Source organism: Bacillus paranthracis, assembly GCF_001883995.1.
Classification (GTDB): Bacteria; Bacillota; Bacilli; order Bacillales; family Bacillaceae_G; genus Bacillus_A; species Bacillus_A paranthracis.
Window position 1 is genome coordinate 57,672 of sequence record NZ_MACE01000018.1, and the last position, 115,343, is coordinate 173,014.

Consider the following 115,343-nt stretch of genomic DNA (forward strand, 5'->3'; position numbering starts at 1 on the left):
CATCCCATGCCAATACAGCTGCTGATGGAAATACAGCATAAGACGGATTGACTACTTTTAACCAATTTGTTAAAAGACTTGGAATGATATCGTGTAATTGTTTAAGCATATATTGCCCTTGAATTAATGCAAAGTATGTTTCTTCGTAAAGAGAAGAAATTTTGTCCCATATATCGGACGACTCTATTTCAATATGTAAGAAAAATTCATTTATTGTGTTAAGCCACAATAAGTAATTTTGTTCATTTTTATAACTGTTCCAAAGTGATGAAACCATTTGCGTAAATTGTACTTGATCTACATTATTTAATGTAACTAATGCATCATAAAAATAATCTGGTGAAATATGTTTAGTAAATCCTTTATCGATATATCCTTTTAACACCTCAAACCAAGGATAAGATTCTATTCGAATTAACTCATTCACAGCAAGCTCTACTGCACTATCAAAATCTTGTTGTTCCTCATAAAAGGAACGGGCAATTTTTGTGACATTCGGATAATCCGGATTTAAAGAAACCGCTTCTTTAATAACAGCGAAAGCTGCTTCAAAATTATTTTGCTCTATGTAAAGAGAAAGTAATTGTAATCTAATTTCTGTCATCAATATTATATTATCAGTAGCAATGGAAGTATAAACATTTTCAGCAACTGCTAATTGATTCAGTTCGAAATAAGCATCCGCAATATTTTTTTGTGCCCATGGTGCTAATTCATTACTAACCTTCTCCCATTTAAAAATAGCTGCTTCAAAATCTTGATGCTGATAATAAAATTCACCTTGCGCAAAACGAATATAAGATCCATCAGAAATCTCATTTTTTTCTTCGCTTATATAAGCTTCTCCAAGCACGTCAAGAGGTGGTTTTGTTACATTCTCCATTAGAAATGTTTCATAATACATTTTTTTTATTAATTGTTTTTCTATTCTCATCTTTTCCCCCACTATATCTTGAAAATACATTTTTAAGATATGTCAACACTTTATTTATGTATGTTTTTTATCTTAACAAAGAATATCTTTTGGAAAATTTCATTTTCCTTTCATTTTTCAAGTTAGATTGAATTTTTATGAGAAAAGTTTCAGTTTTTTATCAATTCCCTTTCAGTTATGAAACAGCATTAAATGTTCCTAATAACATAATAACACTATAATATTCCGCATTATATTATCAGGAAAAACCTATATGAATCATATTATAAAAACAATTTATAACGAATACATATGCAAAAAACACCTCCCCAAACAAATAACAAAAATTCATATCATATATTTCACAAATTATTTTCCTTTAAAATATTTCAGTAGTTTCGTAATTAAATTCCATTAACCTCTATAAATAACTAGTCCAAAAAAAATCTATATGCATATCATGTTATAGTAAAGAATTCAGGAAATCCTAAAAGGAGGCATTTTCATGTTTGAAGATAAATCTAAAATAAACTACCCATATGAATTTACCGAAACTACAACAATCCCGCTAAAAAACCCTATCAATAAAAATTTCAAAAACGGCTCTGGTACACATACTTTCCCAATTAAGAAGCATTATAAAGAGCAGGTGCTATATACGGAAAAAATTAATAATAATAAAAATAAATAAGCGTATAGGCTCTTATAACAATTAATCAAATAAGAATCTATATTAGACCTTGTATAGTTATAGGTAATATATAAGTTTTTCTTATACAACTCATGTACTTTTAAAAAGTGCTGATATACAGCGCTTTTTTATACATAGATAATAGAAGAACCAAAAAGGTATGGATATTTTCCACACCTTTTTGGTTCTTTACTATTTATAAATAAATTCCACCTTCACTGCTCCTTAGCTAATGCTCCTAGCAGCAAAATTCTACTCGTTGGAGTCATTGAAGAAAGGAGTAGATTTATGATAAATCCCAAAGTTAAAGAAGCACCCATGAATTATATAGGCCATTATTGCTCTATTATATATATTTAAAAATTTACCAAACGTTGTTTCAAAGCTACTTAATTTTCATAAAATATTTTTTGTTTCCGTTGGAACGGATAGGCTTTAATCTCATCTGTATCTAAATTTTCATGAAATAAATGAACAGCTATAATTTGTCTACAATCGTAAGTATGATAATAATATGTTCCGGATTCCATACACATTACGCTTGTATATATGGTATTATCTAATGCACCTTCTTCTGTTATTACTCCACCTTTAGGAACCTCACAATTTGATAAGATATGAAAAAGGGCTGATACTCCCTCTTCTTCGCTATCTATACCTTGAATGTTTTGTTTGCCATATGCTGCCCGCACAAATCTTGAGGGTGGAGTGAAATCCCCTGGAAGTCCCATTGAGCCCGATCCCTGACCAAAAGCACTTAATGGTAAGTTACTCCACTCTGTTGGCGCGAATGGCTGCGATTTAAGACCTATGTATTGTCTTAAATTTTGCAAATGCCAATTAAACTCCGGACTATTCGTCATCACTCCTAGTGGGTTGTCATACATTTTTAATCCTTCATTTGTCGGCTCCAGTACAATACAATCTCCCCATTTATCTGCCAAAATCCAATGTAGTGGTGGCGTAAGTCCTAAATCCGGTAACGGTATATCCAAAAAGGTAAGGCTATCTACAGATTTCTTTAACTCTTTGACAGAATTGAATTGTGTAAGACTCCAAGTCACAAAATCAAATGGAGCTAAATTCGTTTTATTGTCATCTATGCTTTGACTATACGTAGCGAATCCTGGAAAATAGAGTGTTGCACATGTCATACCTGCTTCATTTACTCCGTCCGCCATAATGATCCTTCCTTGATGATTAATTCCCATTCCGACCGTAGCATGTTTCGTATTAATGATTTCACCAGTTATATTATTCCACTGGTAATGTCGAGGAATGATTATTACTTCTTGATTCATATCTAATGTGAAGTCCATCGTTCTTGCAAAAAGATGCTGACCGTTTTTTGTCTCTAATGTCAAACTAGTACACATAAAGAACACCCCATTTTATGGTTTTATCTACACTTTACATAATTCCGATAAGTCTGTAAATTAAAAACCTCTTTCCTTACAAACAAATTAAGAACGTACATATAAATTACAAATAGGTTGAGGTTATCTCTAGTTTATAAATGAATTTTTAACATATAGTTGTAAAAGAAGTATATTAAAAAGGAGCGAATTGTTATAATCTGCCCCCCTCCCTCTACTTCGCTGATATTTCCAAAACAACTTTTGCACCGTACAGCTTTTTCGAATTACTTAAGTAAAGATTTCCACCGTGTTGCTTTGCAAAGCTTTTAGCAATGTATAACCCCATTCCATGGTGATCTTTGGAGTTTCTACTTTTATCTCCCCTATAAAACTGCTCTGTAGCTGAATGCATTTCCTCTTCTGTAAACCCTCTTCCCGAGTCCTCTACAATAAATTGCAGTTTTTCACTAATCATTTCCACTGAGAACATCAAGTCACCCTTTGTCGGAGAATATTCAATTGCATTCATCATTATATTCATAATTGCTCTTTTCAAAGCGGTCTCGTCAATAGGAATAAAATTTGGTATGTCCTGAACATTTTCAATTAGATTTAACTGTTTGCCTAAAACACAAATTGCACTTTCTTCTATAATATTATGAATAAAGTCTCGGAGATCTGTTTGCTTGAATTGAAGTGGAGCGCCTTCCTCACATTTCGTAATATCGAGTAAAGATTTCATATATATTTCCATCTCATCAATACTTTTCAAAATATGCTCATTACATTTCTTCTGATTTGAATCTAGCATTGATTCATTTAATAGCTCTGCATTCCCTCTCAATATCGTTAACGGCGTTTTAATGTCATGTGCCAAAGCAGCAATCTGCTCTCTTCTATTTGTTTCCATATTCCACTGTGTACGTAACGAATGATTTAATTCATCTTTCATTTTTACTAAAGAAGTTAATACTTCATTCACTTCTTTTATTTTAGATTGTTCCACTTGAAAATCTAAATCTTCCTTTTGAATTTTATCTGTTACCTTTCTCAAAATCATCATTTCCTTTGACAATGATTTACCAAAAGAGCGAGATAGAAATATCACTTCGGCAACAAATAGTAGAATAAAAAGAACAATTTCACAAACTTCCGGACTCGGTAAATACTTCTGCAAAATAGGATTTTTAAAAGTAGCGTGTAACGTATATAGAATGACACAAATATCTTTATCGCGTTCTATAATTGCATAGTAGTACGTACTGTCACCTTTTTCATCATTATGTATGTTATTCCATATTTGTCCTGCATAATCTTTATTAATACTCCCTTGTATAACGTTTCCTGAAAAATCATACAGAGCATATTTATATTGTTTTAAAATTTGATCATCTTCCTGTTCCGCTTTAACTATAGCATCTCTTTGCGACTCAATCTGTTTTTCATAATAATTTGCTGGTAAGATTATTTCTGCGTTAACTCCAACTTGGAATAGAATCATAAAAAAAGTCACTAAAGCAATCGTCCCTATTGAAAATGCAAAAATATACTGTATTAAAATCTTACTAAGGTTGACTTGCTTTTTCATTTTCTCCATTTATAACCAATTCCCCATACTGTTTCTATTGGATTCATGCCATACTTAGATAATTTATGACGGATATTTTTAATATGTTCCACAATTACTTGGTTATCACTTTCTCCCTCATAACCAAAAACATTTTCGTAAATCTTTTCTCTTGAAAATACTTGTCCATGATTCAAAGCTAGATATTCGCAAATTCCATACTCACTTTTCGTAAATGCGATAGATGTATCGTCATACCATATTTCTTTACATGACAGATGAAATGTAAGACCTGACAGGAAAAATGCATTTTGCTTTTCTCTATGCTCACGCCTTACATGCGCGGATACCCTCGCACGCAGTTCTCCAATTCCAAAAGGTTTTGTAATATAGTCATCTCCACCGAGACTAAGCCCTGTGATTAGATCCTTCTCCATTGTTTTGGCTGTTAGAAATACAATTGGACTATCAACCAAATCCCGTATTTCCTTACAAAGTGTAAAACCATCTATTTCTGGCATCATGACATCTAACAGAATTAAATCAAAATGACAAAATTTTTCCTTTGGTATAGTAAGAGGATTACTAACGGCTGTTACCTCATGACCTTCTTTCTCTAGAGCACTTTTTATAATGTAAAGGATGCCGTCTTCATCATCAATTGCTAATATTCTTGCCATATAGAATCCCTCCCCACTCTTCCATTATAATACAATTACACTTACATTTCTTTGCGTCCTTCATAAAAGGAAAACCACATAAGAGAAATAACAAATGCAATGATCGTGAAACAAACACAAATCACTGCTCCAGTTGCTGCCTCTACTGCTAAGACACGAATAGAACTAGGACTTAATTTGTATCCCAAAAAATAATTGCATAATCTCGCGCCCCATGCACATGGTATGTATTTCCAAATTACATCCCCCATCCCTGTAAGCATTAAAGCTGCCAACAAGCTTTCTATAATTCCAATCCCAATGGAAACACCTTTACTAAAGCGAAAATTTAAGAACAGATGCCATATATACATAAAGATTTGACAACTAAAAAGAATGAATGAAATTTCAACATACAAAGCAAATGGAATTTCATTTTGTCCTAACAGAAAATGAAAACCTGTCGCAAACCCAACGACTGCCAACATAGTGGAACAAAACCCACATATTAAAAGTAAACATACTTTACTAATTAACGCTTTACGTCTTCCGTATTCCGTTGATAAAAGTTCTTTAAAATTTCCTGCCAAAGCTTCCTGTTCCACGACAGAAGAACACACTATGCTAATTAGCAACGGAAAAGATATCGATAATACTTGTATATAGCCTGAAACTTTATTTATAGAATCAAATTTTGAAAAGGAATAATAACTTAAAAAAAGAGCAATACCGATGATTGGCATCGCTACATGTATCCAGAAAAAAATCGTGTGTTTCATTTTTATAAAATCAGCTCTTAATATCCTCGACAAAACCGCCATATTATTTTGCCTCCTGCTTTTCAAACCACTTTGCCGTCACATAAGTGAATAACAGGAACAACACAACAGAAATTACTATGCCTGGCAAAATCACATCGTAGGAAAGTAGTTCTGGTTTAAACGTTACACTTCCGGTTTCTGCATACAAACCATTTGGTAGTATTTTCAAAATAGGGATCATCAGTCTACTTGGATATGTGTATGGACTAATCATCCAAATATTTTTTGTTGCCAATACAACTCCAAAAATTCCATTTGCCCCTACATTCAACAGAAGCGTCGGAAATAGACCTATTTTGTTACCTAAAAACAAGCAGATTGGAATTTGCCACATAAAAGTAACGATTAAAAGAACGCTTCCTAATAGTGCATTTACCGTAGGAATGATGCGGAAATTCTCTTTATTTACTAGTAAACTAGATAACTCGATTCCACAGAAAAACAGTATGCATGAAAAACTCAAAATCCCTAAAATTAGTAATACTTTAGAAATCCACACTCGTTTTAATGAAACTGGTAACGATAAAATGGAACGATTATTCATTTTTTTATCTTTCTCCGCAAGAAGTACACAACTTAAAGAAACCATTCCCGGAAGCATCGTAATGTACCACCAGTTGTAACTAGATAATTGAAAATAATCCGCCGATAATAAAAAGGCAATTAGTATTGTAGCAAATGGAACTAGCCATATAAGTTTATTCAAAAAAGTATGTCTAATTTTAATTTTTTCAGATGCAATATATAGATTCATTTCTTATGCCTCCCTTCTATACTTTCCAGCCACTTGTACAAATAAATCTTCCAAGTCATCATTCTTATTCAATTTCCCCTGATACCCCAATACACCACCTGATATAATCCCAACATGATCTGCAATTTGACTTACTTCGCTTAAAATATGACTCGATAAAATGACCGTAATTCCTTTTCCAGGAAAGGATAGAATGAGTTTTCTTAATTCCTGAATTCCAAAAGGATCCAGTCCATTCATCGGCTCATCTAATATTAAAAATTTCGGATGGTTCAGCAATGCAATCGCAATTCCCAGTCGTTGCTTCATCCCCATAGAAAAATCCTTCGCTTTTTTCTTATCTGTATTCTCTAGCTCCACAATATGCAATACTTCATCAATCCTTGATTTAGGCAAACCTAAAACAGTCGTACGAACCTGCAGGTTTTCTCTTGCTGTTAAATTTTCATAAAGCGGAGGAGACTCAATTAAAGCACCAATAGAATGTAGATCGTGCCGCGTCCATTTATGACCATCAAAGTAAATCTCACCAGAAGTAGGTGTAAGCATGCCTGTTATCATTTTTAAAGTGGTCGATTTCCCCGCTCCATTAGGACCTAACAATCCATAGATTGAATATTTCGGTACAGAAAGCGAAATATTTTGTACGACACTTTGCTTTCTAAATGTTTTACAAAGATTTTTTGTTTCTAACATAATCTCATTCATCCTAAACTTCCTCCTCGTATATTGTAATTCTAGAATAAATGATAATTATAAGGATTCTATAAGGAAAAGAAAAAACATTGAGAGAAAAAGAAGTTTTTACATGCAACCTGTATGAAAACTATGGATTCATATAATTTTTCTATAATTGGTTACAGATGAAGAATTTATAAAAAAAGAATATCTAAACAAAAAAGAAGCGATTTATTTCATCGCTTCTTTTTATTAAATCATATTATCCCTACATAACCCTCTTAAACATCTTCTCCAACTCATAAGTAGAATGATGCACAAGAATTGGTCTTCCGTGCGGGCATGTGTATGGGTTTGTTGTTGTACGAAGTTCTTCCAGTAAAGCAAATATTTGATCGTTCGTTAAATATTGATTTGCTTTAATTGAAGCTTTACAGCTCATCATGATGGCTGCTTCTTCACGTAATTTTTTAATATCAACTTTTTTTAGTTTAACGACCTGCTCCATCATTTCATCGATAATTTCTGTTTCTTGCCCTTTTGGGAACCACGTTGGATGCGAGCGAACGATAAAGGATTGATGGCCGAATTGCTCCAAAAATAGTCCAACTTTTTTTAGTTCTTCTAGTTGCTCTTCGACACGTAAAAATTCGGTAAGAGATAAATCGATACGGTATGGTACGAGTAGTTCTTGTACTTCTTGTGCTACTCGTCCTACTTTATCACGGAAGTATTCATAATTAATACGTTCCTGCGCGGCATGTTGGTCAATCATATATAAGCCTTTATCATTTTGAGCGAAAATATATGTTCCATGCATTTGTCCAATTGGATAAAGCGGCGGTAAATCATTACCGTTCATTTCGATTTCTTCTATTTCCTGAACTTCTTCTTCTAATTCCTCTAGTTCAAAATCCTCTTCGTTACTGTCCCACGATTTCTCTTCTCGAATCGGTTCTTCCATTATCGGTTTAGTAGATGGCTGCCAACTTTGTTCTTCTCTTACGAGCGATTGTGGTGGTTGCCATTCTTGTTTTGGCGGTTGCCAAAGCTGCGCTGGCTGTTTCACAGCCTGCGGTTCTTCTTGTTTTTCATCCATGCCCGTCGGTAAAACGATCTCCGGCATGGATGGTTCTTTCGGCTTCGCATGCTCAAACTGAAACTGTTCTTGCACACTTTCATCTTTTTCTTTTTTCTTCGTTGTTACACCTGCATCTGGAATGAGCTGTATTTTTTTGAATGCTGCTTGCAATGTTTCTTCGATAAGCTTTAGTAATTCTTGTTCTTTACTAAAACGAACTTCTAATTTCGCAGGATGTACGTTAACGTCAACTAGCATTGGATCCATTTCAATCGATAAGAAGCCGATTGGATATCGTCCGACTGGCAATAATGTATGGTATCCTTGCTGAATAGCTTTCATTAATACGAAATTTCGAACGTAACGACCATTTACGATTGTTGACATATAATTTCGAGATGCTCTCGTTACTTCTGGTAATGTTACATAGCCTTTAATTGTGAAATCTAAAGATTCCGCTTCAATTGGAACAAGCTTCTTTGCAACTTGAATGCTATAAATCGATGCAAGTACTTGTCTTACATCACCATTTCCTGATGTATGAAGCAATTTCTTTTCATTATGAAATAGCTTTAACGATACTTCTGGGTGTGACATTGCAATACGATACACGATATCTGTAATATTCCCAAGCTCTGTATGAATGGTTTTCATATATTTAAGACGCGCTGGTGTATTAAAGAATAAGTTTTGTACTGTAATATCTGTTCCTTTTCGGCTCGCTGTTTTCTCCTGCTTTATAATGTCTCCACCTTTAATAATAAGGTGCGTACCAGGTGCATCACCTGTGCTAGTGATTAATTCTAATTCACTAACTGAGGCAATACTCGGTAATGCCTCGCCGCGGAAACCGAGTGTTCTTATGCGAAACAGATCGTTTTCATCTTTAATTTTGCTCGTCGCATGTCGTTCAAAAGCGACGATACAATCTTCTTCTGCAATGCCGTCCCCATTATCAATGATGCGAATTTTCGATAAACCAGCTTCTTCTAAGTGGATTTCAATAGATGTACTATTCGCATCGATAGAATTTTCCACAAGTTCTTTTACGACTGAGGCAGGGCGCTCTACTACTTCCCCTGCCGCAATTAAGTTAGAGAGTTGATCATCTAGTTTGCGAATTTTACCCATCTACTTACTCATCCTTTCTTTAACTTTTTTTGTAAGCGATACAGTTCGTTCATCGCTTCTAAAGGTGTCATATCAAGTAAATCAATTTTTTTAATTTGCGTCAGTACTGCCGTTTCTTTTGCATCTAAAACTGGCTTGTCTTGTTTTTTCGAAGATTGTTCTCCACCAAAGAATGATAGTTGTGATTCTTCTTCAGTCTCTGCTTTCGTCTCTTCTATTTCTACTGGTTCTTCTTTTACAACTACAGGCTCTGGAATAACTTCTTGCGCCTGCGCTTTCACTTCTACACGCTTTGGAATAATAATTTCTTCCTGTCCTTCAAGTTGCGCTAATACTTCTTTCGCTCGAGCGATTAAGCTATCTGGAAGCTCTGCAAGTTGCGCAACGTGAATTCCGTAACTTTTATCTGCTGCCCCGTCTTGAATTTTATGAAGGAATACTACTTTTCCGTTCTCTTCAATAGCTGAAACGTGTACATTCTTCAGTTGATCTAAACTGTCTTCTAGCACTGTCAATTCATGATAATGTGTAGAGAATAACGTTTTTGCACCAATTTGGTCGTGAATATGTTCAATGATTGCTTGTGCAAGTGCCATACCATCATACGTAGATGTACCGCGTCCAATTTCATCGAATAAAATTAAACTTCTTTCTGATGCATTTGCAATGGCATTTTTCGCTTCTAACATTTCGACCATAAATGTACTTTGACCTGAAATTAAATCATCCGCCGCGCCAATTCTCGTAAAGATTTGGTCAAATACAGGTAATACTGCTTCTGTTGCTGGTACGAAACAACCAATTTGCGACATAACCGTTACAAGTGCTAATTGTCTCATATACGTACTTTTACCAGACATGTTCGGTCCTGTAATTAAAAATACATCCATATTCTCTGGCATAATACAATCATTCGGTACATACAATTTCCCGTTCAATACTTTTTCAACGACAGGATGACGACCATCTTTAATAAAGATTTCGCGCTTCGTTGTTAGTACAGGTTTTACAAACTGTTCTTCTTCACTAACTGTTGCAAAACTTTGCAGTACGTCTAATTCACTAATTACTTTCGCTAAATGCTGTAATTTCGGAATAAATACTTTTACTTCTTCACGAAGCGCTGTAAATAAATCGTATTCTAGTTGTACAATTTTTTCTTCAGCTTCTAAGATTAATGTTTCTTTTTCTTTTAGTTCATCTGTAATGAAACGTTCCGCATTAGCAAGCGTTTGTTTACGCTCGTAGCGGCCTTCTGGTAATGCTCCAAGGTTCGCTTTCGTTACTTCAATGTAGTAACCGAAAATACGGTTGTATCCAATTTTCAACGATTTAATTCCTGTAATATCACGCTCTCGTTTTTCAAGCTCAGCAATCCACGTTTTTCCGTTTTTACTCACATAGCGATATTGATCAAGCTTGTCATTATAACCATCTTTAATAATATCTCCATCTTTAATAGAAAGCGGTGGATTTTCTTGAATACTTCTTCCTAGTAATTCTGTTAAGCTCTCACATGGATCTGCACCTTGAATTAATCTCGCTGCATACGCGTTATCTAACAAACTAATCGCTTCTAAAATAGCTGGTACTTGCAGTAAAGATCGTCTTAACTGTAATAAGTCCCTTGCATTGACATTACCGAATGCAACTTTCCCTGCTAAACGTTCTAAATCATATACTTCTTTTAACTTTTCTTTTAAATCTTCACGCAAGAAGTAATCATTTACAAACGTTTCAACCATTTCTAAACGCTCTTCGATTCGTTCTTTCTGTATAAGTGGACGTTCCATCCACTGTTTTAACATACGACCACCCATAGCCGTTTTCGTCTTATCTAATAGCCATAATAATGATCCTGTTTTTTCTTTCGTTCGAAGTGTTTCTGTCAGCTCTAAATTTCGCTTTGAATGCACATCAATTTTCATAAATTGATTCGTATAATAAATTTCCACAGGCTGTAAATGATCTAATGAACGTTTTTGCGTTCTTATTACATAGTTAAATAAGCGTCCAACTGCTTTAATTAACTTTGCTTGTGAAACATTTTTCACAAGATGTTCTAACCCTTCTGGGATTGCCGTTGCATCTTCATATGAAATCGTCATTTTTAACGTTTCCGTTAACTTGTTTAGTTCATCTTTAGAAAAGGAAGAATCTACAACAATTTCTTTCGAACCAGTTGCATACACTTCTAATAAAATATCCTCTACTGAACCAGTCAATAACGTTACTGTATTTTGCCCAGTCGTTAAATCGTTACAAGCTAACGCATATGATCCATCTTCAAAATGTGTTAATGCGGCTAAAAAGTTATTTTCTTTCTCATCAATCGTACGCCCTTCCATCATCGTTCCTGGCGTAATTAATTGTACGACTTCACGGCGCACTACACCTTTAGCTGTTTTTGGGTCTTCTACTTGCTCACAAACCGCTACTTTATATCCTTTTTCAACAAGTTGTTCAATATAGTTTTTAGCCGCATGATACGGTACACCGCACATCGGTATACGTTCACTACTACCACCGTCTCGGCTCGTTAATGTAATTTCAAGTTCGTGGGCTGCTTTAACCGCATCCTCAAAGAACATTTCATAAAAATCACCTAAGCGGAAAAATAAAAAGGCATCTTGATAGTCTGCCTTAACTTTTAAATATTGCTGTATCATAGGCGTATATTGCGTCATACTTATCCTCCATAATTCTTACATAATAATCTATATTCATATATGTCACATTTCACGGACACTCTTATCTCCTATTTCAGGAGTCTTTCTTCATTATAGCACATTTCATTAGCAATCATGTTCATCTAAGCACCACTTATGTAAAGTAAAAAGCTAGGAAGAACTTCTCCCTAGCTTTCTATTACTCTTCTTCTGCATCAACGATAAAGTTCGGATCTAACTCTTCAAACTCATCATCTTCAATTTGGAAAGCATCATCTGATTCTACACAACCTTCAGGGTTTACACTTACACAAATTTTCGTTTCGCCAACTACTTCTGTTACAAATTCACGTTCTACCGTTACAACAATTTTATTACCATTTGGTGATACAAGAGCTTCTAAACAATTTGGTGGCTGAATGACACGAGCAATAATTTCTAAATCATCACCAGAAAAGTTTTTATCACGATATCCAATGCTTACTTCATCTGTGTAGTTTACACGTTCTGTTACAACTTCTGTCTTTGTATTGCCATCGAATGAATACCAAGTGTTCACATCATAGAAACCTTCAATTTCCACATGTTTTCCATTCTTTCTTGCTTCGTACGAGTGGTTAATTACCCAGCACCCTAAAATACTTGTTGGCTCATTATTCGATTCACATGTATGCGTTGACTTTGTATACTTACGTCCTTTTCCAACCACTGCTTTTGTAATAATCTCTCTAAATTCGGACATTCGTAACCCTCCTCAATCACTATTCACTTAATCATATGCGTGACAATAGCGGAATGTGTCATTCTTTTTTTGAGAAGAACTTACGTTTAATCCACTAAAAAAAGAGATGTCAATTCGACATCTCTTTAACAACCACAATTTCCTTTTTTACTTTCTACCGCTGCGCCCGTTTCACCCTTCAATACATCGCCATTAGTTGAAATTAATATTTCATCTGTTACGTTGTTAGAAATCGTACTTGCAACTAGCTGTAGTAAGTCATTTACATATGTTTGTGAAGATTTAAATTCTTGTACAACTGGGATGCTATCTAACTTATCTTGCAGGGCATCAATTTCAGCTTCTACTTTTTTCAAAGCTTCCCATTTCCCGTAATGTTGCAAGTTTACTGCTTGTTTTTGCAGTGCTTTAATTTCATCAATTGCGCGCTTCACATTTTCATTTTTATGAATTTGTGCCTCTGCTTTCTTAAAGAAATCAACTTCTTCTGTTTCAGAAATCATTTTTGCTAATTCTTTCGCTTGCTCAACAATTTCATCTTTCGAATATACTTTCATCTATTATTCCACCTCAATCGGCTCTTCAACTAATTCTCCGTTAAGAGACCAAGTTTTTGCATCCGTTACTTTTACTTTCACAAGCTGACCAATTAAAGACTTTGGAGCAACAAAGTTTACAAGTTTATTTGTACGAGTATAACCTGCAAGTACTTCTGGATTATTTTTACTCTCTCCATCAACTAACACTTCTACAATTTGACCTTTATAACGATTATTCTTTTCAATTGCCAATTTATTTACTAATGCATTTAAGCGTTGAAGACGTTCTTTCTTTACTTCCATCGGTACATTGTCTTTCATTTTTGCAGCTGGTGTACCTTCACGCGGAGAATAAATAAAGGTAAAGGCAGTATCAAACCCTACTTCACGATATAACGACATCGTTTCTTCAAATTGCTCATCTGTTTCATTCGGGAAACCGACAATAATATCAGTTGTTAATACCGCGTTTGGAATTGCTTCTTTAATTTTTCTTACAAGCTCTAAATAATGCTCACGTGAATATTTACGCGCCATAATTTTTAACATTTCTGTGCTTCCAGATTGAACTGGTAAGTGAATATGTTCTACTAAGTTGCCACCTTTTCCAAGCACTTCAATTAAGTGATCATCGAAATCGCGTGGATGGCTCGTTGTAAAACGAATACGGGCAATATCAACTTTACGGAGCTCGTCCATTAAATCGCCAAGACCGTATTCTATATCTTCAAAGTCTTTACCATATGCATTTACGTTCTGTCCAAGTAACGTAATTTCTTTATAACCATTCGCAGCTAAATGACGAATCTCTTGGATAATGTCTTCTGGACGTCTGCTTCGCTCTTTTCCGCGTGTATACGGTACGATACAATATGTACAGAACTTATCACAGCCATACATAATATTTACCCAAGCTTTAATATCACCACGACGTACTTTCGGAAGATTTTCAATTACGTCTCCTTCTTTGGACCAAACTTCAACTACCGTCTCCTTCGAGAACATTGCATCTTTTAGAATGTACGGTAATCTATGAATATTATGCGTTCCAAACACCATATCTACATGCTGATTTTTTTGCATAATTTTATTTACAACAGATTCCTCTTGGGACATACAACCACATACACCAATTAAAAGATCAGGATTTCTTCGTTTTAGTGCCTTTAAATGCCCTAGTTCACCGAACACTTTATTTTCAGCATTTTCACGAATAGCACAAGTATTTAATAATACTACATCTGCTTCTTCAGTTGAAAAGGTTGGTTCATATCCAAGTGCAGTGAAAATACCCGCCATTACTTCTGTATCGTGCTCATTCATTTGACAACCATATGTACGAATATAAAACTTTCTTCCTGTACCGAAATTGCGAAACTCTTCAGGTAAGCCAAAATCCCGTTCAATTTTAACTTCTTCTTTCCCTCGTTTTTTCGCGTCTTTTAAGGAAGGTGGTTGGTATACACTTTCAAAGTATTTACTATAATCTTTCTCTTCTTTTTTCGTAGAGGAATTCACTTGTTGACTTGCTAATCGTTGTTGCTCGTTCATCGGTAATCTCCTTTCACCCTTAACTATACACACTTTATAGTCCATTTTAATGCGCTTAGACCCACCTCAAAAATGGTTAGATAGCTTGAGAGATACTTGTCCTTTGAAACTTGAGTAATCAATCTAATCATCTATAAGAATGAAGTCTTCCCCACACAAATAGACATTCCCTTTTTGTATTTCTTTTGTCCTACTCAAAAGCATATTGCTTTATCCCTATACACATTACCATAGTATGAAGTGTTTCGCCAATTTTTACAAAGAAGAAGGCTTATCCTATTATTACATTTCCTAGTTAATGAACATGCAATTTTCATACAACGATTCATATATTATTTTACCATTCTGAATTTTCTAAGTAAATAAGACTACCTTATATTTTCACTCATAAAAAAAGGTTGCCAAATGGCAACCTCCTCTTCTTATATTACATAAATTCAGCAACAAGTTCATCAAACATTTTCTGATCCATGTTTAAATCAGATTGCACTAAAGGCTTCTCACTATAGCCTTTTACTAGTTCTTGGTATGAAGGTTGCGCTGTATTTTGATAAATTAACCCTGTTACTAATCCGTTGTTTTCCATTAATGTTTGCATAGCCATCATGCGATTAGACGAATCATATCCCTCTACTGTACTTAGTTTTGTTAAATTCTCTTTAAACCAATCGTAAGTATTTACTTTATTGTAAGTAACACATGGGCTGAATACGTTAATTAATGAAAATCCTTTATGGTTAATACCAGCTTCAATAATTTGTGTTAATTCTTTTAAATCACTTGAAAGGCTTTGTGCCACAAATGTTGCACCAGCTGTTAAAGCCATTTCCATAACATTTAGTGACGGTTCAATTGAACCTTGTGGTGTACTTTTCGTTTTAAATCCAGCTTCACTACGTGGTGAAGTTTGCCCTTTTGTTAATCCATAAATTTGGTTATCCATTACGATGTACGTAATGTCAATGTTACGACGAATAGAATGGATCGTATGTCCCATACCAATCGCAAATCCATCACCGTCACCACCTGATGCGATAACTGTTAAATCACGGTTTGCCATTTTTACACCTTGTGCAATTGGAAGGGCACGACCATGAATACTATGCACACCATATGAATTAATATAACCTGAAATACGACCTGAACAGCCGATACCAGAAATAACAGCAAGTTCATCTGGATTTAAGCCAACGTTAGCTGCCGCACGTTGAATTGCAGCTTGCACCGAGAAGTCTCCGCAACCTGGGCACCAGTTTGGTTTTACACTGTTACGAAAGTCCTTAAATGTTGCCATTTAATACAACCCCTTTTTTGCATTCGTTGTAAATCTCTTTCGGCAAGAATGGGTTCCCATCATATTTTAAAAGACTAGAAATTTTCTCACCGTTACCAAGATTCATTTTCATAATGTTAGCAAGTTGACCTGTTGCATTGTTTTCTACCACTACAACACGCTTCGCATTTTTCACAAGTGGATCGATTTCAGCTGTTGGGAACGGGTGAATTAAACGCACATGAGCATGGTTTACTTTCATACCCTCTTGTTCTAAGCGCTCCATTGCTTCTTCGATCGCACCACGAGTTGAGTTAAATCCAACAAGCAATACGTCTGCTTCTTCATGCTTAACATTTTTATAAACAGGGGTATTAAACTTCAAGTTCTCCATTTTACGGAAACGTTTGTCCATTTGATCTTTACGGTTTAATGCTGATTCAGATGGTTTACCAGTTTCATCATGTTCTACACCTGTAACATGGTGAACACCATTTTTCATACCAGGTAAAACACGTGGTGAAACGCCATCTTCTGTTACTTCATAACGCTTGAAGTATGCTTTATTTTCACGTTCTGGTAATTCCGCTTCTAAATCAAGCTTACCACGACGAATTTCCACTTTATCTAACTTAAGTGGTTCTACTGTCTGTTTCCCTAAAGAAAGCTGTAAATCTGTTAAGAAAATAACAGGTACTTGATATTCTTCAGATAAGTTAAACGCTTCTACAATATCATAGAAAGCTTCTTCCACTGTACTTGGCGCCATTACGATTTTTGGAATTTCACCGTGCGTACCGTAAATCATTGCCATTAAATCAGACTGCTCTTGTTTCGTTGGTAATCCTGTACTTGGACCACCACGTTGTGTATCAACAATTACTAATGGCGTTTCTGTAATGCCTGCTAAACCAATCGCTTCCATCATTAAAGATAGACCTGGACCAGCAGATGCAGTTAATGTACGAACACCAGCATAGTTTGCACCGATTGCCATTGTACAAGCTGCAATTTCATCCTCAGTTTGGATTACTGTTCCGCCGACTTTTGGCAATTTTTTAATTAAGTATTCCATAATTTCAGATGCAGGTGTAATTGGATATGCAGACATAAAGCGAGCACCACCAGCTACTGCACCAAATGCGATCGCATCGTTCCCAATCATAAACATGCGCTTCTGACCATCAGCTTTTTCAAGCTGCATCATGTTTACTTTCTCACCTAGTAACTCTTTCATATATTGAGAGCCGCGCTTAATTGCTTCCATGTTCTTTTGAACGACTTGCTCTCCTTTACGACCAAAGATCTCTTCAACAACATCTAAATAAGCTGTTTCATCTAATCCTAATACCGCACTTGATGCTCCAACAGCAACCATGTTTTTCATTAATGATGTGCCTAATTCTGAAGCAATATCTGTAAACGGTATCACATATAGATTTACATCTGTATTGTCAGGTATTGTCGGATTAAATTTCGCATCTGCAACTACAATCCCGCCCGGACGTAGTTCGTGGAAGTTAAAATCAATTGTTTCTTGATCAAAAGCAATTAAAATATCTAAATCATCTGAGATCGCGCGTACTTCTGTTGTACTTACACGAATTTTATTATTTGTATGGCCGCCTTTTATACGTGATGAGAAGTGGCGGTAACCGTATAGGTAATATCCTAATCGGTTTAATGCAATACAGAAGATTTCTCCTGTACTTTCAATTCCTTCACCTTGTTGGCCTCCAACTTTCCATGAAAGTTGACTAATCATCTCCTACACCCCTTTTGGCTGCATTCATTGTAGTGTATTTTTTTACAGTAATAGTTTAGCATTTTTTATGCAAATAAACTACAATGGACGCAAATTATGCCTCTTCTGATTTCCCTGAATCTTTAGTATAAAGCTATTTTGTTTTTCATTCTAGTATTAGGTCTTAAAAAAAGCAATAATATCAAATGAATTAATTCTAATTTTTCTGGATTTTTAAAACAAAAATTTTAAAAGCTTATATGTTCAACAAAATTATCATATAAAAATCGCTCTACAGTAGATGCAGCATAGTGTTTACAAAGCTCGTTCATTACATTTTCATAATCTCGATACGCTGATACATTTACAACTGTTTCTACTATCCCATCAAAATCCGAACCAAACCCTATATTGTTCTCTCCACCTAATGAACAAATATATTCGATATGTCTTACTATATCTGCTACATTCGCTTGTTTTTCATTTGTTAGAAACTGCGGTACAAAAGTGACACCGATCATGCCATTTCGCTTTATAAGAGCTTTAAGTTGTTCATCGTTTAAATTACGTGGGTGCTGACAAAGTTTCATACAATTTGAGTGGGAAGCAATAGGATTTTTTGCAATTTCAATCACATCCCAAAAACTTCTTTCATTCAAATGAGACACATCAGTCCATACATGTAACGCATTCAGTTCTTGTACAACATGTTTACCAGAAGTCGTTAAACCTGCCCCACGTGTCTCTAGCGCACCATCAGCTAATAGATTGGCATAATTCCATGTTAGTCCAAAAGAACGTACTCCTAGGCGATACAACAACCGTAATTTCATTGCATCTTTTCCAATTGCTTCGCATCCTTCTAATGTTAATATCGCTCCAATCTCGTCCTGTTTTAACATGTTCATATCATCTTTTGTCTGAATAAACTTCACACCTGGTAAGGATAAAATTTCATTATAAAAAATATCTACCATTTGCAATGCTACTTCAAATCGGTTTTCATATGCCACTGTTTCTGGCACATATATAGCAAAACATTGTATACTTCCTTTTCTGTTCTTTAACTGTTCAAATGTAATATGTAATTGCGAATCATGTTTAAAATCCTTTTTCCCTTGTGCACTCCATAACTGAAGAAGCACATCACAATGAGCATCAAAAATTTTCATTTTCATTCCTCCATTATAAAAACAACCTGTTTGCATACTGCAAACAGGTTGTTTAAACTTAACGAGGTTCTACAATTAATTTTATTGCTGTACGTTCTTCCCCATCAATCATGATATCCGTAAACGCTGGGATACAAATCAGGTCCAAACCACTAGGCGCTACAAATCCTCTTGCAATTGCTACTGCCTTTACCGCTTGGTTCAATGCACCTGCACCAATGGCTTGAATTTCTGCTGTTCCGCGTTCGCGAATAACACCTGCAAGTGCACCAGCTACAGAATTAGGGACCGACGTTGCTTTAACTTTTAATATTTCCATTCCGCGTTTCCTCCTCGTTTCTATAAAAAGTATTAGCAATTATTTCACTTTAACTTATATTCACGAGGAATGACACGTATTCCTGCTAAATTTCTGTAATTTTTCTAAAAAATTAAAAAATAATAATTTATCTAAATTTTAATAGGAATTACTCAAAAAATGGCTGATCATCATTAATTAAGATACGCTCAATTTTCTTAGCTTTTCCCGTATTAGGGTCCACATCAATTAGCACTGCACTTAATTGTGTTCTACCATTTGTCACTTCAAATCGTACTGGTAAGTTTGTTAAAAACTTCTTCAATACTGCTTCTCGGTCCATACCTAAAATTCCATCGTACGGCCCTGTCATACCAACATCTGTGATATATGCCGTTCCGCTTGGTAAAATGCGATTATCTGCTGTAGGAACATGCGTATGTGTACCTACTACCGCTGTAGCACGACCATCTACATACCAACCTAACGCTTGTTTTTCGCTTGTAGTTTCCGCATGGAAATCAACAAAAATAATATTCGTACGTTTTTTCGCAATGTTAATTAATTCATCCACTTTACGGAATGGACAATCAATTGGAGGAAGGAACGTACGTCCTTGTAAGTTAATAACTGCAACTTCTGTTCCATTACAGTTCACAAAAATAAGCCCTTTTCCTGGAGTGCCTTCTGGGAAGTTAGCTGGTCTTGCAAGATATTTTGCATCATCAATAAATTCAAATACTTCACGGTTATCCCAAGCGTGATTTCCAAGTGTAACCGCTTGTGCTCCGCATTCTAAAAAGTTTCGGTATATTTTTTCCGTAATTCCACGTCCACCTGCTGCATTTTCCCCATTAATAATGGTTACTGTAGGTGTATATTTCTTCTTTAATGCCGGTACGTATTGTTGAATCATACCTCTACCAGGAGATCCTACTACATCCCCAACAAATAATATTCTCATATGTCTTACCCTTCCTATGTACTACATTTTTTATTACTATAGCTTCAAGTAATTATCTTACAATATATTTATTATAAGTTTGTTTCACTTGTATGCTAGGTATAACTAATTTCCTTTATTTTAACCAATTCCAACACAAAAAAATAAAGTGGTGTTTCACCACTTTATTTTGCGTATTCCACTGCACGTGTTTCACGAATAACAGTTACTTTAATATGCCCTGGGTAATCCAGTTCATTTTCAATACGTTTTCGAATATCACGAGCTAAACGATGAGCTTCTAAATCATCAATTGTATCTGGTTTTACCAGAATACGAACTTCTCGTCCTGCTTGAATTGCGAAAGATTTTTCTACGCCTTCATAAGACTCTGAAATCTCTTCTAACTTTTCGAGACGACGAATATAGTTCTCAAGTGTTTCACTACGAGCTCCAGGTCTTGCAGCTGATAATGCATCTGCTGCTGCAACTAAAACTGCAATGATAGAAGTTGGTTCTGTGTCCCCATGGTGAGATGCAATACTGTTTATAACTACAGGATGCTCTTTATATTTCGTTGCGAGTTCAACACCAATTTCAACGTGGCTACCTTCTACTTCATGGTCAATCGCTTTACCGATATCATGTAATAGACCAGCACGTCTTGCTAGTTTTTCATCCTCACCAAGCTCTGCTGCCATAAGTCCAGTTAAATATGCAACTTCCATAGAGTGTTTTAAGACGTTTTGCCCGTAACTTGTACGGTATTTTAAACGACCTAAAATCTTAATTAAATCTGGATGTAAACCGTGAACACCCACTTCAAACGTTGTTTGCTCTCCAACTTCACGAATATACTCGTCCACTTCACGTCTTGATTTTTCGACCATCTCTTCAATACGCGCTGGGTGAATACGTCCGTCCTGTACTAGTTTATCAAGAGCGATACGAGCTGTTTCACGACGAATTGGGTCGAATCCAGAAAGGATAACCGCTTCTGGTGTATCATCGATAATTAGGTCAATACCTGTTAACGTTTCTAACGTACGAATATTTCGACCTTCACGTCCGATAATACGTCCCTTCATTTCGTCATTTGGAAGATTTACAACCGAAACGGTTGTTTCAGCAACATGATCAGCTGCACATCTCTGCATTGCAAGAGATAAAATCTCTTTCGCTTTCTTATCCGCTTCTTCTTTCGCACGAACTTCACTTTCTTTTACCATTACGGCAATTTCATGAGAAACTTCACTTTCTACTTTACCAAGAATAATTGCTTTCGCTTGTTCGCGTGTCAGATTGGAAATGCGCTCTAATTCTGTTTGTTGCTTTTGAACTAACTCTCCCACTTTGCTTTCCAACTCTTCAATCTGTTGTTGTCTCGCTACAAGAGAATCCTCTTTCTTTTCTAACTGTTGCTCGCGTTTATCGAGCGTTTCGTCTTTACGATCAAGGTTCTCTTCTTTTTGCATTAAACGATTTTCTTGTTTTTGTAATTCGCTTCTACGGTCACGAATTTCTAATTCAGCTTCTGTACGAAGTGTATGAATTTCATCCTTTGCTTCTAAAAGCGCTTCTTTCTTAAGTGCTTCAGCCTCACGATTCGCTTCGTCTAGAATACGTTTCGCTTCATTGGCTGCACCATTAATCTTCGCTTCAGCAATAGACTTTCGAACAAAAAAGCCAACAACTGCACCGACTGTTGCAAGCAAAATGGAGATGAGTATCCAAACTGTACTACTCATGATTTCACCTCCCCTTGCTATGAATGAAAAAAGACTGTCGGCATGTACATTGAATACCAACATACAGCAAAGACCGTCGTCCCGCTTTTTTAAGGGACTTTCTTCATTTCACAATTAAAATGTCATATTATTATTTCGGCAAGATTTAAGTCTTACTCCGAATATTACTTCTCTTCTTGAGAAGAGTGTTTCGTATATAAGAAAAAATATACATTCTCATTGTATCTATCGCAATTTTCATTGTCAAGCGTTGTCTACTTTTACTTTCTTTACCTTCAGCTCTAATTTATATAGGAATTTAAAAAGCAGAGAGTATATTATCCTGGAAAACCTTAGTAAATTCCAGTTTATTCATGTAAAACACGCATATATCCCTCTGTACACATACTGTTTTAGATGGATTAAATATTTTATCTCCAACGATATACAACGCTTTCATAATGATACAAAAATAAAAGACACGAAGCCGTGTCTTTTATCCCACTTTAATCAAGAAGACTTGGATCTTCCATATCTTCAGCACCTGAATCTTCGCTAATTCCGTGATGCTCACGAATAAAGAAGGCAATTTCTTCTCTTAAATCCGTATTTTCTTTTAAGAACTGCTTCGAATTTTCACGACCTTGCCCTAAGCGTTCTTCATTATAAGAGTACCAAGCACCGCTCTTTTGAACGATATCAAGTTCAGAAGCCATATCTAAGATTTCACCTTCTCTTGAAATACCTTCTCCGTACATAATATCAACTTCCGCAACACGGAATGGTGGTGCCACTTTATTTTTAACTACTTTTACTTTTGTTTTATTACCAACAATGTCGTTACCTTGTTTTAATTGCTCCGCACGACGTACTTCAAGACGAACAGTTGAATAGAATTTTAACGCACGACCACCTGGAGTTGTTTCTGGGTTTCCGAACATAACCCCAACTTTTTCACGAATTTGGTTAATAAAGATTGCGATTGTTTTTGATTTATTGATTGCACCTGAAAGTTTACGAAGTGCTTGAGACATTAGACGAGCTTGTAAACCTACGTGTGAGTCACCCATGTCTCCTTCAATCTCAGCTTTTGGTACAAGAGCTGCTACAGAGTCAATTACGATAATATCAACCGCACCACTTCGTACAAGTGCTTCTGCGATTTCTAAACCTTGCTCCCCTGTATCAGGTTGTGATAATAGTAATTCATCGATATTAACACCTAATTTTTGTGCATATACAGGATCCATTGCATGCTCCGCATCGATGAATGCTGCTTGTCCACCTTGACGCTGCACCTCTGCAATTGCATGTAATGAAACTGTTGTTTTACCTGAACTCTCAGGTCCATAAATCTCGATAATACGGCCACGTGGGTATCCGCCTACCCCTAATGCCACATCAAGTGCTAAAGAACCACTAGAAACTGTAGAAACTCTACGCTCCGCTTGTTCTCCTAATTTCATAATTGAACCTTTACCGAATTGCTTCTCTATTTGTTTTAACGCCATATCTAATGCCGCTTGACGATCACTCATTCAAAATTCCTCCTTAACTGAATTGCTAATCTTATTATACCTATTTTCAATTCAATTTGCCAACAAAAATCGAACATTTATTCGATTTTTTTATTTTTCATTAAATATAACCACATTTAACCATTAAAAAAAGCTAAAAGAGACTTATATCTCTTCTAGCTTTTTATACAAATGATAAAATCCATATTTTGCTGAGCGTTCCCTAATTTGTTGACGACTTCCGCTTAAATTTAGAGGAAAGACTACAGTTGGTTCATCTTTAATCGCCAATCCAACAAATACAGTTCCCGGCTCTTTATGTTCTGAAGCATCTGGTCCTGCTACCCCAGTGAAACTAATTCCGATATCCGCTTTTAATAATTCTCTAACATTTTCAGCAAGATAACGAGCACATTCTTTACTAACTGCACCGTCAGTAGACAAGACTTCCTCAGGTACATGTAATACATGTTGTTTCACATCATTATGGTAACAAATGACACCGCCTTTAAATACGGAAGACACACCAGCGTTTTCTGTTACTTGATTACCAAAGAGACCACCTGTTAAACTTTCCGCACACGCTAAAGTTAATCCTTTTTTCTTCAATAACTCTATCGCCTTATAATGTAGAAACTCTTGGTCATACCCGTAGAAAAATTCTCCAACTCTTTCTAAAATCAAATCTTCCACATGCTGAATGAGTTTCTCCGCTTCATGAGCATTTTGATGTTTAGCCGTTAAACGTAATGTCACTTCTCCATCATTGGCAAGCGGGGCGATTGTCGGATTCGTTTGTCCATCAATTAAATCTTGAACTTTCACCTCTAATTGAGATTCCCCAATTCCGAAAAAGCGAAGCACGCGAGAATAAATGTTTTCTCCTGTTGTAAAGTTACGTAAAAAAGGCTCCACATAACTTACATACATCGGCTTCATTTCTTTCGGTGGTCCTGGTAATAAAATATAAACTTTTCCGTTCTTATTTAATCCCATACCAGGTGCCATACCATGATCATTTGCAAATACAGTCGCTCCATCCAAAACGAGCGCCTGCTTTTTATTATTCTCCGTGAACTCTCGACCTGTTCGCTTAAAGTAATCGCTTATTGATGCTAATGCCTTTTCATCATATACAAGCTCTTCCGCTAAGCTAGACGCTATTGTTTCCTTCGTTAAATCATCTTTTGTCGGTCCTAATCCACCTGTGAAAATGAGCATATCCGCACGTTCTTCTGCAACTTCAATCGCCTGCTGCAGTCGCTTGTTATTATCACCAACTACAGTATGGTAGTACACGTTAATTCCAATTGAAGCTAACTTTTCAGACAAAAACTGGGCGTTCGTATTTGCAATTTGTCCAAGTAATAATTCTGTTCCAACCGCAATAATTTCAGCGTTCATCCCAATTCCCCCATAAACTTCTATTTTGAGTTTACAAAAGCAGCTCTATTTTTCCAGAAATAATCCCATCCTGAAATAACAGTAAAAATTAATGCAATCCATATAAAGATATCAGCAACTGGAATATGGATTAAATTTAAAGGTACATCGTGTAATAAATATGCCGCAATCGCGATGATTTGTGTCCACGTCTTAATTTTCCCTAGCTGATTTGCCGCAACTACTTCCCCTGTTCCAGCAAGTACAAGACGTAAACCAGTGACCGCAAACTCACGGCTTATAATGACAATAACGATCCAAGCAGGTACGTATTGCATCTCAACTAACGTGATAAGTGCCGCTGAAACAAGTAATTTATCAGCTAACGGGTCAAGGAACTTCCCTAAATTCGTTACAAGATTATACTTTCTTGCGTAATGTCCATCAATCCAATCTGTAGCCGAAGCAACAATAAAGATAAGCGCTCCTATTAAATGTTGAATTGGTAAATCAACATCACCAATTGTGTATGAACCCCAATCAAAGGGCGTTAACATAATTACCATAAAAATTGGAATTAAGCAGATTCTAGATATTGTAATTTTATTTGGTAAATTCACAGCTATTCCTCCATCATATCAAAAACATTTGTTCATTGAAAAAAGTCATCGAAGCGATGACTGTTATTGTGCAGGTTGCTCTATCCCTAGATTTTTAATCAAGAATTTTTGATGATAATTCTCTTCTGGATTCAACGGGAATGTAACCACTTGGCCATTTAATTTAAATTCAACATTCGGTGCACTTCCTATATTAAGGTTTACCACTTTCGCTGTTGATAAATCATATTTTTGAGTTTGACCTTCCTCTATTGTTCCACTAAAGATATCATTTCCTGCCTCATTTTTAATACCTACATAACTTGCACCTTTTGTTGTAATTTCTAATTCTAACGTTTTATTGTTATGAATTTCCAAAGTGGACTCCTTACCAGTTGTCCCAACTACTTTGATTTCTTGTTGTCCTGTTGGTTGCGCTGGTTGTTCTTCTTTCTTTGGCTCTTCTTTTTTCGATTCTTCTTTTTTTGGTTCCTCTTTTTTCGGCTCTTCCGCTTTCACTTCATCTTTCTTCGTATCTAACGGAGAGTTTTCCGCTTTTTTAACTTCAATTTTCTCACTTTGAGCATTCGGAACCTTCTCATCACCTTTTCCAGTTAACGCTTGGAAAATAAACCAAATTACCACTCCAACTGCGATTACTAGCAGCGCAACTAAGATTTTCGGCATATGATCTGCAATTGGCCATGATGAAGATTTCTGCATTGTTTCTTGTGTTTTTTGTCCGGTTGACACTTGTGGAACGTCGCGTTTTTCAGATTGTGGTATCGTACTCTGATATTCTACAAGCAGTTCCTCTCCATTTAATCCAACCGCATCTGCGTATTGTTTAATGAATGCACGCGCATAAAAAGCTCCTGGCAATACATCATAATTGCCTTCCTCAATTGCTACTAAATGGCGTTTTTGAATTTTTGTAATCTCATGCAGCTGATCAATAGACAAGCCTTTCGTTCCTCTTGCTTCTTTCAGCTTTTGTCCTAATTCTGTCACTACTAACACCTCAATATTTCTTTAAAAGTCAAACATAGAGAAATTATTTTGCGTACCTTGCTCAATTTCATCTACTAAATTATATTGAATTTCTTCATCATAATCGTTACGCAACTCGATAATATAATCAAAATCATCCAATGTGTATTCTGACTGACTCACAAATACGTCAGGATGTTCCACAACTTTCGTTGCAGGCAATCTCATAATTTCACGAACAAGCTGCCAATGCCTTTCGTTAGCACGCTTTGTTGACACGATTCCATCTAAGATGAAAATATTGTCGTCGCTATACTCATCTTCAATCAATTGACTACGAACAGTTTGCTTAATAAGAGTAGACGATACAAATAACCATCTTTTATTTGCACAAACACTTGCGGCAACAATGGATTCTGTTTTTCCAACACGAGGCATTCCTCGTATACCAATTAGCTTATGGCCTTCTTTTTTCATTATTTCAGCCATAAAGTCTACAAGTAACCCTAATTCATCACGCACAAACCGAAATGTCTTCTTATCATCTGCATCTCGTTGTATGTACCTACCATGTCTAACCGCTAGCTTATCTCTTAGCTTTGGCGGACGATATTTCGTTACCGTTATGTTATCCATCGTATTTAAAATTGATTCTAGTCTAGAGATTTGCTCTTGATTATCACACATAAGGAGTAATCCACGCCTTGCATTATCTACACCATTAATTGTGACAATATTAATGCCGAGCATACCGATTAACGAAGAAACGTCACCAAGCAAGCCAGGTCGGTTTTTATGTATTTCATATTCAAAATACCATTCAATCATCCAAGATCACTCCCCTTGCTTACTTTACACCTACGTACTATATTATATGATTTCACCTTAATAGGGAAGCTAAATGTATAATCTATCCCTTTCAATTATTATACAAAAAAAATAGAGAGGAGAATCCCCTCTCTATTTTTTACTTATGTTGTACAAACTTTACCATTAAGTTTGCGATTGTATGTTGCTCTTGTTCGTCAGCAACTTTCCAAAGTTCAGCTAATAATTTCTCTTGATCGTTGCGTGCTTCTACTTCATTTGCTAAATAATCACCAACACGAAATGCCATATCTGATACAGCACCACCATCAAGACCTTTTCCTTGCGCTTGTTCTAAACGTTCTCCTAAAAAGCTCTTCCATTGATCAAAGTTATCTAAAACTGACATGTGTAAGCACCTCACTACTTAGTAATAGAATCATGCTTAATTTGTACAGTTTTTCATTTTTTATGTAAGAAATTTTTAGCAATGCCACCCGCCATTTACTCCAATAATTTGTCCAGTTATATAAGATGCACCTGGTGATACGAGAAATGACACAGTTTTTGCTACTTCTTCCGGTAATCCTAATCGTCCTAACGGAATCTCTTCCGCAATTTCATTCTTATCCTCTTCTGAAAATACGTTTAACATTTCCGTTTCAATTGCACCTGGCGCCACCGCGTTCACTCTTATTCCACTTAATGAAACCTCTTTTGCTAAAGCTTTCACATATGAATTTTGCGCACCTTTTACCATCGAGTAAAGAACTTCACATGACGCGCCAATTTGTCCCCATATAGACGAAACAAGTACAATATTACCGCTTCTGCGTTGAATCATAGATGGCAATGCCATCGATAATAATTTATAGATACTCTTCACTTGAAGTTCTACCATATCATTCAATTCATCGTTCGTTACATCTGTTACGAGTCCAAAAATACTCTTCCCAGCTGCATATACGATAACATCAAGAGGATGTTCAATTTGTTTCCACAATTGCTCTGCTCCATCAGTAGAAGCTAAATTTGCTTGAACAGGAATTACTTCACCCCATTCTTTCTGCAACTCATTCACTTTCTCTTCACTGTTATTATAATGAACATATACTGTATATCCATCTTGAATTAATTGTTTCGAAATAGCAGAGCCAATCCCTCCGCTCCCTCCAGTTACTAATGCATACTTTTTCATACAATTCCTCTCTTATCTCAACAAAATCTTTTTTCTACAAATAAATAATACCCTCATCTTACAATTTATCAATGATAAGATGAAGGTATTATTATAAAATCTTTTATTTTTTCGGTAAAACCTGGCAAACACTCATTTTTTCTTCTGATAATAGTAATTTGGCTACTTCTTGTAAATCTTGAACAGTTAAACTTTCTAATACAGTCAATGCATCAAACAGACTCGACTCATTAAACGCATATCGTGTAAATTGATTTGCAATATATTCCGGTGAATTCAAGGAACGTAAAAAGCCGCCTATTTTCTTTTTCTTTACTCGTTCTAATGCCGCCTCATCTAATTGATCATAATTTGTATTTAATAAAATACCTTTCAAACGCTCTTCCAGCTCATCAGGTTGCTTCGTATCGCCGCCAACCATTGCAAAACCGAAGTTATTCTCTTCCGTATAATCATATGAGAACGAATCATCAATGAGTCCTTCGTTATATAAAGATTCGTAATGAACGGAGCTTTTTCCAAATAAATAATCTAGAAGTAACGTAAGCGCAATTTCTTGTTTTAAAAGGGCTTCCCCTTTTTCTTTTAAGTTTGTCGCTTTAATACCAACTAAACATTTCGGAGTTTGTACAGGCATTGAAATAATTTTCTTCTTTTCATTTACCGCATCTGGTTCTTCTTCAAATGAACGTACTATTTCTGGTTGGTTTTTGTAATCTTTTTTTGCTTGATTTTCACGTATCAAATCCATCGTTTTCTCTGGATCAATTGCACCTACAACAAACATCAACATATTACTTGGATGATAAAATGTTTCATAACATTCATATAGTAGGTCTTTCGTAATTTTACTAATAGACTCGATTGTACCTGCAATATCAATTTTAATCGGGTGCTTTACAAACAAGCTATCAATTAATCCAAAGTATAAGCGCCAATCTGGATTATCTTGATACATTTGAATTTCTTGCCCAATAATACCCTTCTCTTTTTCAACTGTTTTTTCAGAGAAGTAAGGCTCTTGTACGAAATTTAACAATGTATTTAAATTTTGTTCTACATTTGATGTACACGAAAAAAGGTAAGCTGTTCTTGTGAAAGATGTGAAAGCATTTGCCGATGCCCCTTGTTTACTAAACAATTGGAACGCATCATGATCTTCTTTTTCAAATAGTTTATGCTCAAGAAAATGAGCAATCCCATCCGGCACACGAATCATTTCTTCTTTACCTAGTGGTACGAATGTATTATCCACAGAACCATATTTTGTCGTAAACGTTGCAAATGTTTTATTAAATCCTTGCTTCGGTAAAATATATACATCTAATCCATTAGGAAGTTTTTCATAATAGAGTGTCTCTTTTAATTGCTCATAAACAATTTTCTCCATTTATTCTCCCTCCGTTCCGTGTAAAAAGTAAATTGTATCTAATTCAATATTTTTAGCAACTTTCACAATCTCTTCTTTCGTCACACTTTCAATACCTGTAAGCCATTCTTCAACCGGACGCGTACGATCTGAAATAATACCATGATACAGCATTTCCACAAATCCACGCGGTGTATCAATTGCTTCTAATATTTGATTTCGAATAACACTTTTCGTTTGATGCATCTCTTCTTCAGAAAAATCACCATTTTGCATTGCAAGCATTTGCTCTTTAATAATCTCAACCGCTTTTTCATAATTTTTCGCTTCGATTCCTGACATGACAAATAATAAACCTTTATGACTTTCAAAGCGAGATGCTGCATAGTACGCTAAACTATTTTTTTCACGAACATTAACGAATAACTTCGAATGAGAAAATCCTCCAAACAATCCATTAAACAATTGCAGCGCAAAATAATCTTCGTCTTTATACGTAATAAATGTACGATATCCGATGTGTAATTTACTTTGTTTTAATTCTTGTTTTTCCACAACTTCTTTTTCTTCATTATTTCTCTTATGAAGAAGTACATTTCTTTCCCTCACAGGACGTGCTGAAATAGAAAAATACTTACTTACAAGATCAACTGCGTTTTCTGAAATATCACCAATAATGTATAGGTCCATTTCATCTTCCGCTAACACTTTTTGATAATATTGATACAAACTTTCATTTGTAATAGAAGAAACACTCTCTTTTTTCCCATTTGCGCTTAAACGATACGGTTCTACTTTGCACATTTCTTCAATTAAACGCTCGTTTGCATAACGCATTTTATCATCATACGTCGCTTCAATTCGTTGTAAGAGCGCTCTCTTTTCACTTTCTACAATAGAAGGCAGAAAACCATTCCCCTCTTTCGCTGGATGTAAAACGATATCCGATAACATAGAAAGCGCTTTTTCAAATAACGGTGGTGCATCATGTAAATATACTTCATTTGCAATGTCTACATAAATAGAGATGATATGATCTTCTCCTTTTTTACTTACATCTACTGCCAAAGAAGATCCGTATAATTCTTCTAAATATTGACGAAGACGAATTACAGAAGGAAGCTTTTCTGTCGCACTTTGCAATACGTATGGCAATAGGGCACGTTCTGTCACCGTCTCCTCATTTAAAGGTGCTTTCAAACGAAATACAAATGTATTTGTTTTATATTTATCAGTTGGAATAATATGTACTCGTAAACCACCTAACTCATGTAACTGTTGTTCCATCAGTTTCATTTATAGCCCTCCTTTACGTATATAGGAATATTCCTCTTCAATATACAGTTTTTAGAAATGAAAAATCAACTTTTCTTCCTCACTATACTTACATTAGGCCCTTTCTAAAAACTGTAATATGTAAGGAACATAGTAAAATTCCGTATTAAATATAGTCTATGTAAAAAAGCCCGCACTAATGTGCGAGCTTTTTTTATACTTATCGTTTTCCTTTTTCATAAGGAGTTCCTAATGCTTTTGGAGCTTCAGAACGACCTACAAAACCAACAAGCGCTAATATTGTGAATACATACGGCAATATCGTTAAGAATACACTTGGAATTTCTTTTAGTACTGGAATTGTACCGCCTGTTATTCCTAATGATTGAGCAAATCCGAAGAACAGAGCCGCTCCAAGAGCACCGAGTGGATTCCATTTACCGAAAATCATTGCTGCTAACGCCAAGAAACCTTGTCCAGTAATTGTAGCACCTGAGAAGTTACCAGAAATCGACATAGCGAAGACCGCTCCACCAACTCCTGCAAACATTCCAGATATAGCAACTGCAATATAACGCATTTTATATACGTTAATCCCCATCGTATCCGCTGCCATTGGATGCTCACCAACCGCACGAAGACGAAGACCGAACGGCGTTTTATAAATGATATACCAAACGACAAACGCTAAAATAATAGCAATATATGATGTTAACGGTACATTAGAGAAAAAGATTTTTCCGATTACCGGAATATCCGAAAGACCCGGAACATCGATTTTTTCAATGCGGTATTGAATGAAATCAGTTTGTCCTTTGCCAAAGATTTTCTTAATCGCAAATACTGTTAAACCAAGTGCTAAGAAGTTAATTGCTACTCCGCTCACTACTTGATCTGCACGGAATGTAATGGATGCTACTGCGTGAAGAAGTGCAAACAATCCACTACCAATTGCTGCAAATAATAATGCAATCCAAGGAGTCATCGATCCCCACGTATCACCCATTAATAACGTTGTAACAATACCAATAAATGCACCAAATAACATTAAACCTTCTAACGCTATATTTACAACTCCAGAACGTTCACTGAACACTCCACCTAACGCCGTAAAAATAAGTGGCGCTGCCGTATATAACGTACCCGTCACAAGAATGGCTAAAATATCTAAAAAGCTCATTTATTTCCCCTCCTTGCTCATGCGTGTAAGTGCCCAGCGTAAAACATAACTGCACGCTACAAAGAAAATAATACATGCAATAATAACGTTAATTAACTCCGAAGGTACATCTGCTTCGAAATTCATTTGTGGTGCTGCACTTTTCAAACCACCAAACAGTAAAGCTGCTAATAGTATACCAAATGGATTATTTCCGCCTAAAAGTGCTACCGCAATCCCATCAAATCCAATACCAGTAAACGAAGACATTGCTGTCATACTTTGGAATGTCCCTAATCCTTCCATAGCTCCACCAATTCCTGCAAAAGCACCAGCAATTGTCATTGATAATACAACATTACGCGATACTTTCATTCCTGCGTATTGAGAGGCATTTTGGTTAAAACCAACCGATTTTAATTCATACCCTAACGTTGTTCTATCTAATAAGAACCACATTACAATCGCAATGATAATAGCCACAACAATTCCCCAGTGTAAACGAGATCCATCTGTCAATGAAGATAACCAATCAGAAGCTAACGAAGCACTTGCTTGTACGTCATAAGATTTTTCATTACCTTCGTGGATAAAACGTTTAATAAGATCATACGTAACATAAAGTGCAATGTAGTTCATCATAATTGTAACAATTACTTCATTTACTTTAAGTTTCCCTTTTAAATATCCAGGTATAAAGCCCCATAAACCGCCGACAATTGCCGCCACTAAAATAGATAACGGAATATGCAAAATTGCTGGTAACGACACTGCATATCCAAACCAAACAGCAGCGAGCCACCCAACTAATAACTGTCCTTCCACCCCAATATTGAAAAGACCTGTACGAAATGCAAATGCTACTGAAAGACCAGCTAATACAAGCGGAATCATCGTACGCAACGTCTCACCGATAGCTTGTGGATTGCCAACCATCCCTTCCCAAAGCGCGGCATATCCAACAATTGGATCATATCCACTAACTAACATTACAATGGCACCAACAAGTAAACCGAAAACTACGGATAACACAGGTACTAAAATATTAATTGTTCGTTCTGTTAAAAATTTTTTAGCCATTTGTGTTCACCTTCTCTTTCCCTGTCCCGCCGGCCATTAATAATCCAAGCTGTTGTTCATTTGTTTCTTTCGCATCCACAATTGCTACAATTTTCCCTTCATATATAACAGCCACTCGATCGCTTACATTTAAAATTTCATCCAGTTCTAAAGATAAAAGCAATACTGCCTTACCATTATCTCTCTGCTCAATTAATTTTTTATGAATAAATTCAATCGCACCTACATCTAAACCACGTGTCGGCTGTGCTGCAATTAGTAAATCTGGATTACGATCTACCTCACGTGCAATAATTGCCTTTTGTTGGTTTCCACCAGATAGAGCGCGAGCTAACGTTTGTTCACTAGGTGTACGTACATCAAACTGTTCAATAAGTGCTTTCGCTTTTTCTGTAATTTTACTAAAATTTAAAATCCCTTTCTTTGAAAATGGATTTTTATAGTATGTTTGTAAAACAATATTGTCCCGAACAGAAAAATCGAGAACAAGCCCGTGTTTATGACGGTCTTCAGGAATATGACCAATCCCCTCTTCTGTTATTCTTCGAACAGGCCAATTCGTTATTTCTTTTCCTTTAATTGCAATAGAACCTGACTCAACTTTTCGTAAACCAGTAATCGCCTCTATTAATTCACTTTGACCATTTCCATCAATCCCTGCAATCCCAACGATTTCTCCTGCACGAACAGTTAAGTCAAGGCCTTTTACAGCAGGTAACTTGCGCGTATCATGAACAATTAGGTTTGCAATAGATAGTACTTCTTCCATTGGTTTAGCTTCTATTTTTTCTGTTTTAAAATTCACTTGACGTCCGACCATTAACTCTGCAAGTTTATGCTCATCCGTTTCCGCTACATCAACAGTACCAATCCCCTTACCTTTACGAATAATTGTACAACGATCGCAAACTTCCATAATTTCTTTCAACTTATGTGTAATAAGGATAATAGATTTCCCCTCTTGCACAAGCTTTTTCATAATTTGAATCAACTCATGAATTTCTTGAGGAGTTAACACCGCGGTTGGCTCATCAAATATTAAAATCTCAGCACCACGATAAAGAGTCTTTAATATTTCAACCCTTTGCTGCATCCCAACAGAAATATCTTCAATTTTCGCATGTGGATCAACAGCCAAACCATACTGTTCAGATAATTGCTTAATTTCTTTTGCCGCTTCTTCAACAGCAATTTTCCCGTTTTTCTTCGGCTCATTTCCAAGAATAATATTCTCTGTAACTGTAAAATTATGAACAAGCATAAAATGCTGATGGACCATCCCAATACCAAGGTCATTTGCTATATTCGGATTTGTAATTTTTACAGGTTTTCCTTTAATTTTAATTTCACCTTGTTCTGGTTGGTACAAACCAAATAGTACATTCATCAATGTGGATTTCCCTGCACCATTTTCTCCAAGTAAAGCATGTATTTCTCCCTGTTTTACTTGCAGCGTAATATCGTCATTCGCTACAATGCCTGGGAATACTTTTGTAATATTGTTCATCTCAATTACGTATTCCATTTTGTTCCTCCTTTTAGCAGGGAACACTCCCTAATTACACTCTATTAAAAGTATTTTTATATATGCAAAGGTTAGTTCTACGAACTAACCTTTGCTATTTCTCTATTATTATTTCTTTAGAGAAGCTTCATATGTTTTATATTCTTCATCAGTTGCAGGGACTTTAATTTCACCGTCAGTGATTTTCTTCTCAAGCTCTTCTACTTTTGTTAAGATTTCTGGATCTACTTTTTTCACATTGTCAGTAGTTTTCGCAATACCAACACCGTCATCTTTTAATCCGAATTCTTCTACTTTACCGCCTTTTAATTTACCGTCTTTCGCTTCTTGTGCTACTTTTGCTACTGCAATATCAACACGTTTTACCATTGATGTTAAAGTTACGTTTTCAGGCATACCTTCTTGATTTTGGTCACGGTCAACACCGATTACCCAAACGTTTTCACCTTTTTTCTTACGGTTTTTCGCTTCTGTGAATACACCGTTACCAGTTGCACCTGAAGCATGATAAATTACGTCAACTCCACCACCGTACATTGCTGAAGCTAATACAGAGCCTTTTTCTGGTTTATCAAATGCATCAGCATATTGTGATACGATTTCGATATTTGGATTTACTGCTTTTGCACCAGCTTTAAAGCCTGATTCAAATTTTGTAATTAATGGGCTTTTTACACCACCAACAAACCCAACTTTATTTGATTTTGTCGTCATCGCTGCTACAGCACCAACTAGGAATGAACCTTCATGGTCTTTAAATGTAATACTTGTTACGTTTGGCTTCTCTACAACTGTATCTACAATCGCAAATTGCTCTTTTGGATATTGTTCAGCTACCTTTGCAATTGATTTTTCCATTAAGTAACCAATACCAAATGTTGTGTTATAATGATCTTTCGCAAACTTCGTTAAGTTCGGGATATAATCAGCATCTTTACTTGATTGAAGATAACGATATCCTTCATTTTTCTTTAAATTATTGTCTTTACCGAATTTCGTTAAACCTTCCCAAGCTGATTGGTTAAATGATTTGTCATCAACGCCCCCAACATCCGTAACCATACCAACTTTAAACTCTTTTTTGTCGCTACTCGCTTTATCCGAGTTACCACATGCACCTAACACCGCACTTGCTGCTAATGTTAATGATAATAAAAGACCTGTTTTTTTCTTCATACTAGAAACCCCTCCTGAAATGATTTGTCTATTTTTTATACGCTGCTGTCCCTAACTTCTTGCTGTCACCTCCCTAAAAAGGAACTTACCTACATACGTTTTCTTAGTACGTGGAAGCTAAACTTATCAGCTCTAAAGTAATTGATAGAATATAAGATTGGCTCATCATTTTGATCATAGTGCATTTGTTTTAATACTAGCAGTGCCGTTTCCGGTTCACATTCCAAAATCGGTGAGATTTTCGGATGATAGCCAATTGGCTCAATATGAGCAACTGCGTATGTGATACGTTTGTGCGTATTGTTATGTATCACTGTAAGCAATGATTCTTCGTTGTATCCCGATAAATCTGGCAAGATTTCTTTTGCAAGTTTATCGATACAATATACAACAGGTTCCCCATCTGCTGTACGCACACGCTCAATCATCACTGCATTAAAACCATCTTCACTATTAAACTTCTCTTTTTCTTCTTCTGTTAAACTTGTTGTAGATGATGATAAAAAGATAGTTCCTGGTGTTTTCCCCACACTAGAAATCATATCTGTAATACTAGAAAGTTGTTCAATCCCAGAAGAAAATAGCGGTTTTGCATTTACAAATGTTCCTACACCATGTCTACGAATGACAACATTTTCTTCTTCTAAAATACGCAGCGCTTCCCTTAAAGTCGCTCTACTTACGCCAAGTTCTTTCGCTAAATCAAACTCTGATGGCAACTTTTGTCTTTCTTTGTAAGCCCCATCTTTAATCTTTTCTTTGATGTGATCAATCACCCGTAAATATAGGTGACGACTATCGGATTTTACTGACATAAGACTCCCCCGCATTTCAATTATTCGACCTCTGATGTAAGACTTCTTTTCTCTTTTTTCAACTTACAACATAATAAAAATTGCTAAATACTAAAAATAAGCATAATTGTCGAATAAATATTAATAATTTTTTTAAAAAAAATTTTCACTCTTTACTGCATAAAAAAAACTTTGCACCATAAACATTCCTCATAGCGAGAAAAAGTTCGGCACAAAGATCTCTTACATCCTTTGTTACACACTTTTCCCCTCATAGTCTAGCAATTCATGGTTGCCAGGTAGAAACTTATGGACCTTATCTCCAAGATTATATGAGGCAGTGATTCTTTTCGAAGTAATCTTACCACTTGCTCCCATACGTGTCAACAAAATTTAACATTTTTCTACATGAAATATCGAACATTCACAAAAAACCACACCAAAGTATTCGTATTCTAAAGAACCACCTTAAATGTAAGCCCTTTCTTTATCGCTGAATATAGTATATAACAAAACCAGCATATAAAAAAGCCTAATTGTAAAAACAATTAGGCTTTTTTTATGAACTTTTTTCTTGTACATCATTAATGAGCACTTCTCGTGGTTTACTACCTTCATAAGGACCTACTACACCATTCATTTCCATTGCATCAATTAAACGGGCAGCACGCGTATAACCAACTCTAAACCTACGTTGCAACATAGAAACAGAGGCTGTTTGCATTTCCACTACGAGCTGAACTGCTTCATCATATAATTCATCTTCTACTTCCTGCTTCGTATCAGGAACATCTTGCGGGATCATATCTTCTTGATATTGCGCTTTTTGCTGACCAATAACATATTCTACAACTCTCTCAACTTCATCATCTGATAAAAACGCACCTTGTACACGTACAGGCTTCGATGCACCAATTGGTATAAATAGCATATCTCCACGACCTAGCAGTTTCTCTGCACCACCGCCGTCAAGAATTGTACGAGAATCTGTTTGAGAAGAGACAGCGAATGCAATACGTGATGGAATATTCGCTTTAATAACTCCCGTAATGACATCAACTGACGGACGTTGCGTTGCAATAATTAAATGAATACCGGCAGCACGAGCCATTTGCGCTAGACGCATAATCGCATCCTCTACATCCGACGAAGCAACCATCATTAAATCTGCTAACTCGTCCACAATTACGACAATATAAGGTAATTCCGGTTGTTTCGCTTCTGATTGATTATTATGCTCTTTTATATAATCATTATATCCTTCAATATTTCGCGTGCCACTATGAGCAAATAACTCATAACGGCGCTCCATTTCACTTACAACTTTTTTCAATGCTTGCGATGCCTTTTTCGGATCCGTTACAACTGGTGTTAACAAATGAGGCACACCGTTATATACATTTAACTCTACCATTTTCGGATCAATCATCATTAATTTTACTTCATGTGGTTTTGCACGCATTAAAATACTAACAATAATACCGTTAATACATACACTTTTCCCGCTACCTGTCGCACCTGCCACTAGCAAATGGGGCATTTTATTTAAGCGGGCTAATACAGCTTCACCTGTAATATCTCGTCCAAGCCCTATTAACAACTTCTCTTCCGGATGATTGTTAGCTTTAGAATCAAGAACTTCTCTAAGCGTTACCATGGAGACTTCTGAGTTCGGAACTTCAATTCCTACAGCTGATTTCCCGGGAATAGGCGCTTCAATACGAATGTCTTTCGCCGCTAACGCAAGTGCTAAATCATCACTTAAACCGACGATTTTGCTTACCTTTACTCCCATATCAGGATACACTTCATATTTTGTAACTGCAGGACCTCTATGTACTTTTGTTACTTTCGCTTTCACTCCAAAACTTTGGAAAGTACGTTCTAATTTACGAGCATTCTCATAAATTTCCGCATTTTCATTTGTAACTTGCTTATTCTTTGGAAATTTCAATATATCAAGCGCAGGAAGCTTGTAATCTTTATTTTCTACATTTGAAAATTGCATAGGAGGTGCTTGTGTTTCCCCCTCTAGCGATTCAACGATTTTTTCTCCACGCTTTTTCTTCGGCTCTTCAACTGGTGGAGCCTCTTCAATAAACGGTGAAGTGATTAACTCTTCTTCCTCTACTTCAATTCGTTTATCCTCTTCTTCATTTACAGGATAATTCTCAGTGAAATTCGAAATAATCGGAGGATCAATTGAGATTTCTTCCATCGGCTCAATAATTTCTTCATGTTCTGCAGCACGTTTGCTCCTTGTGCTTCTTGTTGTTTTTTTCTTTTCTGTTTGTTCAGCCGTTCTTTTGGCTCTCCAATCTTTATAGTCCCCTTGCATCACTTGAAATTGACTTCTAAGAATTCTACCAACTGGAGCTAACACTTCTCCAATATGCTTATTTGTTATACAAAGTATACCGAGAATAACTAAAATAATACCAATAATATAAGCTCCAACTTCGTCAAATAAGAAGTAACAAGTGGCGAACATAAGTGCACCAAACATGCCACCACCTAAATGAACGCTATCTGGCCCTTTTTTCATTTCAAGAAAGAAATTATCTTTCGTACTTACAATAACAGAAGTATTTTGCACTGCTCCATCTTTCGTAAGAAGGTTAAATAATGTAATATGACTAAACATTAATATCGCCAATACTATTAAATAAAAACCGATTAACCGTTTATTTAAAAGGTTCGGCCATCCACGTTTTATAACGAATGAAACGGATAAAGCTATTACACCTAACACACCAATTATGTACCACTCACCAAAGAAGAAGCGAAAAAATAACACAAACGATTTTCCTACAACGCCTAGCTGTAAAATCGTAATGATTGAAAGTGCAAAAAGAGTTAAACCGACGATTTCATAATACAAAGTTGGCTTTATCGTACGTCTTGCCTTTGCCTTCGTCCCTCTTTGCTTTTGTTTTGCCATTTCTTCACCTCGTGATCTACATATAAGTAAAAATTCCTAAAAAACTCTGCTTATATGTTTGTTTTCTCTATTTTTTCAGGTCTTTATATCTTCTATTTTTACACTTCTTGTAAAATGTTAAATAAACAGAAGAAAGCAGCCCTCTCATGGCTGCTCAACCGTCTTGTTTTTTATATTATACCATAGCTTCTAAACAAAATCCTTCTTTTTGCTAAAAGGTTATTTTCTGTCCCGGCTCAAACTCTAAGTAGTGAAGCGGATCGGTACTTAACACACGTACAATAGAATAACTCCCATGTTCTTCTTCTGAAACCATTAATTCAACACCATTTATATTTACGACTTTTTGACTTTCACATTGCGAATAATCGGCTGGATACACGAGTTGCTCTGGCATAATTGTATATAAAATCATTGTAACATTGTCCCTTCTGCATGATCATCCGCGCGATTATCTATTAATTCGTTTAATTTTCGGATTGCATTTCCGATACCACCGACATCATCTATAAGACCATACTTCACTGCATCTCCACCAATTACATTCGTACCAATATCTCGCGTCAAATTTCCTTTCGCAAACATAAGCTCTTTAAAACGATCTTCCGTTACTTTCGAATGCTTCGTCACAAATCGAATGACTCTTTCTTGCATTTTATCTAAATACTCAAATGTTTGCGGCACCCCTATAACAAGACCTGTTAGACGAATCGGATGAATTGTCATCGTCGCAGTTTCCGCAATAAATGAATAGTCAGTAGAAACGGCAATCGGCACACCGATAGAATGCCCTCCACCTAAAACTAAAGATACTGTCGGTTTTGAAAGTGAAGCGACCATCTCAGAAATTGCTAGCCCAGCTTCAACGTCACCTCCAACTGTATTTAACACTAAAAGCAAGCCTTCAATTTTCGGATTTTGTTCAATCGCAACAATTTGCGGAATAATATGCTCATATTTTGTTGTTTTATTTTGCGGTGGCAACTGAACATGACCTTCCACCTGTCCAACAATTGTTAAACAATGAATACGTGATTCATTCATTTGCGGTACATTCGTTTGTCCAAGCTGCTGAATTTTTTCCACTATTGAAGCTTCTTTTCCGGTTTCTTTCGGCTCAGCCTCTTTCTCTTCATTTGTATAACGATCACGTTCTGTCATATCGCATCCCCTTTCACTCGTATATAATTAGTATTTCTTAAGTTATAAATTTCATTCGATAGAGTGAAAAAAGAAAAAAAATCACCCGTAAAGGTGATTTTTTTTATACTTCCATAATAATCGGTAAAATCATAGGTTTTCTCTTCGTCTCTTCGTACAAGAACTGCCCTAATAATTCACGAATATTTTGTTTTAACATAGACCATTCAATTGAATATTCTTTAATTGATTGCTCAACAATCATACGTACAATCTCCGTAGAGCGGTCAATTAACGCTTCTGATTCACGTACATATACAAATCCACGTGAGATGATTTCTGGACCAGAGATAATTTTCTTTTCATCTTTACCCAGTGTTACAACAACTACTAATATTCCATCTTGAGATAACATTTTTCTATCTCGAAGAACGATATTACCAACGTCACCTACACCTAATCCATCAATTAACACATTACCAGCTTGCACTTTGCCAACTAAGTTTGCTTCATCGTCACCAAAAGCAATTACATCGCCTTTTTCTACAATAAAGATATTTTCTCTTGCAATACCTACATCTTCAGCTAAGTATGCATGTGCTTTTTGCATACGGAACTCACCATGTACGGGTACAAAATATTTCGGTTTCATTAAATTTAACATTAATTTTAATTCTTCTTGGCTACCGTGACCTGAAACGTGAACTTTTCTTTCACCGTAATAAACAACTTCAGCTCCCGCTCTAAATAACAAGTCAATAATTTTTGATACAGATATTTCATTACCTGGAATTGGAGATGCCGCGATAATAACCGTATCACCTTTACGAATTGAAATTTGTTTATGAGCTTGCTTTGCCATTCTAGAAAGGGCTGCCATCGGTTCACCTTGGCTACCTGTCGTTAAAATAGCTACCTTTTTCTCTGGGAAATTGTCTACTTCTTGTAGTGAAATAACCATACCTTCTGGAACATCTAAATAACCAAGACGTCTTGCGATATCTACCACTTTCACCATACTACGTCCTACAACCGCTACTTTTCGTCCTGTTTCAGCAGCTGCATCAAATACTTGTTGAATACGATGTACATTCGATGCAAATGAAGCAACGATAATACGTCCTTCTGCGCCGTAGAACACTTTAGAAATTTCTACACCAACTTCTTTTTCAGAACCTGTATAGCCTGGACGCTCAGCATTTGTACTATCAGATAATAAGCATAGAACGCCTTCATTTCCGATTTGAGCCATTTTCCCAAGGTCTGCTCCACTATTTCCAATTGGAGTTTGATCGAATTTAAAGTCTCCCGTATATACGATCGCACCTTTTGATGTATGGAAACAAACACCAACAGAATCTGGAATACTATGTGTCGTTCCAAAGAATGACACCGTTGTAGTATTGAACTCTACTGTTGAATTTGAATCGATTGTTTTTAAATCTACACGGCCTAACATACCCGCTTCGCCAAGTTTTTCTTGTATAAGTCCTACCGTTAATTTCGTTGCATACACTGGAATTGATAATTTACGAAGTACGTAAACAATGCCACCAATATGATCTTCATGACCGTGAGTAATAAATAAACCTTTTACTCGCTCTTGGTTTTCTACTAAATATGTAATATCAGGAATAACGATATCAATTCCAAACATTTCATCTCCCGGGAACATTAACCCTGCATCTACAATAAAGATTTCAGAATCAATTTCAACACAGTACATGTTTTTCCCGATTTCACCTACTCCACCAAGAGCAAATACTTTAACAGACTCATTCTCTTTTCTCTTCATGTTGTTGCCTGGTTTAAAAATCTTTCAAACACTGATTTCACTAAAATTGCAGAGACACCAGGGGAAACTCTACAACCACCATATATTCACCGTCCAAGACGAATGTCCTTACCGTTATGCGATATCATGTCCTTGTTTATTTTTTAAACCAGGTTTCACCTCTCTTTCATTATATAAATCAAATATCTTATTCGATATGATATGAAAATGTAATCAAATTATAATTTTTACCAATTTTGCTAAGCATACCCGTACTAAGCTACTTAGCCATATTATACCTGATACAAGAAATAGAACACAAGTTAAATCGTGCGAAAGAAAAAGGAAAAGAACGCATTCCCAACAAACTTATCGAACTGATGTCCTTGATATTTACTCCGATTTCGTACCCCATATCGTTTTAAAGAAATAGCTATAAATACTCTAAATTTATTTCATAATATAGATTTTAAAGACTTATTTTTCTAGAATTGAACAAAAATACTTATAAAATGGAGTTTTTTTATGAATTACGTCATATTTGAAGTAATTACTCTCAAAAATAGAATTGGTACTTTATTACGTTTATATAAGCGTTCATTCTATAAATAACTATGACTTTTTAATTCCTTTAAAGGGTTAAGATTATTTTCTTTTACATGTTGCAATATATAATGAAAAACCAGTTAATGATCTTATAAAAACATATATAGGCAAGATAAGAAAAGAGAGGGAAAGACTTTCATACAAATAAAAAATGACCTAGTTCTATACTAGGTCATTTTTTATTAACGAGGGATAGATTGCATAACAGATTGTAACGTTACTCTTTCTTCTTCTGTTAATGGAAGAAGTGGTAAACGTACAGAACCTACATCTAATCCAACCATTTGTAACGCTGTTTTTACTGGTGTTGGACTTGGCGCCATAAATAATGAATCCGTTACTCTTACAAGTAATTGATGTAATTTTTGCGCCTTCTTAAATTCACCTGCTTGGAACGCTGCAATCATTTCTTGCATTTCATTTCCGATAACATGAGATGCTACAGAAACGATACCTTTCGCTCCAACTGCCATAGCTGGTAGCGTTAAACCGTCATCACCGCTGTATACTGCAAAGTCGTCCGCTGTTTTTTCAATGATTTCTGTCATTGTTAGCACATCGCCGCCTGCATCTTTAATCGCAACAATGTTTTCTATTTCTGATAAACGAACAACTGTATCAACGGAGATTTGTACAATAGATCGTCCTGGAACGTTATATAGCATAACCGGAAGCGGCGTGCTTTCAGCAATTGCTTTAAAGTGCTGATACATTCCTTCTTGACTCGGTTTGTTATAATACGGTGCTACTAGCATTACTGCATCAACACCAACCTCTGTTGCTTTTTTCGTTAAGTCAATAGAAGCATGCGTATTATTGCTACCTGTTCCAGCGATTACGGGCACCCTTTTATCGACAACAGATACGACATGGCGATATAACGCTACTTTTTCTTCTGAAGTTAATGTAGGAGATTCTCCTGTCGTTCCTCCTACCACGATTGCTGTTGTACCGTTATCAATTAAATAATTTACCAATTTCGTTGTCTTTGCAAAATCGATATTGCCGTTTATATCAAACGGTGTTACCATCGCGGTTGCAATTGTCCCAAAATCTATCATGGTCTCACTCCTTATTGTTCCAGTTGCTTTTCTTTTGAAAGCTCAAACGCACTATGTAATGCATTTACAGCCTCCACTAAATCAGTTTCTTTTACAAGAACCCAAATAGTTGTATGACTATCTGCTGATTGCAGAATTTGAATACCTTTTTCAGCTAAAGCTGTAACGATTTTCGCAGTAACCCCTGGGTATCCTGCCATTCCAGCTCCTACAATAGATACTTTCGCACAATGCTCTGTCACAATTGGCTCATATCCAAGGTTTTGTAATAGTTCAACTGCACGATTTGATACATTATCACTCACCGTATAAGCTACCCCAGTAGGTGAAATGTTAATTAAATCGACACTGATTCCTTCATTCGCCATTTCTTTAAACACATGCTGCTGCAAATCATATGCTGTTTCTTTTGCAAGTACTTTAATTTGCGTCACATTTGATACATGTGCAATACCTGTAACAGGACGTTCTTCTACATCACGGCCTTTTGTAGCGCCGTCAGATGCTGAAATAAGCGTACCTTCACTATCAGAGTACGTAGAACGTACACGAAGCGGTACTTTTGCATGCATCGCAATTTCAACTGCACGTGGATGAACGACTTTTGCACCTTGGTATGCCATGTTACAAATTTCGTTATACGTTACAGTTTGAAGATGACGTGCATCTTTTACAATGCGAGGATCCGCAGTCATCACACCTTCTACATCTGTGAAGATATCGATATATTCAGCATGAAGCGCAACACCTAAAGCTGAAGCTGAAGTATCACTACCTCCGCGTCCAAGTGTTGTCGTATCACCTTTTTTCGTTTGTCCTTGGAATCCTGTCACAACGATTACATCTACATTTTCTAGCTCTTCGTGTATACGATCACAATTCATTTCAATAATCTTAGCATTTGTAAAATCATCATTTGTTACAAAACCAGCTTGTGCACCATTTAATGCCGCCGCTTTTATACCGTTCTCATTTAACATGTTAGAGAAAACGATTGCTGAGATTAATTCTCCGCATGATAATAATAAATCTTGCTCACGATTAGAAATGTGAGATTCCTCTTGATTTACAAGACTTAACAACGTATCAGTTGCATATGGTTCACCTTTACGACCCATAGCAGATACGACAGTCACTACTTTATAACCCGCATCTAGCGATTTTTTTATATGATGAAGCGCATGCTTACGTCCATTTTCATCACGTACAGATGTGCCACCAAATTTTTGAACAATAATTTTCATATTTTGCACCTTCTCTTAGCCGTTTACACTAATTGTAATTTTACTAAGCGCTCTGCAATTTGAACAGAATTCCATGCAGCGCCTTTTAATAAGTTATCAGATACGACCCAAAGATGGAATCCTTTATCGTTATTTAAATCTTTACGGATTCTTCCAACGAATACTTCGTTTTTACCTACTGCAGTAGCTGGCATTGGATATAATTGCTCTTCTGGGTTATCTTGCAGAACGATACCTTCCGCATTTGCAAGTAAGTTCTTTAATTCCTCTACTGTTACGCCCTCTTTTTCTACTTCAATGTAAACAGACTCAGAGTGACCTGATACAACTGGTAAACGTACACATGTTGCCGCTACTTCTAGCTCTGGCATATGCATAATTTTTTTCGTTTCATTAATCATTTTCATTTCTTCAAATGTAAATCCATTATCTTGGAACTTATCAATCTGTGGAATCGCGTTGAAAGCAATTGGGAAATGTTTCTTATCACCTGATACAGGTAAAACATTCGCCTTCACTTCTTCACCATTTAAGATTGCTTGTGATTGTTCATGAAGTTCTTCAATCGCTGCCGCACCAGCACCTGATACAGCTTGATATGTGGAAACGATTACTCGTTTTAAACCATATTGCTGACGAACTGGCTCAAGAGCTACTACCATTTGAATTGTAGAACAGTTTGGATTTGCAATAATACCGTTATGTTCTTTTAAGTCGTTTTCATTTACTTCAGGTACAACAAGTGGCACGTTTTCTGTCATACGGAATGCACTTGTATTATCAACAACAATCGCACCGCGCTTTGCTGCTTCTGGCGCTAATTGTTTTGATACAGATCCACCAGCACTAAATAGTGCGATATCTACTCCTTCAAAACTTTCAGGAGTTGCCTCTTGAACTGTAAATTCTTCGCCTTTAAATACAAGTTTCTTACCTGCAGATCGTTTAGATGAAAGTAACGTTAACTTCCCGATTGGAAATTCTCGTTTCTCTAAAGTATTTAACATTTGTTCACCAACTGCGCCGGTTGCTCCAACTACAGCGACATGAAAAGTTTTTTGCTTTTCCATCACTATGCCCCTTTCTAGATACCAATCCTTCTATAACTTAGAATGAGAAGGAGTATAGAATACCCCTTCTAATCTTAATAACGTTAATTTTATCATATTCTACAGTAAGAATGATGGTTTCATCAAAAATTGTCCGTTTTTTTTCGTTTTTTAATTCATATATCTGAATTTTTCTACGACAACCGGTTGCAATTGCTTCCCTTGCAGTGCTTCTAATACTGTATCTTCAAGCAGCTCCATGCGTGCTACCATTGAGTTCGGTTTTTTCTCTGGTGCGTCTTGACCGAATGGGACGAAGTAGATGTTTTTTGTGGCCATTAGGCGCATGAGATTTACTCCATTAAGCCCTAAAGCATCATTCGTCGAAACGGCTAATACGACAGGCTTGCCATTTCTTAGCGTCGCTTTTGCTGCCATTAGTACTGGAGAGTCTGTCATTGCATTCGCAAATTTACTCATAGAATTTCCTGTTAAAGGAGCAATTACCATACAATCTAATGGGATTTTAGGTCCAAGTGGTTCTGCGCCAACGATTGAATTAATCGCTTTAAAACCTGTTACTTCTTCAATCTTTTTAATCCATTCTGCCCCTTCGCCAAATCTCGTATTTGTTGATTGAACAGTGTAAGAAACAACTGGACGCACTTCAGCTCCCTCAGCAATTAACTTTTCTAAATGAGGCATTACTTCTTCGTACGTACAATGTGAACCCGTAAAACCAAACCCTATTCTTTTCCCTTTTAAATTCATTCCCCATTCTCCTTTCTTGCGATTACATCTTCTGCTAATAACTGAGAAAGAACGTTCGCTAAAATTTGTCCTGCTGTTTTTGGAGCAACAATACCTGGTAATCCAGGTGCTAACAGCGCTTTGACTCCTCTTTTTTCTGCATATCTAAAGTCGGTACCGCCTGGTTTAGAAGCTAAATCAATTACTAACGTATGAGCCGGCATTTTTGAAATGACATTCGCTGTCACAACGAGATGTGGAATTGTATTAATGACAATATCGATATCCCCTACTTCTTTCTCAATGTTCTGCATATGAAAAGGAGAAAACATCATTTCTGTAATACGTGCAATATGTTCCGATCGTCTTGCTCCAACTTTGACATGGGCTCCTAATGATTGAAATGCTCTGGCAACGCTCATCCCTGTTCTACCAAATCCTAAAACCATTACATTAGAACCATGAATTGTATAGTCGGTATGTTGAATTACCATCATTAATGTACCTTCTACAGTTGGTATAGAATTGTAGATTGCCACATCATCACGATCAAATAATTTAATTAGTTTACGGTTTGTAGTAGATACGAGATTTTCCAAGTAAGGCGTACCAATACCTGAATATATAGTAAAATGTTCTGGTGTATTTTCAATTTGTTCTTTCGTTATAGAAACTTTTTCATTTGAAAAAATAGTATCTACTTCTCCCTTGGCATTTGTACCTGCAACTGGCAAAATAATTGCATCTAAAGAAGTGAAATCTAAATTTTGTATACTTTCTTTTGCTGCCCCTGTGAAGCCATGGTCTAACTGATCAAACCCTATCAATGAAAGTTTCGCATCCAATTCAACGAGCTTGCGAATTACTTCTAGCTGTCTTGCATCTCCTCCTATGACAGCAATATGCATCTCAGTCAACATTCCCTAATTCACCTTCTTTTTCTGTCATTTATAAGAAAAGTGCCTACTTTTTCTTTTTCCTCCACATCATATGTAATGTACGAGTTTTAGGTGATTGAAAAACCAAAAGCACCTATCATGTATCCCGCTATTTGTATGTAGGAAGGCCCTACCTCAAAATTCGGCATAGGAAAGATATTCTGTTGGATTTTGCTCTGAGTAAAATGAACAAAAAAAGATGACCAAAATGGCCATCTTTCACTTCGAATTTGAACGATCTGTAATATCACAAAGAATCATATCATGCCCCACTTTTTTAATTTGCCTCCATGCTACTCTTATTTCTTGTGGTTCCTTTTTGAAACCTCCCCATTTCCCAGCAGGTATAATAAGAGCCTGTATTTGTCCATCCTTCTCATCAACCTCTAAATCCACATAACCTAAAACCCCCATTTTTTCTGCTCTTTCTAAATTAACAATTTCTTTCCCGCTTAGTTCACTTAATCGCATACTCTCACCCCTATCCAAATTATTCATTTAAGTTATCCATAATTAGTACCTATTCTATATACCCACAAAAAATAACCGTATCTCATTTAAAAGAGATACGGTTATTTTTAAATCATATATAGTAATTACAGTTTTATTCCTTTTGGAAGTTTTCCATCTGGACTAATTAATGCTGCAGAAAATTCATCTGTAAACATGTTACGAATTAACTCATCTACATTTTCTTTTGTTACCGTGTTTACACTTTCAATAATCTCATCAAGTGAACGGTGCTTACGAAGTAGCAATTCATTTTTACCATTACGGCTCATACGACTATTCGTACTTTCTAAACTTAACATTAAGTTTCCTTTTAATTGTTCTTTACTATTCATAAGCTCTTTTTCTGTAATACCTGTATTTTTCAATGTTTCTAATGTTTCTTGCATTGTTTCATACAGTGTATCCAATTGTTGGCTACCTGTTCCACCATACAGCGTTAACATGCCTGTATCTTCATAAGAAGAATGGTAAGAGAATACTGAGTAAGCTAACCCGCGTTGCTCACGTACTTCTTGGAATAAACGGCTACTCATACTACCGCCTAAAACGTTATTTAATACAATTAAGTTATAAATATCTTCGTGTCCCATTTGTAAGCCTTTATATCCTAAACATAAATGAGCTTGTTCTGTTTCCTTTTTACGTGCTACCTTATTAAAATGGAAAATTGGGCTATGTACTTGTTCACGGTTTGTCGTTCCTTCATAACTACCGAAATATTGCTCTACTGTTTGTAAAAAGGCTTCATCAATATTTCCTGCAATTGATACAACTACATTTTCAGGTGTGTAATGATCCTTAATATATTGACGTAGCGTATCACCTGTAAACGTATTAAGCGTTTCTTCTGTTCCTAAAATAGGATATCCAAGCGGATGCGTTTCATATGTTGCTTTCGTTAACATATCATGCACAATATCATCTGGAGCATCTTCGTACATTTTAATTTCTTCACATACGACATTCTTCTCTTTTTTCAGTTCTTCTTCATCAAATGTTGAATTAAAGAACATATCTGCTAATACATCTAAAGCATATTTAGCATGCTCATCTAGCACTTTTGCATAGTAACAAGTGTATTCTTTTGAAGTAAAAGCATTCACTTGCCCACCAATGCTATCAAATGATTCTGCAATTTCACGTGCACTACGTGTTTCTGTTCCTTTAAAGAACATATGCTCTAAAAAGTGAGAAATCCCGTTATTTTTTTCATTTTCATTTCTTGATCCTGCATGGATCCAAATACCAATCGCAACCGATCTTACAGTTGGTATATTCTCCATAACTATTCTTACACCATTTTTACAAGTATATTTTTTAATCAAAAACTTTCCTCCTACTGCCAGTTTCTCTAAATAAGTGCTATTATTTAATGATAACAAGTTTAAGGATGAATGTCATGCAAATGTATTTAATCTACACGTTTTTCATCCAGTAATTCTGTTATATTCCCTACTTTATATCCTTGTTCCTTCAATTTTGTAATCATTGTATCTAATGCTTCTGTTGTGGACGAAGTAGGATGCATTAATACGATAGCACCTGGATGTATTTTTCTCATTACTCTCTGCAATAGTACACCTGGCTCAGGTCGCTTCCAATCAATTGTATCAACAGTCCACATAATCGTTCCCATTTGAAAATCATCTGCAATTTTCACGACTTCATCCCGAAAACTTCCACTCGGCGGTGCAAACCATCTTACCTTTTGATTCGTAGCTGCTTCGATCATTCGATTTGTTTTTTGTAACTGATCTCTTATTTCATCAGACGATAACGTTTTCATATTAGGGTGTGTGTAAGAATGATTTCCAACTTCTTGATTTGCATCGACAATCATTTTTGCAAATCGTAAATTTTCTTTCACCCAACGTCCTTCTAAAAAGAAAGTCGCCTTCACATCATGCTTTTTCAATATTTCTAATATACGAGGCAAATATTCATTTCCCCATGCCACATTTATTGTTAACCCGACCATCTTTTTATCCGGATGACCTCTATAAATTGGTGCTGGTGATAAATCTTCTAAGTGGACACTCGGTGATACTTCCTTGAATTCAAGATGTTTTTGATCAAACTGCTTTAATTTCTTCATATTGTTATAGGATGCTTCCATATCAACTTGTCTTCCATTATATCCTGGTGTTGCTTTCCATATCTTATCAATCATCGCATTTTGCGGTGCAATCTCATATTGTTTTGCATGCTTTTGAATTTCTTCATATAAGTGATCCTGTGCAAAAACAGAATAAGAACCTGCACTGACATATAAAAAGAATATACATATGTATGCCAATATACGAGTTTTCATATAAACCCTCCCATTAACTATATAAAAAACCATTTTTCTTCTTATCTTTGTTAATTTGAGCGTTATAATGAAAACTATACCTATACTGACATAAAAATATATGCAAATCATATTTTTACATAACAAAAAAAGCCAGTTAAACTGGCTTTTGCTTATTGCTGCTCTTGTTTGTTTTCTTCTTTAGCAGCTTCTTTTTCTTGCTCTTCTTTTAGCAATACTTTTCTAGATAAATTCACGCGACCTTGCTTGTCAATCTCGATAACTTTAACTGTAATTACATCACCGATTTTCACAACGTCTTCTACTTTACCTACACGCTCAAGTGCAAGTTCAGAAATGTGAACTAATCCATCTTTACCGCTGAATAATTCAACGAAAGCACCGAATTTCTCAACACGTTTCACTTTTCCTTCGTAGATTTCACCTACTTGTACTTCGCGAACGATATCCTCGATAATTTTCTTAGCTTTGTCGTTCATTTCTTGATTTATTGAAGAAATGAATACTGTACCATCTTGCTCGATGTCAATTTTAACGCCAGTTTCTTCAATAATTTTATTGATTTGTTTACCGCTTGGTCCGATAACATCACGGATTTTATCCGGGTTAATTGTCATTGTAATAATCTTTGGAGCGTACGCTGATAATTCAGTGCGTGGCTCTGCAATTACAGATAACATATGATCTAGAATGTGCATACGACCAACTTTCGCTTGTTGTAATGCCTCTTCTAAAATTTCACGAGATAGACCATCGATTTTAATGTCCATTTGTAGTGCAGTTACACCGTGTGCTGTACCTGCTACTTTAAAGTCCATATCACCTAAATGATCTTCCATACCTTGAATATCAGTTAAAATTGTGTAATGCTCACCTGATTTAACTAGGCCCATTGCAATACCTGCAACTGGAGCTTTAAGTGGAACACCAGCATCCATCATTGCTAAAGTACTACCACAAATACTCGCTTGTGAAGTAGAACCATTTGATTCTAATACTTCAGATACAAGACGTACTGTGTATGGGAAATCTTTTTCAGACGGAATTACAGGCTCAAGAGCACGTTCTCCTAGTGCACCGTGACCAATTTCACGACGACCTGGTCCACGCATTGGTCTTGTTTCACCCACACTAAATGATGGGAAATTGTAATGGTGCATAAAGCGTTTTGATTCTTCTACACCAAGGCCATCTAAAATTTGCACATCGCCTAATGCGCCTAATGTACAAATACTTAATGCTTGTGTTTGTCCACGTGTGAATAAACCAGAACCGTGTGTACGAGATAAAATGCCAACCTCTGATGCTAATGGACGGATTTCGTCACCTTTACGGCCATCTGGGCGGATTTTCTCAACTGTAATAAGACGACGTACTTCTTCTTTTACAATTTTATATAAAATCTCATTTACTTGTCCTAATGTATCAGCATCAGCTTCTTGCGCTTCGTAATGCTCAATTACACGCTTTTTCACTTCGTTAATTGCATCTTCACGTGCATGTTTCTCATGTACTTGAATTGCAGAATGCATATCCTTCTCAGCCATTTCACGTACAGCTTGGTTAAGATCAGCGTCAACTTCATAAAGTTTCACTTCTGATTTCTCTTTACCTACAGCTTGTACAATCTCTTCTTGGAATGCAATTAGACGTTTAATTTCGTCATGACCAAACATAATTGCTTCTAACATTGTTTCCTCAGGCACTTGATCTGCTCCTGCTTCAACCATGTTAATTGCATCTTTCGTACCAGCTACAACAAGGTGAATATCACTTTGTTCTTGCTGTTCTACTGTTGGGTTGATAACGAATTCGCCGTTAATACGACCAACTGTTGCACCCGCGATCGGACCTTCAAATGGAATGTCTGAAATCGATAACGCTAATGAAGAACCAAGCATAGCTGCCATTTCAGAAGAACAATCTTGATCAACACTCATTACGATGCTGACAACTTGTACTTCGTTACGGAATCCATCTGCGAAAAGTGGACGAATTGGACGGTCGATTAAACGACTTGCCAAAATTGCTTTTTCACTTGGACGACCTTCACGTTTAATGAAACCGCCAGGAATTTTTCCGACTGCATATAAACGCTCTTCATAGTTTACTGTAAGTGGGAAGAAATCTACATTTTTTGCTTCTTTTGATGCAGTTGCTGTAGATAGAACCGCTGTATCGCCATATCTTACTAATACTGCTCCGTTTGCTTGCTTTGCAAGCTGACCTGTTTCAACTGTTAGCTGGCGACCAGCTAAATCTATCGAGAAGACTTGCTTTTCTTGACTCATTTAAGTACCCCTCTCAATTTAAAGTATTCAATTCTTCTATGTAAATGGATAGTATATCACAATATTCTACCTCTAGTATTACCGAAAATGAAGTAAGCTATAAAGAGTAGAAGATATATTTTTACCTAACAAAAAAGCGGGAATATTCCCGCTTCTTTGACTATCGACGTAAGCCAAGCTTTGTGATTAATTCACGGTAACGTGTGATATCGCTATTACGAAGGTAAGTTAGTAAGTTACGACGTTTACCAACCATCTTTAATAGACCACGACGTGAATGATGATCTTTCTTGTGAGTACGTAAGTGCTCGTTTAGAGTGTTAATTTGCTCCGTTAGGACAGCAATTTGAACCTCTGGAGAACCAGTATCAGTCTCATGAGTTCTAAATTGTGCAATGATTTCATTTTTACGCTCTTGTGTTAAAGCCATCCTATTTCACCTCCTATTAATTAAACCCCCGATTACCTAGCAAGCGTCGGTGAGTCGCAATGCCAAGCAATGGTTGTCATAAAGTACATAACATAGAATACTACTTTTCATTTGAAAAAGCAAGTATATTATTTTCGTTCGCAAAATATTCTTGTGCTGTTTTCTTATCTTTTGCGATTTGTTCAACTAACTCATCGATGCCATTGAATTTCTTCTCTTCTCTTATACGCATATGCCACTCTACTGTAACATTTTGATCATATATGTCTTTGTTAAATTCGAATAAGTGCACTTCAATAGATAGTTGGCGCTCATCTTCTTTAAAGGTTGGTTTATATCCAATATTACATACACCATCGTACCATTCATCGTGAACTTTTAATCTCACTGCATAAACACCTACAGGTGGTAATAGATACTCATCACTTAAACCTACATTAGCTGTTGGGAAACCAATTTGACGTCCACGTTTATCACCGTGTACAACCGTTCCTCCTACTGTATATGCTCTACCTAAAATAGATGGAATTTGCTCCATTTCGCCATTTCGAATTAACTTTCGTAATGCCGTAGAACTTACTTTCTCTTCTTGAAATTCAACTTTTTCAATCACAGTCTGTGTAAACTCCCCTCTTGCATGAAATGGTAAAGTCTCCATCTTTCCTTTTCCTAAACGTCCATATGAATAATCAAACCCTGCTACTACATGCTTTACATTTAAACCAATAATATAATCATCTACAAATTGTTGTGGCAATAAGCCTGCAAATGATTCATCGAATTTAACAACATATAATATATCGATTCCTAAACTCTCGACTATTTTTTCTTTATCACACATTGGTGTAATATACTCCGCATGCGCTTCCTTTTTACCTAAAACAACAGATGGATGCGGATAAAATGTCATCACTGCACTTTTATATCCCTTTTCATCCGCTATTTGTTTCGCAGTTCGAATCACACATTGATGTCCTAAATGAATGCCATCAAAAAATCCTAATGCCATTACAGTAGGTGGTAATTCTAATTTATTTTGTTCATGTGGATGAGTTAAATGAATAAGTTTCACGCTTGAATTCACCTTTTTCTGTAATAATCCTTCCAATAATTCATTATAGCTTTAGTTCTTGATTATTCACAAGTACTTTCATCGGCTTTAGCATACCAGGGTGCTTTGGATGGTGCTCATAAATTGCAAGGCAACGATCGTTTTTATCAAACACTGTTATAAATGGCGCCGTTATTTGCAATTCATTTTTTAAGAACATACCATTCTTTATTTTTTCTGCTTGCTTTTCATCTACAACCATTTTTGGGAATTTACTTAATGCTTCATCAATTGAAATGAAGATAGACTCTACTGTTCCATTTTGCACGTTTTCCTCAATTTCTTCAAATGATATGCAATCCTCTAATAAAAATTCACCAGAAGCCGTTCTTACAAGGTGTGACATATGTGATGGAAAACCAAGTTTTTCACCAATCATTACCGCTAATGTTCTTACATATGTTCCTTTACTACACGTTACACGGAAACGGAATGAAATATTTTCTCCTTCAAACACTTCACGATCATCTAGTAATACAAATTCATGAATTGTAATTGTACGAACTGGACGTTCAACCTCTTGTCCTGCTCTTGCATATTCATATAATTTTTTTCCGTTAACTTTTACAGCCGAAAACATCGGAGGCATTTGCTCAATCGTACCTGTTAATGCGGCAAGAACCTCCTCCACTTCTTTACGAGTAATAACACGATCTACATGTTTCGTTTCCACAACTTCACCTGAAGCATCTTCAGTTGTTGTTGAAAACCCTAATGTTACTTCACCTTCATATGTTTTCGTTTCACTTGTTAAAAATTGTGCAATCTTCGTTGCTCGTCCAACACAAATAGGCAATACTCCTGTTACATCTGGATCTAATGTTCCTGTATGACCAATTCGTTTTTCACGCAATATCTTTCTTAATTTAAATACACAATCGTGTGATGTCATGCCTTTTGGCTTATGTAATAATACTACACCTTCCATATATGTTCACCTCATCGTAATTCTTTCATAATCATTACCTAAAACTTATTTTACATTGAAAAAATGGATAGACAAATGTCTATCCATTATTCTTCACGTTTACCTTCTTTATTAATTTCATGTAAAAGTGTATCAATTCGATGACCATATCCGATAGATTCATCAAATTCAAAGGAAATTTCAGGCGTTTTACGAAGACGAATACGTTGGCCAATTTCTGAACGAATGAAGCCTTTTGCCTTCGCTAAACCTTTTAGTGTACTTTCTTTCTGCTCTTCATCACCTAAAACAGAAATATACACTGTAGCAATTTGTAAATCTCCACTCACTTGTACATCTGTTACAGTAACAAATCCGACACGTGGATCTTTAATTTTACGACTGATGATGTCGCCTAATTCTTTTTTCATTTGCTCGCCTACACGGTTTGCACGTAATTTCATAACTCTTCACCTCATTCAATACCATTCCAATTGTGTTATCGTACGTTCAATTTCAGGAAATGAATCGATATACTCAAGTACACGATTCATTTCTTTTTCACAAATAACACGATTTGAGGATACGGAAACAATCGCAATTTCTGTACGTTGCCATACATCTTGATGCCCTACTTCTGAAACAGCTACGTTATAACGCTGTTTCACACGAGTTAACACCCGTTGCAAAATTGCTCGTTTCTCTTTTAAAGAATGCACATCGTAAATCATACACTCAAATGAGAGAGAAGCGATAATCATCGCTTCACTTCTTCCATAATGTACGCTTCAATGATGTCCCCTTCTTTAAGATCGTTGTATTTCTCAATTGTAATACCACACTCATAGTTTTGAGCAACTTCTTTTACGTCGTCTTTGAAACGTTTTAACGTATCAAGTTGACCTTCATAGATTACCACACCATCACGGATAATACGCACGCCGCTATCACGTGTAATTTTACCATCTGTTACGTAACAACCTGCGATTGTTCCAACTTTTGTTACTTTAAACGTTTGACGTACTTCTGCTTGACCGATTACTTTTTCTTCAAATTCTGGATCTAGCATACCTTGCATCGCTGCTTCGATCTCTTCGATTACTTTATAAATAATGCGGTGTAAACGAATATCAACGTTCTCTAATTCAGCTGTACGCTTCGCATTTACATCTGGGCGTACGTTAAATCCAATTACAATTGCATTAGATGCAGAAGCTAAAATGATATCAGATTCTGTAATCGCACCTACGCCTGTATGGATAATTTTAACTTTAACACCTTCAACATCAATTTTACGAAGTGATGCTGCCATTGCTTCTACAGAACCTTGTACGTCCGCTTTCACAATTAAGTTAATTTCTTTTACATCGCCCTCTTGGATTTGTTGGAATAAATCTTCAAGGCTTAATTTAGATTTCTCACCACGTTGAGCAAGTAACGCTTCTTGTGCACGTGATTCACCGATTTGACGAGCTTTCTTCTCATCAGCGAATGCCATGAAACGATCTCCTGCTTGTGGTACTTCGTTTAAACCTGTAATTTCAACAGGAGTTGATGGACCAGCAACTTTTACACGACGACCAATATCACTTACCATTGCACGAACACGACCGAATGTAGTTCCAACAACGATTGGATCTCCTACTCGAAGCGTACCGTTTTGAACAAGTAATGTCGCAATAGTTCCTTTACCTTTATCAAGCTGGGCTTCGATTACAGTACCAGTTGCATAGCGGTTTGGATTTGCTTTATACTCTTCTACTTCACTTACAAGAAGAATCATTTCTAGTAAGTTGTCAATTCCTTCGCCTTGAATCGCAGAAATTGGTACGAAAATTGTGTCTCCGCCCCATGCTTCTGGAACTAATTCATATTCTGTTAGTTCTTGCATTACGCGATCAGGGTTCGCAGCTGGTTTATCCATTTTATTCACAGCAACAATAATTGGTACTCCTGCTGCTTTCGCATGATTAATTGCTTCAACTGTTTGTGGCATAACACCGTCATCAGCTGCAACAACAAGGATTGTAATATCCGTTACTTGTGCACCACGAGCACGCATCGTTGTAAACGCCGCGTGACCAGGTGTATCTAAGAATGTAATTTTCTTGTCATTTACTTCAACTTGGTATGCACCAATATGCTGAGTAATTCCACCCGCTTCACCAGCAGTTACTTTAGAGTTACGGATAGAGTCAAGCAATGTTGTTTTACCATGGTCAACGTGTCCCATGATTGTAACTACAGCTGGACGCTCTTTTAAGTTCTCTTCATCATCTTGCTCATCGATGAATGTTTCAAACTCAGTTTCGCTTACAATTACTTCTTCTTCTACTTCAATACCGTAGTCGTTAGCAATTAACTCAATTGTATCTTTATCTAAATCTTGGTTAATTGTTGCCATAATTCCAAGCATGAAGAGCTTTTTAATAATTTCAGATGGCTCTTTGCTTAATTTCTTAGCAAGATCACCTACTGTAAGACTTCCAGAGAAAGTAATTTTATCTGGTGTTTCTACAGTTTGTGTTTGTTGTCTTCCAGCAAAGTTCTCTTGACGCTTATCTTCGTTTCCTTTGCCTTTTTTCTTTTTCTTATTGCTGTTCTTTTTACTACGAACAACTTTTTCTTCTACTTCAAACTCATCTGCAACAGAAGGTTTTTCAGCTTGATACTCATTATCTAATTTGTTTACTACTTCATCGTCTAACATTGTCATATGATTCGAAACCTCGATATTCATTTCTTTTAGTTTTGTCATAAGATCTTTACTTGAGATATTATGTTTTTTCGCATATTCATGCACTCGAATTTTACTCATACCTTCACCCCCGGTAATTTGTATCGAGCATGCTACGCAGCTTTTTCGCAAAGCCTTCATCTAACACAGCTACAACGACTCGCTCATCTCTCCCAATCGCATGCCCTAATTGTTGTCGATTTTCGACCTTTCTCATTGGTACGTTGTAGTACGTCGTTTTATCCGTGATACGCTTTGTAGTATTTACTGACGCATCCTCAGATAGCAACACAAGTTTTGCCTTGCCACTTCGTACTTCCTTTAAAACGAGTTCTTCACCCGAAATAATTTTTCGAGCCCGGTTTGCTAGTCCTAAAAACGATTTCCAATCGGACACTTATTTCGACTCCTTCTCAACAAGCTCAAGAAGTTCTTCATAAAGAGAACTGTCGATTTTCGCTTTTAGATGATGTTCCAAAACATTTTTCTTTTGAGCTTGAAGAATGCTTTCTTTATCTTTTGATAAATAAGCACCTCGTCCTGATTTCTTTCCAGTTAAATCAATAGACACTTCTCCCTCTTTGGAACGAACAATGCGAACGAGCTCTCGTTTTGATTTCATTTCTTGCGTTGCAACACATTTTCGTAACGGAACTTTTCGATTGCTCATACTCATCACCTCTATTCGATTTCGTCTTCAACAGAATCGAATCCGAATGCGACTACGCTATCTTCTTCTGTTACAATACCAAGTTGTTTCGCATCAGACTCACTCTTAATATCAATTTTCCAACCTGTTAATTTAGCTGCAAGACGTGCATTTTGTCCACGTTTACCGATAGCTAATGACAGTTGGTGGTCTGGAACAACAACTGTTGTTGCTTTTTCTTCTTCATCTACAAGTACTTTCACAACTTGTGATGGGCTTAAAGCATTGGCAACATATTCTACTGGATCATTTGACCAGCGAACGATGTCAATCTTTTCACCTTTTAGTTCGTCTACAATGCGTTGTACACGTTGTCCTTTCGGTCCTACACAAGAACCTACTGGATCTACATCAATGTTCTCTGCATGTACAGAGATTTTAGAACGATCTCCTGCCTCACGTGCTACAGAACGAATTTCAACCGTTCCATCATAGATTTCAGGAACTTCCATTTCGAATAAACGTTTTAAAAGACCAGGATGTGTACGTGATACGTAAATTTGTGGTCCTTTTGTTGTTTTTTCTACTTTCGTAATGAATACGCGAATACGATCATGTGGTTTGTATTGTTCGTTTGGCATTTGCTCACTTACAGGTAATAAAGCTTCTACTTTTCCTAAGCTTACATAGATGAAACGAGCATCTTGACGTTGTACGATACCAACCATGATATCTTCTTCACGGTCACTAAACTCAGAGTAAATAACACCACGCTCAGCTTCACGCACTCGTTGTGTTACAACTTGTTTTGCAGTTTGTGCTGCAATACGACCGAAATCTTTTGGTGTTACTTCAATTTCTAGTACGTCACCATCTTGATAGTTTGGATTAATTTGTCTTGCTTCTTCAACAGAAATTTCAAGACGTGGATCAAACACATTATCAACAACGTCTTTACGTGCTAAAACTTGGATTGTTCCCACTTGTGGGTTAAAGCTCACACGAACGTTTTGTGCTTGGTTAAAATTGCGTTTATAAGCAGAGATTAACGCTGCTTCAATCGCATCAATAATAATATCTTTGCTAATTCCTTTTTCTGACTCTAATACGAGCAAGGCATCTAACAACTCAGTGCTCATGAAGATCCCCCTTCTAACTAAAACGTAACAGCAAGTCGCGCATTTGCAACTTTGTCCATTGGAATTTGGATTTCTTTTTTACGTGTTTTAATTGTTAATAATAGTGTAATTGTAGTACCATCGTAGGAAAGCATTTTTCCTTCAAACATCTTTTCACCATCAATCGGCTCATATGTTTTAATTGCCACTTGTTTTCCTACCGCTTGCTGGAAGTCTTTCTCTTTCTTTAATGGACGTTCTGCTCCAGGAGATGACACATCCAAAAAGTAAAGATGAGGAATTGGATCCTCTTTATCTAAAGCTTCGCTTAAACGTTCACTCACCGCACCGCATTCTTCAATGTCGACTCCCTTTTCAGAATCGATGAATACGCGTAAGAACCAGTCTTGTCCTTCTTTCACATACTCTACATCTACAAGTTCAAGATTTAACTCTTCAACAATTGGCTGCGCAAATGCTTCTACAACTTCTGTGACTTTCTTATCCATAAACAGCCTCCTTCCTGCCGCCATGTACCATTCACAAGAAAAGACCCCGTCCATAGAACGGTCTATCTTATTCTTTCTCGTTAGCTAACAAAAGCCCCTGCCGTTAAGCAGGGAATATCTGTCTTAGTATTACCAAATTTAAGAAGTAAAACTTGTAACAAAATATGTATATACGACAGAAATTTCTTACCTCTCCACATCAATAAAATGTAGATAGTAACACGAAAGAGTGGGTTTCCCCACTCTTCTTTTCACACAATATACATGACATGGTTATCTCGGTTAATAGTATACCATACCAAATGTTGATTTGCAAAGACTTTTCCTACCTATCAGAACAGCGATAACTGGTTTTGATCCGGCAAATCACCTAAACAACCTTGACTATCTAAATACTCAATAATTGTTTTCGAAACCTTACTACGCTGCTGCAAGTCTTCTTTTGATAAGAATTCTCCATTTTTGCGTGCTTCCACAATACTTAAAGCTGCGTTTGTACCAAGACCAGGCACCGCATTAAATGGAGGGATTAATGAGTCTCCATCAATAATAAAGTCTGTTGCATGTGAGCGATATAAATCCACCTTTTGGAATGAGTATCCACGCTCACACATTTCAAGTGTCATTTCTAGTACAGTCAATAAACTCTTCTCTTTCGGTGCTGCATCTAAACCTTTTTGCGCAATTTCATCAATTCTTGCACGTATAGATGCTGAACCTTTTGCCATCGCTTCTACGTCAAAGTCATCTGCACGAACCGTAAAGTATGCCGCATAGAATAAAAGCGCGAAATGTACTTTAAAGTATGCGATACGCACAGCCATAAGTACGTAAGCAGCCGCATGGGCTTTCGGGAACATGTACTTAATCTTCTTACATGAATCAATATACCAACCTGGTACATTATTACTTTTCATGTCCTCTTCCCATTCTTCTGGTACACCTTTACCTTTACGTACTGACTCCATGATTTTGAAGGCTAATGATGGGTCTAAACCTTGATAGATTAAATATACCATGATGTCATCACGACAACCGATAACTTCACTCAGCGTACATGTACCGTTATAAATTAACTCGTTTGCATTACCAAGCCATACGTCCGTACCATGTGATAACCCAGAAATTTGGACTAACTCTGAGAACGTCGTCGGTTTCGTCTCTTCTAACATCTGTCTTACGAATTTCGTACCAAACTCTGGTATACCAAGTGTACCTGTTTTACAGTTAATTTGTTCCTCCGTTACGCCTAACGATTCTGGCCCTGAGAAAATTTTCATTACTTCTGGATCGTCCGTTGGGATTGTTTTTGGATCAATACCACTTAAATCTTGTAACATACGAATAACTGTCGGATCATCGTGTCCTAGTATATCAAGCTTCAGTAAATTATCATGAATAGAGTGGAAGTCAAAGTGTGTTGTTCTCCACTCAGCACCTATTGAATCTGCTGGATACTGTATTGGTGAGAAATCAAAAATGTCCATATAATCTGGCACAACGATAATACCACCTGGATGCTGCCCTGTTGTACGTTTTACACCGGTACATCCTGCTACTAAGCGGTCAATTTCTGCATTTCGAATTGTTAAGTTATGATCATTTGCATAACCTTTTACATATCCATAAGCAGTTTTTTCCGCAACTGTACCAATCGTTCCTGCACGATATACATAATCTTCACCGAATAGTACTTTCGTATAGTTATGGGCACGTGGTTGGTATTCCCCGGAGAAATTCAAATCGATATCGGGTACCTTATCTCCTTTAAATCCAAGGAACGTTTCGAACGGAATGTCATGTCCATCTTTTACATATGGAATATTACAAGTTGGACATTCTTTATCCGGTAAGTCAAAACCAGAACCTACAGAACCATCATTAAAGAATTCTGATTGCTTACATTTCGGACATACATAGTGTGGTGGTAATGGATTTACTTCTGTAATTTCCATCATCGTTGCAACGAATGATGAACCTACCGATCCACGCGAACCTACTAGATATCCGTCTACTAACGATTTTTTCACAAGCTTATGTGAAATTAAATAAATTACGGCGAATCCATGCCCGATGATACTTTTTAATTCTTTTTCTAAACGAGCTTCTACAATTTCAGGTAACTCTTCACCATAAATGCTACGCGCCATTTTATAACTCATATCACGCGTTTCATCATCTGCACCTTCAATTTTCGGTGTATATAGATCATCTTTTACTGGATGAACATCACCAATTAATGATGCAATCTTTTGTGTATTCGTTACGACAATTTCTTTCGCTACATCTTCACCTAAAAATGAGAAACACTCTAACATTTCATCCGTTGTACGGAAATGTACAGGTGGTAATGAATGTCGGTTTAACGGATTCGCTCCACCCTGTGAACTTACTAAAATTTTACGATACATTGCATCTTCTGGATTTAAGTAATGCACGTTTCCTGTAGCCACAACTGGTTTATCTAACGTCTCACCTAGTTTTACTAAGTTAGAAATAATTGTTTTTAATTGTCCCTCATCTCGAACGAGTTCACGCTCTACTAAATGACGTAACACTTCTGGTGGCATTACTTCAATGTAATCGTAGAACTGCGCAATTTCTTCTACCTCTTCAGGAGCTTTTTGCATCATCGCCTCAAACACTTCACCTTTATCACAAGCCGTTCCTACTAAAATACCTTCACGATACTTTTTTAATAGTGATCTTGGTACTCGTGGTACACGGTAAAAGTAATTTAAATGAGAATATGAAACAAGTTTATATAAATTTTTCAATCCAACATCCGATGTAGCAAGTAATGTCATATGACTTGGACGCCCGCGCTTATATGCATCCCCTTGTCCCATACTATCGTTTAATTGATCGTGATATTCAAAACCTTTTTCAATTACATCTTTTAACATTTTCACTAGTAAGTATCCCGTTGCTTCTGTATCATAAATTGCACGGTGATGCTGAGTTAATTCAATGTCCATCTTTTTACACAACGTATTTAAACGGTGATTTTTCATTTCTGGGAATAAGAATCGTGCAAGCTCTAACGTATCTATTACTGGATTTTTTGTTTTTTCTAAACCAGCTTTTTTAAATCCTACGTTAATAAAGCCCATATCGAAGCTTGCGTTATGAGCAACAAGTGTATGGTCGCCCATCCATTCTTCAAACTTTTTAAACACTTCGTCCACTTCTGGTGCGTCGGTTAACATATCATCTGTAATACCTGTTAATTCAATGATCGTTGCCGATAATGGTTGATGCGGATTTGCAAAAGATTCAAAGCGGTCAATAATTTCGCCGCCTTTTACTTTTACAGCAGCTAACTCAATAACTGTATCATATACAGCTGATAAACCTGTCGTCTCAACGTCGAAAACAACATACGTTTCCTCTGCAAGTAAACGATGCGCTTCGTTATACGCTATTGGTACACCGTCATTCACTAAGTTTGCTTCCACACCATATATAACTTTGATTCCAGCTTTTTTCCCAGCTGAATATGCTTCTGGGAATGACTGTGCAACAGCATGGTCTGTAATGGCAATAGCCTCATGCCCCCATTTACCAGCTTGAGCAACAAGCTTAGAAACTGGAGTAACAGCATCCATTTGACTCATTGGCGTGTGAAGATGGAGCTCTACTCGTTTTTCACCTTCTGGTGCTTTATCTTTACGAGACGGTCCTGTTATTTCATTAATATCATTTGCAATCATTACTAAATCTCGAACAAATGTATCATTTTGAACAGAACCACGAGCCTTCACCCACATTCCTTTTTTCAAGGATTGTAGCATTGGAATATCTTCTTTATCACGTGAGAACATTTTGATCATAATCGAATCTGTATAATCCGTTATTTTTAAAGTTAATAACGTACGTCCACTACGAAGCTCTTTCGTTTCCACATGGAAGACATATCCTTGAACTGTTTTTCTTCTTTCTTCATCTTGAATTTCTCGCATTGGTGTAATCTCTTCATCTGGCTTAATAAGATACCCGAGTGTGATCGGCCCTTCATGCACAACGCTGCTTTCTTCAGCTTGCTTCTTCGCCATTTCTTCCATAGCTTGTATAACACGCTCGCGGTCTTCTTGCTGCGTTTGCTCACGAAACTTTTGCATTTCTTCTGTATTTTGCTGTATATGTGTGTCTAACTGGAAACGCGGGAATCCAAAAGCCTCGTATTGATCCCCTACTGGTTTCGCAACGTTTTTCTTTAAAGCAGTAGATTCCAGCTCATTATTCACATTTATAAGTAACTTCACTCCATTGACCTGCGGAAGCTGCTTCTTTAAATAAGCAAACATAGGTGAAAATGTAATTCGTTCCGTACAAAGTGGCCAATACGCCCTCACTTCTTCTTCAGTAAATTGTTTGTTCTCTGTTTCTAATGCAAATGTTGTTCTTGCAATATGAGAAAATGATTGCTTAAGCTTTGTTTCTAGCAATTCATATAATTCTGTAGGCAAAATACGTGGCACTTGTAAATTAAAATGCCAACTTTTATTCGCTTTATCGATAACGAGCCTTTCAATACCACCGCCTTGTAAATATTGATTTATAAGGTCGTCTGGTATTTGCAACTGCTGGAGCAAAATTTGAAATCGCTCTTTTTGTTCATTTGTTAAAGACATAAGCACTCTCCTTCCATTTGCTATTATAAATTGAAACGTACTACAAAGAAAGATTTCTCCCTTCTTCTTTTACAAAATACGTTTACAAAGAAAGAGAAGGTACCTCATTACGAGGTACCTCTTCCTATTTTAAAATATTAGCAATATATGTTTGAAGTTCTTCTACTTTTACTTCTTCAGACTCACCTGTAGCACGTACTTTCACTTCTACAATACCTTCGTCTGCTTTTTTACCAACTGTCACGCGAACTGGAAGGCCGAATAAATCAGCATCAGCAAATTTAACACCTGCACGTTCTGCACGATCATCTAGTAATACTTCATATCCTTGCTCTTGTAATGAGTTGTAGATGTTTTCACCCATTTCACGTTGTGCATCAGACTTCATATTCACTGGAATTACATGCACATGGAACGGTGCAACAGCTTTTGGCCAAACTAAACCGTTCTCATCATTAAACTGCTCTGCAATTGCTGCCACTGTACGAGACACACCAATGCCGTAACAACCCATAATAAGTGGTTGTGTTTTTCCGTTTTCATCTAGGAATGTTGCGTTCATTGCTTCACTATAACGAGTTCCTAATTTAAATACATGACCAACTTCAATTCCGCGTGCGAAAAGAATTGTTCCGTTTCCGTCTGGAGATTGGTCTCCTTCTTGAATGAATCGTAAATCCGTATATTGACTTACTTTAAAGTCACGTTCTGGATTTACATTTACATAATGGAATCCTTCTTCGTTCGCTCCTGAACATCCGTTGACAATTGATGCTACAGCGTGATCAGCAATAATTTCGATATCACCTGTTACACCAATTGGACCTAATGAACCAACTTCACAATTTAATAATTCTTTTACTTCTTCATGAGAGGCAAGCTCAACAACGGAAGCACCGTATACATTTTTCACTTTTACATCGTTTACTTCATGATCACCACGAACAAGTACCACTACTAATTTCTCATCTACTTTAAATACCATAGACTTAATGCACTTTTCAGCTTCGATGTTTAAGAATGCAGATACTTCTTCAATTGCTTTTTGGTCTGGTGTTGCTACTTTTTCAAGCTCTTTTTCTGCTTCGTCACTCTTCGTATACGTAGCTACAACAGGAGCCATTTCGATGTTCGCTGCATAATCAGATGTATCAGAGTATGCAATTGTATCTTCACCAACATCAGATAATACCATAAATTCATGTGTATCTTTTCCACCCATTGCTCCAGAATCAGCAATAACCGCACGGAAATTCAAGCCACAACGAGCAAAAATGTTAGAGTATGCTTTGTATAAGCGATCGTACACTTCATCTAAGCTCTCTTGCGTAGCATGGAAAGAGTATGCATCTTTCATTAGAAACTCTCTTCCACGTAATAAACCGAAACGAGGTCTTTGTTCATCACGGAATTTTGTTTGAATTTGATATAATGTTAACGGTAATTTTTTATACGATTTCACTTCATCACGTACAAGATCCGTAATTACTTCTTCATGTGTCGCTCCTAATGCAAATTCACGAGCGTTACGATCTTTCATACGCATTAATTCAGATCCGTAAGAATACCAACGACCTGACTCTTGCCATAATTCTGCAGCTTGCATCGCTGGCATTAATAATTCTACAGCACCTGCGCGCTCCATCTCTTCTCGAACGATACGTTCTACTTTGTGTAGTACTTTTAATCCAAATGGTAGAAAACTATAAATACCAGAAGCATTTTGACGCATAAAACCTGCACGAAGTAATAACTGATGACTCTTAATCTCCGCATCAGCTGGAACTTCACGTAATGTAGGACTAAATACCATACTTTGTTTCATTTATTCGCACCTCTTCATTTTACTCTTACACGCAGGAAAACCCCTCACCTCGAGTTAGGTGAGGGATTTTATTCTACGAGCTCTATTTCATTATAAGTTTCACTTTATTTTACAAGAAAAACTTACGAATGTCATTCCAAGTTACAACTAACATAAGTAACATTAATAATGCAAAACCAATAAAGTGAACCATTCCTTCTTTTTGACGGTCAATTGGTTTCCCGCGTAACGCTTCAATTAAGAAGAAGAACAAACGTCCACCGTCTAAAGCAGGAACTGGTAGTAAATTAAATAAACCAAGGTTAATACTTAAAACGGCTGCTAAATTTAATACACGCGTAAATCCATAATCTACCACTTGATCTGTAAGATTATAAATTCCTACTGGACCTGACAACTCATTAATAGAGAATTGACCCGTTACTAATTTCACAAGAGATTCAAAAATTAGTTTCGTCCAATAATATGTTTGTTCAAAACCTGATTTAATCGAACCCATTACTGTTTTCTCTACTGGAGTGTAAACACCAATTCTACCAATTTCTTCTTTACCTTCTTTATCAAGCGTTGGCGTTACTTTCACATTAAACTGTTCACTATCACGCTTTACTTGTAACGTAAGTTCTTTATTCGGGTTTTCACGTACAATGGTAACAACATCTTTCCATGTACTTGTGTTTTTCCCATCAATAGCTTGAATTGTATCATTTTCTTTTAATCCAGCTTGCTCTGCTGCACTATTCTCCATCACTTTTCCGACCATTGGTTTGTCAACAGGAACACCTTGTACAAATCCAAGAATCACAAAAATAACAAATGCTAAAATGAAGTTCATTGCAGGACCCGCAAAGATCGTTAAAGCACGTTGACCTAATTTCTTAGAGCCAAACTGTCTATTATACGGAGCAATTTGAATTTCTTCACCAGCAGTAATAATACGGGCCTTTTCATTCACTCGGAATGTTTGAAGCTCTTCCTCGTACTCTTCATAACCCGAAATTGTTAAATTATGCTCTAAATCAGATTGTTCGACTTCAATAACGCGAACATTTGGATACTTTTCATATCCATCAAAAACTAATTTTACAACTTCGTCTTTTTCGTTTAATACAAGTCCAACCTTTTTCCCAGGCTTTAACTCAACTGTATCTGCATCCTCGCCAGCCATTCTTACATAGCCGCCAAGGGGCAGTAATCGAATCGTATACACCGTTTCATTCTTTTCAAATGAGAATATTTTCGGACCAAAACCAATCGCAAACTCACGGCATAAAATACCTGCTCGTTTTGCGAAATATAGATGCCCTAGCTCATGGAAAAATACGAGTGCACCGAAAATTAATATAAAGGCAATCGCTGTATTCAATTCCATACCACCTTTGCTAAATTTGTTCCATCACAAACCGTCTTGTGGCTGCATCAATTTCCAGAATTTCCTCTAAGCTTGGACGTGCAATGACATTGTGATGGTTCATTGCTTTTTCAATGAGGTCTTCCACTGTCAAGAAACCAATTCTCTTTTGTAAAAAAGCTTCAACAGCTACTTCATTCGCTGCATTCATTACAGCTGGCATACTTCCACCTGTTTTTCCAGCTTCATACGCAAAGCGCAAGCAACGGAAACGTTCTTGATTCATTTTCTCAAAATGCAATGTACCCATTTCCCATAAATTTAACTGCTTTGTGTCTGAAAGAGGTAATCGATCAGGATATGTAAGTGCGTATTGAATTGGCACTCGCATATCAGGTGAGCCAAGCTGTGCCATCACACTACGATCTTCAAATTCAACCATAGAATGAATAATACTTTCTTTATGTAAAACAACATCGATTTGCTCATAAGGGATACCGAAAAGCCAATGTGCTTCAATTACTTCTAGCCCCTTATTCATCATTGTAGCAGAATCAATTGTAATTTTCGAACCCATTGACCAGTTTGGATGTCGAAGCGCATCTTCTACGGTCACATGATGCAATTCATCTCTCGTTTTATCACGGAAACTTCCACCAGAAGCCGTTATAATTAGTCGAGAAATTCTTTTTTCATTTTCACCATTCAAGCATTGAAAAATAGCTGAATGTTCACTGTCTACTGGAAGTAACGAAACATTATGTCTTCGCGCTGCTTCCATTACAAGATGCCCTGCAGTTACTAACGTTTCTTTGTTTGCAATTCCAATTGTTTTTTTCGCCTCAATTGCACGAAGTGTCGGTAACAACCCTACGCTACCTACAACAGCATTTACTACAATCTCCGCATCTGGATGTAATGCTACTTCTAAAAGTCCTTCACTACCATATACAATTTTTGTATTACCAGAGACAGCTTGTAATTTTAAAACATCTTCCTCTCTTTGCACAGAGACAATTTGCGGAGAAAATTCTTGAATGACTTTTACTGCATAGTCAATATTTTTCCCTACAGAAAAAGCAACGAGACGGAATTGGTCTGGGTGCGAGCGTAATACATCTAAAGTTTGTGTACCAATTGATCCGCTTGCACCTAATAAACTAATGTTTTTCATGACTCCAACCCCTCGTTCATTTATTAATTGTATTGTAATAAGAAGTAGAGAATTGGTAAAACGAATAACCAACTATCTGTTCGATCTAATATACCACCATGTCCAGGTAAAATTGTACCTGAATCTTTTACGCCATAATGACGTTTAAATGCAGATTGTACTAAATCACCAATTTGTCCAAAAATAGAAATGATAATTGTCAGCACAATTAAAATTACTACATTCGATTCCACTGGGAAGAACATGTTGTAAACAAGCGCCACAATAATTCCACAAACGATGCCGCCTAATGAACCTTCAATCGTTTTATTTGGACTAATTTCTGGCCATAATTTTCTTTTTCCTAATGCTTTTCCTACGAAATATGCACCTGAATCAGTAGCCCATATAACAAATAATGCGCAAAACACATATTTAATTCCTAAAATTCTCGTTTCATTCAAATATAAGAATCCCATTGCAACATATGTTGTCGCCATTAGTAAAAATGAAGCATTATCAAAAGTAAATGTATTCTTAGAAAGGACTGTATATGATAAAAGTAATAGAACAATCACAAATGTGATTTCTAATTTACCTAATCCAATCCAAGTAAACAGTTCTGATGCACTACTTGGAATTAAAATAATCCATAATAATACTGCAGCTAAAACTGTTGGTACTGAAATAAGCGTAAGCTTATTCATACGAATTAATTCATATAAACCTATAGAAGCAAGTGCATACACTAAAACCGTAAAAGGCACGCCACCGTAAATTACGATGGGAATGAATAGCGCGGCAGCAACCACTCCAGTAATAATTCTCTGTTTCACTACCAAACCCTCTCTTTCTACACGCCTCCGAATCTGCGCCCTCTATGCTGAAAGTCTGTAATCGCATTTAGCAAATGTTCCTCGGTAAAATCTGGCCAATACACATCTGTAAACCAAAATTCCGAATATGCAATTTGCCATAACATGAAATTACTAATACGTAGCTCTCCGCTCGTACGGATTAACAATTCTGGGTCAGGTAAAGAACTCGTCATTAGGTAGGAAGAAAGCATTTCTTCGCTTACATCTTCAACACGAACTTTTCCTTCCTCACTATCTTTCATCATATGTTGCACAGCAGAAACGATTTCATCTCGACTTCCATAGTTTAACGCGAAATTCAGAATTAATCCCGTATTCTCTTTCGTCTCTTCCATGGCCTTCTCCATCGCTCTGCGTGTATGCGTAGGAAGACGATCTTGTTGCCCTATTACACGGACTTGTACGTTCTCTTCAATCAATTCTGGTAAAAATGTACCTAAAAATTCTTCTGGAAGCTTCATTAAATAATCAACTTCCTTTTTTGGTCTTTTCCAGTTCTCAGTTGAAAAAGCATAAAGAGTTAATACTTTCACATTAAGTTTGCTTGCAAATTTTGTGATTTTCTTTACAACTTGCATGCCTTCATGATGTCCCGCAATACGAGGCATCGCTCTCCTCTTTGCCCACCTTCCATTACCATCCATAATAATGGCAATATGTTCTGGGATGTATCCTTTTTTCACTTCTTCAACGAGATGATCAAACGATGTGTCCTTTTTACCTTTAAAAAAAGGAAAGTTTTTAAACATCATTCATACCCTCCAACAAGCAGACGTATGCCTAAAAGTGTAAAAAGACCCCCTTAAGAAGAGGGTCATATTTGCGAAAGTATCGCTATTACACTTCCATGATTTCTTTTTCTTTGTTTTTTGCGATTTCGTCAACTTTTGCAATATATTTATCTGTTTCTTTTTGGATATCTTCAGTATATCCTCTTAAATCGTCTTCTGTAATCTCGCCAGCTTTTTCAAGCTTCTTAAGATCATCGTTACCGTCACGACGTACGTTACGAACAGCAACTTTTGCTTCTTCAGCATATTTTTTCACAACTTTTACAAGATCACGACGACGCTCTTCTGTTAATGCAGGGAATGCAATACGAATTACAGTTCCATCATTAGAAGGGTTTAAGCCTAAATCTGCTTTTAAAATTGCTTTTTCGATATCACCGATAGAAGTTTTATCATACGGTTGAATTACAAGTAAACGTGCTTCTGGAACTGTAATGTTCGCTAATTGCACAACTGGTGTTGGTGCACCATAGTAATCAACTTGTACTTTATCTAATACAGACGCGTTTGCACGACCAGCGCGAACTGTTGCTAATTCGCGTGAATAAGCAGCAACCGCTTTTTCCATTTTTTCATTTGCAGACTTCAATACTTGTTGTCCCATATTTATTTCCCCCTTACAACTGTTCCGATATTTTCGCCTAACACGGCACGTTTAATATTCCCTTTTTCCATAACTGAGAATACAATTAATGGAATATCATTATCCATACATAGAGAAGAAGCTGTAGAATCCATTACACCTAAACCTTCTTTTAATACATCTAAGTAAGTAAGTGTTTCGTATTTCGTAGCTGTTGGGTCAATAGATGGATCTGCATTATATACGCCATCCACATTGTTTTTCGCCATTAAAATTACGTCAGCTTCAATTTCCGCTGCACGTAATGCTGCCGTTGTATCTGTAGAGAAGTATGGGTTACCAGTACCTGCTGCAAAGATAACAACACGTTTTTTCTCTAAGTGACGAACTGCTTTACGACGAATGTAAGGCTCTGCCACTTGACGCATTTCAATTGAAGTTTGTACGCGAGTTTGAATTCCGATGTTCTCCAAGCTATCTTGAAGAGCTAATGAATTCATAACTGTCGCTAACATGCCCATGTAATCCGCTCCTGCACGATCCATGCCCATCTCACTTCCAATTTTTCCACGCCAAATGTTACCGCCGCCAACAACAACAGCAACCTCTACATCTAGTTCTGCAATTTCTTTCACTTGTTCCGCAACTGACTTAATAACAGCTGGGTTGATTCCAAATCCTTGCTCGCCAGCTAAAGCTTCTCCACTCAGCTTTAAAACGACACGATTATATTTCGGTTTACTCATAATGAACCTCCAATTGCTTACATCTTTATTTTAAAAAAGGGAACACAATGTGTTCCCTAATCTGTATTAGTTACTACCTTTTACTTGGTTCATTACTTCTTCAGCAAAGTTGTCTTCGCGTTTTTCGATACCTTCACCAACAGCGTAGCGAACGAATCCTTTTAATGTTGCGCCTTTAGACTCAACGAATTGACGAACTTTCATATCAGGGTTTTTAACGAATGCTTGGTCAAGTAAGCAAATCTCTTCGAAGAATTTGCCTAGACGGCCTTCAACCATTTTTGCAACGATTTTTTCAGGCTTGCCTTCGTTTAATGCTTGTTGTGTTAATACTTGACGCTCATGCTCAACTTCTTCAGCTGTTACAGCATCACGATCGATGTATTTTGGGTTAACTGCAGCGATGTGCATTGCTACGTCTTTAGCAGCCGCTTCATCAGTAGAACCTTCAAGAACTGTTAGAACACCAATGCGTCCACCCATGTGTAGGTAAGCACCGAATGCATCTGCATCAGTTTTTGATACGATTTCGAAACGACGAAGTGTAAGCTTTTCACCAATTTTAGCGATTGCTTCGTTGATGTGCTCTTCAACTTTTTTACCGTTTTCCATTGTTTGAGCCATAGCTTCTTCAACGTTAGCAGGCTTCTTAGCTAATAGGTGAGCAGCTAATTCTTTAATTAATGTTTGGAAACCTTCGTTTTTCGCAACGAAATCAGTTTCAGAGTTTAATTCTAAGATTAAACCGTCGTTACCGTTTGTTTCGATGAAAGTTAAACCTTCAGCAGCGATGCGGTCTGCTTTTTTAGCAGCTTTCGCGATACCTTTTTCACGTAAGAAGTCAATTGCCTTCTCCATGTCGCCGTTAGTTTCTGTTAAAGCTTTTTTGCAGTCCATCATACCTGCGCCAGTTTTTTCACGTAATTCTTTTACCATTTGTGCAGTGATTGCCATACTTTTCATCCTCCTAAAATATGTATTTATACCTTTTATAAAGGTGTTTATACCTTAAAAAAGGTGATAAAAGGCCGAACCCCTTATCACCTTTCCAACTTTGTTACGCAGTAACAGTTTCTTCACCTTGTTTTGCTTCAAGGATCGCGTCTGCCATTTTAGATGTAAGAAGTTTTACAGCACGAATTGCATCATCGTTCGCTGGGATAACGTGATCGATTTCGTCTGGATCACAGTTTGTATCAACGATACCGATGATTGGAATGTGTAATTTGCGTGCTTCAGCAACTGCAATACGCTCTTTACGAGGGTCTACTACGAATAATGCACTTGGAAGACCTTTCATATCTTTAATACCGCCTAAGAATTTCTCAAGACGCTCTAACTCTTTTTTAAGTTGAACAACTTCTTTCTTAGGTAGTACTTCGAAAGTACCATCTTCTTGCATTCTTTCGATGTCTTTAAGACGCTTGATACGCTTTTGGATTGTTTGGAAGTTAGTTAAAGTTCCACCTAACCAACGTTGGTTAACGAAGTACATACCAGCACGAGTTGCTTCTTCTTTAATAGCTTCTTGTGCTTGTTTTTTAGTACCTACGAATAAGATGTCTCCGCCTTCAGCAGCGATGTCACGCATAACTTTGAAAGCTTCCTCAACTTTTTTCACAGTTTTTTGTAAGTCGATGATGTAGATACCGTTACGCTCTGTGAAAATGTAACGCTTCATTTTTGGGTTCCAACGACGAGTTTGATGTCCGAAATGAACACCAGCTTCAAGCAATTGCTTCATAGAAATTACTGACATAATATAGTTCCTCCTAAATGGTTTTTGATATCCTCCGTTTACTTCATCTCTAAGCGAAACTACAAACGTAGCACCAACACTTAAATCAGTAAACGTGTGTACTTTGTACTGACACCACTGCTTACTATATCATACTGAAATATTACAATCAAGTCGAAAATGCGAACAATGTAAAACTTTCTTTGTTCATACTCGAATTCTAGTATTACCAACCTACATTTCTTTTAAGCAAAAAAAGTGAAATGCAATTCATGGCCTTTCAAAAAAATGCGATTATGACGCTATGTACGAACAACATCAATCTGTTATACAAAAAAACTCTCCTCAAAAAATGAGAAGAGTTTTATAAATTAGTTTGTTTTTAATTTAGCAAGTTCATGTAAGAATTTGTCGTTTAGTACTTTAATGTATGTTCCTTTCATACCTAAAGAACGCGACTCAATTACACCAGCACTTTCTAATTTACGAAGTGCATTTACGATTACCGAACGAGTGATTCCTACGCGGTCAGCAATTTTACTTGCAACAAGTAAACCTTCTGTTCCGTTTAATTCTTCGAAGATGTGCTCGATTGCTTCTAACTCACTGTAAGATAATGAGCTGATCGCCATTTGAACAACAGCTTTGCTACGTGCTTCTTCTTCAATTTCTTCTGCTTTTTCACGTAAAATTTCCATACCTACAACAGTTGAGCTGTACTCAGCAAGAATTAAATCATCATCTAAGAACTCTTGACCAAGACGAGCTAAAACTAATGTACCTAGACGCTCACCGCCACCAACGATCGGTACGATTGTAGTTAAGCCTTGACCAAATAATTCTTTATTTTCTACTGGGAATGCTGTGTAAGCACTGTTTATATCTAAGTTTGAAGATGTTTCTGTAATGTTGAATAAGCTTTGTGTATACTCTTCTGGGAATTGACGCTCTGCAAGCATTTGTTTCATACGCTCATTCTCGATTTGTTGGTGAATTGCATAACCTAGTAATTTACCACGACGGCTTACTACGAATACGTTCGCTTCGATTACTTCACACATTGTGTCAGACATTTCTCTAAAGTTTACAGGCTTTCCTGCTGCGCTCTGTAATAACGCATTTAATTTTCTTGTTTTTGCTAATAATTCCATTTCAAAAGTTCCTCCTACATGTTACTCACATATTTTTTCATCACTTGGAAACTAGGGCGAGTCACCTGATGACACTATTACAAAATAAACTGGCTCACATCTTTATTTTTAGCAATCGTTGCTAATTTTTCCTCAACGTATTGAGGCGTTATCGTTATTTTCTCTAACGTAATTTCAGATGCTTCAAACGATAAATCTTCAAGGAGCTTCTCCATAATCGTATGAAGTCTTCTTGCTCCAATATTATCTGTATCCTGATTAACTTGATAAGCAATCTCAGCAATCTTACGAATAGCTTCGTCTGAAAATTCAATTTCTATACCTTCAGTCGCTAATAAAGCAATATATTGTTTAATTAACGCATTATCAGGCTCGATTAATATTTTAACAAAATCATCCGTCGATAATTTTGTTAATTCTACTCGAATCGGAAATCTCCCTTGTAATTCCGGAATCAAATCTGACGGTTTAGACATATGAAACGCTCCAGCTGCAACGAATAAAATATAATCCGTTTTTACTGATCCGTATTTTGTCGCAACATTTGATCCTTCTACAATTGGTAAAATGTCACGTTGCACACCTTCACGTGATACATCTACACTATTCGACTGCTTACCAGCAATTTTGTCAATTTCATCGATAAAAATAATCCCGAGCTGTTCAGCACGATAAACAGCCTCTTGTGTAACTTCATCCATATCAATTAAGCGCTGTGCTTCCTCATTTGTCAAGACTTTTCTTGCTTCTTTTACAGAAAGTTTACGTTTTTTTGTTTTTTTCGGCATAAAACTTCCTAATGCATCTTGAAAATTCATCCCCATTTGTTCCATGCCAGTTCCTTGCAGCATATCGAACATGGAAGACTGTTGTTCAGTCACTTCAATCGATACAATTTCATCTTCAAGAAGTCCTGCAGCAAGCTTTCTTTCCACATCTTGACGTTTCTTTTCGATTTCAACATCTTCCTGTGAATCTGTTGTTTGATTCGAATTTTGAGCGCCACCAAATAGCATTTCTAATGGGTTTTTAAATCCAGATTGCTTCTCCGGACTCGGCACTAAAATTTCAACAAGACGTTGGTTCGCTTGTTCTTCTGCTTTGTCTTGTACTTTTACTACCATTTCTTCTTTCACAATGCGAACTGACGTTTCCACAAGGTCACGTACCATCGATTCTACATCTCTACCTACATATCCAACTTCTGTAAATTTCGTGGCTTCAACCTTAATAAAAGGTGCTCCAACGAGTTTCGCCATTCGTCGTGCTACCTCTGTTTTACCAACACCTGTCGGTCCAATCATTAAAATATTTTTAGGTGCAATTTCATCACGTAGATTTTCAGCTAATTTACTTCGGCGGTATCGATTTCTTAAAGCTACAGCAACCGCTTTCTTCGCATCCTTTTGACCGATAATGTATTGATCTAATTTTTCCACAATTTGACGCGGAGTAAAATGTAAATGCATATAAAATGCCTCCCTTACGATTCTACAATTCTTCCACAATTATATTGTGGTTTGTATACACACAAATATCGCCTGCAATGTCTAAACTCGCTTTCGCAATTTGCTTCGCTGTTAAATGTTCACTTGCATATTGTTTTAAAGCACGACCTGCTGAAAGCGCATAATTTCCGCCAGATCCAATTGCTAAAATACCATCATCCGGTTCAATCACTTCTCCCGTACCTGAAACAAGGAGCATCGTTGTTTTATCCATGACAATGAGCATCGCTTCTAGCTGACGTAACATTTTGTCACCGCGCCATTGCTTCGCCATCTCAACAGCAGCACGCTGCAAGTTTCCATTATACTCTTCTAATTTCCCTTCAAACATTTCAAAAAGAGTAAATGCATCAGCAACTGAACCTGCAAAACCAGCTAAAACTTTCCCTTGAAAAAGTTTACGAACCTTACGAGCTGTATGTTTCATTACAACAGCATTTCCCATTGTCACCTGGCCATCTCCAGCCATTGCACATTCTCCATTATGATGAACTGCAAATATCGTTGTAGCGTGGAAATTTCCCATAGAAAAAACTCCTTTATATGTTTTTATAGCTTTAAAAGCAATTTATGCCCGTGGGTGATGCTTCATGTAGACAGAACGCAATCTTTCTTTAGAGACATGCGTATAAATTTGTGTCGTAGACAAATTTTCATGACCGAGTAGCTCCTGTACAGTACGTAAATCTGCCCCTTCATCTAACATATGTGTAGCAAATGTATGCCTTAACATATGAGGACTTATACGCATTGTCAGTGAAGCTTTCTTAATGAGTTCATTTAATACATAGCGTACTCCTCGACTTGTCAGCGGCGTGCCTTTCGCATTTAAAAATACCATATGAGATTGTTCTTCAGTTTTCTTGGCTAACTGTTTTCTCCCGTTCTCTATATAAGTAATTAAAGCATCTTGTGCATAGCTCCCGAACGGAATATACCTTTGTTTTTTTCCTTTTCCCATTACTAAAATTGTTCCCACCGCAAAGTCAATATCGGTAAGTTGTAAATTGACACATTCACTCACACGGATCCCGGTCGCATACATCAACTCTAATAAAGCTTGATTCCTTTGACCTAACGGGGTTTCCGTATCAGAAACTTCAAATAATTCCTCTAATTCTTCAGCATATAAAAACTTTGGGATTGACAATTCTTTTTTGGGGAGTGACGCAAGTGCAAACGGATTATCCTTCCGATAACCTTCACGCATCAAAAAACGATATAAACTTCGTAAGCTTGATACTTTTCTTGCGACAGATTTACGGGCTAACTTTTCATCGTGCAACGTCGTTAAGTACAAACGAACATCCGCGTATGTAATATCTAAAAAAGAGGATATGCCTTCTCGCTCCATAAATTGCACAAAATGTTCTAAATCATTTTGATAACTTGCAATTGTATATTTTGAATAATTTCTTTCAATTTGTAAATATCCAACGAATAATTGTAACAATTTCTTCACATTCACACAATTCACCTCAATAAAGGCTACTAAATCGTATCACAACTTAGTAGCCTTTGCAAGAAATTTAACTAAATATTTACAAAATTTCGAATCGTTTCTAAAGCGCGTGCTGCATAGGCTTCATTACGTTCTGCTTTTTTCTTAATTTTCTTCTCTAACGGTGCAAACAGACCGAAGTTTGCATTCATTGGCTGGAAGTTTTTCGCGTTTGTCGCAGTAATATAATTCGCCATACTTCCCATTGCAGTTACAGGTGGCAATACAACCGGCTCTTCACCTTTTACAAGTCGAGCAGCGTTGATACCTGCTAGCAATCCTGAAGCCGCCGATTCAACATACCCCTCTACTCCAGTCATTTGACCAGCGAAGAATAAATCATCACGTTGTTTATATTGGTATGTTGGACGAAGTAAGTTAGGTGAATTAATAAACGTATTACGATGCATTACACCATAACGTACAATCTCTGCGTTTTCCAGTCCCGGAATCAACTGTAACACTTCTTTTTGCGGTCCCCATTTTAAATGCGTTTGGAAACCTACGATATTGTATAACGTCCCCGCTGCATCATCTTGACGTAACTGAACAACAGCATATGGCGTTTTCCCTGTTTTTGGATCTTCTAATCCAACAGGTTTCATCGGTCCAAATACTAGTGTTTGTCTTCCTCTACTTGCCATAACTTCTACCGGCATACAACCTTCAAAGAAAATTTCTTTTTCAAATTCTTTTAAAGGTACTGTTTCAGCAGCGATTAAAGCCTCGTAAAAACGGTCAAATTCCTCTTCCGTCATTGGACAGTTTAAATATGCCGCTTCACCTTTATCGTAACGAGATTTTAAATACACTTTATTCATATCAATGCTGTCTTTCTCAACAATCGGTGCTGCTGCATCATAGAAATAAAAGTAGTCTTCACCCGTTAATTCTTTTAATTGCGCAGAAAGATCAGGCGACGTAAGTGGACCTGTCGCAATAACAGTAGGACCTTCTGGAATTTCAGTGATTTCTTCATTCACCACAGTTACGTTCGGATGATTTTTCACATATTCCGTTACTTTTGCCGCAAATTCATGACGATCTACCGCTAAAGCCCCTCCTGCTGGTACAGAACACTCATCAGCTGCACGAATAATAACAGAATCCATTAAACGCATTTCTTCTTTAATAACACCAACAGCATTTGTTAATGTGTTTGCGCGAAGCGAGTTACTACATACTAATTCTGCAAATTTATCTGTGTGATGAGCTGGCGTTTGCCTTACCGGTCTCATTTCGTATAATCTTACTTGGACACCACGTTTTGCAATTTGGTAAGCTGCTTCACTTCCTGCAAGACCTGCGCCAATGACGTTTACTACTTGTGTTGTCATATATTTATCACCTTTCCTTTTCTTCCCGAAAAAAATGTGAGCAGTTACGCTCACATTTGTTGTTCTTCTTCATAATCACACGAAATACATTGTACTTGTACGCCTTTTTTCAACTTCTTCTCTACTAGCATACCTTCACACTTCGGACATTTACGGCCAATCGGCTTATCCCAAGATACAAAGTCACACTCTGGATACGTACCGCACCCATAGAAAAGACGTTTCTTTTTATTACTACGACGTTCAATAATTTGACCTTTATCACATTTCGGACAAGTAACACCGATTTCTTTCACAATCGGTTTTGTATTACGACAATCTGGGAAATTCGAGCAAGCCATAAATTTCCCGTATTTACCCATTTTAAAGACCATTGGGTGATTACATAATTCACAATCTTCCCCAGCTGGTTCATCTTTAATTTCCACTTCACGCATTTCTTTTTCCGCTTTTTCTAAACGCGGTTCAAATCCTACGTAGAAATCATCAACAATTTTTACCCAATTCGCATTTCCTTCTTCTACTTCATCGAGGCTTTGCTCCATGTTAGCAGTAAATTCAATGTTAATAATTTCCGGGAAAAACTCTAAAATAAGTTCAATTACTATTTCACCTAGTTCAGTTGGAACGAAGCGTTTATTATCCAAACCTACATATCCACGTTTTTGAATCGTTTCAAGTGTCGGTACGTAAGTCGACGGTCTTCCAATTCCAAGCTCTTCAAGTGTTCTTACTAAACGAGCCTCTGTATAGCGCGGCGGAGGTTGTGTAAAGTGTTGCTTCGGTTCTAAATCCTTCGAAAATACGGTTTCCCCTACTTCTAAAGGTGGCAACATCTTATCCTTTTCTTCAGCCCCATCATCTTTCGACTCTACATACACTTTCATAAATCCTGGGAACTTTACAACCGATCCACTTGAACGGAACTGAACATTATTATTAATGAGTCTCGCTGTCACAGTATCCATTATAGCAGACGCCATTTGACTTGCAACAAATCGCTCCCAAATCAATTTATACAATCGAAGTTGGTCACGACTTAAGAAACTCTTTAGTTCCTCTGGCTTTCTCATTACCGAAGTAGGACGAATTGCCTCATGCGCATCTTGTGCGTTCGACTTCTTCGTTTCTTTCTTCTTTTCTGTTCCTATGTATTCCGTACCAAACGCCTCAGTAATGTACGTACGTGCCTCTGTTTGAGCTGTTTCTGAGATACGTGTTGAATCAGTTCTCATATACGTAATAAGACCTACAGTTCCTTGTTTTCCAAGATCAATTCCTTCATACAATTGCTGCGCAAGCATCATCGTTTTCTTTGCTCGCATGTTTAACTTACGCGCCGCCTCTTGTTGCAAGGAAGATGTTGTAAATGGTAATGCTGGATTACGTTTTCGCTCTTTTCTCGTTACATTTTCAACTGAGAACGCATTATCTTTCAGCCGTTCAATTATTTCATTCACTTGTGTTTCATTCGTTAATTGAACTTTTTCACCATCTACACCGTAAAAGCTTGCTTCAAATGTGTCTTTCCCTTTCACAAATTCTGTCTTAATTGTCCAGAATTCTTCAGGCTCGAAACTTTGTATTTCTCTTTCACGTTCGATAATTAAACGAACTGCTACAGATTGTACGCGTCCTGCACTTAATCCTTTTTTTACTTTCTTCCATAATAAAGGACTAATATTGTAACCAACAAGACGATCTAGTATACGTCTTGCTTGTTGTGCATCTACTAAATTCATGTTAATCGCGCGAGGATGTTTGAATGATTCTTTTATTGCATCTTTTGTAATCTCATTAAACACAACTCGGCAATCTGATTCAACGTCCACATTTAACGTATTGGCTAAATGCCAAGCAATAGCTTCCCCTTCGCGGTCTGGATCGGCCGCGAGATAGACTTTCTTTGCTTTTTTTGCTGCTGATTTTAAGTCTTTTAAGACGGGACCTTTACCACGAATGGTAATATACTTCGGGGTGAAGTTGTTCTTTACTTCTATCCCCATTTGGCTTTTAGGTAAATCGCGAACGTGTCCCATAGACGCGACAACTTTGTATTTTTTCCCTAAATATTTCTCAATGGTCTTCGCCTTAGAAGGCGACTCCACGATTACGAGGTAATCTGACATGCTAGTGCCTCCTTAAGAGGTGGATTCAAGTCTTCATTAATCTTATTGATTTCTCTTGTTTTTGTCAATCAAGAATGAATATACCATACAGTGCCTATCTACCATTTGTCAATAATTGTTTAATAAAAACATAAAAATATAAGGTTAATTTAAAATCTCTTCCAGTATATCTTCTGCATTTCTTACTAGTTTCGCTCCTTGTTGAATGAGATGATTTGTTCCTGATGCACTATCTATAAATATAGGTCCAGGCAGTGCAAATACCTCTCTATTTTGCTCTAGAGCAAGGTCTGCGGTAATAAGTGTTCCACTTCTTGATTTCGCTTCTACAACTAAAACACCTTTACTTATGCCACTAATAATTCGATTCCTTTTTGGAAAATACCATTTTTTCGGTGCGTAGTGCGGAGGATACTCTGTTAATAACAATATATATTCATTCCACACTTCATATAAATATCGATTCTCTCTTGGATATATATACGATAATCCATGTCCTAGTATCGCAATTGTTGGGCAATGCCGTCTTACTGTAATTTCATGAGACATCGCATCTATCCCTCTTGCAAATCCACTGACAATAAGCCATTCTTTTTCTAATAATGGATGTAAAATAAATTTCAAACTTTCATATCCATATAAAGTCGGTTCTCTCGTTCCAACAACCGCTAATTTATTCACTTTATTGAGAAAATCTTTTTCTCCTTTTCCATATAATACAAAGGGAGGATCTTGTATTTCACGTAATAATTTTGGATAATCTTCATCCCATATTGTCATATAAAAGAATCGATTTTTCTCTAAATAAGATATATATTGTGGGAGATTTGAACTTTGAAGAAAATTTACTAATTCTGAAGATTTTTTCGAGGATATTCCAGTGTAACATTCAATTTGTTTTGCATTAAAATTGTATATTTCCTTCAATTCTGGATCGACATGTAATAGCCTCTCTATCGCCTTCCAATGGTCTGCTAACAAGTAATGAAGATGTAATAATCGTTCTCTTTTCATCCTAATTCTCCTTACCCATAATTTTTATTATGTTAACAAGAAGTTTGTAAAAAGACACCTTCAAGCAAGAAGGTGTCTTTCAACAGATTAGTAGTTTTTACAAGTCTCAAATAGACCTTTTTCTTTTAAGACAGAGATTAGCGTTTCACCCATAACTGCTGGAGTTTCCGCTACTTTAATACCACAAGCTTCCATCGTTTTAATCTTTTCTGCAGCAGTTCCTTTACCGCCAGAAATGATTGCACCAGCATGACCCATACGTTTGCCAGCAGGCGCTGTTTGGCCGCCAATGAAGCCTACAACCGGTTTTGTCATATTAGCTTTCACCCATTCAGCTGCCTCTTCTTCCGCTGTACCACCGATTTCACCAATCATAATTACAGCATGTGTTTCTTCATCTTCATTAAATGCTTTTAACGCATCAATAAAGTCTGTACCGTTAACAGGGTCTCCGCCGATACCTACAGCCGTAGATTGACCAATACCTTCTTGTGTTAACTGATGTACAGCCTCATACGTTAATGTACCAGAGCGAGATACGATACCTACATGACCTTTTTTATGAATGTACCCTGGCATAATACCAATTTTACATTCATCAGGTGTGATAACACCTGGGCAGTTCGGTCCAAGTAAACGTGTATGTTTACCAGCCATATATCTCTTTACATTTACCATATCTAATACAGGAATTCCTTCAGTAATACATACTACTAAATCAATTTCTGCATCAACTGCTTCCATAATTGCATCAGCCGCAAAAGCGGGTGGAACGTATACAACTGAAGCGTTTGCGCCTGTTGCTTTCACTGCATCTTCTACAGTATCAAATACTGGTACACCTTCAATATCAGTGCCACCTTTACCTGGCGTTACACCACCGACAATTTTCGTACCGTATTCTATCATTTGCTTTGTGTGGAATAACCCTTGAGAACCTGTAATACCTTGAACAATAACTTTTGTATCTTTATTAACTAATACGCTCATTTTTCTCCCCCGCTTTCTATTAGCCCACTAGTGAAACAATTTTTTGTGCACCGTCTGCCATAGATTCTGCTGCAACAATATTTAAGCCAGACTCATTTAAAATTTTCTTACCTAACTCTACGTTTGTACCTTCAAGACGTACAACTAAAGGCAATTCAAGACCTACTTGTTTCGTTGCTTCAATAACACCTTCTGCAATAACATCACACTTCATAATGCCACCAAAAATGTTAACGAAGATACCTTTTACATTTTTGTCAGAAAGGATAATTTTGAATGCTTCTGTAACCTTTTCAGCTGTCGCACCGCCACCAACATCTAAAAAGTTAGCTGGATCGCCATGGTAATGTTTAATGATATCCATAGTAGCCATCGCTAAACCTGCACCATTAACCATACAACCGATATTTCCATCTAAAGGAATGTAGTTTAAGTCATATTTAGAAGCTTCGATTTCTTTTGCATCTTCTTCATCAAGGTCACGAAGTTCTAAAATATCCTTATGGCGATATAAAGCATTAGAATCAAAGTTTAATTTCGCATCTAATGCCATAACTTTACCATCACCTGTTGTAACAAGTGGGTTAATCTCTGCGATAGAGCAATCTTTTTCGATAAAAGCACGGTATAAGCCCATCATAAACTTCACAGCTTGTCCTACAAGCTCTTTTGGAATATTGATGTTAAATGCAATTCGGCGTGCTTGGAAGCCTTGTAAGCCTACTGCTGGATCAATATATTCTTTAAAGATTTTTTCAGGTGTTTTTTCTGCTACTTCTTCAATTTCTGTTCCGCCTTCTTCAGAAGCCATTAAAACAACTTGAGAAGTTGCACGGTCTAAAACAAGACCTACATAATATTCTTTTTTAATATCGCAACCTTCTTCGATAAGTAAGCGTTTTACTTCCTTACCTTCAGGACCTGTTTGATGTGTCACAAGTGTAGTTCCTAAAATGCTCTCTGCATATGTACGAACTTCATCTAAATTTTTTGCAACTTTTACTCCGCCAGCTTTGCCGCGTCCACCAGCGTGAATTTGTGCTTTCACTACACATACATCCGTTCCTAATTCTTTCGCCGCTTCTACAGCTTCTTCTACTGTAAATGCAACCTTCCCGTTCGGAACGCTAACCCCATAGCTTCTAAGGACTGCCTTACCTTGGTACTCATGGATATTCATGGTCCCATCCTCCCCTGTTTTCCTGTTTTACTCGAAAAGTTTTTTAATGTTTAAAAAACATTACATTGCCATTGTATAAGATGATTGGCACGCTGTCTACAATAAAGTGTCAGAAAACTGAAATCGCTTTATTCTTTTTGGAAAATAGTAATGTTTATATGTCAAAATACAAAATAAGCTGCGTTTTCGCAGCTTATTTTTGAATCATATCTTTAATTGGCGCAAACGATTTTCGATGTTCTTCTAATATGCCATGCGCTTCAATCGCTTCTAAATGTTGTTTTGTGCCATATCCCATATGTTGTTCAAATCCATATGCAGGATACTTTTCTCCAAGCTCTTTCATCATACGATCTCTCGTTACTTTCGCAATAATGGATGCAGCTGAAATAGAAATACTTTTTGCATCACCTTTAATAATAGATGTTTGCGGAATTGGTGTAGGGAGTTTCATCGCATCAATTAATAAATATTGTGGTGTACAAGATAAATTCGCAACAGCATCTAACATCGCTTGTTTCGTCGCTTGATAAATATTTATTTCATCAATAACTTGCGGTGATACAATTCCAACTCCAATTGCAATTGCTTGCGCTTTAATTTCATCATAAAAACGCTCACGTTTCGCTTCACTCAACTTTTTCGAGTCATTTAACCCCGGAATATAAAAATCCTTAGGAAGAACGACAGCTGCCGTCACAACAGGCCCAGCTAACGGTCCACGACCTACTTCATCTATACCTGCGATATATGTGAGACCTTTTTCACGTAATGCATTTTCATATTTAGACATTTCTAGAAATTTTTCTTTTTCCTTTTGTGCTAACTCTTTTTGTTTATACCACTTCGAAATGAGCTTTTGTACCCCTTTTCGCTCATCTTTCATTAATATCTGAAAGCGGTCGTCCTCTTCACTCATAATTTCTTGTAGTAAATGTTCCGCCTCTTGAATCGTCACTTTTTGCATTCATGCCACTCCCTTTATATACAAAAAAGAAAAGACGTACAAACGCACGTCTTATACTTCTTCTACTTTTTCTGCATCTTCTGTCTGCTCTGCAAACTCTTCTGGTGTTTCAAACGTCATTTTTCCAAGTTTGCCACCACGAAGCTCACGAAGTACAAGTTCAGATGTTTTATCATAATCAATCATTCCGCCGCCCATTAAACAGCCTCTATTTTTTCCAATCGCATCAAATAACTCCACGATATCTTCTGGAATGTCATTTAAATTATAGCGCTCTTTTAATCGCTCTGGGTAATGTTTCTCCATAAAACGTAGCGCATAAACAGCTACGTCTTGTAGATTTAAAATAGAATCTTTAATTGCACCAGTCGTAGCTAGACGTAATCCAACTAATTGGTCCTCAAATTTAGGCCATAGTATACCTGGTGTATCAAGTAATTCCATTTCCTTCCCAACTTTAATCCATTGCTGAGCTGTTGTCACACCAGGACGATCTCCTGTTTTAGCAATATTTTTCTTCGCTAACTTATTAATCAACGTAGATTTACCAACATTCGGTATCCCCACAATTAATGCACGAATCGCTCTCGGTCTAATACCTTTTGCAACCATTTTATCAAATTTCTCTTTCACTAACACTTTACAAGCCGCTGCAATTTCCTTCATACCTTGTCCAGCCTGTGCGTTAATTGAAATTGCCATATGGCCTTTTTCTTTAAAATATGCGATCCATTGCTTTGTTAAACGATCATCTGCCATATCCGCTTTATTTAAAACAACAAGCCTCGGTTTATGTGTAATAATCTCATCGATCATCGGATTTCGAGAAGATAAGGGTAATCGAGCATCTACAAGCTCAATTACAACATCAATTAACTTTAATTTTTCTGTTACTTGGCGTCTAGCCTTTGCCATATGTCCCGGGAACCATTGAATTACCATGTTGCCACCTTCTTTTTCTTTTATTTCACAATACGAGCATCTTTTAACGGCCAATATAGTATATTTGCCTTTCCAATCACTTGGTCCATTGAAATTGTACCAATCGAACGGCTATCTTTACTAAAACGACGATTATCGCCTAAAACAAATAATTGACCTTCTGGAACAGTTTTCTTTCCTGTCATTTCTTCAAGAGTGAAATCATATGTAAGCGGTCCGTCAGCAATTTGTTTTTTCTGCTTGTCTAAATACGGCTCCTCATAAGCCTTTCCGTTAACATATAGTTTATCATTACGATACTCTATTTCATCGCCTGGCAGGCCGATAATACGCTTAATATAATCTTTATCTTCCGTTGCTCGGAATACAATAATATCAAATCGTTTCGGATCTCCTATGTGATAACCAATTTTATTAACAATCATTCGATCGCGATCATGTAATGTAGACGCCATCGATACTCCATCTACGAGAATTGGCGCAAAGAAAAACTGTCTAATAACACCTGCTAATACAACAGCTATCAAAATTGCCTTGATCCATTCCCAAAGTGAACTCTTTTCTTTCTTCATGCTTTTCCCCTCCACGATTATGTAAGCTGATCGTATTATATCAAAATTTTATATAGATTGGAAAAAGGGAGCTTGTGCATTTACAAGCTCCCATACATGTCTTATCGAATTTCTTTAATACGTGCTTTTTTACCGCGAAGGTTACGTAAGTAGTATAACTTAGCACGACGTACTTTACCACGGCGAAGTACTTCGATTTTCGCGATTCTTGGCGTGTGAACTGGGAATGTACGCTCTACACCTACACCGTAAGAAATCTTACGAACTGTGAATGTTTCACTGATTCCGCCACCACGACGTTTAATTACAACACCTTCGAAAAGCTGAATTCTTTCACGAGTTCCCTCAACTACTTTTACGTGTACACGTAAAGTGTCTCCAGGACGGAATGAAGGAAGGTCAGTTTTTAATTGGCCTTTTGTAATTTCTGCGATTAATTGTTGCATATTAAATTCTCTCCTTTAAACAGATGCTCTTATAAAGTCTAAATAAATTACAGCGGAACATCGTTAATACGGCTACTGATTTCAGCAGCACAAGTGTTATAATAGCATATTGCTAAGGCTGTTGCAATAGAAAATATATCAAGCACTTATTTGCCTTCTTTAATCTGTTCTAGCCACTTCTTTTCTTGCTTAGACAATTCTCGTTCTTCTAGTAAATCCGGTCTACGCGTGTACGTACGACGCAACGATTCTTTATGTCGCCATTCATCAATATTTTTATGATTTCCCGACATTAATACATCTGGCACTTTCATACCACGAAAATCAGCTGGACGTGTATAATGAGGATGCTCTAATAAACCTGTACTAAACGAATCCTCGACTTGTGAAGCATGATTTCCTAGTACTCCTGGAAGGAGACGTACGACACTATCAGTTATAACCATAGAGGCTAACTCTCCACCCGTTAATACATAGTCACCGATAGAAATCTCATCTGTTACGAGATGTTCACGAATTCGTTCGTCATATCCTTCATAATGCCCACATACAAAGATTAAATGTTCTTCCTCTGCAAGCTCTTCCGCTTTCTTCTGAGTAAACCTTTCACCTTGCGGACACATTAAGACAACTCGCGGCTTCCGCTCTGTCTCTTTCGTTAAATCTTCTACAGCATCAAAAATAGGCTGAGGAGTTAACACCATCCCAGCGCCGCCACCATACGGATAATCATCCACACTATTATGCTTACTCGTTGTATAATCGCGGAAATTGACAACACGAAGCTCTACCGCTTCTTTTTCTTGTGCTTTCTTTAAAATTGAAGATCCAAACACACCTGTAAACATATCTGGAAACAAAGTTAAAATGTCAATTTTCATTATAGTAGCCCTTCCATTACATGAATGGTTACTAATTTATTCTCAATGTTAACTTGAAGCACAACATCATCAATATAAGGAATTAACAAATCTTGACCTTTTGGACGTTTAATTACCCAAACATCATTTGCACCAGGAGATAGAACTTCTTTTATTGTCCCTAGCACTTCTCCTTCTTCCGTTACAACGTTGCAACCAATAATTTCATGATAGTAGTATTCACCTTCAGCTAGTTCGCCTAATTGATCTTCAGGCACTTTTAAAAGAGAACCTTTAAACTGTTCTACTTCATTTACATTCCCATATCCTTCAAATGTCAATAAATCAAATGTTTTATGTTGACGATGAGAAGTAATCTTTACTGGGAAAGGCTCTCCACCTTTTTCATTCGATATGTATAACGTATTCCCTACTTTATATCGCTCTTCTGGAAAATCCGTACGAGAAACCACACGAATTTCTCCTTTTACGCCATGAGTATTTACAATTTTTCCTACGTTAAACCATTTTGTCATAAACAGTATGTCACCCCTGGTTTCTATATAAATTAAGCATCCCCATTTCACATATGGAACATGCAACTTCTCTTTAAATGTTAAAAAAGGGAGAGGAATAACTCCTCGCCCTTTTTACGTTTATTGAATTTCCAGTGTTACTTTTTCACTATTGTGATGTCCCACTGAATACAAGAGCATTCGAATTGCTTTCGCAACTTTCCCTTGTTTTCCAATGACTTTTCCAACATCCTCAGGATGTACAGTTAATCGATACTTTATCTCTCCGTTGTAAAGTTCCTGTGTAACTTTTACATCTTCAGGATAATCGACAAGAGGCTTGACAATCGTCTCGACTAACTTCTTCATAGTCATTGCCTCAATTACTTACCTTGTTTAGATAAGTGGAATTTCTCCATGATACCTTGGTTAGAGAATAAGTTACGAACTGTATCAGATGGTTTAGCACCATTTCCTAACCATTTTAATGCTGCTTCTTCGTTGATCTTAACTTCAGCTGGTTGAGCAACCGGATTGTAAGTACCGATTTCCTCAATGAAACGTCCGTCACGAGGAGAACGAGAATCTGCAACAACTACACGATAGAAAGGAGTTTTTTTAGCTCCCATACGTTTTAAACGAATTTTAACTGCCATTTATAAAGCACCTCCGAATTTATTTCACACAGATAATTATATTAGCAAAAAGACTATTGCTTTGTAAAGTATTTTTTCTTAACAGAGCCATCTTTTTTCCTTACATGAATGGAAACTTCAATCCACCTAGTCCTTTTTTCTTACCTTTTTGCATTCCAGTCATCGTTTTCATCATTTTTTTCATATCATCAAATTGCTTGATTAAACGATTGATTTCTTGTACCGTTGTACCGCTACCTTTGGCAATGCGTTTTTTGCGACTAGCATTGATTATTTCCGGTTGTTCTCGCTCTAATTTAGTCATAGAACGAATAATTGCCTCAATATGCCCAATTTGTTTTTCATCAACTTGTGCATTTTTCAGCCCTTTAATTTTATTTGCACCAGGAAGCATTCCTAACAATTCATCAAGCGGTCCAAGTTGACGCACTTGTCCAAGTTGTTCTAGGAAATCGTCAAGTGTAAACGAAAGCGTACGCATTTTTTGCTCAAGTTCTTTTGCTTTCTCTTCATCAACTGTAGCTTGCGCTTTTTCAATTAACGTTAAGACGTCTCCCATCCCTAAAATACGGGATGCCATACGTTCTGGATGGAACGCTTCAAGTGCATCTAGTTTTTCACCCATACCAGCAAATTTAATTGGCGTATTTGTAACAGCTTTAATAGATAATGCCGCACCACCGCGCGTATCACCATCCAGCTTCGTTAATACAACCCCTGTTAAACCTAGCTGTTCATGGAAACTTTGTGCAACATTAACCGCGTCTTGTCCTGTCATCGCATCGACAACAAGGAAAATTTCATCCGGTTTCGCAACTTCTTTCACTTTCGCTAATTCATCCATTAGTTCTTCATCAATATGCAGGCGACCTGCTGTATCAATTAAAACATAATCATGATGATCTTCTTTCGCTTTTGCAATCGCTTGTTTCGCAATTTCAACAGGACTTACTTGATCTCCTAAAGAGAATACAGGCATGTCCAATTGCTTCCCTAATGTTTCAAGCTGTTTAATCGCTGCAGGACGGTAAATATCCGCCGCAACAAGCATTGGTTTACGATTATGCTTTTTACGAAGCAAATTCGCAAGCTTACCTGTCGTCGTTGTTTTACCTGCACCTTGCAGACCAACCATCATAATAACAGTCGGTGGCTTATTAGCAACAGCAATTTTGCTTTGCTCTCCGCCCATAAGTTCTGTAAGTTCTTCCTGTACAACCTTAATTACTTGTTGTCCAGGTGTCAAACTTTTCATTACATCTTGTCCGACAGCACGTTCAGATACACGCTTTACAAAATCTTTTACTACTTTAAAGTTAACGTCCGCTTCTAAAAGAGCTAGACGAACTTCTCTCATCATTTCTTTCACATCGGCTTCAGAAACTTTCCCTTTGCCGCGGATTTTTTGCATCGTCTGTTGAAGTCGGTCGGCTAATCCTTCAAATGCCATATTGCCGCCCTCCTAATCTAATTTTTCGATAGCTTCAACAACTTGTTTCATTTCTTCATTCACATGCTCTTCTTCGCTGATTAGCTGTTTTAGCTTTGCAACAAGTCGCTGTCGCTCTTGAAACTTTTGAAGTAATACTAATTTTTCTTCATATTCTTCAAGCATCGCTTCAGTCCGTTTAATGTTATCATACACGGCTTGGCGACTTACATCAAATTCTTCCGCAATTTCACCAAGAGATAAATCATCTAGATAATAAAGCGACATATAACTTCTTTGTTTTTGCGTTAACAACGATTGATAAAAATCAAATAAATAGTTCATTCTCGTTGTTTTTTCGAGCATGTTGGATCATCCTTTGTTAAGTGATTTCCCTTTACATGAATTAGTTTACATGGAGTACAAAAGAGTGTCAAGTTTTTTTCTTAACATCTCATATTTTTATAGAAAAAGAAGCGGAAAATACCGCTTCTTTCACTTATACTTCTTCTGTTTCTACTAAGTTCGCAAATAAACCATATACATATTGTTCTGGATCGAACTGTTGCAGATCATCCATTTGCTCTCCTAATCCAACGAATTTCACCGGTACATCCATTTCGTTACGAATTGCTAATACAATACCACCTTTAGCAGTTCCATCTAACTTCGTTAAAACAATACCAGTCACATTCGTTGCTTCACGGAATGTTTTCGCTTGACTTAAACCGTTTTGTCCTGTTGTTGCATCAATAACAAGTAATACTTCATGAGGAGCTCCTGGTACTTCACGCTCAATTACACGCTTTACCTTCTCTAACTCTTTCATTAAGTTTACTTTATTTTGTAAACGTCCTGCTGTATCACATAGTAATACATCTACTTTACGTGCTTTTGCAGCTTGTACAGCGTCATACATAACCGCTGCTGGATCAGACCCTGATCCTTGTTTAATCACTTCTACCCCAACGCGATCGCCCCATACTTCTAATTGTTCAATCGCTCCAGCACGAAATGTATCTCCTGCTGCTAATAAGACAGACTTACCTTCTGATTTAAACTTATGAGCCATCTTACCAATTGTTGTCGTTTTACCTACACCATTCACACCAACAAATAAAACAACTGTCAATCCATCCTTTTGCTCATTAATTTCATTAGTAAAATCACTGTCACCTTTATAAATCTCTATTAATTTTTCCGAAATAACAGCTTGTACTTCTTTTGGATCTTGAATATTACGACGTTGCACTTCTTCTTTCAGCTGGTCGATTAATTCCATCACTGTCGAAACGCCAACATCTGCACCGATTAAAATTTCTTCTAATTCTTCGAAGAAATCTTCATCTACTTTACGGTAACGAAAGACTAAATCATTTACTTTATCTGCAAACGAATTTCTCGTTTTTTCTAATCCTTGTTTAAACTTCTCTGTTACCGTATCTGTTTGTTTTGAAATTTTTTCTTTTAGTTTTTTAAAAAAGCTCATACTGTCCCATCCTTTCTATTTGCTTGCAACTAGTTCTTCTCCATCATCTAAACGAACCGAAACAAGTTTAGATACCCCTGACTCTTGCATTGTTACACCGTACAATACGTCAGACTCTTCCATTGTACCTTTTCTATGTGTAATTACAATAAACTGTGTCTCATCACTAAATTTCTTTAAATACTGAGCAAAACGGGCAACGTTTGCCTCATCAAGAGCAGCCTCTACCTCATCTAATACACAGAATGGGACTGGGCGTACTTTTAAAATACCAAATAGCAGCGCAATTGCCGTTAAAGCACGCTCTCCACCTGAAAGTAAACCTAAGTTTTGCAGTTTCTTCCCTGGCGGTTGCGCTACGATATCAATACCCGTATTTAATAAGTCCTCTGGATTCGTCATAACTAAATCCGCTCTACCGCCTCCAAATAATTCAGAGAACACCGATTGAAACTCCATTCGAATTCCTTCAAACGTAGTAGAAAAGCGTTTTTTCATTTCTTCATCCATTTCAGTAATAAGTTGGTGCAATGTCGTTTTTGCTTCTTCTAGATCATCTTTTTGCTCTAGTAAGAATGTATGACGCTCTGCCACACGCTCATACTCATCAATTGCTCCTAAGTTTACTGTACCTAGCTCTTCGATGGAGAGTTTAATTAGTTTCACCTTTTTACGTGCATCCTCAGCAGGCATCACCATTGTATACTTCAGTTTTGCCGCTTCAAATGAAATCGTATATGTTTCACGTAAATGTTGTAATCTATTTTCTAACTCTACATCAAGTCGGTTTATTTTTACCTCTTGATCTTTCAACATCTCAAGAATGTATTTATGTTTACCTGTTGTTTCTTTCAGGTTACGCTCTAACTGTTCTACTCTCTCTTGTAACGATACACGTTGTTCACGACGAGAGCGAATTAACTCTGAAGTTTGATTACGATCATATGCTTTCTTCTCAATCATATTCGTAATTTGTTCTTCACCACTTGAATTCGATGTCATTTCTTGTTTTAAGAATGCTAAATCCTCTTTCGTTTTGACAAGCGTTGCATCGGTTTCTTCTTTTTCCTTCGTCAATCGTTCTACTTTTTCTTTTTGATTAGATAAGCGTTGTTGCTTTTCAGCTGCTAACACTTTTAACTCAGTCATTTCTTTTTGAACTTTTTCTTTCGAAGAATGTTGCTCACTTTTTTGTTTTGTTAAAGCTGTGATTTTGCTATCTAATTCCGTAATCTCTGCCTGAAGAGTCGCTAAAATCTTTTCTAACTCTTCTTTACGGCCTTGCATTTTCACTTGGTCTTGCAAGAACCCTTCAATCTCTAAATCGTAAATAGATAACCGATCATTAATACGATGTTCTTCTAATTCTAAGCGACTAATTTCTTCTCTTAATTTCTGTTCATCTACACGCTCTGCTTCTACACTTTGCCTTAGTTCGCGTATTTGCACTTCTTTTTCTTGAATCTCTTGTTTTACTGCTTTAACAAAGTTTTCTAACTTCGTTGTTTTTTCTTCCATATCAGTTAACTTACTCGTCCACTCTTCTAGTTCACGTTGACGTCCTAATAAAGATGATTTCGCCTGTTTTACCGCTCCACCCGTCATAGAACCGCCAGGGTTTACTACATCACCTTCGATTGTTACAATGCGATAACGGTATTGCAATTGTTTCGCCAACTCATTCGCTCCGCGTAAATCTTTTGCAACAATAACAGTACCTAATAAATTTGAAACTACATTTTCATATTTATTGTTATATTGCACGAGTTCTGCTGCCACACCTACAAACGATGGGTGCTGATTTACAATACGTAATTGCTCAAATGATAACGATCTACCTTTAATAACAGCTTGCGGTAAAAACGTTGCTCGTCCATGTTTATTTTGTTTTAAAAACGCAATTGCATTACGAGCATGTTCTTCTTTTTGTACAACTATATGCTGCATCGCTGCACCTAGAGCAATTTCCATTGCAATTTCATATTCTTTCGGTACCGTTAGCAGTTCTGCAACAGCACCCTCAATACCTTGCAACCTATTTTCTCTAGCTTTCAATACTTCACGTACCCCTTGATAGAAACCAGAGTAGTCCTCTTGCATCTCTTCTAGCATTTCTTTTCGAGAACGTGCCTGTTGTACAAATTGATATGCTTGATACAGTTTTGTTTCGTTTTCACTATACTGCGCCTTGCATTTCCCAAGTGCCGCTTCTGTCTTTTGTATATTCGAAAGGATTCCAGCTACTTTTTCTTTTACTTGTTCATAACTTTCCACAAGTTTTGTCTTTTTCGCTGTAATTTCCATACGCATTTCTACATATTTCGCATTTTCTTCATCAAGGCGTTCATTTTTTGAGTTTTGTTGTTTAGATTGTTCTTCAATCATAGATAACTCATTACGATGACTAGCTTGTTGATTTAAAAGTTCAATATAGTCACCTTTTAAATTCTCAATTTGCTCTTCTAAATTGTCAGCAAACGTTGCAAGTAATTGCTCATTATCATGCAATTTCGTCTCCAACTCTTTTACATGATTTACAAATTGCATCAATACTTCTGTACTCGATTCAATTTCACCATCATAACTTGTAGCTTTCTCTGTTAATTCAACAATTAACTGTTCGAGTTGTGCACAATGCGTCGTTGCATTTTGCTTTCTCTCTTTTAATAGCTCACGCTGTCCTTCTAACTTTTCTAGTTCTTTACTAGAAAGCAAAAGTACTTCTTGCAGGGAATCTACAGACTCATCTACTGCTTGTAATTGGCCTCGTAATTCCTCTAGCTCTTCTTCACCTTTTTGTAAATGCGTTGACATTTTCGCTTCTTCGTTTTTATTATGCCCAAACTGATTTCGAAGCGCTTCCCATTTCTCATGTAATTCTTCAATTTCATGTACAATAAGCGCCGCTTCTACTTTCTCTAATTCTTCTTTTTTCTCGAGATAATCCTTTGCAATAGAAGCTTGTCTTTCTAAAGGTTCTACTTGACTACTTAATTCGTGAATTATATCTTGTACACGATTTAAGTTTTCTTGTGTGTCTGCTAATTTACCTTCAGCTTTCTTTTTACGAAGTTTGTATTTCAGCACTCCCGCCGCTTCTTCAAATACACCACGACGTTCTTCTGATTTACTACTTAAAATTTCTTCAACTTTCCCCTGGCTAATAATCGAAAAAGCTTCTCTTCCCATACCAGAGTCCATAAATAAATCGATAATATCTTTCAACCTGCATGATTGTTTATTAATATAAAAATCACTATCACCAGAACGAGATACACGACGCGTTACACACACCTCATTATATTCAATCGGTAAACGTTGATCTTCATTATTTAAAGTTAATGTTACTTCAGCAACATTAACCGCTCTTCTCGTATCACTACCTGCAAAAATAATATCTTCCATCTTTGCACCACGTAATGATTTTGCCGATTGTTCACCAAGTACCCAACGAATGGCATCAGTAATATTACTTTTCCCGCTTCCATTAGGTCCTACTACAGACGTTACACCTGGGACAAAATCGACAGATACACGCTCAGCAAAAGACTTAAATCCTGCTATTTCTAATCTTTTTAAAAACACGAAAGGCCTTCCTCCTATTCTCCGTTGCTATAAATGTTGTTTATACAAAAACAAACGATTATACGGATTTCATTTCCTTACATTTATAAACGAAAGGAAAGTTTCATTCTATGCACAAGGAATCCCCCTCATTCAAAGGGGGATTCCTTATAGTTGTTCTTTTAACTTTTTCAACGCTTCTGCAGCAGCTTGTTGCTCTGCTTCTTTTTTCGACTTGCCACTACCAAGACCTAAGGCCACGTTATTTAACGTAACACGTGACACAAATTCTCGATTGTGAGCCGGTCCTTTTTCTTGCAAAATTTGATACTCAATATTGCCACTACCATCACGCTGAATCAACTCTTGTAATTGACTCTTATAATCCATCACATGAGAAAAAGCACCTTCATTAATTTTAGGGTATACAATTTCTTTTAAGAAGCCCCATACTGTTTCTAACCCTTGATCAAGATAAAGGGCACCAATAAACGCTTCAAAGACATCCGCTAATAAAGCTGGTCGTTCACGTCCGCCTGTCATTTCCTCACCTTTTCCTAATAAAACTAGGCTACCAAATGACAACTCGTTTGCAAAACGAACAAGAGATGGTTCACATACAATAGCTGCACGTAGTTTTGTTAACTCTCCTTCGCTCATTGTCGGATATTTTTGAAACAGATACTGCGATACAGTAAGTTCCAATACTGCATCTCCAAGAAATTCGAGACGCTCATTGTCTTCATGCGGTTTTTTTCGATGCTCATTCACATACGATGAATGCGTAAATGCTTGAATCAATAATTTTTCATCTGTAAACGTAATACCTATTTTTTCTTGAAATACTTTAAACGCTTCACGATATTTTGTTTCGTATTTTTTTTCTCTATATTTACGGTACGGCATAGGTCCCTCCAGATATAAGCCGAGAAGCCCCGCTAAAAAACGGGACTTCATTCAAGCATTATAGATGACTCTCTATGTAAGTCACAGCATCGCCAACAGTAGCAATCTTTTCAGCATCTTCATCAGAAATTTCCATTTCGAATTCGTCTTCTAATTGCATTACAAGTTCTACTACATCTAGGGAGTCTGCTCCTAAATCTTCCTTGAAGCTTGCAGCTGGTACTACTTCTGTTTCTTCTACTCCTAAACGATCAACGATAATTTTTGTTACACGCTCTAAAACATCTGCCATTCCATTCACCTCCCCTCAAATATTATATTAAATATTGTCCAAAAAAACTAGCTGAAATCGATTCTTTTATTACATTACCATACCGCCATCAACATTTAACGTTTGACCTGTAATATATTTGCTTTGATCAGAAGCAAAAAACGTTACAGCATTTGCGATATCTTGCGCTTCACCAAACTGAGCTGCAGGAATTAATTTTAACATTTCAGCTTTTATATTTTCATCTAATACGTCTGTCATATCTGTCGCAATAAATCCAGGAGCAATTGCATTTACAGTAATATTGCGGCTTGCTAACTCTTTTGCTGATGTTTTTGTTAATCCGATTACACCTGCTTTAGCAGCAACATAGTTTGCTTGTCCTGGGTTTCCCGTTACTCCGACAACAGAAGCGATATTTACAATACGTCCATGACGTTGACGCATCATATATCGAGATACTGCCTTTGTACATAAGAATACACCTTTTAGGTTTGTATTAATAACTGTATCCCATTCTTCTTCTTTCATACGCATTAATAAATTATCTTTTGTTACACCTGCATTATTTACAAGAATATCAACTTGTCCAAATACATCTACAGTTTGTTTCACCATATTTGTAACGTCTTCAGCATTTGCAACATCTGCTCTTACTGCAATTGCATCCGAACCTAATTTCTTTATTTCATCAACTACTTCATTTGCCTTTTGCTCGTTACCAGCATAATTTACTACAACATTTGCCCCTTGTTTTGCTAAATCAATCGCAATTGCGCGACCAATTCCACGTGAAGCACCCGTTACTAATGCTACTTTCCCTTTTAACATCAGTTTTCTCCTCTCAAATTCGAAATGGTATCTTGTAATGTCTCTTCATCGTATATCGCGTATGCTTTCACTGATGAATCAATTGACTTCATAAGTCCAGCAAGTACTTTCCCAGGTCCAATCTCAATAAATGTATCTACCCCTTGACTCACCATATATTCAATGGATGGATACCATAAGACAGGCGAATAGAGCTGCTCGATTAGCTTTTCTTGAATATGTGCACCACTTGTAATAACGTCTGCTGTTACATTTGCGATTACCGGAATATTCGTATCTTGAATTGTAATTTCATTTAAGACACTTTGGAATTTCTCCGCCGCTGGCTTCATAAGCGCAGAGTGGAACGGTCCACTTACTTTAAGCGGAATTGCTCTCTTTGCACCATGTTCTTTCGCTCTTTGAGAAGCAATCTCGACTCCTTGCTTTGTTCCAGAAATCACAATTTGCTTCGTACTATTCATATTAGCAATTTGTACTGCATACCCTTCACTTGTTACTTCTTCTGTAACTTGTTTCAGCATATGTGGATCAGCACCTAAAATAGCCGCCATTGCACCTTCTCCGCCAGGAACAGCTTCTTCCATATATTCCCCACGTTTCCTTACAGCATATACTGCATCCTCAAAAGTTAATGCACCTGCTGCTACAAGAGCGCTATACTCACCTAAACTATGCCCTGCGACAAAGTCTGGTGTAATATCATACTCTTTTAAAGCTGTCAAAATAGCAAAACTCGTTGTTAATAAAGCAGGTTGCGCATTTGTTGTTAACGTAAGCTTTTCCTGCGGCCCTTCAAAAATCACTTCTGAAAGTGAGTCTTGCAACACCTCATCTGCTTTTGCAAATACATTTGCAACCTCTTTATTATTCTCTGCTAACTGTTTACCCATTCCAACTGCCTGTGAACCTTGGCCCGGAAAAAGAAATGCTAGTTTTCCCATTTCAAATCCTCCTCTTATTGGAGTGGCTCTTTCTCCATTACGCTTGAAATAGTAGGAATAACTTCTTTCGCTACCATTTCTCTCGTTTGACGAATCGCACTAAATATTGATTGGTCATTGGAAGAACCGTGAGCCTTAATGACAGGAGCTTTCAATCCAAATAACGCGGCTCCTCCATACTCCGAATAATCCATTTTATCTTTTAATACCATAAGTTTTGGTTTTAATACCGCCGCTGCTAATTTGCTCGTAAACGAACTCATTAACTGCTCTTTTAACATAGAGAATAATGCAAGTGCTGTTCCTTCTAATGATTTCAGTGCTACATTCCCTGTAAAACCGTCACATACAACAACATCTGCTACACCTTGCAATAAATCTCTTGATTCAACGTTCCCAACAAAATTAATTGGCGCATCTTTAAGCATTGCAAAGACTTGTTTTGAAAGCTCGTTACCTTTACCATCTTCTGTTCCAACGTTTAAAAGTCCAACGCGAGGATTTTTAATTCCTCTTACTTTCTCAGCGTATACAGATCCCATTACTGCATATTGATATAAATGAATTGGTTTTGCATCAACGTTCGCTCCAACATCTAACATAACAAAACCTTCTCCATCAACAGTTGGCATTGTAGGGGATAAAGCTGGTCGCTCAATTCCTTCCATACGACCTACAACAAACAATCCAGCCGCCATTAAAGCTCCTGTACTACCAGCTGATATACAAGCATCCGCTACACCGTCTTTCACTTGCTGCGCCGCAAGTACCATTGAAGCTTGTTTTTTTCGACGAACCGCTCTTACTGGTTCATCTGTCGATTCGATTTTTTCGTCTGTATGAAGTATAGTAATTCGTTCTTCACTCGTTAAGTATTGACGAATTTCCTCTTCTTTCCCCACTAACGTAATATGTAAATCAGAATATTCCTTAATAGCTTTCATTGCTCCTAGTACGACAGCCTTTGGAGCATGATCGCCGCCCATTGCATCTATTGCGATTTTCATAAGTTGTTACCTTCCTCACTATAATTACTAGATCGATACATTTCAAAAGTGCCTGTAAAAACAAGTTCTTCTCCAACGAAGCTACGCACTTTGACAACCGTCCGCCCTTTATCATTCTCTACATCTTCCACGCGCGCTTTTGCAACAACACGCTCTCCTAATTTTACAGGACGAATGTATCGAATGGTAGACTTTGCAGTTAAAGCTAATTCTTCATCAATAACCGCAACAGCTAGTGAGTTTGCTTGTGCAAACAAATGATGCCCACGGGCAATTTGATTTCTTTTAAATACGTGTTCTACCTTCACTTCAAAAATAGAAATCGCATGTCTATCTAATTCTATATCAATAATTTCTCCGACAACCTCTTCTAACGGTAAAGATTTCACATCTTCTTCATGTTGCTTTGTAGCTACATGTTTAATTCTTTCTCTTAATTCAGGAATAGATAATTCCATACGATCAAGACGTACAGTTTGTATACTCACTTGAAATTTCTCTGCTAAATCTTCATCCGTAATAAAAGGATTCGTTTCTATCGTTTGTTGTAATAATTCTTGTCTTTCTTTTTTACTTCTTCTTTTTTTCATACCGCACCATCCATTTTTATGACTAGGTACTAACAGTAGTATATAATCATTAAAAGTAGAATGCAACAAAAACTTTTGTTGCCTCCCTTTAATCGAGCTTCTCTCCCTGGAACACACCTGTCCCGTCAAGATACGTACGCAACGACGCATATTGATCATTATGCCAAAACGCTTCTGAATCTACTAGTAACGCCGCATCTTGTCTAGCTGTTTCTAGCGCCCGATAATCATGTACCATATCAGCAACCTTGAATTCTGGTAAACCACTTTGCTTACTCCCAAAGAAATCTCCAGGACCTCGTAATTCTAAATCTTTTTCTGACAATACAAATCCATCATTCGTTTCGGTCATAATACGCATTCGTTCTTTTCCCGTTTCCGATTTTGGATCCGCGATTAATAAACAATACGATTGTTCACTACCACGCCCAACACGGCCTCTTAGCTGATGAAGCTGTGATAAACCGAAACGCTCTGCATCATAAATAACCATTACAGTCGCATTCGGTACGTTCACACCCACCTCAACAACTGTTGTCGACACAAGAATTTGCACTTTATTTTCACTAAATTGCCCCATTATCTCTTCTTTTTCTTGAGATGATAATCTTCCATGCATTAATCCGACTTGACATTTCCCCTGATAATGATGAGTCAGCATACTATGTAAGTCGATTGCATTTTGTACATCAAGTTTCTCAGATTCTTCAATTAGAGGACAAATAACATATGCTTGTCTTCCTTTTTTTATCTCTTTCTCTACAAAACCGAGAACACGATCTAACATGTCATGTTTTGCCCAGTATGTTTCAATTACCTTTCTACCAGCCGGCATCTCATCGATTATAGAAACATCCATCTCTCCAAATGCAGTAATTGCTAACGTACGTGGAATTGGTGTTGCTGTCATAAATAATACATCTGGACTTTCACCTTTCTCACGTAAAACTCGTCGCTGCGCTACACCAAATCGATGTTGTTCATCAGTAATCACGAGACCTAACCTATGAAAAATAACTTCATCTTGAATTAAAGCATGCGTTCCAACAAGGATATCTATTTCTCCTTGTTCTAATTTTGCCAAAATCTCTCGGCGTTTCACACCTTTAACTGAACTTGTTAACAATTCAACCTTCATACCAAAGTGCGAGAACGTCTCTGCGAGCGATTGATAATGTTGTTCTGCTAAAATTTCTGTTGGAACCATTAAAGCACCTTGATAATGCGCTAATTTCGCTGCATAAAGACCAATTGCAGCGACCACCGTTTTACCAGAACCTACATCACCTTGCAACAGACGATTCATTCGATAAGGAGATGTCATATCTTTCATAATTTCATCTACAACTCGGCGTTGCGCACCAGTTAATGGAAACGGAAGTGCATCGATAAACTCTTGCAATTCTTCTGAAGGAATTTCTTTTTTCGTCCCTTTCGAATTTTCCCTCTCCATTTTTCGTAACGTTTGCATTTTTAACTGAAATAAGAAAAACTCCTCATATACAAAACGGCGACGCGCTTGCTTCAAATCTTCCTGACCTGTTGGAAAATGCAACGCCCGAAGCGCTTCATAACGCGGCAATAATTTATATCGACTTAGCAATCCATCAGGTAACACTTCAACTATAGAATCTCCATACTCTTTTAACGCTTGTGCAATAAAACGGCGCATCTGTTTTACTGTAAGTTTCCCTTTCACTGAGTACACAGGCTCTACTTCTTGTTGACGTACAACCGGTCCAAAATGAAGTTCTGATACCGCAATCGTTTGACGATGCTGATCCCATTTACCAGTAATCGTTACCGTTTCATCTAAATTTAACTTCTGCTTATAGTACGGCCTATTAAAACATACAGCTGTAATTAAATAACGACCTACGAGGACACGAACCGTAAGACGCGACTTCTTCTTCCCATAATATTGCAGTAAAGGAGCACTATGAACTTTTCCCTCTACTGTTACACGTTCATCATGCTTTACTTCAGCAAGATCTTTCATCGCATAGTCTTCATAACGGTACGGAAAATGTTCTAATAGATGAGAAACTGTATAAATTCCCATCTCGTGTAGTAATTCAGATGTTTCTCCTCCGATTCCCTTTACATCCGTAACAGGAACTTGTACAACTTCATTCAAGGTTCTCACGCTCCGTCACATTATTTTTTGATTCATTATCCATTAACATGATTGACATCTGTAATCGCTCTCTTTCACCCTATATATTCTATCATAGGCATTCTAAGAGAAACTACTCAAATCCCTCATAAACAACACGAAAGAAAAGAGCCTCACTATTAGCAGCAAGGCTCTTTTTTATCTTCAATATGCTAGCCTTTTGAATAAAAACTAGTAATAAACTTCATATTACTACTTATTATCCATTAGCAAGTAAGTAATCCATTTATTTTCAAAACGAATTTTTTCTTATTCTACAGAGAAGATGAAAGAATACACCGGTTGGTTTCCAGCATGTACTTCTACTTCTGCATCTTCAAAATTCTCTTCTACAAATTCAACTAATTCAGCTACCTCTTCATCAGTTGCATCTTCACCTTGTAGAATCGTTACGATTTCAGAATCTTCATCAATTAGTGCTTCTAGTAATTGCTTCGCAGCCCCTACTTTTTCAGCATTTGTTGATACGATTTTTCCATCTGCGATACACATGAAATCATCTTTTTGAATTGCCACACCATCAATTTCCGTATCACGTACAGCATACGTAATTTGACCTGTTTTCACATGAGATAAAGCTTCTTTCATGTTTTCTTCATTTTCCTCTAGCGTTCCAACTGGATTAAATGCTAACATTGCAGCCATACCTTGAGGAACTGTTTTTGAACGAACTACAATCACTTCTTGATCCACAACTGACGCTGCTTGTTCTGCTGCCATTACGATATTCCCGTTGTTCGGTAAAATAATGATTTTTTCAGCGTTTGCTTCTTCAATCGCCTTCACGATATCCTCAGTACTTGGATTCATCGTTTGGCCACCTTCGATAACTTTCGTCGCGCCAATGCTTTCAAATAAAGTTTTAATACCAGATCCCATAGCTACAGTTACGATACCGTACGGTTGTTTCTCTTTAGGCTGGCTAGTTGGCTCAGGCATCATGGCAGGCTCATCTAATAAAGCGGTATGCTGTTCACGCATATTCTCTACTTTAATCTTGATTAAACTACCGTAACGTTGTCCGTAGTTCATAGCGTCTCCAGGATGTTCTGCATGAATATGAACTTTTACAATTTCATCATCAGATACAACTAGTAGTGAATCACCATACACACTAATATCTTCACGGAATTTTTGTTCAGAGAAATTATGTTCTTTCACTTTATCAGCTTCTAATTTCACCATGAACTCCGTACAATATCCATACTTAATATCTTCTGTACTCAATTGGCTTTGTACACTACGGTGATGTTCTGCGCGCACCATTTCATTCATAGATGGTTGGGCAGGTGCATCAGAAGAAATCGTTTCTCCTTTTAAGTCAGCTAAAAACCCTTCGTAAACTACTACAAGACCTTTACCACCGCTATCTACAACGCCAACTTGTTTTAATACAGGTAATAAATCTGGCGTACGATTTAACGATGCATTTGCTTCTTTCACAACGTCTTCCATAAACAAAACAAAGTCGCGCTGTTTTTTCGCAACTGTTACTGCATATTTACCCGTTTCTCTTGCAACCGTTAAAATCGTTCCTTCAATCGGTTTCATAACCGCTTTGTAAGCCGCCTCTACTCCAGCTTCTAAAGCTGCAGCAAAATCAACTGTTGTTAATTCTTCTTTTTGTTCAATGGATTTCGAGAAACCACGGAACAACTGAGATAAAATAACTCCAGAGTTACCACGAGCTCCCATTAATAATCCTTTGGCTAAACTTACGCCGACTTTACCAGCATGTTGTGAAGGATTTGCTTTCACTTCACGTGCGCCTGAAGTCATAGATAAGTTCATGTTTGTACCGGTATCGCCATCTGGAACTGGAAATACGTTTAATGCATCAACAAGCTGAACATTATTCGTTAAATTATTCGCTCCTTGAATGATCATTTGTGATAAACGTTTTCCATCAATTTTTTGAATTGACACAGATTTTCCTCCTTAATGCACATTACAAGTTTATTACTTTAACTCCTTGTACGTAGATGTTTACAGAATCTACTGCTAGTCCTACAGTTTGATCTAATGTATATTTCACTTTCGTCTGCACGTTATGTGCTACTTCTGAAATTTTCGTACCATAGCTCACAATAATATACATATCAATATGTACTTCATCTTCATCTTTACGAACAATAACACCTCTAGTGAAATTTTCTTTTCGTAAAATGTCTGTTAATCCATCTTTTAACTGATTTTTTGATGCCATACCTACGATACCGTAGCAATCTACCGCGGCACCTCCAGCAATTGTTGCAATTACATCTGTACTAATATCAATTTGACCGTACTTCGTTTTAATTTCAATTGACATCTCGTTTTCCCCCTTCATAAATGGTGAAAGTGAGTTAGACTACTTTAGTTACTATCATATAATCTTTTTAAAGAAAATTCCATCGTTCTTTCTTTTTCACTCTCATATTTTATGTTGAAAACTACACTTTTTTATGATGAGCAAAATAGTCCATTGTTATTATACAACATGTATCACTATAATATGTCAAGCAATTTTTCTTGATTTCAACTTTTCTTCATTGACATATAGTGTCAAGTAATTTTTCTTGATTTCTTTTTTCTACAGTGTTGCATTCTCTTTTTAGTTGTGTTAAATTATAGTAGTGTTTTTAGCATCGCATAAAAGACTAACATTGAAAAATTACGTATGGTAAGGTATCAAGGGAGGGAAATATAAATGGCTCGTGTTTGTGCTATTACTGGAAGAAAAGCTCGTTCTGGTAACTCTCGTTCTCACGCAATGAACGCTACAAAACGTAAGTGGGGCGCTAACCTTCAAAAAGTTCGCGTACGCATCGACGGAAAAGTTCAACGTGTTTACGTTTCTGCTAGAGCATTAAAATCTGGCAAAATCGAACGTGTTTAATAATAAAAAAAAGAGCCGCTAGGCTCTTTTTTTACTATACCAATGGAAAAAGCACCGGTAATAGGTGCTTTTTTTAATCTTTTTTGAAGGTATTTAACATGGCACGAACAATTCCACCAAGAAATTTAGGTAACTTAATTGTATAAAATCTCATGGTTTCCCTCCTAATCCCCATTACTCCACTTGGTCACTATATGATGTAAGGAGCAAAATTGTTTCTTTAATCAGTGCTTCTTATCACCATTAATATGCCAGAAGTAAATGAAAAAGTACCTTTTTCCTCAACGAGTTCATTACTAATACAAAGTGTGGATCCCCACTCTATTTTTTTATTCGTTAGAGGATATTTAAAACCAAGTAATGTAATCCCTTCCACTATTTCAGTAACAGGCACAAAAGATACATAAGGGAAATTTTTATTTTCTTCAATTATATGTGTACCTACTCTTTTTACACTTATTTCATTTTGATTGTCTACAATACACATCTCTATTCCTACTTCTAATCCTTTTAAAAGCATTTGTATATTCGCTAAACCGTGATCAAGTCTTCCGCCAGTAGCACCAAAAATACGAATGAGTGCCGGCTTTTGTTCTAACGCCCAGTTAATCGCAATTTCTAAATCAGTTTGATCTTTTTCACGAGGAACAATATGTAAATCATTTGTTTGTTGCCCCATCCATGCTAATTCTTCTTCCGTAACCGAGTCATAATCTCCAAACGCAACAGCAGGAGTAATACCTCTTTTTAATAAACGATATACTCCTCTATCAACTGCCGCCCACACTACTTTCTCATTTTCATATGAAGAAAAATCTGCACAATATTCCGCGGGTCCTCCCGCTAAAATATGAATAATCATGTTTCCTTCCCCTTCTATTGTAAAAAGGCAATCTGCCATTCGGTAGATTGCCTTTTTATATATTTTTTCTCTACCCTTTATAAATAGTGAAAACTTACTACACTAGAAGATTCACTGGGATAAAGACTCGTTCATTCATTATCCACGAATGACACGAATTGCTTCACCGCGGTCTTTTTGATTGTATACTGCTGACCCAGCTACAAGTACATTTGCTCCTGCTTCTACACAAAGTCTTGCTGTTTCAGCGTTTACACCACCATCAACTTCAATTTCTACTTCTAGATTGCGCTCTTTAACCATTTCTGCAACTTGTTTAATTTTCGGTAATACAGAATGGATAAATTTCTGCCCACCAAATCCAGGGTTTACTGTCATAAGTAATACCATATCAATATCTTCTAATACATGCTCAATCACTGAAACTGGCGTATGCGGATTTAATACAACTCCTGCTTTAATGCCATGAGATTTAATTAACTGAATTGTACGATGCAAATGAGGGCACGCCTCTACATGAACAGTAATAATATCCGCTCCCGCTTTTGCGAAAGTCGGGATATAGTTATCAGGATTTTCAATCATTAAATGTACATCTAACGGTAACGATGTGATCGGACGAATTGCTTCTACAATTAATGGTCCAATCGTAATATTTGGTACGAAATGTCCATCCATTACATCGACGTGAATGTAATCCGCCCCGCCTTTTTCTACATCTTTAATCTCTTCCCCTAATTTTGAAAAATCTGCTGATAAGATCGATGGTGCAATTTTAATCATAACTAATACCTCGGCTTTCTCTCTCTAATTTCTTCTACAAATTGTTTGTAATTCTTATAACGATATTCTGTAATCTTCCCCTCTTCAACCGCAGCCTTCACAGCGCATTTCGGTTCAGAAAGATGTGTACACCCTCTAAATTTACAGTATTGGCTCGCTTCTTTCAACTCTGGAAAACAATATGTAAGATCTTCTACCTCTATATCTATGAAATCGAGTGAACTAAAACCAGGTGTATCTGCAACTAGTCCGCTTCCAATCGCAATTAATTCTACGTGTCTTGTCGTATGTTTCCCGCGTCCTAAATGTGAGGAAATATCATTCGTTTTCAGTTCTAATTCTGGACGTAAGACGTTAAGCATAGAAGATTTTCCAACACCAGATTGCCCCGCAACGACGGAAACACAACCTTCTAAGAATGGTTTTAAAATGTCAATACTTTCCGATGTATTTATAGAAGTAAATAATACATCATATCCCATCTCACGATAGTCATTTGCATAAGATTCAACAGTCTCTCTCATTTTTTCATCTACTAAATCCATCTTACTAATGCAAATAATCGGCTTAATGTTATGATATTCAATCAGCACTAAAAATCGATCTAACAGTCCCGGATTAAAATCTGGTTCTACTGCAGAAAATACGAGTATCGCTTGATCAACATTAGCAATAGGAGGCCTAACAAGTTCATTTTTTCGATCAAATACTTCAAGCACGTATCCTTCACTTGGATTATCAGCCTGAAAAACAACTTGGTCTCCTACCAATGGTGTAATTTTATTTTTTCTAAACACACCACGCCCGCGACATTGTGTAATCCCTTCTTCATGCTGCACATAATAAAATCCACTTAGAGCTTTTACAATTTTTCCTTCTGGCATATAATTCTCCTTTATTCTGTATAAAGTGAAGCTGTAATTCCTATTGAATGGATTATCATTCTTTAAATAAAGATTTCAAAACCCGTCATATATACAAGTTAATACGTTTAATCTACCATTAAATTTAAAATATTATTTATAACAGTATCACTTTTATAGCTTTTTGAACCATATATTTTTGCCTGTTATACGGTCCACTATATGTAGACAGCATAACAGGCAGGAGTAATACATTCCATTCCCTCTAGAAAGAAAATGGAATTCATTATTATTGAGTTGGATATGGTACTTCTTTGTCAATAATCGTTACACCATCTCGTACAATTTTATAGTGTCCTTTTGTACCTTCTTGAATTACAAATTCTAATGAAATAGTTGCCGACTCTGAAATTGTTCTAGTTTCAATTGGTCTATCCATTTTTTGTTGCATATCTTCTTTATAAATTTCTATCGTTTGCGGTTTTTTCTCACCTATTATAGAAGATTCATACGGAATAGAAATATTATCCACTTTCACTGTTTTCGTTACTTTCGGCTTAGGACCATCTGAAATAACAATCGTCACTTTATCTCCTTCTTTTAACGGCGTTCCTGGTTTTGGAGATTGCGAAATTACAAGTCCTTTATCAACAGTATCGGAATACTCTCGTTTTATATCTGGAGTTAGTTTCCTCTCATTCAAATAACCATTGACACTATTTTCAGTCCATCCTGAAAAGTCACCTGGTCTAATTTGATAAGGACCTTTACTTACCCAAATTTTCAGGTCTTGTTCCGCCTCTACTACCATTTGATCTGGCGTCGGAATTTGCTCAACGATTTCACCTTTTGGTCTATCATTTTCAATATAATTTATTGTAACTTGTTTATATTTTTCTTCTAATTCAGACCTTATGCTCTCAAAATCTTTCCCTGTAAGATCACTCATCTTACTTTTCTTTTTTCCACCTGATTGATAGATAGTAATTTTAGAGTTTTCTTTCACGACTCTTCCTGCCACAGGGTCTGTTTTTATGACATCACCAGTTTCAACATCATCTGTATATACAATATTAGGTTCCGTAACCTCAAAACCTTTTTCAACTAATGTATTTACTGCTGTCGTATATTTCATACCAGACACATCAGGGACTTTTACATCTTTTGGAATAAAGAATCCTGGAATAACAGTAAGCGCTAACGTTATTCCGATTGCTAAAAGTAAAAATATTGTAATTAAAATTTTGAGCCATTTATTACTTCGTTTTTTCTTCTTATTTAAATCCGTTTCTTCTTTTCTTGTCTGTTCATCCACTTTACTTCCTTTTAAAACAATTGTTTCATCAGTAACGTTTTCAAATAATTGTTCTTGTTGAATAATCGGAATCGCTTTTGTCGCTTCCATATCTTCCGGTATGTAAAATGGCTGCTCATTTATCCTCTCTGGATATAGCGCCGTTTCAATATCTCGTTTCATCGCATTGGCAGATTGATATCGATGAAACGGATCTTTCGCAGTTGCCTTTAATATAATATTTTCGACACTTTGCGGAATATTTTCATTCCATCTTTTTGGAGACGGAATTTCACTTTGTAAATGTTTTAAAGCTATAGCAACAGCAGATTCACCAGAAAACGGTTGTCTTCCTGTTAACAACTCAAACATAACAATCCCTAGGGAATAAATATCTGATTGTTTATTTGCTATCCCGCCACGTGCTTGTTCTGGTGATAAGTAATGCACCGAACCGAGTACTGAATTTGTATGTGTAATTGTTGTTGCACTTGTAGCTGTCGCAATTCCAAAATCTGTTACTTTTATTACTCCATCAGCTCGAATTAAAATATTGTGCGGTTTAATATCACGATGCACAATTTCAAAATGATGGGCGTGTGCCATGGCGGATGTTAACTGCTCCATAATATCAAGAGCTTCTCCTATCGATAACATCCCTCGCTCAATTATGTATTGCTTCAATGTTTGTCCTGGTACATACTCCATTACAAGATAATATATACCATCTTCTTCTCCGACATCATACATATTCACAATATTTGGATGCGACAACGTTGTAACAGACTGCGCTTCTCGATGGAAACGTTTAATAAACTCTTCGTTATTTGAATAGTCGAGTCGTAATATTTTTACCGCTACATCCCGGCCCAGTATATCATCATGAGCTAAATATACATTGGCCATTCCACCGCCACCAATCATTTTCAGCAGCTTATAACGGTCATTTAAGCGTTTTCCAATCAGCACGTTGCACTTCACCTACTTTCGTTTGTCGAACCCGCATAATCAATCAGAACAAGGGTAATATTATCTTCCCCACCACGATCATTCGCCAATTGAATGAGACGTTGCCCCTTAGTTTCTAGCTGTTCATTTAACTGTAAAATTTGTTGCATATCAGCAATAGAAACTTTGTTAGATAATCCATCAGAGCAAAGAAGTAACTGATCATCTTCCTCTAGCACCAACGTTTTAACATCTAATCCGACTTTCTCTTCTGTTCCTAATGCCCTTAATAAAACATTCTTTTTCGGGTGATATTCTGCGTCTTCTTTTGAAATTTCACCATGTCTCACAAGTTCATTTACAAGTGAGTGATCTTCCGTTACAAGCGAGATTTCTCCCTCTGATACCATATAACAACGACTATCCCCTATATGACCTATTGTCACAAAGCTCGGCGTACAAATTGCTATTATAAGTGTTGTTCCCATGCCATTACATTCTACATGTTGCTTAGAGTACTCATATATACGCTCATTAATAATCCCAACACTAGTATGTAACCACTCTTCTACTTTTTTTGGCTCATTCATATTATGCGTTTGCTTCCAATAATCATGGAATAATTGAATGGTCATCGAGCTAGCTACATCACCAGCTCGATGACCTCCCATTCCATCTGCTACTACCGCTAAAATATTTCCATCTAAATTATGAAAAACTCCTGCACTATCTTCATTATGTTGACGAACTTTTCCTTTATCTGATAGAAACACGGCTTTCATCTCGTCACCTCGTCTCTTCTTTGCGCTCCTTCGCACGCAACTGACCGCAGGCTGCATCAATATCATGACCTTGTTCACGGCGAATCGTTACATTTACTCCACGATCTTTTAACGTTTTTTCAAACAAGAAAATTTGTTCACGTGGCGTACGTACATAATCACGTTCAGGTACGTAGTTTACCGGAATTAAGTTCACATGACATTTTACACCTTTTAAGAGCGCAGCAAGTTCTTCAGCGTGCTCAACTTGGTCATTTTCTCCTCCAAATAGTCCATATTCAAAAGTAATACGACGCCCTGTTCTATTTACATAGTATTTAATAGCTTCCATCAAATCTGGTAGCTTATAAGCACGGTTAATCGGCATTAATTTTGAACGTAATTCTGAGTTTGGAGCATGCAGTGAAATCGCAAAATTAATTTGTAAGTCTTCTTCAGCGAACTTATAAATTTTCGGGATAATTCCACTTGTCGAAACTGTCATATGTCTCGCACCAATATGAAGTCCTTTTTCATGGTTAATGATGCGTAAGAATCCCATTAAATTATCGTAGTTATCAAATGGTTCTCCAATTCCCATAACGACAAGAGAACTTACACGTTCTTCTGATTCATCAAGTGCACGTTGCACTTCTACTACTTGCGCTACAATTTCTCCAGCTTCTAAGTTTCGCTTTAAACCGCCAAGCGTTGAAGCACAGAACGTACATCCAATACGACAACCTACTTGCGTTGTTACACAAATGGAATTTCCATATTCATGTCGCATTAATACCGTTTCAATAGAATATCCATCGTATAATTGGAATAAGAATTTAATTGTTCCATCCGAAGACGTTTGTTTTACTAACGTATTTAAAGTAGTAATATCAAAGGAATTCGACAATTTTTCACGCAATCCTTTAGAAAGGTTTGACATATCCTCATAATTTTTTACACGTTTTTTATATAACCAATCAAAAATTTGTCCAGCACGGAACTTTGGTTCTCCTTGCTCCTTTAACCAATCTTGCATTTCATGAAGTTGTAAAGAGTAAATTGATGGTTTTTTCGTTTCTAAATTTTTCTTTTGTTTTCTCACAGTCGTTTCCACGATGCTACACCTTCTTCCTTAAACAAGCAATATAAAAGCCATCTGTTGCAAAATAATGCGGTAAAATTTGTACTTGACCTTCATCAATATACGGACTTAACTTTTCTGGCATACGCTCTTTTATCGTAGTATCCCACTCAAACTCAGGATGCTCTTGTAAAAATCGTTCTATTACTTGTTCATTTTCTATTTTTTCAATTGTGCACGTACTATAAACAAGGCGACCACCTTGTTTTAATAACGGTGCGATTTTTTCTAGTATTGCAAGTTGGATCGTCGATAATCTTTCACTATCGCCTTTATCTTTACCTAACTTAATATCAGGCTTACGTCTAATTACACCAAATCCAGAACATGGGGCATCTACTAATATTTTATCAAACGTTTCATTTGCAAAATGTTCTTGCACTTTTCTAGCATCTAATGCCTTTGTTTCGACATTTCCTAGACCAAGTCGCTCTGCTTGTTGTTTAATTAAACGTACTTTGTGTGCATGTAAATCAAGGGACATGACTTGACCAGTTCCTTTTAATCGCTCTGCGATATGTGTTGTTTTTCCACCTGGAGCAGCACAACTATCAAGAACTACATCTCCCTCATCTGGTTCTAAGGCACGTGCTACCAGCATAGAACTTTCATCTTGAATAGAAAGAAAACCTTTTTTAAACGCATCTGTGTGCGCTACATTCCCTTTTTCAATTTGAATTGCATCATCTGATAAATCGCCACGCTTCGCTTCTATACCTTCACTAGCTAATAATGCAATTGCTTCTTCTACTGTTATTTTATCAACATTTACACGCGCTGTTGGTACAGGCGGTAACATGTTCACTTCACACATTTTCTCAGCAGTTTCTAAACCATATTCTGAAGTCCACTCTTGGACAAGCCAAATTGGATGACTTGTTGCAATTGCCAAACGTTCTACTGGATCTTTGATTTCATCTACAGAAGGTACACCTTCTCTTTGAATCGAACGTAATACACCGTTCACCATACCAGCAATTCCTTTATGCCCGCGACGCTTTGCAATCTCAACGGCTTCATGAATAGCCGCTCTTTCAGGCACTCGGTCTAAATAAATCATTTGATATAAAGATAAGCGAAGTAATACTCTTACCCACGCTTCAACTTTCTTTTTTAAAAAAGGCTGTAAATAATAATCTAATGTATCACGACGTTGGATTGTTCCATATACAATCTCAGTTAGTAAACCAATATCTTTTCTATCAATTGTACTTTTTTCAATTAGATTATTTAAAAGTAAGTTACTGTATGCACCACTTTTTTCTACTTGAATTAAACCATCAAGAGCTAATTCACGAACATTTTGTCTCATGCATTTTCTCCTAACTTTGTTCCAATTTCAGGTTTTGTTCCACGTAAAAATTGTGAACAGCTCATACGCTTTTTACCAGAAGGTTGCAATTCTGTAATTTTAACACCCGTTTCATTACCAGTTGCTACAACGAAACCATCTTCTTCGATCGCAACAATCGTACCTGCTTCAGCTGATTTCGTTACGGGGACTTTTTCTCCCCACCATACTTTAACAACTTGTCCTGCTAAAGTTGTATAAGCAACTGGCCATGGATTCAATCCGCGAATGTGATTGTATACTTCTTCACCTGTTTTTGTCCAATCAATTTTCTCTTGCTCACGTTTTATATTATATGCAAACGTTACTTCTTCCTCGTTTTGTTTAATTGGTTCTAACTTACCTTGAATTAGTAAAGGTACTGTTTTAGATAGAAGATGTGCCCCTGCTTCACTTAACTTATCAAATAACGAACCTGTCGTTTCACGCTCTTCAATTTCCACTTCTACTTGCGTTAAAATATCACCAGCATCCAATTTTTCTACCATATACATAATTGTAATACCTGTTTTTTCTTTCCCTTCCA

The 115,343-nt window shown here is 36.7% G+C and carries 106 protein-coding genes and 1 riboswitch (2 of these 107 cut by a window edge); of the genes, 2 read left to right on the forward strand and 104 right to left on the reverse strand.

All coding sequences use genetic code 11. The features are described 5' to 3' along the window. On the reverse strand, positions 1 to 964 hold the 5' end (the start) of the coding sequence (locus BAQ46_RS06405) for a dynamin family protein (RefSeq protein ID WP_116777225.1). Its footprint begins 1,850 nt before the window's first position; the window shows 964 of its 2,814 coding nt (coding positions 1-964); it begins with the start codon at positions 962 to 964; its stop codon lies off the left edge, out of view. A 454-nt stretch (positions 965 to 1,418) separates the two neighbouring features. Here BAQ46_RS06405 and BAQ46_RS06410 point away from each other — a divergent pair, with 454 nt between their 5' ends. Further along, positions 1,419 to 1,604 (forward strand): hypothetical protein, encoded by a 186-nt coding sequence (locus BAQ46_RS06410; protein WP_000461128.1) that lies wholly within the window; start codon positions 1,419 to 1,421, stop codon positions 1,602 to 1,604. 389 nt (positions 1,605 to 1,993) lie between these two features. Here BAQ46_RS06410 and BAQ46_RS06415 read toward each other — a convergent pair whose 3' ends face one another. From BAQ46_RS06415 to BAQ46_RS06885, 94 genes are all read right to left on the reverse strand, one after another. After that, the gene (locus tag BAQ46_RS06415; RefSeq protein WP_061131611.1) at positions 1,994 to 2,980 is read right to left on the reverse strand and encodes a choloylglycine hydrolase family protein; all 987 of its coding nucleotides are present in this window, start codon (positions 2,978 to 2,980) and stop codon (positions 1,994 to 1,996) included. Positions 2,981 to 3,194: 214 nt separating this feature from the next. Further along, positions 3,195 to 4,559 carry a sensor histidine kinase gene (locus tag BAQ46_RS06420; RefSeq protein ID WP_000413918.1) on the reverse strand — a complete coding sequence of 455 codons (1,365 nt, stop codon included), beginning with the start codon at positions 4,557 to 4,559 and terminating at the stop codon, positions 3,195 to 3,197. Next, the gene (locus tag BAQ46_RS06425) at positions 4,547 to 5,209 is read right to left on the reverse strand and encodes a response regulator transcription factor (RefSeq protein WP_000101080.1); all 663 of its coding nucleotides are present in this window, start codon (positions 5,207 to 5,209) and stop codon (positions 4,547 to 4,549) included. The genes BAQ46_RS06420 and BAQ46_RS06425 overlap by 13 nt, the downstream gene beginning before the upstream one ends. 41 nt (positions 5,210 to 5,250) lie before the next feature. After that, positions 5,251 to 6,009, reverse strand: a complete 759-nt coding sequence (locus BAQ46_RS06430) for a lantibiotic immunity ABC transporter MutG family permease subunit (RefSeq protein ID WP_000279845.1) — start codon at positions 6,007 to 6,009, stop codon at positions 5,251 to 5,253. A gap of 1 nt (position 6,010) precedes the next feature. Then, complete coding sequence (locus BAQ46_RS06435) at positions 6,011 to 6,763, reverse strand: lantibiotic immunity ABC transporter MutE/EpiE family permease subunit (RefSeq protein WP_001055399.1); 753 nt, start codon at positions 6,761 to 6,763, stop codon at positions 6,011 to 6,013. Positions 6,764 to 6,766: 3 nt separating this feature from the next. Beyond that, positions 6,767 to 7,471: a lantibiotic protection ABC transporter ATP-binding protein gene (locus BAQ46_RS06440; RefSeq protein ID WP_001002802.1), complete on the reverse strand. Its 705-nt coding sequence runs from the start codon at positions 7,469 to 7,471 to the stop codon at positions 6,767 to 6,769. A gap of 238 nt (positions 7,472 to 7,709) precedes the next feature. Then, on the reverse strand, positions 7,710 to 9,653 hold the full coding sequence (mutL, locus tag BAQ46_RS06445) for a DNA mismatch repair endonuclease MutL (RefSeq protein ID WP_000516472.1): 1,944 nt from the start codon (positions 9,651 to 9,653) through the stop codon (positions 7,710 to 7,712). 8 nt (positions 9,654 to 9,661) lie between these two features. Next, complete coding sequence (gene mutS / locus BAQ46_RS06450; protein ID WP_061131610.1) at positions 9,662 to 12,340, reverse strand: DNA mismatch repair protein MutS; 2,679 nt, start codon at positions 12,338 to 12,340, stop codon at positions 9,662 to 9,664. A 181-nt stretch (positions 12,341 to 12,521) separates the two neighbouring features. Further along, positions 12,522 to 13,064, reverse strand: a complete 543-nt coding sequence (cotE, locus tag BAQ46_RS06455) for an outer spore coat protein CotE (RefSeq protein ID WP_001288798.1) — start codon at positions 13,062 to 13,064, stop codon at positions 12,522 to 12,524. Between the two features lie 125 nt (positions 13,065 to 13,189). Next, positions 13,190 to 13,621 carry a YlbF/YmcA family competence regulator gene (locus BAQ46_RS06460; protein WP_000870462.1) on the reverse strand — a complete coding sequence of 144 codons (432 nt, stop codon included), beginning with the start codon at positions 13,619 to 13,621 and terminating at the stop codon, positions 13,190 to 13,192. A gap of 3 nt (positions 13,622 to 13,624) precedes the next feature. After that, the gene (gene miaB, locus BAQ46_RS06465) at positions 13,625 to 15,154 is read right to left on the reverse strand and encodes a tRNA (N6-isopentenyl adenosine(37)-C2)-methylthiotransferase MiaB (RefSeq protein ID WP_001005403.1); all 1,530 of its coding nucleotides are present in this window, start codon (positions 15,152 to 15,154) and stop codon (positions 13,625 to 13,627) included. A gap of 427 nt (positions 15,155 to 15,581) precedes the next feature. After that, positions 15,582 to 16,448, reverse strand: a complete 867-nt coding sequence (locus BAQ46_RS06470) for a 2-oxoacid:ferredoxin oxidoreductase subunit beta (protein WP_071741798.1) — start codon at positions 16,446 to 16,448, stop codon at positions 15,582 to 15,584. Next, positions 16,435 to 18,192: a 2-oxoacid:acceptor oxidoreductase subunit alpha gene (locus BAQ46_RS06475; protein ID WP_061131609.1), complete on the reverse strand. Its 1,758-nt coding sequence runs from the start codon at positions 18,190 to 18,192 to the stop codon at positions 16,435 to 16,437. Before BAQ46_RS06475 ends, BAQ46_RS06470 begins: the two co-directional genes overlap by 14 nt. Before the next feature lie 227 nt (positions 18,193 to 18,419). After that, positions 18,420 to 19,343, reverse strand: coding sequence for a dipeptidase (locus BAQ46_RS06480; RefSeq protein WP_000688035.1), 924 nt, complete (start codon positions 19,341 to 19,343; stop codon positions 18,420 to 18,422). Between the two features lie 58 nt (positions 19,344 to 19,401). Then, entirely contained in the window at positions 19,402 to 19,662 is a 261-nt protein-coding gene (gene spoVS / locus BAQ46_RS06485; protein ID WP_000404341.1) for a stage V sporulation protein SpoVS, read from the reverse strand. A 148-nt stretch (positions 19,663 to 19,810) separates the two neighbouring features. Next, positions 19,811 to 20,605, reverse strand: coding sequence for a TIGR00282 family metallophosphoesterase (locus BAQ46_RS06490; RefSeq protein WP_001221095.1), 795 nt, complete (start codon positions 20,603 to 20,605; stop codon positions 19,811 to 19,813). Between the two features lie 164 nt (positions 20,606 to 20,769). Continuing rightward, positions 20,770 to 22,332, reverse strand: a complete 1,563-nt coding sequence (gene rny, locus BAQ46_RS06495) for a ribonuclease Y (protein WP_000099774.1) — start codon at positions 22,330 to 22,332, stop codon at positions 20,770 to 20,772. Between the two features lie 485 nt (positions 22,333 to 22,817). Further along, positions 22,818 to 23,849, reverse strand: a complete 1,032-nt coding sequence (gene recA / locus BAQ46_RS06500; protein ID WP_001283859.1) for a recombinase RecA — start codon at positions 23,847 to 23,849, stop codon at positions 22,818 to 22,820. A 144-nt stretch (positions 23,850 to 23,993) separates the two neighbouring features. Beyond that, positions 23,994 to 25,232, reverse strand: a complete 1,239-nt coding sequence (gene cinA, locus BAQ46_RS06505) for a competence/damage-inducible protein CinA (protein WP_061131608.1) — start codon at positions 25,230 to 25,232, stop codon at positions 23,994 to 23,996. A 20-nt stretch (positions 25,233 to 25,252) separates the two neighbouring features. After that, a complete protein-coding gene (pgsA, locus tag BAQ46_RS06510) occupies positions 25,253 to 25,831 on the reverse strand; it encodes a CDP-diacylglycerol--glycerol-3-phosphate 3-phosphatidyltransferase (protein ID WP_061131607.1) in 579 nt (192 codons plus the stop codon). Between the two features lie 63 nt (positions 25,832 to 25,894). After that, complete coding sequence (locus BAQ46_RS06515; RefSeq protein ID WP_000137486.1) at positions 25,895 to 26,821, reverse strand: helix-turn-helix domain-containing protein; 927 nt, start codon at positions 26,819 to 26,821, stop codon at positions 25,895 to 25,897. A 21-nt stretch (positions 26,822 to 26,842) separates the two neighbouring features. Next, the gene (locus BAQ46_RS06520; protein WP_000574107.1) at positions 26,843 to 27,628 is read right to left on the reverse strand and encodes a DUF3388 domain-containing protein; all 786 of its coding nucleotides are present in this window, start codon (positions 27,626 to 27,628) and stop codon (positions 26,843 to 26,845) included. A gap of 139 nt (positions 27,629 to 27,767) precedes the next feature. Further along, positions 27,768 to 28,016, reverse strand: a complete 249-nt coding sequence (locus tag BAQ46_RS06525) for a DUF3243 domain-containing protein (protein ID WP_000114454.1) — start codon at positions 28,014 to 28,016, stop codon at positions 27,768 to 27,770. A gap of 75 nt (positions 28,017 to 28,091) precedes the next feature. Beyond that, positions 28,092 to 28,805 (reverse strand): elongation factor P 5-aminopentanone reductase, encoded by a 714-nt coding sequence (gene ymfI / locus BAQ46_RS06530; protein WP_000759622.1) that lies wholly within the window; start codon positions 28,803 to 28,805, stop codon positions 28,092 to 28,094. Between the two features lie 103 nt (positions 28,806 to 28,908). Beyond that, a complete protein-coding gene (gene yfmH, locus BAQ46_RS06535; protein ID WP_000411945.1) occupies positions 28,909 to 30,195 on the reverse strand; it encodes an EF-P 5-aminopentanol modification-associated protein YfmH in 1,287 nt (428 codons plus the stop codon). Beyond that, a complete protein-coding gene (gene yfmF, locus BAQ46_RS06540; RefSeq protein WP_000772430.1) occupies positions 30,196 to 31,470 on the reverse strand; it encodes an EF-P 5-aminopentanol modification-associated protein YfmF in 1,275 nt (424 codons plus the stop codon). 199 nt (positions 31,471 to 31,669) lie between these two features. Continuing rightward, complete coding sequence (locus BAQ46_RS06545; RefSeq protein WP_000008842.1) at positions 31,670 to 32,629, reverse strand: ABC transporter permease; 960 nt, start codon at positions 32,627 to 32,629, stop codon at positions 31,670 to 31,672. Then, on the reverse strand, positions 32,630 to 33,688 hold the full coding sequence (locus tag BAQ46_RS06550) for an ABC transporter permease (RefSeq protein ID WP_001074499.1): 1,059 nt from the start codon (positions 33,686 to 33,688) through the stop codon (positions 32,630 to 32,632). Continuing rightward, positions 33,681 to 35,213 carry an ABC transporter ATP-binding protein gene (locus BAQ46_RS06555; RefSeq protein WP_000456919.1) on the reverse strand — a complete coding sequence of 511 codons (1,533 nt, stop codon included), beginning with the start codon at positions 35,211 to 35,213 and terminating at the stop codon, positions 33,681 to 33,683. The genes BAQ46_RS06550 and BAQ46_RS06555 overlap by 8 nt, the downstream gene beginning before the upstream one ends. 108 nt (positions 35,214 to 35,321) lie before the next feature. Next, positions 35,322 to 36,389, reverse strand: a complete 1,068-nt coding sequence (locus BAQ46_RS06560; protein WP_071741799.1) for a BMP family lipoprotein — start codon at positions 36,387 to 36,389, stop codon at positions 35,322 to 35,324. A gap of 89 nt (positions 36,390 to 36,478) precedes the next feature. After that, entirely contained in the window at positions 36,479 to 37,204 is a 726-nt protein-coding gene (locus BAQ46_RS06565) for a GntR family transcriptional regulator (RefSeq protein ID WP_000114176.1), read from the reverse strand. Between the two features lie 233 nt (positions 37,205 to 37,437). Beyond that, positions 37,438 to 37,539: riboswitch (purine riboswitch) on the reverse strand. A gap of 203 nt (positions 37,540 to 37,742) precedes the next feature. Continuing rightward, complete coding sequence (locus BAQ46_RS06575) at positions 37,743 to 40,124, reverse strand: DNA translocase FtsK (protein WP_001118775.1); 2,382 nt, start codon at positions 40,122 to 40,124, stop codon at positions 37,743 to 37,745. 211 nt (positions 40,125 to 40,335) lie between these two features. Then, the gene (locus tag BAQ46_RS06580; RefSeq protein ID WP_000605025.1) at positions 40,336 to 40,539 is read right to left on the reverse strand and encodes a YlzJ-like family protein; all 204 of its coding nucleotides are present in this window, start codon (positions 40,537 to 40,539) and stop codon (positions 40,336 to 40,338) included. Next, positions 40,536 to 41,285: a translocation-enhancing protein TepA gene (gene tepA, locus BAQ46_RS06585; RefSeq protein WP_000139815.1), complete on the reverse strand. Its 750-nt coding sequence runs from the start codon at positions 41,283 to 41,285 to the stop codon at positions 40,536 to 40,538. The genes BAQ46_RS06580 and tepA overlap by 4 nt, the downstream gene beginning before the upstream one ends. A 103-nt stretch (positions 41,286 to 41,388) precedes the next feature. After that, on the reverse strand, positions 41,389 to 43,059 hold the full coding sequence (locus BAQ46_RS06590) for a ribonuclease J (protein WP_000823084.1): 1,671 nt from the start codon (positions 43,057 to 43,059) through the stop codon (positions 41,389 to 41,391). Between the two features lie 767 nt (positions 43,060 to 43,826). After that, entirely contained in the window at positions 43,827 to 44,705 is an 879-nt protein-coding gene (gene dapA, locus BAQ46_RS06595; protein WP_000564761.1) for a 4-hydroxy-tetrahydrodipicolinate synthase, read from the reverse strand. Positions 44,706 to 44,716: 11 nt separating this feature from the next. Further along, positions 44,717 to 45,949, reverse strand: coding sequence for an aspartate kinase (gene dapG, locus BAQ46_RS06600; RefSeq protein WP_000692473.1), 1,233 nt, complete (start codon positions 45,947 to 45,949; stop codon positions 44,717 to 44,719). Positions 45,950 to 45,972: 23 nt separating this feature from the next. Further along, the gene (gene asd, locus BAQ46_RS06605) at positions 45,973 to 47,019 is read right to left on the reverse strand and encodes an aspartate-semialdehyde dehydrogenase (RefSeq protein WP_000414848.1); all 1,047 of its coding nucleotides are present in this window, start codon (positions 47,017 to 47,019) and stop codon (positions 45,973 to 45,975) included. 150 nt (positions 47,020 to 47,169) lie between these two features. Beyond that, complete coding sequence (gene dpaB, locus BAQ46_RS06610) at positions 47,170 to 47,769, reverse strand: dipicolinate synthase subunit B (protein WP_001049480.1); 600 nt, start codon at positions 47,767 to 47,769, stop codon at positions 47,170 to 47,172. Continuing rightward, on the reverse strand, positions 47,766 to 48,668 hold the full coding sequence (gene dpaA, locus BAQ46_RS06615) for a dipicolinic acid synthetase subunit A (protein WP_000954725.1): 903 nt from the start codon (positions 48,666 to 48,668) through the stop codon (positions 47,766 to 47,768). The genes dpaB and dpaA overlap by 4 nt, the downstream gene beginning before the upstream one ends. A gap of 237 nt (positions 48,669 to 48,905) precedes the next feature. Further along, positions 48,906 to 49,157: a YlmC/YmxH family sporulation protein gene (locus tag BAQ46_RS06620; RefSeq protein WP_001239753.1), complete on the reverse strand. Its 252-nt coding sequence runs from the start codon at positions 49,155 to 49,157 to the stop codon at positions 48,906 to 48,908. Positions 49,158 to 49,282: 125 nt separating this feature from the next. After that, positions 49,283 to 50,524 (reverse strand): M16 family metallopeptidase, encoded by a 1,242-nt coding sequence (locus BAQ46_RS06625; protein ID WP_000592994.1) that lies wholly within the window; start codon positions 50,522 to 50,524, stop codon positions 49,283 to 49,285. A gap of 86 nt (positions 50,525 to 50,610) precedes the next feature. Further along, positions 50,611 to 51,510 (reverse strand): polysaccharide deacetylase family protein, encoded by a 900-nt coding sequence (locus tag BAQ46_RS06630; RefSeq protein ID WP_000857421.1) that lies wholly within the window; start codon positions 51,508 to 51,510, stop codon positions 50,611 to 50,613. A 152-nt stretch (positions 51,511 to 51,662) separates the two neighbouring features. Next, on the reverse strand, positions 51,663 to 53,801 hold the full coding sequence (pnp, locus tag BAQ46_RS06635; protein WP_000076746.1) for a polyribonucleotide nucleotidyltransferase: 2,139 nt from the start codon (positions 53,799 to 53,801) through the stop codon (positions 51,663 to 51,665). Positions 53,802 to 53,961: 160 nt separating this feature from the next. After that, positions 53,962 to 54,231 carry a 30S ribosomal protein S15 gene (gene rpsO, locus BAQ46_RS06640; protein WP_001229392.1) on the reverse strand — a complete coding sequence of 90 codons (270 nt, stop codon included), beginning with the start codon at positions 54,229 to 54,231 and terminating at the stop codon, positions 53,962 to 53,964. A gap of 100 nt (positions 54,232 to 54,331) precedes the next feature. Beyond that, a complete protein-coding gene (ribF, locus tag BAQ46_RS06645) occupies positions 54,332 to 55,303 on the reverse strand; it encodes a bifunctional riboflavin kinase/FAD synthetase (protein WP_000766710.1) in 972 nt (323 codons plus the stop codon). 43 nt (positions 55,304 to 55,346) lie between these two features. After that, positions 55,347 to 56,270 carry a tRNA pseudouridine(55) synthase TruB gene (truB, locus tag BAQ46_RS06650; protein ID WP_061131602.1) on the reverse strand — a complete coding sequence of 308 codons (924 nt, stop codon included), beginning with the start codon at positions 56,268 to 56,270 and terminating at the stop codon, positions 55,347 to 55,349. 86 nt (positions 56,271 to 56,356) lie between these two features. Further along, positions 56,357 to 56,713, reverse strand: coding sequence for a 30S ribosome-binding factor RbfA (gene rbfA / locus BAQ46_RS06655; protein WP_000776443.1), 357 nt, complete (start codon positions 56,711 to 56,713; stop codon positions 56,357 to 56,359). Between the two features lie 15 nt (positions 56,714 to 56,728). Further along, the gene (locus BAQ46_RS06660; RefSeq protein WP_000582364.1) at positions 56,729 to 57,010 is read right to left on the reverse strand and encodes a DUF503 domain-containing protein; all 282 of its coding nucleotides are present in this window, start codon (positions 57,008 to 57,010) and stop codon (positions 56,729 to 56,731) included. Then, positions 57,007 to 59,067: a translation initiation factor IF-2 gene (gene infB, locus BAQ46_RS06665; protein WP_000036342.1), complete on the reverse strand. Its 2,061-nt coding sequence runs from the start codon at positions 59,065 to 59,067 to the stop codon at positions 57,007 to 57,009. Before infB ends, BAQ46_RS06660 begins: the two co-directional genes overlap by 4 nt. Before the next feature lie 4 nt (positions 59,068 to 59,071). Continuing rightward, entirely contained in the window at positions 59,072 to 59,383 is a 312-nt protein-coding gene (locus BAQ46_RS06670) for a YlxQ family RNA-binding protein (RefSeq protein ID WP_001286523.1), read from the reverse strand. Further along, the gene (rnpM, locus tag BAQ46_RS06675) at positions 59,384 to 59,656 is read right to left on the reverse strand and encodes an RNase P modulator RnpM (protein WP_000071128.1); all 273 of its coding nucleotides are present in this window, start codon (positions 59,654 to 59,656) and stop codon (positions 59,384 to 59,386) included. It lies immediately after the preceding gene. 11 nt (positions 59,657 to 59,667) lie between these two features. Beyond that, on the reverse strand, positions 59,668 to 60,774 hold the full coding sequence (nusA, locus tag BAQ46_RS06680) for a transcription termination factor NusA (RefSeq protein WP_000102609.1): 1,107 nt from the start codon (positions 60,772 to 60,774) through the stop codon (positions 59,668 to 59,670). 17 nt (positions 60,775 to 60,791) lie between these two features. After that, positions 60,792 to 61,262 carry a ribosome maturation factor RimP gene (rimP, locus tag BAQ46_RS06685; protein WP_000359097.1) on the reverse strand — a complete coding sequence of 157 codons (471 nt, stop codon included), beginning with the start codon at positions 61,260 to 61,262 and terminating at the stop codon, positions 60,792 to 60,794. Positions 61,263 to 61,594: 332 nt separating this feature from the next. After that, positions 61,595 to 65,896 carry a PolC-type DNA polymerase III gene (locus BAQ46_RS06690; RefSeq protein WP_000059980.1) on the reverse strand — a complete coding sequence of 1,434 codons (4,302 nt, stop codon included), beginning with the start codon at positions 65,894 to 65,896 and terminating at the stop codon, positions 61,595 to 61,597. A 124-nt stretch (positions 65,897 to 66,020) separates the two neighbouring features. Continuing rightward, positions 66,021 to 67,721 carry a proline--tRNA ligase gene (locus tag BAQ46_RS06695; protein WP_000814314.1) on the reverse strand — a complete coding sequence of 567 codons (1,701 nt, stop codon included), beginning with the start codon at positions 67,719 to 67,721 and terminating at the stop codon, positions 66,021 to 66,023. A 109-nt stretch (positions 67,722 to 67,830) separates the two neighbouring features. After that, positions 67,831 to 69,087, reverse strand: coding sequence for an RIP metalloprotease RseP (gene rseP / locus BAQ46_RS06700; RefSeq protein ID WP_001090249.1), 1,257 nt, complete (start codon positions 69,085 to 69,087; stop codon positions 67,831 to 67,833). Positions 69,088 to 69,103: 16 nt separating this feature from the next. Beyond that, the gene (gene dxr / locus BAQ46_RS06705; protein WP_061185434.1) at positions 69,104 to 70,246 is read right to left on the reverse strand and encodes a 1-deoxy-D-xylulose-5-phosphate reductoisomerase; all 1,143 of its coding nucleotides are present in this window, start codon (positions 70,244 to 70,246) and stop codon (positions 69,104 to 69,106) included. Between the two features lie 23 nt (positions 70,247 to 70,269). Then, a complete protein-coding gene (gene cdsA, locus BAQ46_RS06710) occupies positions 70,270 to 71,061 on the reverse strand; it encodes a phosphatidate cytidylyltransferase (RefSeq protein ID WP_000813584.1) in 792 nt (263 codons plus the stop codon). 17 nt (positions 71,062 to 71,078) lie between these two features. Further along, complete coding sequence (gene uppS, locus BAQ46_RS06715) at positions 71,079 to 71,855, reverse strand: undecaprenyl pyrophosphate synthase (protein ID WP_000971301.1); 777 nt, start codon at positions 71,853 to 71,855, stop codon at positions 71,079 to 71,081. Between the two features lie 85 nt (positions 71,856 to 71,940). Beyond that, positions 71,941 to 72,498, reverse strand: coding sequence for a ribosome recycling factor (gene frr, locus BAQ46_RS06720; protein ID WP_000531500.1), 558 nt, complete (start codon positions 72,496 to 72,498; stop codon positions 71,941 to 71,943). A gap of 2 nt (positions 72,499 to 72,500) precedes the next feature. Then, entirely contained in the window at positions 72,501 to 73,223 is a 723-nt protein-coding gene (gene pyrH / locus BAQ46_RS06725; protein ID WP_000042663.1) for a UMP kinase, read from the reverse strand. Positions 73,224 to 73,289: 66 nt separating this feature from the next. Then, positions 73,290 to 74,177, reverse strand: coding sequence for a translation elongation factor Ts (gene tsf / locus BAQ46_RS06730; protein ID WP_001018580.1), 888 nt, complete (start codon positions 74,175 to 74,177; stop codon positions 73,290 to 73,292). Positions 74,178 to 74,280: 103 nt separating this feature from the next. Beyond that, positions 74,281 to 74,982, reverse strand: coding sequence for a 30S ribosomal protein S2 (gene rpsB / locus BAQ46_RS06735; protein WP_000111483.1), 702 nt, complete (start codon positions 74,980 to 74,982; stop codon positions 74,281 to 74,283). A gap of 350 nt (positions 74,983 to 75,332) precedes the next feature. Continuing rightward, positions 75,333 to 76,112: a GTP-sensing pleiotropic transcriptional regulator CodY gene (gene codY / locus BAQ46_RS06740; RefSeq protein WP_071741800.1), complete on the reverse strand. Its 780-nt coding sequence runs from the start codon at positions 76,110 to 76,112 to the stop codon at positions 75,333 to 75,335. Between the two features lie 77 nt (positions 76,113 to 76,189). Next, positions 76,190 to 77,581 carry an ATP-dependent protease ATPase subunit HslU gene (gene hslU / locus BAQ46_RS06745; RefSeq protein ID WP_000550081.1) on the reverse strand — a complete coding sequence of 464 codons (1,392 nt, stop codon included), beginning with the start codon at positions 77,579 to 77,581 and terminating at the stop codon, positions 76,190 to 76,192. 22 nt (positions 77,582 to 77,603) lie between these two features. Beyond that, on the reverse strand, positions 77,604 to 78,146 hold the full coding sequence (gene hslV / locus BAQ46_RS06750; protein WP_000526271.1) for an ATP-dependent protease proteolytic subunit HslV: 543 nt from the start codon (positions 78,144 to 78,146) through the stop codon (positions 77,604 to 77,606). Positions 78,147 to 78,188: 42 nt separating this feature from the next. After that, positions 78,189 to 79,088 carry a tyrosine recombinase XerC gene (gene xerC, locus BAQ46_RS06755; RefSeq protein ID WP_001101228.1) on the reverse strand — a complete coding sequence of 300 codons (900 nt, stop codon included), beginning with the start codon at positions 79,086 to 79,088 and terminating at the stop codon, positions 78,189 to 78,191. 65 nt (positions 79,089 to 79,153) lie between these two features. Beyond that, complete coding sequence (gene trmFO, locus BAQ46_RS06760) at positions 79,154 to 80,458, reverse strand: FADH(2)-oxidizing methylenetetrahydrofolate--tRNA-(uracil(54)-C(5))-methyltransferase TrmFO (protein WP_001998091.1); 1,305 nt, start codon at positions 80,456 to 80,458, stop codon at positions 79,154 to 79,156. 50 nt (positions 80,459 to 80,508) lie between these two features. Continuing rightward, the gene (gene topA, locus BAQ46_RS06765) at positions 80,509 to 82,587 is read right to left on the reverse strand and encodes a type I DNA topoisomerase (protein ID WP_001286973.1); all 2,079 of its coding nucleotides are present in this window, start codon (positions 82,585 to 82,587) and stop codon (positions 80,509 to 80,511) included. 144 nt (positions 82,588 to 82,731) lie between these two features. Continuing rightward, positions 82,732 to 83,601, reverse strand: a complete 870-nt coding sequence (gene dprA / locus BAQ46_RS06770; RefSeq protein WP_061131599.1) for a DNA-processing protein DprA — start codon at positions 83,599 to 83,601, stop codon at positions 82,732 to 82,734. A gap of 87 nt (positions 83,602 to 83,688) precedes the next feature. Continuing rightward, positions 83,689 to 84,591 carry a succinate--CoA ligase subunit alpha gene (gene sucD / locus BAQ46_RS06775; RefSeq protein ID WP_000115178.1) on the reverse strand — a complete coding sequence of 301 codons (903 nt, stop codon included), beginning with the start codon at positions 84,589 to 84,591 and terminating at the stop codon, positions 83,689 to 83,691. A gap of 19 nt (positions 84,592 to 84,610) precedes the next feature. Next, positions 84,611 to 85,771 carry an ADP-forming succinate--CoA ligase subunit beta gene (gene sucC, locus BAQ46_RS06780; RefSeq protein WP_001020785.1) on the reverse strand — a complete coding sequence of 387 codons (1,161 nt, stop codon included), beginning with the start codon at positions 85,769 to 85,771 and terminating at the stop codon, positions 84,611 to 84,613. Between the two features lie 193 nt (positions 85,772 to 85,964). Beyond that, positions 85,965 to 86,738 carry a ribonuclease HII gene (rnhB, locus tag BAQ46_RS06785; protein ID WP_001174725.1) on the reverse strand — a complete coding sequence of 258 codons (774 nt, stop codon included), beginning with the start codon at positions 86,736 to 86,738 and terminating at the stop codon, positions 85,965 to 85,967. A 51-nt stretch (positions 86,739 to 86,789) separates the two neighbouring features. Next, entirely contained in the window at positions 86,790 to 87,680 is an 891-nt protein-coding gene (gene ylqF / locus BAQ46_RS06790) for a ribosome biogenesis GTPase YlqF (protein ID WP_000236700.1), read from the reverse strand. 20 nt (positions 87,681 to 87,700) lie between these two features. Further along, positions 87,701 to 88,252: a signal peptidase I gene (gene lepB / locus BAQ46_RS06795; protein WP_000711857.1), complete on the reverse strand. Its 552-nt coding sequence runs from the start codon at positions 88,250 to 88,252 to the stop codon at positions 87,701 to 87,703. 101 nt (positions 88,253 to 88,353) lie between these two features. Next, positions 88,354 to 88,698, reverse strand: a complete 345-nt coding sequence (gene rplS / locus BAQ46_RS06800) for a 50S ribosomal protein L19 (RefSeq protein ID WP_001186516.1) — start codon at positions 88,696 to 88,698, stop codon at positions 88,354 to 88,356. 146 nt (positions 88,699 to 88,844) lie between these two features. Further along, positions 88,845 to 89,579, reverse strand: a complete 735-nt coding sequence (gene trmD / locus BAQ46_RS06805; RefSeq protein ID WP_000686892.1) for a tRNA (guanosine(37)-N1)-methyltransferase TrmD — start codon at positions 89,577 to 89,579, stop codon at positions 88,845 to 88,847. Further along, entirely contained in the window at positions 89,579 to 90,094 is a 516-nt protein-coding gene (gene rimM / locus BAQ46_RS06810; RefSeq protein WP_044791576.1) for a ribosome maturation factor RimM, read from the reverse strand. Before rimM ends, trmD begins: the two co-directional genes overlap by 1 nt. A 120-nt stretch (positions 90,095 to 90,214) precedes the next feature. Beyond that, the gene (locus BAQ46_RS06815) at positions 90,215 to 90,442 is read right to left on the reverse strand and encodes a KH domain-containing protein (RefSeq protein ID WP_000737403.1); all 228 of its coding nucleotides are present in this window, start codon (positions 90,440 to 90,442) and stop codon (positions 90,215 to 90,217) included. Positions 90,443 to 90,456: 14 nt separating this feature from the next. After that, positions 90,457 to 90,729: a 30S ribosomal protein S16 gene (rpsP, locus tag BAQ46_RS06820; RefSeq protein WP_000268750.1), complete on the reverse strand. Its 273-nt coding sequence runs from the start codon at positions 90,727 to 90,729 to the stop codon at positions 90,457 to 90,459. A gap of 100 nt (positions 90,730 to 90,829) precedes the next feature. After that, positions 90,830 to 92,179, reverse strand: coding sequence for a signal recognition particle protein (ffh, locus tag BAQ46_RS06825; RefSeq protein WP_000863461.1), 1,350 nt, complete (start codon positions 92,177 to 92,179; stop codon positions 90,830 to 90,832). 12 nt (positions 92,180 to 92,191) lie between these two features. Then, positions 92,192 to 92,524, reverse strand: coding sequence for a putative DNA-binding protein (locus BAQ46_RS06830; protein ID WP_000891062.1), 333 nt, complete (start codon positions 92,522 to 92,524; stop codon positions 92,192 to 92,194). A gap of 133 nt (positions 92,525 to 92,657) precedes the next feature. Next, positions 92,658 to 93,647 (reverse strand): signal recognition particle-docking protein FtsY, encoded by a 990-nt coding sequence (gene ftsY, locus BAQ46_RS06835; RefSeq protein WP_000007646.1) that lies wholly within the window; start codon positions 93,645 to 93,647, stop codon positions 92,658 to 92,660. Positions 93,648 to 93,662: 15 nt separating this feature from the next. After that, positions 93,663 to 97,232, reverse strand: coding sequence for a chromosome segregation protein SMC (smc, locus tag BAQ46_RS06840; RefSeq protein WP_000479000.1), 3,570 nt, complete (start codon positions 97,230 to 97,232; stop codon positions 93,663 to 93,665). A 147-nt stretch (positions 97,233 to 97,379) separates the two neighbouring features. Next, complete coding sequence (gene rncS, locus BAQ46_RS06845; RefSeq protein WP_001146876.1) at positions 97,380 to 98,117, reverse strand: ribonuclease III; 738 nt, start codon at positions 98,115 to 98,117, stop codon at positions 97,380 to 97,382. A 58-nt stretch (positions 98,118 to 98,175) separates the two neighbouring features. Further along, the gene (gene acpP / locus BAQ46_RS06850) at positions 98,176 to 98,409 is read right to left on the reverse strand and encodes an acyl carrier protein (protein WP_000786062.1); all 234 of its coding nucleotides are present in this window, start codon (positions 98,407 to 98,409) and stop codon (positions 98,176 to 98,178) included. A gap of 69 nt (positions 98,410 to 98,478) precedes the next feature. Then, the gene (gene fabG, locus BAQ46_RS06855) at positions 98,479 to 99,219 is read right to left on the reverse strand and encodes a 3-oxoacyl-[acyl-carrier-protein] reductase (protein WP_000911784.1); all 741 of its coding nucleotides are present in this window, start codon (positions 99,217 to 99,219) and stop codon (positions 98,479 to 98,481) included. Continuing rightward, complete coding sequence (gene fabD, locus BAQ46_RS06860; RefSeq protein ID WP_000516951.1) at positions 99,219 to 100,163, reverse strand: ACP S-malonyltransferase; 945 nt, start codon at positions 100,161 to 100,163, stop codon at positions 99,219 to 99,221. Before fabD ends, fabG begins: the two co-directional genes overlap by 1 nt. Positions 100,164 to 100,177: 14 nt before the next feature. Continuing rightward, entirely contained in the window at positions 100,178 to 101,170 is a 993-nt protein-coding gene (gene plsX, locus BAQ46_RS06865) for a phosphate acyltransferase PlsX (RefSeq protein WP_000684108.1), read from the reverse strand. Beyond that, complete coding sequence (fapR, locus tag BAQ46_RS06870; protein WP_000747352.1) at positions 101,167 to 101,760, reverse strand: transcription factor FapR; 594 nt, start codon at positions 101,758 to 101,760, stop codon at positions 101,167 to 101,169. The genes plsX and fapR overlap by 4 nt, the downstream gene beginning before the upstream one ends. An 88-nt stretch (positions 101,761 to 101,848) precedes the next feature. Beyond that, entirely contained in the window at positions 101,849 to 103,897 is a 2,049-nt protein-coding gene (gene recG / locus BAQ46_RS06875; protein ID WP_001006882.1) for an ATP-dependent DNA helicase RecG, read from the reverse strand. A gap of 288 nt (positions 103,898 to 104,185) precedes the next feature. Then, positions 104,186 to 105,862 (reverse strand): DAK2 domain-containing protein, encoded by a 1,677-nt coding sequence (locus BAQ46_RS06880; protein ID WP_000027110.1) that lies wholly within the window; start codon positions 105,860 to 105,862, stop codon positions 104,186 to 104,188. 22 nt (positions 105,863 to 105,884) lie between these two features. After that, the gene (locus tag BAQ46_RS06885; RefSeq protein WP_000021109.1) at positions 105,885 to 106,247 is read right to left on the reverse strand and encodes an Asp23/Gls24 family envelope stress response protein; all 363 of its coding nucleotides are present in this window, start codon (positions 106,245 to 106,247) and stop codon (positions 105,885 to 105,887) included. Between the two features lie 378 nt (positions 106,248 to 106,625). Here BAQ46_RS06885 and rpmB point away from each other — a divergent pair, with 378 nt between their 5' ends. Next, entirely contained in the window at positions 106,626 to 106,814 is a 189-nt protein-coding gene (gene rpmB, locus BAQ46_RS06890; protein WP_000124776.1) for a 50S ribosomal protein L28, read from the forward strand. A 73-nt stretch (positions 106,815 to 106,887) separates the two neighbouring features. On the opposite strand, the gene spoVM is transcribed toward rpmB, so the two are convergent. The 9 genes from spoVM to fmt form a co-directional block, all read right to left on the reverse strand. After that, on the reverse strand, positions 106,888 to 106,968 hold the full coding sequence (spoVM, locus tag BAQ46_RS06895; protein ID WP_001213599.1) for a stage V sporulation protein SpoVM: 81 nt from the start codon (positions 106,966 to 106,968) through the stop codon (positions 106,888 to 106,890). Between the two features lie 66 nt (positions 106,969 to 107,034). Next, positions 107,035 to 107,715 (reverse strand): thiamine diphosphokinase, encoded by a 681-nt coding sequence (locus BAQ46_RS06900; protein WP_001998094.1) that lies wholly within the window; start codon positions 107,713 to 107,715, stop codon positions 107,035 to 107,037. A gap of 99 nt (positions 107,716 to 107,814) precedes the next feature. Continuing rightward, positions 107,815 to 108,459, reverse strand: coding sequence for a ribulose-phosphate 3-epimerase (rpe, locus tag BAQ46_RS06905; protein ID WP_000589966.1), 645 nt, complete (start codon positions 108,457 to 108,459; stop codon positions 107,815 to 107,817). A 2-nt stretch (positions 108,460 to 108,461) separates the two neighbouring features. Next, positions 108,462 to 109,343: a ribosome small subunit-dependent GTPase A gene (gene rsgA, locus BAQ46_RS06910; RefSeq protein WP_001113936.1), complete on the reverse strand. Its 882-nt coding sequence runs from the start codon at positions 109,341 to 109,343 to the stop codon at positions 108,462 to 108,464. A gap of 268 nt (positions 109,344 to 109,611) precedes the next feature. Next, on the reverse strand, positions 109,612 to 111,585 hold the full coding sequence (gene prkC / locus BAQ46_RS06915; protein WP_000904769.1) for a serine/threonine protein kinase PrkC: 1,974 nt from the start codon (positions 111,583 to 111,585) through the stop codon (positions 109,612 to 109,614). Between the two features lie 8 nt (positions 111,586 to 111,593). After that, entirely contained in the window at positions 111,594 to 112,346 is a 753-nt protein-coding gene (locus tag BAQ46_RS06920) for a Stp1/IreP family PP2C-type Ser/Thr phosphatase (protein WP_000648697.1), read from the reverse strand. Between the two features lie 4 nt (positions 112,347 to 112,350). Then, positions 112,351 to 113,439 carry a dual-specificity RNA methyltransferase RlmN gene (gene rlmN, locus BAQ46_RS06925; RefSeq protein WP_000450543.1) on the reverse strand — a complete coding sequence of 363 codons (1,089 nt, stop codon included), beginning with the start codon at positions 113,437 to 113,439 and terminating at the stop codon, positions 112,351 to 112,353. 4 nt (positions 113,440 to 113,443) lie between these two features. Beyond that, positions 113,444 to 114,778: a 16S rRNA (cytosine(967)-C(5))-methyltransferase RsmB gene (rsmB, locus tag BAQ46_RS06930; protein ID WP_001249672.1), complete on the reverse strand. Its 1,335-nt coding sequence runs from the start codon at positions 114,776 to 114,778 to the stop codon at positions 113,444 to 113,446. Then, positions 114,775 to 115,343, reverse strand: the 3' portion of a protein-coding gene (fmt, locus tag BAQ46_RS06935; protein WP_000598790.1) for a methionyl-tRNA formyltransferase. 376 nt of this gene lie beyond the right edge of the window; the window shows 569 of its 945 coding nt (coding positions 377-945); its start codon lies off the right edge, out of view; its stop codon occupies positions 114,775 to 114,777. Before fmt ends, rsmB begins: the two co-directional genes overlap by 4 nt.

Bases quoted from the DNA above. Each gene is read 5' to 3' on its own strand.
- BAQ46_RS06830 (WP_000891062.1), bottom strand. From the start codon at position 92,524: ATGCTCGAAAAAACAACGAGAATGAACTATTTATTTGATTTTTATCAA.
- infB (WP_000036342.1), bottom strand. From the start codon at position 59,067: ATGAGTAAAATTCGAGTGCATGAATATGCGAAAAAACATAATATCTCA.
- rncS (WP_001146876.1), bottom strand. From the start codon at position 98,117: ATGCCGTACCGTAAATATAGAGAAAAAAAATACGAAACAAAATATCGT.
- BAQ46_RS06660 (WP_000582364.1), bottom strand. From the start codon at position 57,010: ATGATTATCGCTTCTCTCTCATTTGAGTGTATGATTTACGATGTGCAT.
- truB (WP_061131602.1), bottom strand. From the start codon at position 56,270: ATGGAAGGTGTAGTATTATTACATAAGCCAAAAGGCATGACATCACAC.
- trmD (WP_000686892.1), bottom strand. From the start codon at position 89,579: ATGAAAATTGACATTTTAACTTTGTTTCCAGATATGTTTACAGGTGTG.
- BAQ46_RS06695 (WP_000814314.1), bottom strand. From the start codon at position 67,721: ATGAAACAAAGTATGGTATTTAGTCCTACATTACGTGAAGTTCCAGCT.
- yfmF (WP_000772430.1), bottom strand. From the start codon at position 31,470: ATGAAACTGATGGAACAACAGTTACATGAGTTAGGTGGTTTACGAGTA.
- dxr (WP_061185434.1), bottom strand. From the start codon at position 70,246: ATGAAAAACATTAGTTTATTAGGTGCAAGCGGATCAATTGGTACACAA.
- BAQ46_RS06460 (WP_000870462.1), bottom strand. From the start codon at position 13,621: ATGAAAGTATATTCGAAAGATGAAATTGTTGAGCAAGCGAAAGAATTA.
- trmFO (WP_001998091.1), bottom strand. From the start codon at position 80,458: ATGACAACACAAGTAGTAAACGTCATTGGCGCAGGTCTTGCAGGAAGT.
- rnpM (WP_000071128.1), bottom strand. From the start codon at position 59,656: ATGAGCAATCGAAAAGTTCCGTTACGAAAATGTGTTGCAACGCAAGAA.
- ylqF (WP_000236700.1), bottom strand. From the start codon at position 87,680: ATGGTAATTCAATGGTTCCCGGGACATATGGCAAAGGCTAGACGCCAA.
- BAQ46_RS06470 (WP_071741798.1), bottom strand. From the start codon at position 16,448: ATGGCAACATTTAAGGACTTTCGTAACAGTGTAAAACCAAACTGGTGC.
- BAQ46_RS06440 (WP_001002802.1), bottom strand. From the start codon at position 7,471: ATGAATGAGATTATGTTAGAAACAAAAAATCTTTGTAAAACATTTAGA.
- topA (WP_001286973.1), bottom strand. From the start codon at position 82,587: ATGTCAGATTACCTCGTAATCGTGGAGTCGCCTTCTAAGGCGAAGACC.
- BAQ46_RS06435 (WP_001055399.1), bottom strand. From the start codon at position 6,763: ATGAATCTATATATTGCATCTGAAAAAATTAAAATTAGACATACTTTT.
- frr (WP_000531500.1), bottom strand. From the start codon at position 72,498: ATGGGACAACAAGTATTGAAGTCTGCAAATGAAAAAATGGAAAAAGCG.
- tsf (WP_001018580.1), bottom strand. From the start codon at position 74,177: ATGGCAATCACTGCACAAATGGTAAAAGAATTACGTGAAAAAACTGGC.
- rpe (WP_000589966.1), bottom strand. From the start codon at position 108,459: ATGATTAAAATTGCACCATCGATCTTATCAGCAGATTTTTCAAAATTA.
- rpsP (WP_000268750.1), bottom strand. From the start codon at position 90,729: ATGGCAGTTAAAATTCGTTTAAAACGTATGGGAGCTAAAAAAACTCCT.
- BAQ46_RS06545 (WP_000008842.1), bottom strand. From the start codon at position 32,629: ATGAGCTTTTTAGATATTTTAGCCATTCTTGTGACGGGTACGTTATAT.
- rnhB (WP_001174725.1), bottom strand. From the start codon at position 86,738: ATGCAAAAAGTGACGATTCAAGAGGCGGAACATTTACTACAAGAAATT.
- rpmB (WP_000124776.1), top strand. From the start codon at position 106,626: ATGGCTCGTGTTTGTGCTATTACTGGAAGAAAAGCTCGTTCTGGTAAC.
- rbfA (WP_000776443.1), bottom strand. From the start codon at position 56,713: ATGAAATTACGTGCAAACCGTGTAGGCGAGCAAATGAAAAAAGAATTA.
- recA (WP_001283859.1), bottom strand. From the start codon at position 23,849: ATGAGTGATCGTCAAGCGGCATTAGATATGGCGTTAAAACAAATAGAG.
- BAQ46_RS06415 (WP_061131611.1), bottom strand. From the start codon at position 2,980: ATGTGTACTAGTTTGACATTAGAGACAAAAAACGGTCAGCATCTTTTT.
- BAQ46_RS06690 (WP_000059980.1), bottom strand. From the start codon at position 65,896: ATGTCTTTAACAAATGAACAAAAAGAGCGATTTCAAATTTTGCTCCAG.
- rny (WP_000099774.1), bottom strand. From the start codon at position 22,332: ATGAGTAGTACAGTTTGGATACTCATCTCCATTTTGCTTGCAACAGTC.
- fabD (WP_000516951.1), bottom strand. From the start codon at position 100,163: ATGGGAAAACTAGCATTTCTTTTTCCGGGCCAAGGTTCACAGGCAGTT.
- yfmH (WP_000411945.1), bottom strand. From the start codon at position 30,195: ATGGAGAAAATTGTTTATGAGCAATTAAAAGAGACACTCTATTATGAA.
- hslU (WP_000550081.1), bottom strand. From the start codon at position 77,581: ATGCATTTACATTTTACTCCGCGTCAAATTGTGGAAAAATTAGATCAA.
- BAQ46_RS06590 (WP_000823084.1), bottom strand. From the start codon at position 43,059: ATGAAGAGAAAAGAGAATGAGTCTGTTAAAGTATTTGCTCTTGGTGGA.
- BAQ46_RS06815 (WP_000737403.1), bottom strand. From the start codon at position 90,442: ATGAAGAAGTTAGTCGAGACGATTGTCAAGCCTCTTGTCGATTATCCT.
- BAQ46_RS06480 (WP_000688035.1), bottom strand. From the start codon at position 19,343: ATGAAAATTTTTGATGCTCATTGTGATGTGCTTCTTCAGTTATGGAGT.
- rimM (WP_044791576.1), bottom strand. From the start codon at position 90,094: ATGACAAAATGGTTTAACGTAGGAAAAATTGTAAATACTCATGGCGTA.
- pyrH (WP_000042663.1), bottom strand. From the start codon at position 73,223: ATGAGTAAACCGAAATATAATCGTGTCGTTTTAAAGCTGAGTGGAGAA.
- BAQ46_RS06490 (WP_001221095.1), bottom strand. From the start codon at position 20,605: ATGAGAATATTATTTGTTGGGGATGTAGTAGGATCTCCTGGTAGAGGT.
- spoVM (WP_001213599.1), bottom strand. From the start codon at position 106,968: ATGAGATTTTATACAATTAAGTTACCTAAATTTCTTGGTGGAATTGTT.
- BAQ46_RS06425 (WP_000101080.1), bottom strand. From the start codon at position 5,209: ATGGCAAGAATATTAGCAATTGATGATGAAGACGGCATCCTTTACATT.
- sucD (WP_000115178.1), bottom strand. From the start codon at position 84,591: ATGAGCGTATTAGTTAATAAAGATACAAAAGTTATTGTTCAAGGTATT.
- uppS (WP_000971301.1), bottom strand. From the start codon at position 71,855: ATGATGTTTAAAAACTTTCCTTTTTTTAAAGGTAAAAAGGACACATCG.
- BAQ46_RS06430 (WP_000279845.1), bottom strand. From the start codon at position 6,009: ATGGCGGTTTTGTCGAGGATATTAAGAGCTGATTTTATAAAAATGAAA.
- BAQ46_RS06580 (WP_000605025.1), bottom strand. From the start codon at position 40,539: ATGATTTTATATACAATTATGCCAGAGCAACTCGTGTATCCAGCCGAT.
- BAQ46_RS06555 (WP_000456919.1), bottom strand. From the start codon at position 35,213: ATGGAATACGTAATTGAGATGAACAATATTACAAAAGTATTCCCAGGC.
- lepB (WP_000711857.1), bottom strand. From the start codon at position 88,252: ATGAAGAAAGAAAAGAGTTCACTTTGGGAATGGATCAAGGCAATTTTG.
- plsX (WP_000684108.1), bottom strand. From the start codon at position 101,170: ATGAAAATCGCAATAGATGCAATGGGCGGCGATCATGCTCCAAAGGCT.
- BAQ46_RS06575 (WP_001118775.1), bottom strand. From the start codon at position 40,124: ATGGCAAAACAAAAGCAAAGAGGGACGAAGGCAAAGGCAAGACGTACG.
- BAQ46_RS06550 (WP_001074499.1), bottom strand. From the start codon at position 33,688: ATGGCTAAAAAATTTTTAACAGAACGAACAATTAATATTTTAGTACCT.
- ymfI (WP_000759622.1), bottom strand. From the start codon at position 28,805: ATGAAAAAGTATGCATTAGTAACTGGAGGGAGCGGAGGGATTGGCTCT.
- ftsY (WP_000007646.1), bottom strand. From the start codon at position 93,647: ATGAGCTTTTTTAAAAAACTAAAAGAAAAAATTTCAAAACAAACAGAT.
- fapR (WP_000747352.1), bottom strand. From the start codon at position 101,760: ATGAAAAAAAGAAGAAGTAAAAAAGAAAGACAAGAATTATTACAACAA.
- BAQ46_RS06520 (WP_000574107.1), bottom strand. From the start codon at position 27,628: ATGATTGAATGGTATTTTGAATATGAAATACATAAAAACCGACCTGGC.
- asd (WP_000414848.1), bottom strand. From the start codon at position 47,019: ATGGAAAAGCAAAAAACTTTTCATGTCGCTGTAGTTGGAGCAACCGGC.
- mutL (WP_000516472.1), bottom strand. From the start codon at position 9,653: ATGGGTAAAATTCGCAAACTAGATGATCAACTCTCTAACTTAATTGCG.
- rsgA (WP_001113936.1), bottom strand. From the start codon at position 109,343: ATGCCAGAAGGAAAAATTGTAAAAGCTCTAAGTGGATTTTATTATGTG.
- pnp (WP_000076746.1), bottom strand. From the start codon at position 53,801: ATGAGTCAAGAAAAGCAAGTCTTCTCGATAGATTTAGCTGGTCGCCAG.
- rsmB (WP_001249672.1), bottom strand. From the start codon at position 114,778: ATGAGACAAAATGTTCGTGAATTAGCTCTTGATGGTTTAATTCAAGTA.
- BAQ46_RS06565 (WP_000114176.1), bottom strand. From the start codon at position 37,204: ATGTCAGTAAAATCCGATAGTCGTCACCTATATTTACGGGTGATTGAT.
- cotE (WP_001288798.1), bottom strand. From the start codon at position 13,064: ATGTCCGAATTTAGAGAGATTATTACAAAAGCAGTGGTTGGAAAAGGA.
- codY (WP_071741800.1), bottom strand. From the start codon at position 76,112: ATGGAATTATTAGCAAAAACAAGAAAATTAAATGCGTTATTACAGAGC.
- dprA (WP_061131599.1), bottom strand. From the start codon at position 83,601: ATGAAAAGAGAACGATTATTACATCTTCATTACTTGTTAGCAGACCAT.
- rplS (WP_001186516.1), bottom strand. From the start codon at position 88,698: ATGCAACAATTAATCGCAGAAATTACAAAAGGCCAATTAAAAACTGAC.
- dapA (WP_000564761.1), bottom strand. From the start codon at position 44,705: ATGATAGATTTTGGGACAATTGCAACCGCGATGGTAACACCGTTTGAT.
- rpsB (WP_000111483.1), bottom strand. From the start codon at position 74,982: ATGTCAGTAATTTCTATGAAGCAATTGCTTGAAGCTGGTGTTCATTTC.
- BAQ46_RS06420 (WP_000413918.1), bottom strand. From the start codon at position 4,559: ATGGAGAAAATGAAAAAGCAAGTCAACCTTAGTAAGATTTTAATACAG.
- BAQ46_RS06920 (WP_000648697.1), bottom strand. From the start codon at position 112,346: ATGAAAGCCGTGTTTCTATCAGATAAAGGAAAAGTTCGTCAACATAAT.
- BAQ46_RS06475 (WP_061131609.1), bottom strand. From the start codon at position 18,192: ATGATTAGTCAACTTTCATGGAAAGTTGGAGGCCAACAAGGTGAAGGA.
- miaB (WP_001005403.1), bottom strand. From the start codon at position 15,154: ATGAACGAGCAACAACGATTAGCAAGTCAACAAGTGAATTCCTCTACG.
- BAQ46_RS06630 (WP_000857421.1), bottom strand. From the start codon at position 51,510: ATGAAAACTCGTATATTGGCATACATATGTATATTCTTTTTATATGTC.
- acpP (WP_000786062.1), bottom strand. From the start codon at position 98,409: ATGGCAGATGTTTTAGAGCGTGTAACAAAAATTATCGTTGATCGTTTA.
- BAQ46_RS06560 (WP_071741799.1), bottom strand. From the start codon at position 36,389: ATGAAGAAAAAAACAGGTCTTTTATTATCATTAACATTAGCAGCAAGT.
- rimP (WP_000359097.1), bottom strand. From the start codon at position 61,262: ATGGATAAGAAAGTCACAGAAGTTGTAGAAGCATTTGCGCAGCCAATT.
- fabG (WP_000911784.1), bottom strand. From the start codon at position 99,219: ATGTTAAAAGGGAAAGTAGCATTAGTAACGGGTGCTTCACGTGGAATT.
- BAQ46_RS06620 (WP_001239753.1), bottom strand. From the start codon at position 49,157: ATGCGATTAAGTGAACTAAGCGGGAAAGAAATTGTTAATTTAGAAAGA.
- BAQ46_RS06410 (WP_000461128.1), top strand. From the start codon at position 1,419: ATGTTTGAAGATAAATCTAAAATAAACTACCCATATGAATTTACCGAA.
- ffh (WP_000863461.1), bottom strand. From the start codon at position 92,179: ATGGCATTTGAAGGATTAGCCGACCGACTTCAACAGACGATGCAAAAA.
- mutS (WP_061131610.1), bottom strand. From the start codon at position 12,340: ATGACGCAATATACGCCTATGATACAGCAATATTTAAAAGTTAAGGCA.
- cinA (WP_061131608.1), bottom strand. From the start codon at position 25,232: ATGAACGCTGAAATTATTGCGGTTGGAACAGAATTATTACTTGGACAA.
- dpaA (WP_000954725.1), bottom strand. From the start codon at position 48,668: ATGTTGACTGAGATGCATATTGCTGTCATAGGAGGAGATGCAAGACAG.
- sucC (WP_001020785.1), bottom strand. From the start codon at position 85,771: ATGAATATCCATGAGTACCAAGGTAAGGCAGTCCTTAGAAGCTATGGG.
- tepA (WP_000139815.1), bottom strand. From the start codon at position 41,285: ATGACAGAACGTGATCGTTATACAAATGAAGAGAAAGAGGCTGAGCCG.
- BAQ46_RS06525 (WP_000114454.1), bottom strand. From the start codon at position 28,016: ATGTCAGTTTTAGATAACTTTGATCAATGGAAGAGCTTTTTAGGAGAA.
- rpsO (WP_001229392.1), bottom strand. From the start codon at position 54,231: ATGGCTTTAACACAAGAGCGTAAAAATGAAATCATTGCACAATTTAGA.
- nusA (WP_000102609.1), bottom strand. From the start codon at position 60,774: ATGAGCACTGAGTTGTTAGATGCCTTGCTCGTATTAGAGTCAGAAAAA.
- spoVS (WP_000404341.1), bottom strand. From the start codon at position 19,662: ATGGAAATATTAAAAGTTAAAGCAACGTCGGTCCCTAATTCTGTAGCT.
- dpaB (WP_001049480.1), bottom strand. From the start codon at position 47,769: ATGAATTTAAAAGGGAAAAGAATAGGGTTTGGTTTTACGGGTTCACAT.
- BAQ46_RS06885 (WP_000021109.1), bottom strand. From the start codon at position 106,247: ATGTCAATTGAAATTAAAACGAAGTACGGTCAAATTGATATTAGTACA.
- hslV (WP_000526271.1), bottom strand. From the start codon at position 78,146: ATGGGAAATTTCCACGCTACAACGATATTTGCAGTTCATCATAATGGA.
- BAQ46_RS06900 (WP_001998094.1), bottom strand. From the start codon at position 107,715: ATGGCAGATTGCCTTTTTACAATAGAAGGGGAAGGAAACATGATTATT.
- dapG (WP_000692473.1), bottom strand. From the start codon at position 45,949: ATGAAAATTATTGTTCAAAAATTTGGTGGCACATCTGTACGTGATGAA.